Annotated in this window: 110 protein-coding genes, 1 riboswitch and 1 other annotated feature (2 of these 112 only partly in view); of the genes, 29 read left to right on the top strand and 81 right to left on the bottom strand. The window is 28.1% G+C overall.

The window, feature by feature from the left end; genetic code table 11:
- On the top strand, positions 1-5,078 hold the 3' portion of the coding sequence (locus INR60_RS03405; RefSeq protein WP_194190068.1) for a hypothetical protein. Its footprint begins 3,985 nt before the window's first position; 5,078 of the gene's 9,063 nt are visible here — the last part of the coding sequence; the start codon falls outside the window, past its left edge; it ends in the stop codon at positions 5,076-5,078.
- A 63-nt stretch (positions 5,079-5,141) separates the two neighbouring features.
- Here the strand turns inward: INR60_RS03405 and INR60_RS03400 are convergent, their stop codons facing one another.
- The 3 genes from INR60_RS03400 to INR60_RS03390 form a co-directional block, all read right to left on the bottom strand.
- On the bottom strand, positions 5,142-6,539 hold the full coding sequence (locus INR60_RS03400) for a PH domain-containing protein (protein ID WP_194190067.1): 1,398 nt from the start codon (positions 6,537-6,539) through the stop codon (positions 5,142-5,144).
- Complete coding sequence (locus tag INR60_RS03395; protein ID WP_194190066.1) at positions 6,540-7,013, bottom strand: PH domain-containing protein; 474 nt, start codon at positions 7,011-7,013, stop codon at positions 6,540-6,542.
- Between the two features lie 80 nt (positions 7,014-7,093).
- Positions 7,094-8,455, bottom strand: a complete 1,362-nt coding sequence (locus INR60_RS03390) for a peptide MFS transporter (RefSeq protein WP_194190065.1) — start codon at positions 8,453-8,455, stop codon at positions 7,094-7,096.
- Positions 8,456-8,756: 301 nt separating this feature from the next.
- On the opposite strand from INR60_RS03390, the gene INR60_RS03385 reads away from it, so the two are divergent.
- Both INR60_RS03385 and INR60_RS03380 read left to right on the top strand, forming a co-directional pair.
- The gene (locus INR60_RS03385) at positions 8,757-10,268 is read left to right on the top strand and encodes a bifunctional metallophosphatase/5'-nucleotidase (RefSeq protein WP_194190064.1); all 1,512 of its coding nucleotides are present in this window, start codon (positions 8,757-8,759) and stop codon (positions 10,266-10,268) included.
- 72 nt (positions 10,269-10,340) lie between these two features.
- On the top strand, positions 10,341-10,700 hold the full coding sequence (locus INR60_RS03380) for a single-stranded DNA-binding protein (RefSeq protein WP_194190063.1): 360 nt from the start codon (positions 10,341-10,343) through the stop codon (positions 10,698-10,700).
- 55 nt (positions 10,701-10,755) lie between these two features.
- Here the strand turns inward: INR60_RS03380 and INR60_RS03375 are convergent, their stop codons facing one another.
- The 7 genes from INR60_RS03375 to INR60_RS03345 all read right to left on the bottom strand — a co-directional run bounded on the left by INR60_RS03375 (position 10,756) and on the right by INR60_RS03345 (position 16,775).
- Positions 10,756-11,508 (bottom strand): nuclease-related domain-containing protein, encoded by a 753-nt coding sequence (locus tag INR60_RS03375; protein ID WP_194190062.1) that lies wholly within the window; start codon positions 11,506-11,508, stop codon positions 10,756-10,758.
- 75 nt (positions 11,509-11,583) lie between these two features.
- Positions 11,584-13,185 carry a H(+)/Cl(-) exchange transporter ClcA gene (locus INR60_RS03370; protein WP_194190061.1) on the bottom strand — a complete coding sequence of 534 codons (1,602 nt, stop codon included), beginning with the start codon at positions 13,183-13,185 and terminating at the stop codon, positions 11,584-11,586.
- A 290-nt stretch (positions 13,186-13,475) separates the two neighbouring features.
- Positions 13,476-14,093, bottom strand: coding sequence for a DUF3793 family protein (locus INR60_RS03365; RefSeq protein ID WP_194190060.1), 618 nt, complete (start codon positions 14,091-14,093; stop codon positions 13,476-13,478).
- A 20-nt stretch (positions 14,094-14,113) separates the two neighbouring features.
- On the bottom strand, positions 14,114-14,536 hold the full coding sequence (locus INR60_RS03360) for a flavodoxin (protein ID WP_194190059.1): 423 nt from the start codon (positions 14,534-14,536) through the stop codon (positions 14,114-14,116).
- Positions 14,537-14,640: 104 nt separating this feature from the next.
- Positions 14,641-15,309, bottom strand: coding sequence for an amino acid ABC transporter ATP-binding protein (locus tag INR60_RS03355; RefSeq protein WP_194190058.1), 669 nt, complete (start codon positions 15,307-15,309; stop codon positions 14,641-14,643).
- Positions 15,310-15,321: 12 nt separating this feature from the next.
- Entirely contained in the window at positions 15,322-15,963 is a 642-nt protein-coding gene (locus INR60_RS03350; RefSeq protein ID WP_194190057.1) for an ABC transporter permease subunit, read from the bottom strand.
- Between the two features lie 2 nt (positions 15,964-15,965).
- A complete protein-coding gene (locus INR60_RS03345) occupies positions 15,966-16,775 on the bottom strand; it encodes an amino acid ABC transporter substrate-binding protein (protein WP_194190056.1) in 810 nt (269 codons plus the stop codon).
- A 296-nt stretch (positions 16,776-17,071) separates the two neighbouring features.
- Between INR60_RS03345 and INR60_RS03340 the strand changes: the two genes are divergently transcribed.
- Entirely contained in the window at positions 17,072-17,887 is an 816-nt protein-coding gene (locus tag INR60_RS03340; protein WP_194190055.1) for an IS1/IS1595 family N-terminal zinc-binding domain-containing protein, read from the top strand.
- A 335-nt stretch (positions 17,888-18,222) separates the two neighbouring features.
- On the opposite strand, the gene INR60_RS03335 is transcribed toward INR60_RS03340, so the two are convergent.
- The 3 genes from INR60_RS03335 to INR60_RS03325 form a co-directional block, all read right to left on the bottom strand.
- Complete coding sequence (locus INR60_RS03335) at positions 18,223-19,164, bottom strand: SPFH domain-containing protein (protein ID WP_194190054.1); 942 nt, start codon at positions 19,162-19,164, stop codon at positions 18,223-18,225.
- The gene (locus tag INR60_RS03330; protein WP_194190053.1) at positions 19,158-19,607 is read right to left on the bottom strand and encodes an NfeD family protein; all 450 of its coding nucleotides are present in this window, start codon (positions 19,605-19,607) and stop codon (positions 19,158-19,160) included. Before INR60_RS03330 ends, INR60_RS03335 begins: the two co-directional genes overlap by 7 nt.
- Positions 19,608-19,987: 380 nt before the next feature.
- Complete coding sequence (locus INR60_RS03325) at positions 19,988-20,641, bottom strand: deoxynucleoside kinase (protein ID WP_194190052.1); 654 nt, start codon at positions 20,639-20,641, stop codon at positions 19,988-19,990.
- A 231-nt stretch (positions 20,642-20,872) separates the two neighbouring features.
- Between INR60_RS03325 and INR60_RS03320 the strand changes: the two genes are divergently transcribed.
- On the top strand, positions 20,873-22,444 hold the full coding sequence (locus tag INR60_RS03320) for a DEAD/DEAH box helicase (protein WP_194190051.1): 1,572 nt from the start codon (positions 20,873-20,875) through the stop codon (positions 22,442-22,444).
- A 46-nt stretch (positions 22,445-22,490) separates the two neighbouring features.
- Here INR60_RS03320 and hydA read toward each other — a convergent pair whose 3' ends face one another.
- From hydA to INR60_RS03265, 11 genes are all read right to left on the bottom strand, one after another.
- Entirely contained in the window at positions 22,491-23,873 is a 1,383-nt protein-coding gene (hydA, locus tag INR60_RS03315) for a dihydropyrimidinase (protein WP_194190050.1), read from the bottom strand.
- 80 nt (positions 23,874-23,953) lie between these two features.
- Entirely contained in the window at positions 23,954-24,997 is a 1,044-nt protein-coding gene (locus INR60_RS03310) for a hypothetical protein (RefSeq protein WP_194190049.1), read from the bottom strand.
- A 95-nt stretch (positions 24,998-25,092) separates the two neighbouring features.
- Entirely contained in the window at positions 25,093-26,004 is a 912-nt protein-coding gene (locus tag INR60_RS03305) for an alpha/beta hydrolase (RefSeq protein WP_194190048.1), read from the bottom strand.
- Between the two features lie 211 nt (positions 26,005-26,215).
- The gene (locus INR60_RS03300) at positions 26,216-26,365 is read right to left on the bottom strand and encodes a hypothetical protein (RefSeq protein WP_194190047.1); all 150 of its coding nucleotides are present in this window, start codon (positions 26,363-26,365) and stop codon (positions 26,216-26,218) included.
- 98 nt (positions 26,366-26,463) lie between these two features.
- A complete protein-coding gene (locus tag INR60_RS03295) occupies positions 26,464-27,318 on the bottom strand; it encodes an NAD(P)/FAD-dependent oxidoreductase (protein ID WP_194190046.1) in 855 nt (284 codons plus the stop codon).
- Between the two features lie 11 nt (positions 27,319-27,329).
- The gene (trxA, locus tag INR60_RS03290) at positions 27,330-27,644 is read right to left on the bottom strand and encodes a thioredoxin (RefSeq protein WP_194190961.1); all 315 of its coding nucleotides are present in this window, start codon (positions 27,642-27,644) and stop codon (positions 27,330-27,332) included.
- 129 nt (positions 27,645-27,773) lie between these two features.
- On the bottom strand, positions 27,774-29,486 hold the full coding sequence (locus INR60_RS03285) for an ABC transporter ATP-binding protein (protein WP_194190045.1): 1,713 nt from the start codon (positions 29,484-29,486) through the stop codon (positions 27,774-27,776).
- Between the two features lie 104 nt (positions 29,487-29,590).
- The gene (locus tag INR60_RS03280; RefSeq protein ID WP_194190044.1) at positions 29,591-30,262 is read right to left on the bottom strand and encodes an ABC transporter ATP-binding protein; all 672 of its coding nucleotides are present in this window, start codon (positions 30,260-30,262) and stop codon (positions 29,591-29,593) included.
- 1 nt (position 30,263) lies between these two features.
- Positions 30,264-31,016, bottom strand: coding sequence for an ABC transporter permease subunit (locus tag INR60_RS17280; protein WP_194190043.1), 753 nt, complete (start codon positions 31,014-31,016; stop codon positions 30,264-30,266).
- On the bottom strand, positions 30,991-31,980 hold the full coding sequence (locus tag INR60_RS03270) for an ABC transporter substrate-binding protein (protein WP_194190042.1): 990 nt from the start codon (positions 31,978-31,980) through the stop codon (positions 30,991-30,993). Before INR60_RS03270 ends, INR60_RS17280 begins: the two co-directional genes overlap by 26 nt.
- Positions 31,981-32,028: 48 nt before the next feature.
- Complete coding sequence (locus INR60_RS03265; RefSeq protein WP_194190041.1) at positions 32,029-32,448, bottom strand: YaaR family protein; 420 nt, start codon at positions 32,446-32,448, stop codon at positions 32,029-32,031.
- 138 nt (positions 32,449-32,586) lie between these two features.
- On the opposite strand from INR60_RS03265, the gene INR60_RS03260 reads away from it, so the two are divergent.
- Positions 32,587-35,208, top strand: coding sequence for a calcium-transporting P-type ATPase, PMR1-type (locus tag INR60_RS03260; protein WP_194190040.1), 2,622 nt, complete (start codon positions 32,587-32,589; stop codon positions 35,206-35,208).
- A 17-nt stretch (positions 35,209-35,225) separates the two neighbouring features.
- On the opposite strand, the gene INR60_RS03255 is transcribed toward INR60_RS03260, so the two are convergent.
- Positions 35,226-36,068, bottom strand: a complete 843-nt coding sequence (locus INR60_RS03255) for a CvfB family protein (RefSeq protein WP_194190039.1) — start codon at positions 36,066-36,068, stop codon at positions 35,226-35,228.
- Between the two features lie 20 nt (positions 36,069-36,088).
- Positions 36,089-36,589 (bottom strand): gamma carbonic anhydrase family protein, encoded by a 501-nt coding sequence (locus INR60_RS03250; RefSeq protein WP_194190038.1) that lies wholly within the window; start codon positions 36,587-36,589, stop codon positions 36,089-36,091.
- 112 nt (positions 36,590-36,701) lie between these two features.
- Between INR60_RS03250 and INR60_RS03245 the strand changes: the two genes are divergently transcribed.
- Positions 36,702-37,700, top strand: coding sequence for a histidinol phosphatase (locus tag INR60_RS03245; protein ID WP_194190037.1), 999 nt, complete (start codon positions 36,702-36,704; stop codon positions 37,698-37,700).
- A 30-nt stretch (positions 37,701-37,730) separates the two neighbouring features.
- Here the strand turns inward: INR60_RS03245 and INR60_RS03240 are convergent, their stop codons facing one another.
- Positions 37,731-38,063 (bottom strand): hypothetical protein, encoded by a 333-nt coding sequence (locus tag INR60_RS03240; protein WP_194190036.1) that lies wholly within the window; start codon positions 38,061-38,063, stop codon positions 37,731-37,733.
- 257 nt (positions 38,064-38,320) lie between these two features.
- On the opposite strand from INR60_RS03240, the gene INR60_RS03235 reads away from it, so the two are divergent.
- From INR60_RS03235 to INR60_RS03225, 3 genes are all read left to right on the top strand, one after another.
- On the top strand, positions 38,321-38,788 hold the full coding sequence (locus INR60_RS03235) for an Lrp/AsnC ligand binding domain-containing protein (RefSeq protein ID WP_194190035.1): 468 nt from the start codon (positions 38,321-38,323) through the stop codon (positions 38,786-38,788).
- Positions 38,789-38,855: 67 nt separating this feature from the next.
- A complete protein-coding gene (locus tag INR60_RS03230; RefSeq protein WP_194190034.1) occupies positions 38,856-39,050 on the top strand; it encodes a DUF378 domain-containing protein in 195 nt (64 codons plus the stop codon).
- A 102-nt stretch (positions 39,051-39,152) separates the two neighbouring features.
- Entirely contained in the window at positions 39,153-39,713 is a 561-nt protein-coding gene (locus tag INR60_RS03225) for a putative ABC transporter permease (RefSeq protein WP_194190033.1), read from the top strand.
- Positions 39,714-39,752: 39 nt separating this feature from the next.
- Here the strand turns inward: INR60_RS03225 and feoB (INR60_RS03220) are convergent, their stop codons facing one another.
- From feoB (INR60_RS03220) to INR60_RS03195, 6 genes are all read right to left on the bottom strand, one after another.
- Entirely contained in the window at positions 39,753-41,756 is a 2,004-nt protein-coding gene (gene feoB / locus INR60_RS03220; RefSeq protein WP_194190032.1) for a ferrous iron transport protein B, read from the bottom strand.
- Positions 41,757-41,766: 10 nt separating this feature from the next.
- Positions 41,767-41,988, bottom strand: coding sequence for a FeoA family protein (locus tag INR60_RS03215; RefSeq protein WP_194190031.1), 222 nt, complete (start codon positions 41,986-41,988; stop codon positions 41,767-41,769).
- Positions 41,989-42,000: 12 nt separating this feature from the next.
- Positions 42,001-42,219, bottom strand: a complete 219-nt coding sequence (locus INR60_RS03210; RefSeq protein WP_194190030.1) for a FeoA family protein — start codon at positions 42,217-42,219, stop codon at positions 42,001-42,003.
- 13 nt (positions 42,220-42,232) lie between these two features.
- Positions 42,233-42,487 (bottom strand): FeoC-like transcriptional regulator, encoded by a 255-nt coding sequence (locus INR60_RS03205; RefSeq protein WP_194190029.1) that lies wholly within the window; start codon positions 42,485-42,487, stop codon positions 42,233-42,235.
- A gap of 408 nt (positions 42,488-42,895) precedes the next feature.
- Positions 42,896-42,981, bottom strand: a riboswitch (cyclic di-GMP riboswitch).
- Between the two features lie 263 nt (positions 42,982-43,244).
- Positions 43,245-44,990: a phosphoenolpyruvate carboxykinase (ATP) gene (locus INR60_RS03200; RefSeq protein ID WP_194190028.1), complete on the bottom strand. Its 1,746-nt coding sequence runs from the start codon at positions 44,988-44,990 to the stop codon at positions 43,245-43,247.
- 277 nt (positions 44,991-45,267) lie between these two features.
- Positions 45,268-45,978: a lysophospholipid acyltransferase family protein gene (locus INR60_RS03195; protein ID WP_194190027.1), complete on the bottom strand. Its 711-nt coding sequence runs from the start codon at positions 45,976-45,978 to the stop codon at positions 45,268-45,270.
- Between the two features lie 114 nt (positions 45,979-46,092).
- Here INR60_RS03195 and INR60_RS03190 point away from each other — a divergent pair, with 114 nt between their 5' ends.
- Entirely contained in the window at positions 46,093-46,965 is an 873-nt protein-coding gene (locus INR60_RS03190; RefSeq protein ID WP_194190026.1) for a ComEC/Rec2 family competence protein, read from the top strand.
- 26 nt (positions 46,966-46,991) lie between these two features.
- On the opposite strand, the gene INR60_RS03185 is transcribed toward INR60_RS03190, so the two are convergent.
- The 6 genes from INR60_RS03185 to INR60_RS03160 form a co-directional block, all read right to left on the bottom strand.
- Positions 46,992-47,648 carry a response regulator transcription factor gene (locus INR60_RS03185; RefSeq protein WP_194190025.1) on the bottom strand — a complete coding sequence of 219 codons (657 nt, stop codon included), beginning with the start codon at positions 47,646-47,648 and terminating at the stop codon, positions 46,992-46,994.
- The gene (locus INR60_RS03180; RefSeq protein WP_194190024.1) at positions 47,639-48,679 is read right to left on the bottom strand and encodes a sensor histidine kinase; all 1,041 of its coding nucleotides are present in this window, start codon (positions 48,677-48,679) and stop codon (positions 47,639-47,641) included. Before INR60_RS03180 ends, INR60_RS03185 begins: the two co-directional genes overlap by 10 nt.
- Positions 48,680-48,730: 51 nt before the next feature.
- The gene (locus INR60_RS03175) at positions 48,731-49,513 is read right to left on the bottom strand and encodes an ABC transporter ATP-binding protein (protein ID WP_194190023.1); all 783 of its coding nucleotides are present in this window, start codon (positions 49,511-49,513) and stop codon (positions 48,731-48,733) included.
- The gene (locus INR60_RS03170; protein ID WP_194190022.1) at positions 49,497-50,894 is read right to left on the bottom strand and encodes a hypothetical protein; all 1,398 of its coding nucleotides are present in this window, start codon (positions 50,892-50,894) and stop codon (positions 49,497-49,499) included. The genes INR60_RS03175 and INR60_RS03170 overlap by 17 nt, the downstream gene beginning before the upstream one ends.
- A gap of 122 nt (positions 50,895-51,016) precedes the next feature.
- A complete protein-coding gene (locus INR60_RS03165; protein ID WP_338014999.1) occupies positions 51,017-51,745 on the bottom strand; it encodes a ribonuclease H-like domain-containing protein in 729 nt (242 codons plus the stop codon).
- Between the two features lie 14 nt (positions 51,746-51,759).
- Entirely contained in the window at positions 51,760-52,497 is a 738-nt protein-coding gene (locus INR60_RS03160) for an HAD-IB family hydrolase (RefSeq protein WP_194190021.1), read from the bottom strand.
- 184 nt (positions 52,498-52,681) lie between these two features.
- Between INR60_RS03160 and INR60_RS03155 the strand changes: the two genes are divergently transcribed.
- The 3 genes from INR60_RS03155 to INR60_RS03145 are packed head-to-tail and all read left to right on the top strand — an operon-like array spanning position 52,682 to position 54,832.
- Positions 52,682-52,903: a FeoA family protein gene (locus tag INR60_RS03155; RefSeq protein ID WP_194190020.1), complete on the top strand. Its 222-nt coding sequence runs from the start codon at positions 52,682-52,684 to the stop codon at positions 52,901-52,903.
- A gap of 15 nt (positions 52,904-52,918) precedes the next feature.
- On the top strand, positions 52,919-54,682 hold the full coding sequence (gene feoB / locus INR60_RS03150) for a ferrous iron transport protein B (RefSeq protein WP_194190019.1): 1,764 nt from the start codon (positions 52,919-52,921) through the stop codon (positions 54,680-54,682).
- 18 nt (positions 54,683-54,700) lie between these two features.
- Positions 54,701-54,832, top strand: a complete 132-nt coding sequence (locus INR60_RS03145; RefSeq protein ID WP_194190018.1) for a FeoB-associated Cys-rich membrane protein — start codon at positions 54,701-54,703, stop codon at positions 54,830-54,832.
- A gap of 28 nt (positions 54,833-54,860) precedes the next feature.
- On the opposite strand, the gene INR60_RS03140 is transcribed toward INR60_RS03145, so the two are convergent.
- Positions 54,861-56,048, bottom strand: a complete 1,188-nt coding sequence (locus tag INR60_RS03140; RefSeq protein ID WP_194190017.1) for an AI-2E family transporter — start codon at positions 56,046-56,048, stop codon at positions 54,861-54,863.
- Between the two features lie 201 nt (positions 56,049-56,249).
- Positions 56,250-57,944 (bottom strand): arginine--tRNA ligase, encoded by a 1,695-nt coding sequence (gene argS / locus INR60_RS03135; protein ID WP_194190016.1) that lies wholly within the window; start codon positions 57,942-57,944, stop codon positions 56,250-56,252.
- A gap of 53 nt (positions 57,945-57,997) precedes the next feature.
- Positions 57,998-58,224: a binding site (T-box leader), on the bottom strand.
- A 193-nt stretch (positions 58,225-58,417) separates the two neighbouring features.
- Between argS and INR60_RS03130 the strand changes: the two genes are divergently transcribed.
- Positions 58,418-59,929, top strand: coding sequence for a Ppx/GppA phosphatase family protein (locus INR60_RS03130; RefSeq protein ID WP_194190015.1), 1,512 nt, complete (start codon positions 58,418-58,420; stop codon positions 59,927-59,929).
- A gap of 36 nt (positions 59,930-59,965) precedes the next feature.
- Here INR60_RS03130 and INR60_RS03125 read toward each other — a convergent pair whose 3' ends face one another.
- Entirely contained in the window at positions 59,966-60,616 is a 651-nt protein-coding gene (locus INR60_RS03125; RefSeq protein WP_194190014.1) for a site-2 protease family protein, read from the bottom strand.
- A gap of 37 nt (positions 60,617-60,653) precedes the next feature.
- Positions 60,654-62,039: an LCP family protein gene (locus tag INR60_RS03120; RefSeq protein ID WP_194190013.1), complete on the bottom strand. Its 1,386-nt coding sequence runs from the start codon at positions 62,037-62,039 to the stop codon at positions 60,654-60,656.
- A 161-nt stretch (positions 62,040-62,200) separates the two neighbouring features.
- Between INR60_RS03120 and INR60_RS03115 the strand changes: the two genes are divergently transcribed.
- Complete coding sequence (locus INR60_RS03115; RefSeq protein ID WP_194190012.1) at positions 62,201-63,160, top strand: biotin--[acetyl-CoA-carboxylase] ligase; 960 nt, start codon at positions 62,201-62,203, stop codon at positions 63,158-63,160.
- 36 nt (positions 63,161-63,196) lie between these two features.
- On the opposite strand, the gene asnA is transcribed toward INR60_RS03115, so the two are convergent.
- Both asnA and INR60_RS03105 read right to left on the bottom strand, forming a co-directional pair.
- Positions 63,197-64,207, bottom strand: a complete 1,011-nt coding sequence (gene asnA, locus INR60_RS03110; protein WP_194190011.1) for an aspartate--ammonia ligase — start codon at positions 64,205-64,207, stop codon at positions 63,197-63,199.
- Positions 64,208-64,522: 315 nt separating this feature from the next.
- Entirely contained in the window at positions 64,523-65,473 is a 951-nt protein-coding gene (locus tag INR60_RS03105; RefSeq protein ID WP_194190010.1) for an L-lactate dehydrogenase, read from the bottom strand.
- 185 nt (positions 65,474-65,658) lie between these two features.
- Here INR60_RS03105 and INR60_RS03100 point away from each other — a divergent pair, with 185 nt between their 5' ends.
- Both INR60_RS03100 and INR60_RS03095 read left to right on the top strand, forming a co-directional pair.
- Positions 65,659-66,270, top strand: a complete 612-nt coding sequence (locus tag INR60_RS03100) for a 3'-5' exonuclease (RefSeq protein ID WP_194190009.1) — start codon at positions 65,659-65,661, stop codon at positions 66,268-66,270.
- An 83-nt stretch (positions 66,271-66,353) separates the two neighbouring features.
- Positions 66,354-66,581, top strand: a complete 228-nt coding sequence (locus INR60_RS03095; RefSeq protein WP_194190008.1) for a hypothetical protein — start codon at positions 66,354-66,356, stop codon at positions 66,579-66,581.
- A gap of 20 nt (positions 66,582-66,601) precedes the next feature.
- Here the strand turns inward: INR60_RS03095 and INR60_RS03090 are convergent, their stop codons facing one another.
- The 23 genes from INR60_RS03090 to INR60_RS02980 form a co-directional block, all read right to left on the bottom strand.
- A complete protein-coding gene (locus INR60_RS03090; RefSeq protein ID WP_238480388.1) occupies positions 66,602-67,456 on the bottom strand; it encodes a YitT family protein in 855 nt (284 codons plus the stop codon).
- A 128-nt stretch (positions 67,457-67,584) separates the two neighbouring features.
- Entirely contained in the window at positions 67,585-68,319 is a 735-nt protein-coding gene (locus INR60_RS03085) for a flagellar motor protein MotB (RefSeq protein ID WP_194190006.1), read from the bottom strand.
- Between the two features lies 1 nt (position 68,320).
- The gene (locus INR60_RS03080; RefSeq protein WP_194190005.1) at positions 68,321-69,103 is read right to left on the bottom strand and encodes a flagellar motor protein; all 783 of its coding nucleotides are present in this window, start codon (positions 69,101-69,103) and stop codon (positions 68,321-68,323) included.
- Positions 69,104-69,304: 201 nt separating this feature from the next.
- On the bottom strand, positions 69,305-70,012 hold the full coding sequence (gene pflA, locus INR60_RS03075) for a pyruvate formate-lyase-activating protein (protein ID WP_194190004.1): 708 nt from the start codon (positions 70,010-70,012) through the stop codon (positions 69,305-69,307).
- 106 nt (positions 70,013-70,118) lie between these two features.
- Entirely contained in the window at positions 70,119-70,793 is a 675-nt protein-coding gene (pyrE, locus tag INR60_RS03070) for an orotate phosphoribosyltransferase (RefSeq protein ID WP_194190003.1), read from the bottom strand.
- 22 nt (positions 70,794-70,815) lie between these two features.
- Positions 70,816-71,712, bottom strand: coding sequence for a dihydroorotate dehydrogenase (locus tag INR60_RS03065; RefSeq protein ID WP_194190002.1), 897 nt, complete (start codon positions 71,710-71,712; stop codon positions 70,816-70,818).
- Between the two features lie 16 nt (positions 71,713-71,728).
- Complete coding sequence (locus tag INR60_RS03060) at positions 71,729-72,469, bottom strand: dihydroorotate dehydrogenase electron transfer subunit (protein ID WP_194190001.1); 741 nt, start codon at positions 72,467-72,469, stop codon at positions 71,729-71,731.
- Positions 72,470-72,482: 13 nt separating this feature from the next.
- The gene (pyrF, locus tag INR60_RS03055; RefSeq protein ID WP_194190000.1) at positions 72,483-73,355 is read right to left on the bottom strand and encodes an orotidine-5'-phosphate decarboxylase; all 873 of its coding nucleotides are present in this window, start codon (positions 73,353-73,355) and stop codon (positions 72,483-72,485) included.
- 16 nt (positions 73,356-73,371) lie between these two features.
- Complete coding sequence (locus INR60_RS03050) at positions 73,372-74,571, bottom strand: dihydroorotase (RefSeq protein ID WP_194189999.1); 1,200 nt, start codon at positions 74,569-74,571, stop codon at positions 73,372-73,374.
- 18 nt (positions 74,572-74,589) lie between these two features.
- Positions 74,590-75,015: an aspartate carbamoyltransferase regulatory subunit gene (locus tag INR60_RS03045; protein WP_194189998.1), complete on the bottom strand. Its 426-nt coding sequence runs from the start codon at positions 75,013-75,015 to the stop codon at positions 74,590-74,592.
- Between the two features lies 1 nt (position 75,016).
- Positions 75,017-75,940: an aspartate carbamoyltransferase gene (pyrB, locus tag INR60_RS03040; RefSeq protein WP_194189997.1), complete on the bottom strand. Its 924-nt coding sequence runs from the start codon at positions 75,938-75,940 to the stop codon at positions 75,017-75,019.
- A 334-nt stretch (positions 75,941-76,274) separates the two neighbouring features.
- Positions 76,275-77,294 (bottom strand): spore photoproduct lyase, encoded by a 1,020-nt coding sequence (gene splB, locus INR60_RS03035; RefSeq protein ID WP_194189996.1) that lies wholly within the window; start codon positions 77,292-77,294, stop codon positions 76,275-76,277.
- Positions 77,295-77,447: 153 nt separating this feature from the next.
- Entirely contained in the window at positions 77,448-77,828 is a 381-nt protein-coding gene (locus INR60_RS03030; protein WP_194189995.1) for a DUF1801 domain-containing protein, read from the bottom strand.
- A gap of 149 nt (positions 77,829-77,977) precedes the next feature.
- The gene (locus INR60_RS03025) at positions 77,978-79,165 is read right to left on the bottom strand and encodes an acetate/propionate family kinase (RefSeq protein WP_194189994.1); all 1,188 of its coding nucleotides are present in this window, start codon (positions 79,163-79,165) and stop codon (positions 77,978-77,980) included.
- Between the two features lie 354 nt (positions 79,166-79,519).
- Positions 79,520-80,209 carry a putative ABC transporter permease gene (locus tag INR60_RS03020; RefSeq protein ID WP_194189993.1) on the bottom strand — a complete coding sequence of 230 codons (690 nt, stop codon included), beginning with the start codon at positions 80,207-80,209 and terminating at the stop codon, positions 79,520-79,522.
- A gap of 359 nt (positions 80,210-80,568) precedes the next feature.
- Entirely contained in the window at positions 80,569-80,766 is a 198-nt protein-coding gene (locus INR60_RS03015) for an alpha/beta-type small acid-soluble spore protein (RefSeq protein ID WP_194189992.1), read from the bottom strand.
- Positions 80,767-80,985: 219 nt separating this feature from the next.
- A complete protein-coding gene (locus tag INR60_RS03010) occupies positions 80,986-81,204 on the bottom strand; it encodes an alpha/beta-type small acid-soluble spore protein (protein WP_194189991.1) in 219 nt (72 codons plus the stop codon).
- Positions 81,205-81,515: 311 nt separating this feature from the next.
- Positions 81,516-82,295 (bottom strand): serine hydrolase, encoded by a 780-nt coding sequence (locus INR60_RS03005; protein ID WP_194189990.1) that lies wholly within the window; start codon positions 82,293-82,295, stop codon positions 81,516-81,518.
- A 172-nt stretch (positions 82,296-82,467) separates the two neighbouring features.
- Positions 82,468-83,568, bottom strand: coding sequence for a 6-phosphofructokinase (locus INR60_RS03000; protein WP_194189989.1), 1,101 nt, complete (start codon positions 83,566-83,568; stop codon positions 82,468-82,470).
- Between the two features lie 306 nt (positions 83,569-83,874).
- On the bottom strand, positions 83,875-84,738 hold the full coding sequence (locus tag INR60_RS02995; RefSeq protein ID WP_194189988.1) for an undecaprenyl-diphosphate phosphatase: 864 nt from the start codon (positions 84,736-84,738) through the stop codon (positions 83,875-83,877).
- A gap of 90 nt (positions 84,739-84,828) precedes the next feature.
- Positions 84,829-85,974 carry a hypothetical protein gene (locus tag INR60_RS02990; RefSeq protein ID WP_194189987.1) on the bottom strand — a complete coding sequence of 382 codons (1,146 nt, stop codon included), beginning with the start codon at positions 85,972-85,974 and terminating at the stop codon, positions 84,829-84,831.
- A gap of 103 nt (positions 85,975-86,077) precedes the next feature.
- Positions 86,078-87,055 carry a type I phosphomannose isomerase catalytic subunit gene (locus INR60_RS02985; RefSeq protein ID WP_194189986.1) on the bottom strand — a complete coding sequence of 326 codons (978 nt, stop codon included), beginning with the start codon at positions 87,053-87,055 and terminating at the stop codon, positions 86,078-86,080.
- Positions 87,056-87,083: 28 nt separating this feature from the next.
- Entirely contained in the window at positions 87,084-88,814 is a 1,731-nt protein-coding gene (locus INR60_RS02980) for a tetratricopeptide repeat protein (protein ID WP_194189985.1), read from the bottom strand.
- A 225-nt stretch (positions 88,815-89,039) separates the two neighbouring features.
- Between INR60_RS02980 and INR60_RS02975 the strand changes: the two genes are divergently transcribed.
- From INR60_RS02975 to INR60_RS02965, 3 genes are all read left to right on the top strand, one after another.
- Positions 89,040-90,398 (top strand): MurT ligase domain-containing protein, encoded by a 1,359-nt coding sequence (locus tag INR60_RS02975; protein ID WP_194189984.1) that lies wholly within the window; start codon positions 89,040-89,042, stop codon positions 90,396-90,398.
- A 14-nt stretch (positions 90,399-90,412) separates the two neighbouring features.
- Entirely contained in the window at positions 90,413-91,138 is a 726-nt protein-coding gene (locus INR60_RS02970; protein WP_194189983.1) for a type 1 glutamine amidotransferase, read from the top strand.
- 223 nt (positions 91,139-91,361) lie between these two features.
- On the top strand, positions 91,362-92,684 hold the full coding sequence (locus INR60_RS02965; protein ID WP_194189982.1) for a D-alanyl-D-alanine carboxypeptidase family protein: 1,323 nt from the start codon (positions 91,362-91,364) through the stop codon (positions 92,682-92,684).
- A 12-nt stretch (positions 92,685-92,696) separates the two neighbouring features.
- Here INR60_RS02965 and INR60_RS02960 read toward each other — a convergent pair whose 3' ends face one another.
- Genes INR60_RS02960 through ppaX form a run of 3 tightly spaced genes read right to left on the bottom strand, consistent with a single transcriptional unit; the run spans position 92,697 to position 94,392 of the window.
- Positions 92,697-93,395: a flavin reductase family protein gene (locus INR60_RS02960; RefSeq protein WP_194189981.1), complete on the bottom strand. Its 699-nt coding sequence runs from the start codon at positions 93,393-93,395 to the stop codon at positions 92,697-92,699.
- A 3-nt stretch (positions 93,396-93,398) separates the two neighbouring features.
- A complete protein-coding gene (locus INR60_RS02955) occupies positions 93,399-93,737 on the bottom strand; it encodes an arsenate reductase family protein (protein WP_194189980.1) in 339 nt (112 codons plus the stop codon).
- A gap of 4 nt (positions 93,738-93,741) precedes the next feature.
- Positions 93,742-94,392 (bottom strand): pyrophosphatase PpaX, encoded by a 651-nt coding sequence (gene ppaX, locus INR60_RS02950; protein ID WP_194189979.1) that lies wholly within the window; start codon positions 94,390-94,392, stop codon positions 93,742-93,744.
- Positions 94,393-94,563: 171 nt separating this feature from the next.
- Here ppaX and INR60_RS02945 point away from each other — a divergent pair, with 171 nt between their 5' ends.
- The 7 genes from INR60_RS02945 to INR60_RS02915 all read left to right on the top strand — a co-directional run bounded on the left by INR60_RS02945 (position 94,564) and on the right by INR60_RS02915 (position 101,058).
- Positions 94,564-95,550: an acyltransferase family protein gene (locus tag INR60_RS02945; protein WP_194189978.1), complete on the top strand. Its 987-nt coding sequence runs from the start codon at positions 94,564-94,566 to the stop codon at positions 95,548-95,550.
- Positions 95,551-95,628: 78 nt separating this feature from the next.
- A complete protein-coding gene (locus INR60_RS02940; RefSeq protein ID WP_194189977.1) occupies positions 95,629-96,642 on the top strand; it encodes an ABC transporter substrate-binding protein in 1,014 nt (337 codons plus the stop codon).
- 13 nt (positions 96,643-96,655) lie between these two features.
- Positions 96,656-97,414 carry an ABC transporter ATP-binding protein gene (locus INR60_RS02935; RefSeq protein WP_194189976.1) on the top strand — a complete coding sequence of 253 codons (759 nt, stop codon included), beginning with the start codon at positions 96,656-96,658 and terminating at the stop codon, positions 97,412-97,414.
- A complete protein-coding gene (locus tag INR60_RS02930) occupies positions 97,410-98,195 on the top strand; it encodes an ABC transporter permease subunit (RefSeq protein WP_194190959.1) in 786 nt (261 codons plus the stop codon). Before INR60_RS02935 ends, INR60_RS02930 begins: the two co-directional genes overlap by 5 nt.
- A gap of 212 nt (positions 98,196-98,407) precedes the next feature.
- Positions 98,408-98,797 (top strand): CidA/LrgA family protein, encoded by a 390-nt coding sequence (locus INR60_RS02925; protein WP_194189975.1) that lies wholly within the window; start codon positions 98,408-98,410, stop codon positions 98,795-98,797.
- Complete coding sequence (locus INR60_RS02920; protein ID WP_194189974.1) at positions 98,778-99,491, top strand: LrgB family protein; 714 nt, start codon at positions 98,778-98,780, stop codon at positions 99,489-99,491. Before INR60_RS02925 ends, INR60_RS02920 begins: the two co-directional genes overlap by 20 nt.
- 175 nt (positions 99,492-99,666) lie before the next feature.
- Positions 99,667-101,058 (top strand): methyl-accepting chemotaxis protein, encoded by a 1,392-nt coding sequence (locus INR60_RS02915; protein ID WP_194189973.1) that lies wholly within the window; start codon positions 99,667-99,669, stop codon positions 101,056-101,058.
- Between the two features lie 36 nt (positions 101,059-101,094).
- On the opposite strand, the gene INR60_RS02910 is transcribed toward INR60_RS02915, so the two are convergent.
- From INR60_RS02910 to glsA, 10 genes are all read right to left on the bottom strand, one after another.
- Positions 101,095-103,257, bottom strand: a complete 2,163-nt coding sequence (locus INR60_RS02910; RefSeq protein ID WP_194189972.1) for a type IA DNA topoisomerase — start codon at positions 103,255-103,257, stop codon at positions 101,095-101,097.
- A 116-nt stretch (positions 103,258-103,373) separates the two neighbouring features.
- Positions 103,374-103,871 (bottom strand): TspO/MBR family protein, encoded by a 498-nt coding sequence (locus tag INR60_RS02905; RefSeq protein ID WP_194189971.1) that lies wholly within the window; start codon positions 103,869-103,871, stop codon positions 103,374-103,376.
- 61 nt (positions 103,872-103,932) lie between these two features.
- Positions 103,933-105,777 (bottom strand): sensor histidine kinase, encoded by a 1,845-nt coding sequence (locus INR60_RS02900; protein WP_194189970.1) that lies wholly within the window; start codon positions 105,775-105,777, stop codon positions 103,933-103,935.
- A 100-nt stretch (positions 105,778-105,877) separates the two neighbouring features.
- Positions 105,878-107,809 carry a sensor histidine kinase gene (locus INR60_RS02895; protein WP_194189969.1) on the bottom strand — a complete coding sequence of 644 codons (1,932 nt, stop codon included), beginning with the start codon at positions 107,807-107,809 and terminating at the stop codon, positions 105,878-105,880.
- A 142-nt stretch (positions 107,810-107,951) separates the two neighbouring features.
- On the bottom strand, positions 107,952-108,872 hold the full coding sequence (locus INR60_RS02890) for an alpha/beta hydrolase (protein WP_194189968.1): 921 nt from the start codon (positions 108,870-108,872) through the stop codon (positions 107,952-107,954).
- A gap of 128 nt (positions 108,873-109,000) precedes the next feature.
- A complete protein-coding gene (locus tag INR60_RS02885; protein ID WP_194189967.1) occupies positions 109,001-110,119 on the bottom strand; it encodes a glycosyl hydrolase in 1,119 nt (372 codons plus the stop codon).
- A gap of 25 nt (positions 110,120-110,144) precedes the next feature.
- Positions 110,145-110,687 carry a lytic transglycosylase domain-containing protein gene (locus INR60_RS02880; protein ID WP_194189966.1) on the bottom strand — a complete coding sequence of 181 codons (543 nt, stop codon included), beginning with the start codon at positions 110,685-110,687 and terminating at the stop codon, positions 110,145-110,147.
- A 25-nt stretch (positions 110,688-110,712) separates the two neighbouring features.
- Positions 110,713-111,312 carry a dephospho-CoA kinase gene (gene coaE, locus INR60_RS02875; protein WP_194189965.1) on the bottom strand — a complete coding sequence of 200 codons (600 nt, stop codon included), beginning with the start codon at positions 111,310-111,312 and terminating at the stop codon, positions 110,713-110,715.
- 15 nt (positions 111,313-111,327) lie between these two features.
- Positions 111,328-113,919 carry a DNA polymerase I gene (gene polA, locus INR60_RS02870; protein WP_194189964.1) on the bottom strand — a complete coding sequence of 864 codons (2,592 nt, stop codon included), beginning with the start codon at positions 113,917-113,919 and terminating at the stop codon, positions 111,328-111,330.
- Positions 113,920-114,012: 93 nt separating this feature from the next.
- Positions 114,013-114,930: a glutaminase A gene (gene glsA, locus INR60_RS02865; protein ID WP_194189963.1), complete on the bottom strand. Its 918-nt coding sequence runs from the start codon at positions 114,928-114,930 to the stop codon at positions 114,013-114,015.
- 167 nt (positions 114,931-115,097) lie between these two features.
- Between glsA and INR60_RS02860 the strand changes: the two genes are divergently transcribed.
- Positions 115,098-115,343, top strand: partial view of an aminopeptidase gene (locus INR60_RS02860; protein WP_194189962.1) — the start only. The gene runs 996 nt beyond the window's last position; the window shows 246 of its 1,242 coding nt (coding positions 1-246); its start codon is at positions 115,098-115,100; its stop codon lies beyond the right edge, outside the window.

Here is a 115,343-nt window from a genome sequence, read left to right as displayed (position 1 = left end):
ATTATAAACTTTATAGAGAAAATGATATTCCACCTTCTAATTCAACAAACTACGTTAAGCTTAATTCTATAGCTTACGAAGGTAATTCAAATTTTGACCCTAAAAATTTTGAATTGATTAAAGGTGATGCTAATTCAGTAATTTTAAGAAACTCTAAGGAGTCTTCTCTAAATACAGGTAAACTAAATTTAGAAATAGGAAAATATACTTTGAACTTTACTGTTAAAGACTTTGTTGGTAATACTAAAACTCTATCTTATACTTTATTTATAGAAAACAAAAAAATTGATATATCTCTTAAGCCTTTAAGTGATAGTATATTCTCATATATAAATGATGATGTTTTCTATATTTCAGATAAAGAATTTAAGTTTAGTATAGAAACTGGTAATACCTTCTCTAAATTTACTAATTTATCATTAGATTTTGTAGATAGTAAGGATAACACAGTAATTTATACAAAAGTTGTTGATACAGATTTTAGTGGAGACAAGGTTCATGAAGTTTCAATTACTCCCTCTGATTTTAAAAAACCTGTATCAGAGCTTTCAGAAATAAAGCTTAAGATTAGTTTAGTTAACATTAATCCTAATGTTTCTGATAACGGTGTAAGTAAAAAGGAAGCTTTATTTAAATTTGATAGAACCCCTTCTAAATTAGACTTTAACGTTTTAAATACTAATAATGACTTAGAACTAATAAAACCTTACGAAAAAGAAACTGATATTAATTTTATAGATATAAATAAAAGTAAATCTTTTAAAATTAATATTAGTGATGAATTTGGTTTTTCAAACTTTGAAGCATTTAGTCCAGATGATAAATTAAGTTTAGAAGATATGAAAAACAGCTCTATCAACTTAAAATCTTTAAAATATAATAGTTCAGATTATAATGATCCTACTACTGAATTAGAGAATATTTCTTTAGCTGTAGTTAAAAATAAAAACACTAGTGAAAATCTAATTATTAAAGAGAAGGATTCTGAACTAGTATTAAAGCCTGGTAAATACGAATTTGAGTTTTTAGCTAAAGATATTGTAGGAAATATAACTGCTAAGTCTTATGTAGTAGTTGTTGATGATTTATCTCCTACAATAAATAGTTTTGAAGCTAATTCTATTACAAACAAGGAAGGTAACGATTATATTTTAGGAGATATTTTAAATTTAAAGGTTAAACTTAACAAAACTTATTTAAATTACAGTGATTTAAATGTAAATTTAAGTGCTACTATAGGGTCAGAAAATATTGATCTAATAACTTTATCAAAATGCACTTTAGAAGACTGCTCTTCTGTAAACTCTTCGCTTGAACATAACTTCGAAGTTAAAATAGAAGACATACTTAATAAAGTGCCTAATAATTTAAAAGAAGTTCAAATAGAAGCTACTGTAAATTTAAGTTCAGACTTTAATAGTGTAAACCCTAAAAAACTTACTAAAAACTTTATTTTAGATAGAAATAATCCGAGTTTAGAATTACTTCTTACAAATGATAATAACAAAAAACTTTCTAATACTTTAGATAATAAGTTAAGTGTAGAAAATAATAACCTGTTAAATGTATCGATTTCTGATAAATATTACTCTAGTAATCCTACTATAGTAAATCCTAATGAGCCTCTTCCTGAAAGAGACTATATTGCTTTAAAATCGATTAAATTTAATAATTCTAATTTAGGTGATGAACTAACAGAACTTGATTGTGTAAAACTAAAACTTAAGACATCTAATAACGGTAATTTCATCTACTCTTTAGTTAAGGATGAAAATAAAGAGTACAAGCTAGAGAAAGGTAAATATGAGTTGATTTTTGAGACTAGGGATATTTCAGAAAACTATACTAGTTTTAAATATTCAATTATTGTAGATAATTCAAAAGTTATTTATAATATGACTCCAAACTCTAATATTTCTGAATTTGATGATTTATATCATATTAATAATAATGACTTTAAAGTAAATTTAAGTATCCCGAAAATATATTCTGGGTATTCAGACCTTACTTTAAAAATTAAAGACAAAGGTAATATTATTTATACTATTTCTAAAGGTTCAGACTTCTTAAAATTTGATAAAGAAGTTGAAACTTTTGTTTTAGACCTTGAAGCTAGTAAATTTAATTTAAGTGATTCTAGAAATCTAACTTTAGAGATTTCACTTCAATCACCTAATGATAGTATAGAGATAAAACCACTTGTTTATAACCTAGTTTATGATGTGAAAAAACCCGAACTAAAAATATCAGCATCTCAAGATGACAAATTAAATACTCTCCCTTATTTTGGGAAGGACCCTGATTTTGTTATTTATGCATCTGATATTAATAATTTAGGTGTAAATACCCTTGATAAAGATAAGATTGTGCTTAATGATATGTCAAAACCTAACTCTTTAAGCATTGAAACTTTTAGTTATTTAAAAGAAGGCTCTAATAACCCTACTGAACTTAAAGGTAGCTTTAAAGTTATTAAAAGTGGAAATAACTTTAGTATAGTTAGAAGTAATGGAACTAGCCATAATTTAACTAATGGAGAATATAATTTAAAATTGAATTTACGTGATAAGAGTAATAACTCTGTAAGTGTTAATTATAACTTTAAAATTGATACTGAAAATCCTACAATAAACTCTATTACTTTATCTAGTAAAAATGGTACAAGTGTTACTAATTATAAGAACGTTTATTATGTAAATGGAGAATTTAGGGCTAATGTTGATGTAGCTAAAAATTACGCTCCTAATACAACTTTAGATGTTAAACTTAAAGTTTATGATGAAGATAAAAAAGATTATATTGATCTGTTCACTAAAAGTTATGTTAATGAGAGCATAGTTAGCGTTAAATCATTCGATTTTGGATTTGTGAATTCTAATGATATTAAGATTGTTGCAACAATCTACAACGCTAATGGTAAAAAGGCATCAAAAGAAATAAAAATAATTTCAGAGAAAGTTTCTCCATCTATTTTCCTTGATTACAATAAAGAAGATGTTAAAAATAATGATATTTTCTCAGTATCATCTAATTTAGATGTAAATGTAAAAGATGCTTCTTCTACAAGTTTTAGTAATATGGATTTAAATACGGTTTCACTTTATACAAATTCTTCTTTACTAAAACCTAACTCTGTTAACTTAAAAAATGTTACTTTCGAAGATTTATCTAGTGAGAGCAATGTAACTAATAACTTTACACTAAAAAAATTCAATAACACTATAAGTCTTGCCAAAAATGATTCAAGGTATTCACTACCTACTGGTAAATATACCGTTTCCCTTGAGGCAAAAGATTTATGCGGTAACCCTACATCTAAAACTTTCGTGTTCACTGTTGATACTAAAAGAACTTCTGGTAACTCTAAATTAGTATTTAATAAAATTAACTCTAATGTAGCAACTACATTAGATTCTAATAAAATTTCAAATACTATTTATGTTCCTTATAATGCAACACTTAACCTTAATTTAGATGGTAATATTTCAGGATTTAAAGGAAATAGCAATATAACTGTTAAAGATAATAACGGTAATAATCTAACATCATCAACTTTTGTTACAGGTAACGGAATCTCAAAAGATGGTTCTATTAACAGTAATAAAAGTGCTAAACAAGTCCAATTCAAATTTAAAGATGACGGAGTTTATAATATATCTTGGAATTTAGAAGCTAAAAACAATATAGATAGTTATAACAAATCAATTACCGTTGTAGTTGACACTAAAAATCCAATTATAAATCTTGATTTAGTAAACAAAACTGCAACTAAAGATAAAACTATTTATACTAATAGTACTAAACACTATGCTGATTATAGTGTACAAGATACAAACTTTAATACAATTAGTAATCTTTCATATAAGGTAAATCTAGATTCTAGTTCACCAAGCGGAATTATGAAAGATGAAATTTATAATGAAGGAACTTACAATATAAGCATAACTGCGACTGATAAGGCTGGACGTTCTTCAAGTAAATCTATGAAAGTTATAGTTGATAGAACTTCTCCAAAAGTTTCATTACCAAACGAGTCTATGTTTAATAGAGTTAATGGAACTTATTATACAAATAAAATAAGACCTTATCTTTATGATGTTTCTGACACGTATATAGACCAAGAAGCAGCTTTCTTAAATAGTAGAATCTATACAAAAGGAAGCACAATCTCTGGTGATGGAACTAAAAATATGAAAGTTGTTGCAAAAGATATCGCTGGAAATCTTACTGAAAAGACTTTTAGCTTTATACTAGATACGTCAGCACCTATATTAAATTACTCTGATGTTATAGATGAAAAGCATTATAATAAACCTGTAAAACCTTCATTTAAAGCAACTGATTTACACTTTAATAAAGACTCTCTAAGTGTTCTTTTAAATGGTAAATCATATAATAATAACCCTATATCAGCTGATGGAAAGTATAATTTCAAATTATCCGTTTCAGACTTTGCTGGAAATCATTCAACACTAAACTTTTCTTTTGTTGTTGATACAATTGCTCCGACAATAACTATAAACGGAATATTGTTTGATAAATTAAACTCAGGTACAATAATCCCAGAAATTGTTGTTAATGATAAGGATGCTATAGTAACTTCACTTTTAAATGGTGATTCCTATTACGGAGAACCAATTATGGCAAATGGTAAAGTTACATTGATAGTTTCTGCTGTTGATAAAGCAGGAAACTATGCTAGAAAGGTTGCAAACTTTATGCTTGATTCATATGCACCTGAAATCTTTTTAAACGGAGTCGAAAACGGTAAATCCTACAATTCATTTGTTCATCCTAAAATAACAAGTGAAAGAGGATCTAACCTAAAAATGCTCCTAAATGGCAAACCTTATAATAATCAAAAAATAACAGAACCTGGTGATTATGTATTAGAAATAATTACAACTGATAAGGTCAATAATACTAACAAACAAGTAATTAACTTTAAAATATTAGCATCACCTGAAGCTGAATCTCTTGATGATTCAAAATTGCCTATTGTATTTTTTGGAATACTTTTGCTACTTTTGATTTCCTCAATAGTCGGCTATAATATTTATAAAAAAAATAGAAACTAATCAAATTCTTTAGTTTCTAAAAATAAAACACCGTGTATACCCTTTTGGTATACACGGTATTTTTTACTTAATTAATCCTTTAATTCTTTCCATATCAGATTCATCTATTCTAGGTATATTTATCGATAAATCCTTAATATCAGAAACATTAGTAATTTCAGCTCTTCTTAAACCCTTGTGCATTTCATAAATATCAGATTTAATTTTTAGAGTTTGAATCTTTTTTATATAGATTCTTCTTTCTAATTTATCTACTTTTCCGACCTTTATAAGTAGCTTTTCATCATCTATTTTAACTTCATCTGTTTTATATTCTATAAAGATAAGTAAAATTATAACCCCTATAGCTACACTTATAATTAATGCTATAACTTTTGAAAAACTTATAGCTATAATGTTTAAAACTAAAAATATTATTAAAGATTTACCTACTGAATAAATAAAAGACTCTTTAGGAACCCTTATTGACTCTCCATCTACTTCAAAGTCATCTATAACTTCTTCTAAATACCCTTTAACTTCACTATCATCAATACATAATGAAATTGCAGCTCTTTCATTTTCGTCATTTGCCATTCCAACAACTATTACTTCAATAAATGACTTTTTTAAGATCCTTCCTAAAAAGGTTTTATATATCTTTATACCAGAAACTTTAGAAAGTGAAAATGAATATTCCTTCCTATTAAAAAAACCATATTTTAATAATACCTTATCATCTTTTCTATAAACTTTAAAATTCGAATAATTAAGTGAGTTTTTTATAAATTCATAAGCCATCTTAAGTGCAAGTAACGCTCCTCCGAAAATAATAGTACTTAATTTAAGATTACTATTGCCTCCAGTAAAAAAAGTCCCAGAAATTATTAAAATACCTATAATTAAATTAGTAACATTTAAATCCCTAATTAAGCTATAAATTATAGCATCAGGAGTTGTAAAACTCTTTAAAACTTTATACCCATCATCTTCTTTTACTTTTTCATCTTCATTCATTAGTAAAGCTTTTTTTACTTCTTCACAAAGTTCATCTTTAAATACAAATTTTATTTTTCCTTCAAAAGACTCTATAGAGTTATTTAAATCAAACTTTAAAGTTGATGTTTTAAAAATCCTTTGAAATATGTTTTTATTAATATTTATAGATGCTATATCAGAAGCTTTAAAATCTAATTTTTTCTTAAATAAACCTCTTTTTGAAACAGTTATTCTATTCCCATCTATCACTAAAAAAGTTACTCTCCACTTTATAAATCCAATAAGAAAAGTTATTAAAAATATAAGTATAACTACTAATAAAAAGTATCCTAGATAGTCCATTATATTTATAAAAAAATCCTTAACTTCTTTTATAGATCTAATCTCTTTTATTAAATCTAAAGTGAAAAAACCTAATAAAAAACTAAAAATAAAGTTATCTGTAAAGATAGAGCTAGGATGAGATCTTAATTCTCTATTCATCTAAACTTCACCTCGTTTTATACTATTAACTTTTTCTGTTAAAAAGTCAGCTATCTTTTCCCCTTCTTCTTTTTTTATAAAAGAAATCGTAGCATTCCCTCCAGCTGTTAAAATATCTAAATTCACTAAGCCGTATCTTTTATCTATAGGACCCTCTTTTAACCTAATTTGATGAATTCTTTCTATAGGAATTATAGTATCTTTAAGGAAGATAACTCCTTCTATTATTTCAATTCTTTCTAGTGTAACTTGATACTTGTACCTTTTAAACCTTAAATTAATTATTAAAAAGTACTCTATTAATTCTAATATAATTAAAAAACTTGCAATTATATAGAAATATTTATGATATTTTAAACTTAGAAATTTATCACATAAAAAATACCCTACTATAATTACGATCATTGTAATTAATAAACTTATTCCCCCTGAAAATTTCATACATTTCTTTGAATCTAAATGTAGTTTTTGCATTATACCCTCCTCTAGTTGATTTTTATTTAATTATAACAGAAAAAAAGGTAGCTATTACTAGCTACCTTTTAAATATATTCTTATTCCATCATTTTTGAAATTTTCTTACTAAATACAAGTAATATTAAACCTAATACAGTAACTACGCATGATATGCTTGCAAATATTTCAAGTGCCCCGAACTTTTCTACTTGTGATGCGATAGCACCTCCTAGTAAATTTGCAACTCCGTTTGCTGATAACCAAACTCCCATTAATAATGTAGCGTATTTTATTGGTGCTATATTTGATACCATTGATAACCCTATAGGTGATAAGCAAAGCTCCCCTAATGTATTACAAAGATATGTTATAACTAAAAACCACATGCTAGCTTTAGCAGCTGGATTTTCTGCACCTTGTATTGAAAGTACTGCGCCTACCATAACTAAGAATCCGACTCCAACTAAAAGTAATCCAAGACCCATTTTAACAGGAACCTTTAAATCACCTTTCTTTCTATTAGCAAGTTTTACCCAAACTTTTGCAAGGATTGGTGAAAGGATTAATACAAACATAGGATTTAAAGATTGGAATGCTGAAACTGGTATTTCAAATCCAAATAAATTTCTGTTTGTTAAGTCTTTTGTAAATAATGTTAATGAACTTCCAGCTTGCTCAAATGCAGCCCAGAAGAAAATAACGAATGTAGTTAAGATAAGTATAGCTGCTACTCTTCTCTTCTCAGTTTTTGTAAGAGGTTTGTTTTCATAGCTAACTTTTCCTTTTTCTACTTTTTCAGGTTTATTACCAACATTTTTTAAATATTTAGGTGCTAAAGCCATAAATATAACTTGTCCTAAAATCATTCCGATTGCAGCTGCTAAGAATCCGTATTTGAACCCGTATTGCATAACGCCATCAACACTTTTTGCAAAATAATCTTCTGCTAAGAATCCACAGATTATAGGTGCTATAAATGAACCTAAGTTAATTCCCATATAGAAAATAGTAAAAGCTGAATCTTTTCTACTATCACCATCTGGATAAAGTTGTCCAACTACAGTTGATATGTTTGGTTTAAAGAACCCGTTTCCAACGATAAGAATTGCTAAGCCTATAAATAAACCGACTCTTGTATTATCAAAAAATAATATCAAGTTACCAAATACCATTATAAATCCACCGATTACTATTGATAACTTTTGTCCTAAATATCTATCTGCTATAGCTCCTCCAATAATAGGAGTAAAATATGTAAATCCAGTATATACACCGTAAATCATAGCTGCTATTCCCAAATCAAAGCCTAAACCTCCGCCTATAAGGCTTGTAGTTAAGTAAAGCATAAGTAATGCTCTCATTCCGTAATAGCTGAATCTTTCCCACATCTCTGTTAGGAATAATAAATATAATCCTTTAGGATGCTTCTTTTTAATGTTACTATCTATTGTTGCTTCCATCTAAAAGTCTCCCCTTTTTATCTTTTGCTTTAACGAATTAAAGTATGTATATAATATAGCATACACTTGTGCATATTGCAAGGACATTTTTTCACTTTTGTTTAATCTGCTTGAATTATTATTAAAATTTATAACTTTATCTCACCTTTACTATCAATCTGTTAATAAGCTTTATTAAGAATATTAAAGGATTTACCTCTTCCCCCTGCTCTTTTACGACATTTTCCATTATCAATTAGATATTTGGAGATTTATTAACAATTCATTGCGAAATTTGGTATAATTTATTAGAGGTGTTTATATGAAAAATTTAAAAATTTATTTTACATCAGATATGCATGGGTTTGTTTATCCAACTGATTATACTGATAAAACATTTAAGAATATTGGTATGTTAAATGTTATTAATTCATTTGAAAAAGATCCTAATACTTTAATTATAGATTGTGGAGACACTATTCAAGGTTCTCCATTTACAACATATCTTTCTAAATCTAATTTTGAATCTCATCCTATAGGTGAAGTATTAAATAGTGGTTCTTACGATTATATAACTCTTGGAAACCACGACTTTAATTATGGATTTACTTATTTAAAAAAGTATCTTAATACTTTTAAAGGTTCTTGCCTTTTAGCAAATATAAAAGATAAAACAGGAACCCTTCCTATAAAGCCTTATGATATTAAGGTTTTACCTAACGGATTAAAAATAGGTTTAATAGGTTTAACTACTGAATATATAACTGTTTGGGAGAATCCTAAAAATATAGAAAACTTTGAAATATCAGACCCTTTTGAAGCTGCAAAAAAATATTCAAGTATTTTAAAAGATAAAGTTGATATTCTTATAGGTTTTTATCACGGTGGTTTTGAAAAAGATATCGAAACAAAGAATATCTTAAGTACTACTAAAGAAAATGTAGCATATAGAATTTCTGAAGAATTAGATTTTGATATATTACTTACAGGTCATCAGCACCTTCCTATTGAAGGAAGTCTTATAAATGACACTTACGTAGTTCAAACTCCACAACACGGTAAAAAATTTATAGAATTAAACTTAAAACTTGAAAATGGAGTTAAAGAAATCGAATCGTCTTTAAAAGAGCCTGTTTCATCACCTAAAAAAGATATTTTTGAAAAATTACTTCCTTTAGAAAACAAAATACAATCTTGGCTTGATAAACCTGTTGGATTTTTAGATATTCCACTAAATAAAGCATCACACTTAGATATGGCTTTAAAAGGTTCTTACCTTGCAAACTTTATAAATCAAGTTCAACTAGAAGTTTCAGATGCAGACGTATCTTGTACTTCTTTTGCAAACTCAATTAAAGGGTTTAATAAAGACGTAACTGTTCGTGATATAGTTTCAACTTACGTTTATCCAAATACGCTTGTTGTTTATGAAATCGATGGTTTAACTCTAAAGAAAGGTCTTCTTAGAAGTTCAAATTACTTAACAAAAGAAAATGATAAAATTATAATTTCAGATTCTTTCTTAAAACCAAAAACTGAACATTATAACTATGATTATTTTTCAAATATAGATTATGAATTTGATTTAAATAAGACTGGCTTAGATAGAATCTCTAAATTAGAGTTTAAAGGTGAGGCTTTAAAAGATACTGATAGAATAACCCTTGTTATGAATAATTATCGTGCAAGCGGTGCTGGAGGTTATGATTTTTATTCTGGTTCTAAAACTGTAAAAGAGATTTTAATTGAAATGCCAGAGATTATAATTGAGTATTTTTCAAAACATAAAAATGTAGAAGTTGATAAAAGAAAATACTATAATATTAAATTTTAGAACATTTGTTTGTATAAATAATCTAAATTTGGTTAGACTCCTTAAGGAAATAAAACTTAAGGAGTGTTTTTTATGAATAAAATAATATTATCAGGAAATTTAGCTAGAGATCCAGAATTACTATACTCTAAAGAAAATAATGTACCATACTCTAGAAATGTTATCGCAGTATACGATACAATAGGAAAAACAACTCACTTTATCCCTTTTGTTATTTTCAAAAAGGATGCTGAAACTTTTTGCAACTTCTGCAAAAAAGGTTCTTCAATTTGTATCACAGGTTATATAACTCGTGACAAATATCAAAACATTGATAACGAAACAGTTTATAAAACTAATATAGTTTGTGAAAAATTCGAATTTTTAGGTAAAAAGAAAAAGCCTCAAGATGAAGCCTCTGATTTAAAACTCGCTTCATCTGACGACTTATAATTTACCTTTTGAAATTTTAAAGGATATTGCTTTTTTGCAATATCCTTTTTATTTTCTATACTAACTCTTCTATTATCTGTATTACTTCATCAAATTTTATTTTACTTTTTTCTGATTTTTTTAAATTTGAAATCCAATCTATTAAATCTTTATAATTATTAAAAGCCTTATTTGTTTTGTTTTCTTCTATATCTATTTTTGTATCTTCATTAAATAAAAGGACGCTATAAATATTTATTTTGTGATTATTTTCTTTTAATATATAATTTAATTCTTCTATTTTTCTTTCTTTTAGTTTAAATAAATTATCTATATCTCTTTTTTTATTATTATTTATCTGCTCCCATTTTTCTTTCAAAATATCTCCTTTTATTTCTCCTTTAAACCTTTCTTCATTTATAAATACTATCCCCTCTTCAAAAAGTATTGCAAGACTAATATTTATTATTCTTTTCTTTCCTTTAAAGCTTACGTTTTTTAAAATATAAAAATTATCTTTTAAATCGCTTAAAGCATTGATTAAATTAGAATTTTCAATATTTTTTTGTATCTTTTTAATATCTCTTCTTTTTTTAACATCACGCAAAAAGGCGTATTTTATGTACAAGTAACTTCCAAAAAGTGCTAGAACTAAAATTATTATGTCAGAATGAGTTCCGAAATGATATTTAACCCCTGTAACTTCAATTATAAAGTATATAATTGCAAGCACTATCAAAAAAACTACTATATTTTTAAAGGATTTAAAGTCAAATTTATTAAAACCATAACCTTTTTTAATATTTTCCTTAGTTACTAGTAACGCCATACAAATGCTCCCTTCTCTTTAAAAGAAATAAAAAAAATAGAGGGTTAGAATATCTAATCCTCTATTATTATGTCACTATATATCATTTTGTATTACATTAACTTCTGTAGAAAGTTCTTGAAGTCTTACTAAAACATCAGCAGCCTTATTATCGTCTACTAAAACAACAATAAAGTCCCCTGCAATTATTTCAGTATTACCTTTTGGAATAATTTCTTTTCCGCCTCTTTTAATTGCGACTATTAAGCAATCTCTAGGCCATGTTATATCTTTAATTTTCTTTCCTTCTATATGACTTCCCATAAATACTGCAAGTTCAAGGAGAGTTTTCTTAACGTAAGCCTTGCAGCTTTCATCATCGCATTTGTCTCCACACTTTTTAAGTCTTCTCTCTAAAAGACTTTCGTATATAGGTTCATTTCTAAGTAAATCGCTTGTAACATATGCTGCAATTACAACTATTGTTAATGCTAATAGATGCTCAAAAGACCCTGTCATTTCTGTAATTAATACAATCCCTGTAATAGGTGCTTTAACTATGGCTGCAAAATGAGCTGCCATTGCAAAAATTATAAAGTTTAGTATATAAACATCTGGAATTTTTAAGCCTTTACAAACTAATATTCCAAAAATATCTCCAACTAAAGCCCCTAAAACTAAAAGTGGGAAGAATATTCCCCCAGGAGTTCCTGACCCAAAGGCTATTATAGTAAATAAAAATTTTACTATTAATAATATAATAAGCATTTTAATAGTATATCCGCCTTCTGATATACTCATTATAAGTCCGTGTCCTCCACCTAATAATATAGGTAAAGTCATTCCAATAATTCCAGTTAAAATAAATGGTATTATCACCTTAACTTCTGTCGGCATTTTTTTGAATTTATCGTAGATGTCTTGCGTATTTAAAATACCTTTGCAAAAGATCATCCCTGAAAAACCAACTATTATACCAAGTATAGGTAAAAGCCAATAATATCCTAAAGGCAGAGCTGATATCCCATTAAATCCAAAAGCAGGCCCAAGCCCTAAAAATTGCTTTACAGTAAAGTCAGCTACAATTGATGATGCCATAGCAGATAATAAAACAAGCGGTGAGAAGTTTTTATGAACTTCTTCGAGTGCAAAAATAACTCCTGAAAGTGGGGCATTAAAAGCACCAGCAATACCTGCTGCTGCACCACTTGTTATAAGAAATTTATCTTCTATATTACTTCTATTACATACCTTTGAGAAACCTTGCCCAATAGACGCCCCCATTTGAACTGAAGGGCCCTCTCTTCCTAGTGATAACCCAGCACCAAGTGCTATAGTTCCACCTAGAAATTTTAAGATAAGTACCCTTAACCAGTTAACTTCAAACCTTCTCATAAGTATGCCCTCAACTTGTGGGATACCACTCCCTGAAATCATACCGTCTTTTCTTACCATAACTCCTACGATATAGCCCATTATGATTAATACCGCAAAAACAAGTGCAATATTCCATATACTTCCCTTAGCGCCTTCATATATAGAGGTCATCTTTGGGAGCATTTTATCAATTAAAACTCTATTTAGTACCATAATAAGTCCTGCAAATAATCCAATGCAAATCGATTCAAAAATAAGTCTTAACTTAAGATTGTTTCGAACTTTCATTACTTCTATGGTGCTATCTTTTTTATCCTGCATGTTTTTCCCCTTCCTAAAATCGAAAATATCCACTTAATATTATATATCTTATCCTTTTCAATAAAAAATTGGTTACATTCTATAATAGACCTAAAATTTAAGTATTTGTTCTTAAATATAATTTAACCGAGATATCCTATTATTTATTCTCACTTACTCTATGATACTCTATATTTAGGTCCTTTCTATTTTTTATATTGTAAATTTTATATTAACTTAGAATATTTATGCATTATACTTTCCATTAAAAGTCTAATGCATAAAAAAAGCCTAGATAAATCTAAGCTTTTTTAGGCTACACCTTTTATTTCATTCACTATATTTGTAAAATCATTATCGTTATTCACTAATCTAACGACCCTATCTTTTACTAGGTTATAATCATTAAATGTTTTTATAGCTTCATCATAGTTATTATAAACCTTCCAATAACCACAAGCTAAACATTTCTTTTCAGTGCATTCCATAAAATCTTTAACATCCTCAACTGGAATACCTAGGAATATTCCAAGTTCGTGAGGACAATGATAAAGATTATATCTTTCTTTTAATTTTAAAAGTATTTCAAAAATATCTAAACTTAGATCATAATTTAAACCTTCTAAAAAGTTCTTATTCTCTTTGTTTTTTAATCTTTCTCTAAGTTTTGCTTCATTAAACACTAATATTATTTTAGCCTCGCTGCATTCCCTTAAAACTATATAATTAAGATTTAATTCTTCTAAAAGTTCTTCTTTAGATTTGTTCCACTCAAAATAATCACTACTCTTTTTTACTAAAGTTATTGTAGAAGATGGTTTATACCCTGCTACAACTGGTGCTAACATAAATAGCATAAATTTTTTAAAACGTGTACTCTCATCCATTTCACTAAGTATCTTATAAAAATTTTTATATTTATTTTCCATCTTCTACAACTCCTTAAATATTATCTTCCTATTTTTCTTCCAAGTTCTATTAATTTTTCAGCGTCATCGCCTTCAGGAAATTCATTTGCTATAACTTCTCTCTCTAAAAGATTTACTCCCTTATCTATCATATCGTCTTCCCAAGTCGTCATCCATTCCCCAGATCCCCAACCGTAAGAACCAAATAAGATTACATCTTTTCCTGATAATTTATCTGATACCTTATCTAAAAAAGGCTCCATTTCAGTTTCATCTATATTTTCAGCTCCCATAGCTGGTGAACCTAAGCATAAAATATCGCAATTTACTACATCCTCTTCTGTTGCTTTATCAACAGGTAATAAATTTACTGATGCTTTAACTTCCTCTGCACCAAGCTTTATAAGCCTTGCCATCTCTTCTGTATTTCCTGAGCCTGTCCAATATATTATATTAATTTTCATTTTTCTTCACTCCTTTATTGAAATTGATTATCATTTATATTTATAATAATACTAGTTGTTCTTTTTGTCAATATTTTATAAAAAAATAACCTAAGAATTTCTTCTTAGATTATTTTTAATTTCCCGTCTTCTAATTTATATATTTTATCAGATACTTCTTTTGCAAATTCCATATCATGAGTTATTATCATAATTGCAATACCTTCTTTTGCTAAATCTCTTATAATATCCTTAACCTCCATAGTTGTTTTAGGATCTAAGGCTGATGTTGGCTCATCAAAACATATTACCTTAGGCTTCATAGCCAAAGCTCTTCCTATTGCCACCCTTTGTTTTTGACCACCTGACAAATTACAAGGATACACATCTTTTAATTCTTCTAAAGAAAGACTCTTTAAGATATTTTCTCCATCTTTTATAGCTTTTTCTTTACTAATCTTTAAAACTCTACTTGGCGCTTCTATTATGTTTTCTAAAATGCTCATATGAGGAAATAGATTAAAGTTTTGAAACACTACTCCTAGTTCTTTTCTTACACTAATTAAATCTTTACCTTCTATATAATTTCCATTTGTGCAAAATGCTTTATAATTTATATAAATATCTCCACTATCACATTTTTCTAAACCATTTATGCACCTTAAAAGTGTAGTTTTTCCTTCTCCAGACCTTCCAACTATTACTGAAACTTCACCTTCATTAATAGTTAAATCTAAATCTTTTAATACTTCTTTATCCTTAAATCTTTTTGATAACTTTTCTACCCTTAACATAAAACTCTCCCCCTATTTATAATAACTATATCTCTTTTCTAATTTTTTAAATACTAAACTAATAATTAAAACTAATATTAAATATATAACTCCAACTAATAACAAAGGTACTAAAGATGCATCTGTGTTTGTTGCAATCTTTCCAACCCTAAGTATATCTTCAAGTCCAACTACATACACAAGTGCTGTATCTTTAACTAATGAAATAACTTCATTTCCTATTGAAGGTAATACTATTTTTATGCTCTGTGGAAGAATTATTCTTCTATACATTTGTGCATCACTTATTCCAAGAACTTTGCTAGCTTCCCTTTGTCCTTCATCAATAGATTCAATTCCACCTCTAAAAATCTCTGCAAAATACGCACCATAGTTTAAAACAAATGCTATAATAGCTGCAGTAAATCTACTAAACTTAACGCCTAATAAAGGTAGTCCAAAAAATATAAATATTATTTGTAAAAGTAAAGGTGTCCCTCTCATAACTAAAATATACAAATCTATTAATCTCTTAGTTATATTTGTTCCTTTTATTCTTCCTATTGCAACTATTATTCCTAAAGGTATTGATATTACTAAGGTTAATATAAAAACACTTAAGGTTACAGTTAGTCCACTTCCTATTTGAGGTAATAACTCTTTTATCATATTCACCTTTAACTCTCCCCCTTATAAATTAGGTCTTCTCCAAACCATTTTTCTGATATTTTTTTAGCCTCTCCTGATTTAATAACTTGATTTAAGCCGTAATTTATTTCATCTAATAATTCTTTATCTTCTTTTCTAATACCGACTCCATAAGTTTCTTCTTCTAAATCTTCTTTTAAAACTTTGTATTTGTCTTTTCCTCTTTTATTCATGTAGTACCTTGCTAACACTTCATCTGCAACTACAGCATCTATCCTTCCAGAATCTAAATCCATAAGTGCATCATTATTTGATTCATATAAAATCGGAGCCCCGCCCTTTATACTATTTAATAAATCTTTATCGCTACTTATAGCATCCATAGCACTTGAAGCAGCCTGTACCCCAACTGATTTATTTTTTAATTCTTTTAAAGAATTTATTTCTCTATTACTCTTAGTAATAACAACTTGTTTATCCTTTAAATACGGGTTAGAAAAAGCCACCGTTTTTTTTCTTTCATTATTTATAGAATATCCATTCCAAATTAAATCTATATTTCCGTTTCTAAGTTCTGTTTCTTTCATAGTCCAATCTATAGGTTGAAACTTTATTTGCTTATTTATTGCTTTTGATACCGCTTTAGCTAAATCTATATCAAAACCTACTGGATTCCCTTTTGAATCTCTAAACCCCATAGGAACAAAAGTATCATCATAACCTATTATTAATAAATTTTTATTTTTTTCTCTATTATCTAAATTTAAAAAATGAATTATTATTCCTAAAAGTATAAATGCAATTAACCATATAACTAGATCTCTTAATACTTTTTTCATTCACATCACCTCTTTATTACTTTAACTCGCTAAAGTAATAAAGTCAAGCTTTATTTATGTTAGAAATCAACTATATATTTATGTTCTTTCAAACTAAAAAAAGCTAAACAACCCAGTCTATTTATTTCCTTTTTATTCCACCCTACCTATTCATAACAATTTCAAAATTTCTAACTTTAACTACAACATTGTTTTGCTTCTTTGTTGGTATCTTAATAAATATCACTGAATAAATGCAGTTTTTTATGTCCATAATCATAATAATTCAAAAAACTTAAAATTTTCGAGGTGAACTTATGGTACATACATCTACTTGTCCCCATTGCGATTCAAAACACTTTATTAAATACGGTAAATACAGGAATGTCCAAAGATATCAATGTAAGGATTGTCTTAAAACCTTTAACGAAGGAACAGGGCTTGTTTGGCATAACAGTAGAAAGAGTGTAGATCTTTGGGATAGATATACTCGTCTTATGCTATCTGGATCTACTATAAGAGATTGTGCCTATAGATTAAACATTTGCATAGAAACTTCTTTTAGATGGAGGCATAAAATCTTAAAACATATTGGGACTTACACAGATTCAAGAAGAACTCATATAGTTACAGCTATGAAACATACTAAATTTTTAGAAAACTTTAAGGGGCAAAAGACTCCCCCTGTATGCACCATTTCTAGAAGAAAAAATATCTTTGTAGCTACAACAATTAATAAAAATAATTATTCCCTAGCTAAGATATCCTTTGATTCTATGAGTCCTACAAAGGAATCTATAGAGAGTTTATTAAATGAATTTAACCCTGTATTTAATACTTACTTTTTACCCGGAAAAGATAGGTTTTCTTATCTTGTATCAAAAAAATTAAACTACGCTCTTCATAAAAAGAAGGAATTAAAAATTTCTAAAGTCGAAGGCGAAATTTTACTTAATAATTGCTCTGATTTTATATTGAATTTAAGAAGATGGCTTAAAAAATTTAGAAGTGTTGCTACAAAGTATCTGCAAGTTTATTTAAATTGGTTTGTTTATATTTATGAAAAATCTTATACAAAGCATACTATTTTATCAAATTTAATAAGCTCTATTTTTTGCGTTAAAGTCCTTTAATTTTTACTTATAAACCAAGCCTAATATAAGTGTGTTTTTATAGCTTGTCCTTTAAACTTTTACTTGTCTACTTTTACTTATTTTTGATAGCTTGTCTTGATAATTTTCACTTGTCCAAAATATCATTTTTTTTGACCTATATAGCGAAAATCCCTTGTACCAATAATATCTCGTAACAATGGTGTAGTTTTTTTGTTTTTTTATTATTTGTTATTGATTAGATCCTTATTCTCATTTATTACCAATTTCAAAAAGTACTCGCCCTCTTTTAAAGAATAATCTACTACACGAAAAAGCACCAAGCTTATCAGCTTAGTGCTTAAATATATTATTTATTATTTTTCACCTTTTAACATTTCACCAATAGCTGCAATGCTACCTAGTGAAGAAAGTGTTTCGTTTGGTAAGATAAGTTTGTTAGCTGGGCTATTTGCCATTTCTTTTAATGCTTCAACTTGTTTTAGAGCAATAACTCTTTCATCTGTACCAGATTCAATAATAGCAGCTGTTACTTTTCTTACAGCCTCAGATTCAGCTTTTGCTATTTCTTCTATAGCACGGGCACGACCTTCAGCTTCAAGTAATTGTGATTCTCTTAAACCTTCAGCTCTTCTGATTTGAGCTTCTTTTTGAGCCTCTGCTTCTAAGATTTTTGCTTGTTTTTCACCTTCAGCTTTTGCTATTTGTGATTGTTTTGCACCTTCTGCTTGAAGAATCATAGCTCTCTTATCTCTCTCTGCTCTCATTTGCTTTTCCATAGCATTTTGAATTTCAGTTGGAGGTACTATATTTTTAATTTCAACTGATAAAATCTTTATGCCGTATGCATCTGTTATTTCATCAATTATTGTAAGTAGCTCTTGGTTAATTCTATCTCTTCCAGATAAAACTTCATCAAGTGTCATATTACCTATTAGATTTCTTATGTTTGTAGTTGCTGAATAAACAATACCTGCTTTATAATCTTCAATATTATAAACAGCTTCTTTTGAATTTATTACTTTATAGAATATAACGTTATCTACTGAAATATTAACGTTATCTTTTGTTATAACAGTTTGCGGTGGCACGTCTATTATTTGTTGCTTAGTTGATATTTTCTTTCTTGCAAAATCTGCAAAAGGAATTGTCATATGCCAACCTGGTTCTAAAGTTCTATGATATTGCCCAAACCTTTCAATTATATATACATATCCTGTGTTTACGATTTTTATTGATGATACTATTGCTATAAGAATTAATAACAACACTACAATCAATGCAATTGTTCCTACCATATTATTTCTTCCTCCTCTAATCCTCTAATTTCTAATTTACTTCCTTTTATTCCAATAATTCTAAATTTACTTCCTTTTTTAATTTCTCCCCCTAAATTAATGCCAGACCAGTATATTCCTGATACTTTTATTCTTGCATTAGTTTCTCCTTTTTCTATATCAGATGTAGCTTCTATAACTTCACCAATATAGGTTTCTTCCATGGTCTTTGTAGTATTCTTTCCTATTTTAAATTTCTTTTTACAAACAGGATAACCTATAGCAAAGGAAATAATTGTGATTACTATAAATACAATTATCTGTGTAGTAAATTCCAGTCCAACAAGATTTGCAATTATTGCACCTAATGCACCAACTGAAAACCATACAAACAAAAATGCACTTGTAATAATATCTAAAACTACTCCAATTGCAGCTATAACCATCCATACAGTAGCTGTCATTACCATCCCTCCTTATTTTTTTAGTAAATCTTACTATAATCATATTATAAGATAAACTTAATCATAAAACAAATTGTTTTTTAACTTTTTAAAGGTTATTTAATACCATTTAGTTATTATTTCTTTCTTTATCTCTATTTTACTTTATTTTTCTAATTATTTCATATATTTTCCTAATAAATTCTATTAAATACATTAACTTAACTCTTGCTTTAAAAATTATATGAATTAATAAATATATATAATCAAATAGTTCTCTATATTTATTAGTTATATTCATATAAAAATCATAAAGAATTAAAACCTAGATGTAATTTTCTTATATATAAAAAAATACCTCACTAAACTTTGTGAGGTATTTTTATTAAAAGGCTTGTCCCTTATCTTGATCTTACTTCATTAACTTTTTCTTTTACTAATCTAATTAATTCTTCTTTATCTTCATTATTATTAACTACATCCATTTTATCCATATCTATTATTAATACATCAGAAGCCTTATAATGGTTATTTACCCAATTATCATAGTCTTTCCAAAGGAATTCATAATAATCTTTTAAATCATCATCTATTTCAAATTCTCTTCCTCTTAATTTAATTCTATTTAAGACTGTTTCAAATGACCCTTTTAAATATACCATCACATCTGGCGATTTTTTAGGAAGTTCTTCAAGTTCTTCCATCATATTATTTAGAAGATTTTCGTAAATTGACATTTCAAGTTCTGAAATTCTTCCAAGTTCCATATTCTTTTTAGCAAAGTACCAGTCTTCATATATAGATCTATCTAAAACGTTATTATCGTGATATAACGCATCCTTTATACTTTTGAATCTAGTATTTAGAAAATATAGTTGTAATAAAAAAGGATATCTTTTTTTATTTATTTCTTCTTCACTCTCACTATAAAATAAAGGTAAAATCGGATTGTCATCTACACTTTCATAAAATACTTCTGAATTAAAATGTTCCCCTAAAATCTTAGCTACTGAACTTTTGCCAAGTCCGATCATCCCACCAACTACTATCACCATAACTCACCTATCCTTTACAATTTTGTATCTAACATTTTGTCTAGATATAAGAATACAAATTATATCCTTTTTCGTCAATAGTCTTTTGAGCAACTTCCAAAAATTCCAATTTATTCTTTTATAATACTTTCCTTTACAAGCACCATACCTTTACTGTATACTTAATAAGTTGATAAAAAATGATATTACAGATCTTAATATAAAAAATTTAGTAAACGAAGGGAATTTTTAATGAATAATATAAAATTTGAAAACTTAAACTTAAAACCGTCTATATTAAAGGCGATAAATGACTTAGGATACGAAGAACCGTCCGCAATCCAAGCTGAAAGTATTCCTGTAGCTGTAGAAGGATATGATCTTATAGGTCAAGCTCAAACAGGAACTGGTAAAACTGCTGCTTTTGGATGCGCACTTCTTAATAATATACAAAGAGGAAAAAAAGTTTCAGCTATATGTTTAGCTCCAACTAGAGAACTTGCAATCCAAGTTTACGAAGAATTAAAAAAATTAGCTAAATATGAAAAAACTAATATACTTCCTGTATATGGTGGAGATTCAATCCAAAGACAAATCAAAGCTTTAAAGAGCTATGTTGATGTTGTTGTTGGAACTCCAGGAAGAGTTTTAGACCTTATAAGAAGAGGAAAGCTTGATTTAAGTGAAGCGCAATTCTTAGTATTAGATGAAGCTGACGAAATGTTAAACATGGGATTCGTTGAGGATATCGAAAGCGTAATAAACGAATTACCTGAAAGCAGACAAACACTTTTATTCTCAGCTACAATGCCACCACAAATCAAAAAACTTGCTAATAACTACATGAAAAAAGATGCAAAACATATACAAATTAAAAAAGTAACTATGACTGCATCTAAAATAAAGCAAAACTATTTTGAAGTAAACCACAAAAATAAGTTCGAAGCTTTATGTAGAGTATTAGATTTTGATACACCTGAAATAGCTATAATCTTCTGTAAAACTAAAAAAGGTGTTGATGAGTTAGTTCAAGAAATGCAATCTAGAAACTACGTAGTTGAAGGTATGCACGGAGATATGTCACAAATGCACAGAATGAAAACTTTAAAGAGATTTAAAGAAGGTGCTTTAAATATATTAGTTGCAACAGACGTTGCTGCAAGAGGAATAGACGTAGAGGGTATAACTCACGTTATAAACTACGATTTAACTCAAGATGTTGAAAGTTATGTTCACAGAATCGGAAGAACAGGAAGAGCTAACAGAGAAGGTACTGCTATTTCATTCGTAACTCCTAGAGAAAGAGCTATGATTAAAGATATCAAAAGAGTAACTAAAGGTGATATAGTTAAATGTGAATTACCTACTGTTAACGAAATACTTGATAAAAAGTTAATGGATAAATATTCAAGCATCGAAGAAGTACTACAAGAAAAAGCATTTAAAAAATATTTACCACTAGCTCAAAACATAGCAGACAACTTTGATCCAGTTGATGCTATAGCAGCTTTATTAAAAATGCAATTTGATAACGAAATGTCTTTTGATTACAAAAGCGACTCTCTAAACTCACCAAAAGAAGAGGATTTAAGATTATTCCTTTCAATCGGTAAAAGAGACGGATTAACAGTTAAAAAATTATTAAGCTTCTTAACTGAAAAATCAAAAGTTAAAGGTTCTAAAATAAACAAAATCGATATACTTGAAAACTTCGCATTTGTATCTGTTGAAAATGATGTTCACAAGAAGATCATCGAAAAATGCTCAGGTTTAAAATTAAACGGAAGAAGAGTAAATATCGAAGTAGCTACAAAAAGAAAATAATTTTCTTAAGAAATTGCCTATATTTTAGGCAATTTCTTTTTTTTATTTAAATTTCATACTCACATCTTTTTCTTTTTATAAATTCTCCTCTACCTTTTTCACCTATAAATTTACCATTTTCAAAGATTATTTCTCCTCTTGAAATAGTATATACAGGGTATCCTTTTATTTTCTTACCTTCGTAAAGAGAATAATCACAGTTATAATGAAGATTATTAATATCTATAGTAACTTCTTTATTTGGATCTATTATAGTGATATCACCGTCACTTCCAACAGAAATACTTCCCTTTTTAGGATATAAACCAAATAGTTTTGCAGGTTTTGTAGAACATACATCTACAAATTTATTAATACTTATTTTCCCTTTTAATACCCCTTCTGAAAATAATATTGGAATTCTCTCCTCTACCCCAGGAGCTCCGTTTGGACATTTAGAAAAATCATCTTTTCCAAGCATTTTATCTCCATTGTAAGCAAAAGGACAGTGATCCGTTGCAACCACTTGTATTAATCCGTCTTTTATTCCACTCCAAAGGGCTTCTATATCATCTTTTTTTCTAAGAGGTGGACTCATAATAAACTTTAAAGCATCTTCCCTATTATATTCACTATCATCTAAAAGTAAATACTGAGGACAAGTTTCAGAAATAATCTTCTCTCCTCGATTTCTAGCTTCTTTAATATAATCTAGCCCTTCTTTTGTTGATAAGTGCACTATATAAAGAGGTCCTCCCCCTATGATGCTTGAAATATTTATCATCCTATTAACAGCTTCTCCCTCACAAAAGTTTGGTCTAGTTAAAGGGTGGTATTTAGGTGCTTTCAAATTATTATTTAAATAATATTCTTTTAAAAATTTAATAACGCCATCATTTTCAGCGTGTACTGCCATTACTCCGCCTAATTCTTTTAGCTTTTTTAATACATTTATTGCGTTATAATCATTTATTAAGTAATCATAAGTTAAATAGATTTTGAAGCTTGTCACACCTTCATTTTCTACTATATATTCCATTTCCTTTAATATATCTTTATTTACTTCTTGCACTACTCCGTGGAACCCATAGTCTATTACAGCTTTATCTTTTGATATCTTATGGTATTTATTTATTTGATGTGAAAGATTGCATCCCTTTGGACCAAAAGCTAAATGATCTACTATAGTTGTAGTTCCTCCGCAAGCTGCAGCTACTGTCCCTGTATAAAAGTCATCATTTGCTATAGCTATGCCTACATCTAAATCAAAGTGAGTGTGGACATCTACACCACCTGGCATAACTATTAACCCTCTTGCATCTATCACTTTGCTTCCTTCTTTTTCTAGGTTTAACCCAATTTCTTTAATAATGCCGTCTTGAATGAAAATATCAGCTACGTAACTATCAGATGCAGTTACAACGTTTCCATTTTTAATTAACACTCCCATTTAAATTCCCTCTTTCGTTATTAAAATAATTCTCCTCTTTATTTTATCATATAAAATAAAGAGGAGTCATAAGTTGTATTTTATTTCTTTAATATAATTTTTTTACCATACAAGTTCAGTTCTATAGAGTTATCATATACTAACATTTTAGTTTGTCTTTCTTCCTCTCCAGATCTTTGTATCTTGCCAAAAAACTCTTCTGTTGAATCTTTATTAGCTTTAAGAACTGCCGCTATTTCGTATTCCTTTATTACAGCCTTACCATTTTGAAGCATTTCATTTGTTAAATCTTCTAATTGAACAAATTCACCTTCTTCAGACTTAATTTCACTAACTAGCTTTTCAACACCTTTAATTGTAACAAGGCCATCTTTATTTGTTTTTACCTCTAGTTCTAAAGAATATTTGGCCGCTTTTTTATTACTTAATTCTTCATATTTATATTTACCATTAATACTAGATATCGCTATTAGACTATCCACTTTTTCTTTTATCTCGCTATAAATAACCTTATTTTCATTATTTAACTTTTCATAATCAATATTATTTAATTCTTTATTAGCATCATTAAATTTACCATTATTTAAATTCTTTTCAGCTAAATCTAAATACTTTCTAATTTCTTCATTATCTTTATTTTCTTTTGCATATTTTACTTCATTTTTGAATTTTTCTAAAAGATCTTTTGCTAAAATAAAATCACTTTCATTTATCGCTTTTTGAGCATTATCTAAAATTTTACTAACTTGCTCTTTGTTTTTATCACTTAAACCTTTTAAATTAATTTTTTTTACTTCTTCTAATTCTTTATTAAATTCTTTAGAATTATTTTCTTTAATTTCATCATAGAAATTATTCATTTCTTTTACTAAAATTTCTTCTTTTTCAAAAGTTTCATCTTTAATTATCCCTTTTGAGATATCAAGAAAGTTATTATATTTATCGTTTTCACTTTTTGTCATTATAAGTTTATTAAACCTATCTGTTATTTCATTTATTCTAGTTTGGAAAGCCTTACTATCTTCCTCTATAGAAGCCTTTTTTGAAGAAACAAAAAAGTATCCTGAACCTACAAAACCAAAAATAATAACAATTACAAAAATAATCAAGTAACTTTTTTTCATAAACCCCTCCATAACCCTTTTATTAAATTTTATTAAATTTTACATAATATGTCAATAAGAAACGAAAAATAAAAGGCCTTTAAAAGCCTCTATCTTTATACGCTGCTTAAAAACTCATCTAAAGTTTTTAAGTATCCTTTTTTATTTTTGGCATAACACATCATGTGCTCTGCATCTTCTACTAGGAGTAGCTTGTCCTTTTCATTCTTTCGAACCTTATACATATCTTCGCTCATCTTGCAAGGTACAGTTGTATCGGAAGTTCCGTGTACAAACATAATAGGTGTTATATTTTCTTTTATGTATTTAATAGGCGATACTTCATCGAAACTAAATTTACATTTTCTTATAACCTTATTATTTAATAGATTATAAAAAGGGAACATTGGTAACTTATTCTTCTCATTAAGTTGATATTTTATAATACCTTTTCCGTCTGAATACCCGCAATCTGAAATAACAAAGTTAACTTTCCCATATTTATTTGCATAAATAATAGCTGTGCTTGCCCCCATAGATTGTCCGTGTAGTCCAATCCATATATCTTCTCCAAACCTATTTAAAAGCATATTTATAAATAAATCTAAATCCTCACTTTCAAATTTACCGTAGCTTGCAAATTTTCCTCCACTTTTACCGTGCGATCTATTATCAATCATAAGTACATTATATCCTCTATCTTTAAACATTTTTACAAAAGGCATCTGAATGTAATGGTTTGCGCTATAGCCGTGAAGTAGCACTATAAACTTTTTAGACTCCTTATTAAAATTATAAAGATATCCTTTAATTACTATAGAATCATTTGAATCTATTTCTATTTCTTCTACTTCTCTATAATTTAAAATCTCTTGGAGTTCATTATCATATAACCCTCTTCTTTTTAATACTTCAATTGCTTTTTTCTCATCTTTTCTTTTAGCTAAAATAGACTGCTTAAAAGCGTAATTAACTATTAAAAGAATAAGAGATACTATAATAATTATTATTCCTAATATATAAATCAATTTTATCATCTCCACATTTTAAAATAACTAATATTAATTATACTATTTATTTTATTCGTTACGGAAGTTTAAAACTATTATTTATAATTTCTTAATAACAATTAAGTTTTATTTATTATATCTTTATTTTTAAAAGCAAAAAAAGATAGTTATTTTTTTAATATAACTACCTTTTTTACATCTCTTTATAGACTAACATAATTTTTCCTCTCTATTTGCTTTCTAAGCGAGTTGATAATTCTTTTAGTTCTAGAAGATTTAAATTGTATAAATTTGCTCTTGAATATTCAGCATTTGGAGCTCCTACATCTTTTGATAAAGAAGTGATTTTGTTTATAAATATTTCTCTGTAGTTTTTCATTTTTTCTCCCTCCTTTTTATTTAATAAAATCTATTATACTCTTTATTATATTAATGTCAAGAAAAAAAGTGCCAGATTTTCTGACACTTTTTTTAAGGTTATCCTAAATATGAAACTGCACTAAGGGATGCAATATTTCCTTCACCTGCTGACTTTATGTATTGGTATGGAGTACCAACACAATCACCGCAAGCAAAACATCCTTTAATATTTGTTCTCATTTTTCTATCAACTTTTATATGTCCATCTTCTATTTCTAGTCCTGGGACTAATTGAGTTGGAGGTACAGCATTTTTAAGCATAAACACTCCATCAGTTGATATTTCTTTTCCGTCTCTTAAGACTAATTTAGAAACCTTATCTTCACCTATAATTTTTGAAGGTTTTTCAGAAATGATATTTATCTTATCATTTAATTTGTAATCACCTTTATACATAGGAATATAATTTACTTCACCTGCAAGTTCTGAAACATAGTTTGCTTCTTCCTCGCCCTCTTCAGTATAACTAACTATTGTAACAACTTTGCCCCTATATAAAGGTGCATCACAAGTTGCACAGTAACCTACACCTTTCCCTAGAAATTTTTCTTCGCCTTCTAGAGGCCTAGTATATTCTATTCCTGTAGCTAAAATTATAGATTTAGCCTCATACATCTTTTGATTTACCATAAGGGTAAAGTAATCTCCCATAGAATAAACATTATTTATCCTCTCTTCAACTACTTGAATCCCCATTTTATCTATATGCTCTTTCATATTATTTAAAAGTTCTTCTCCTGTACCTAAAGGAAATCCTAAATAATTATTAACTTTAGGTGCTTTAAGTAGTTTTTCACTTAAATTTTTATTTCCAAATAATATGAACTTTTTATTTCTTATCTTTGCATTTAATGCGGCTGATAATCCAGCGGGCCCACTTCCGATTATCGCTATATCATATCTTTCATCCATAATTCTATTCCTTAGATATGTTTTGAAAGAAGAGCTTTTATTTGTTCTTTTGGTAAGAATCCTACAACTGTATCAACATCTTTACCATCTTTTATAACTTTTAAAGTTGGTATGCTTTGTATTCCAAATCTTGATGCTGTTTCTGGGCTTTGATCTACGTCGATTTTAACAAATTTTACATCTGACATTTCGTTATCTAATTCTTCTAAAACTGGAGCTATCATTTTGCAAGGTCCGCACCAAGTAGCAAAAAAGTCTACTAAAACTACTCCACTATTATTCATAACTTCACTGTTAAAATCTACATCTGATACTATTTTCATAATTTATTCCTCCTTATACCCCCATAGGGTATGTTTTGTTTTTTCTTTATTCTAAACCTTTTTTATATTTTAGTCAATAAACTTCTTTTTTATTTTAATTAATATTAATAATTTTATACATTTAAACATAATTTAAGAATTAGCTTTAGCTAATTTATATAGTTCTTTATATATACCGCCTTTTAAGATTAGTTCGTCGTGAGAACCACTTTCTTCTATTCCTTTATCAGTTAGAACTACTATTTTATCTGCATTTCTAATAGTTGATAGTCTGTGTGCTACTACTATTGTTGTTCTTCCTACTAAAAGTTTTTCTATAGATTTTTGAATAATACTTTCTGTCACATTATCTAAAGCTGATGTAGCTTCATCTAAGATTAATATTTTTGGATTCTTTAAAAATACTCTTGCAATAGATATCCTTTGCTTTTGACCTCCTGAAAGTTTTACACCTCTTTCTCCAATAAATGTATCAAAACCTTGGTCTAAATTCATTATAAAGTCATAGATATTTGCCATTTTGCATGCTTCTACTATTTCTTCTTCTGTAGCATCTGCCTTACCATATAGTATATTATCCCTAATTGTACCTGTGAATAAGAATACATCTTGTTGTACAATTCCTATATTTTTTCTAAGTGATTCTAATTTAAAATCATAAATACTTTTATCGTCTATTAATATATCCCCGCTATCAATATTATAAAATCTAGGGATTAAATTACAAAAAGTTGTCTTTCCTCCACCAGATGGTCCTACTAAAGCAAGCATCTTCCCTTCTTCTACTTTAAGAGATATACCTTCTAAAATATTTTTATCTTCGTATCCAAAATGAACATCTTTAAATTCAATTTTCCCTTTAATAGATTTCATATCTTTAGCATTTTCTTTATCTTTTTCAGGTTCTTCATTTAGCATATCAATATATCTAATAAATCCTGTCATTCCATTTTGGTATTGCTCCATAAAGTTTATAAGTTTTTTAATAGGGTCTGTAAACATCTTTATATATAAAACATAAGCCATAAAATCACCTATATTTATAATGTCATAAAAAGTGAATAATCCCCCTGCAATTAAAACTACATAATTTAAAATATCAACTGAAAAATTAGCAAAAGAAAAATACTCACCCATAACTTTATAAGCTTTTTCCCTAGCTAAAATAAATCTCTTATTACCTTTTTCAAATTTTTCTATTTCTTCTTTATGAGCTACAAATGCTTTACTTACCTTTATTCCTGAAATGCTGTTTTGTAAACTTGCATTAACTTCTCCTGTTTCAACACGTGTCTCTAAAAAGGCATTATGCATTCTCTTTCTTTGAATAAATGTAAATAAAACTATAAATGGGATAAAAGCAAATATTATTAAAGTAAGAGTTATATTAATATTTAATAATATTATAAAAGATCCAACTATCATAATTATTGAAATAAATAAATCTTCAGGCCCATGGTGTGCAAGTTCTGAAATATCATTTAAATCATTTACTATTCTAGACATTATCTCCCCAGTTTTTGTGTTATCAAAATATTTATCAGGTAACTTTTGCAAGTGAGTAAATAGCTTTCTTCTCATATCTCCTTGCATTCTTACCCCAACAACATGCCCATAATATTGCATTATGTATGCACATATTGCTTTAACTGCAAAAATTAATATAAGTGCTATAGCAAAAGTTACAAGCATTCTTAAATCTTTGTTTGGTATAGATATATTTAATAAATCTTTAGTCATCCAAGGATAAACTAAATCGCAAGATGCAGCAATTAAAGCTACAAACATATCTAAAAAGAATAATTTTTTATATGGTTTATAATATTTTATAAATTTTTTAATCATTTGTCCGCCCCTTCTTATAATTGTTATTTATTATTTATACTATAACATAAATATAATTAATAATCATTATTATTAGATAATTAATTTCTATGTGCAAAAAGAAACTATAACAAATCTATTATAGTTTCTTTTTCTTTTGCTAAATCTCCCTCAAATGTTCCTTTTATTTTAAGAGGATTTCCACCAAGGACAAATACCCTTCCCTCAAAAAAAATACATTCATCTAAATCGTGTGTTACAAAAATTATTATTCTATCTTCATTTTTTAATATTTTTTTTAAATCTTTCATTATAAGTAATTTAGTTTTATAATCTAAAGATTTAAAAGGCTCATCCATAAGTAACACTTTACTATCTTTTCCAAGCCCTCTTGCTATATTTACTCTTTGTTTCATTCCACCACTTAATTTTTCAGGATATTCTTTTTTCCAAGCAAGACCTGAAATTAAATTTAAAACGTAGTCTATTCTCTTATCTAATTCTTTTCCTTTATAATAAGCACTTAAAGCTAATTTCAAGTTACCTTCTACTGTAAGCCAAGGTATTAGTCTATCTTCTTGAAATATATAGCTAATATCTTTATTAAAATTACCTATAATTTCACCTTTATCTTTCTCTACAAGATTTGAAATTATATTTAAGAGAGTAGTTTTTCCGCCGCCTGATTCTCCTACTATACAATTTATTTTATCCTTAGAAAAAGTAATATTAAAGGAGTCTAATATGACTTTATCTTCATAACTTTTACTTATATCTTTTAAAATTATAGTATCCATATTACCTCCAAATATAAACTCTTTTTACTAAGAATTTATTTATAAGATCAAAAACTAAAGATAATATTGCAATTATTATTATCCAAGCAAAAATTGCACCTGTATCAAAATTAACCTTAGAAATTTGTACTGCTGCACCTATCCCATACTTAGGTTGTCCATGTACCTCTCCAGCTATAACTACTTTAAAAGCTAATGAAAAGGTTGGAACTAATATCTTTAAAAGATATAACGATATAGATGGTATATATACTTTTAAAATCTTATCTTTTAAACTTACATCATAGATTTTAAGCATTTCAACTGTTTTAAAATCAACATCTTTTAAAGTATTTAATACTCCGTCATAAATTATAGGAAAAACAATTAAAGTTCCAACTACAAAGGGTGCACTTTCTTTATTAAACCAAATTAGTGCTAGAACTACTAGCACTAAAGTTGGTATTGTTTTAGAAATCAAGTTTAAGGGTTTTAATAAATTATTTATAAGGTTTGAAGAACTTGAAATTATCCCTAAGATAACCCCAATAATTATAGAGACAATAAAACTTATAAATGTTCTAGTTAATGTACTTAAAATTATAAGTAGAAAATCTTTTGAAGAAATTATATCTTTTAGGCTAATATATACTTCCTTTAAATTAGGTAGGTATATGTCGTTATTTATTTTTATTGCTAAAAACTCCCAAACAATTAAAAATAAAATTACTCCTATAAATATTTGAAAATTATTTTTGAAGGTATATTTCTTCACTAGGTACCTTTCCTCCTATTGATTTAGGTGAAAATTCATTTAATATTCTAAAATAATCATTGTATTCTTTTATAGAATCTTTTATAGGTACATATTTTAAATTAGCTTTATCTATTGATTTTGCTATTATATCACCCTTAACTGACACTCCTATATCACTACAGATAGCACCTAAATCTTTTCCTTTTGAATTTGCAAAATCTACACTTTCTTTAAGATTTTTTAAAAAGTCTTCTAAAAACATTTGGTGGTTTGTAATTAAATCTTTTTTAACTATCACTGTAGCTTGTGGGAAACCGTAGTTTGATTTGAATAACTCTTTCCATTTTTCATTAAGATTTAAAATCACAGTAACCTTTTTCTTAGCTTCAATTTGAGAAAGTGCAGGCTCTGGAACTACTGCATATTTAACTTTTCCACTAAGAACTGCAGGTGCAAGTTCTGTTACACCATTAACATATGAAAAATTGAAATCTTTATCCGAATTATATCCCATTTTTTCTAAAAGAGTTTTTGTTACTATATCAGGAGTTAATCCTTTTCCTATGTTATAGATTTCTTTTCCTTTTAAATCTTTAATATCTTTTGTTCCATCTGTTGAAATAAGATAAAATGAACCAAAACCAGTAGTTGCTGCAATTTTATATTCTCCACTTTTATTAAATGAAGTAGCTGCAATATTTGATGGTACTATTGCTATATCTGGCTCATTTTTTAATACGCTTGTAACTAAATTTTCAGTAGTTTTTTCTATTGAAAAATTTAATTTATAATTATCGATTTCAGTATTATTTTTTATAAGTTCTGCTGCACCTATAGCTGGAAGACCATCTGGAATTACTATTTTCATTTCTCTAGTCTCAGATTTAGGCTCATTTGAGATGTTTTTGTTATCACTATTACATCCAATAAAAATTACACTTGATAATGCTAATATAAAAATCGAAGTTAATTTTTTTATCATATTGTCCTCCTAAATTTTTTATTTATTTAAAATTAGAATATTTAAATTCTAACGATAAATATCAACTACTAATCCTTGAATTTCATCTATAGTAGATGCAATATTTATATTTTCCTTTTCGTCCCCTAATAATACATTAGTTAGTTCTTCAAGCTTTCCGTCTATAGTTTCTACTGTTACAAAGTACTGAGTTTGCCAAAAACTTATATCTTTTTTAGTTTGATACATATACTCTAATACAGACTCTAAATATTCTCTTATCATTTTTTTATACATTCTAACATCTGCATAAGTTTTAGTTATAACTAATCTATTACCTTTCTTTTTTATGTTATCTATCATCTTTTTTAATTGTTCGTGTGATTTTCTATCTCTCTCTTTATTAAAACTTTGAGAAAAATCTTTTCTATTTGAAACAGTGCTACTTCCTTGAGGTGCTGCACCTCTTCCAACTCTTCTAATTTCCATTTTTATACTCTCCTCTCTGTTTGTCAAAACTAATTATATCAAAAAGGATAAAATTTCTCCATTTTTTATATGTATTATTTTCATTCATTTACGTAAAATAAATTATACTTTATTTTAACTTTTAGCGAGGTGACTTTAATGCATTATAAAAAGAGTATAGAGGAAGTTATAAACGAAACCTCTACAAACATAAGAGAAGGCCTAACTTCTAAGGAAGCTAATTCAAGGCTTTTAAAAAATGGAGAAAACAAACTAGAATCCAAAAAAAATAAAAGTATTTTCAAAATTTTCTTATCCCAAGTTAATGATTCTATGATTTATATTTTGCTATTTGCAGCAGCTTTATCTGCTTTTATGGGAGAATATAGCGATTCTATAATAATATTAATCGTTATTTTAATAAATGCACTTATAGGCGTAATTCAAGAATCAAAAGCTCAAAAAGCTCTAGAAGCACTTAAAAGCTTATCTACTCCTAAAGCGCTAGTAATAAGAGACTCGAAAACTATAGAGATACCCTCAGAAGAAGTAGTATTAGGTGATATTATAGTTTTAGATGCAGGAAGATACATCCCCTGCGATTTAAGACTTATAGAGTCATTTAATCTAAAGATTGAAGAATCAGCCTTTACAGGAGAGTCTCTACCTTCTGAAAAGGATGCAAAGATAGTTTTAGATACAGACGATATACTAATAGGTGATAGAGTAAATATGGCTTATATGTCAACTCTAGTAACTTACGGCCGCGGTCTTGGCGTTTGTGTAAATACAGGAATGGATACAGAAATCGGTAAAATTGCATCTATGTTAAACGAAGAAGAAAATTCTGAAACTCCCCTTCAAAAGAAATTATCTTCACTTGGTAAACTTCTAGGTTTCTTAGCCCTTGGAATTTGCGCTTTAATTTTTGTAGTTGGAATGATTCAAGGAAGAGATACCTTTGAGATGCTATTAACTGCAATTAGCCTTGCAGTCGCTGCAATCCCTGAAGGACTTCCTGCAATAGTTGCAATTGTTCTTGCTCTTGGAGTTCAAAGGATGATAAAACAAAATGCAATAGTAAAAAATCTTCCTTCTGTTGAAACTTTAGGTTCAGTAAATATAATCTGCTCTGACAAAACAGGAACCTTAACTTTAAATAAAATGACAGTTAGAAAATTATTTTCTAATCTTATTACTTCAAACTTAGAAAATATAACCGATTTAAAAGAAGAAGATAAGTCTCTCCTTGAAATAATGACACTTTGTAACGATGCTACATCTTCAGAAGAAAATGCAACAGGAGACCCAACAGAAGTTGCACTTTTAGATTTATCTTTAAAATACGGTATAACAAAAAAAGATTTAAACAAAGAACATAAAAGATTAAACGAAGTTCCTTTTGATTCTGATAGAAAACTAATGTCAACAATAAACGAATACGGAGAAAATTTCAAAGTTTCAACTAAAGGTGCAATAGATTCAATCTTAAAAATTTCAAGTAAAATACTTATAAACGGTAACTTAGAACCTTTAACTGAAGATTTAAAGAAAACTATATTAGATTCTTCAAACGAAATGTCTGATGATGCCTTAAGAGTTTTAGGCTTTTCTTATAAAGATTTAACTTCTCATCATATAGATATAGATGATATAGAAAAAGATCTTATCTTTGTAGGATTAGTTGGAATGATTGATCCCCCTCGTGAAGAGGTTAAAGATTCTATAGCTCTTTGTAAACTTGCAAGTATCAAAACCATAATGATTACTGGAGATCACAAAAACACTGCATTTGCAATAGGAAAAGAACTTGGAATCTCAGAAAACTTTACTGAGTGCATTGAAGGCTCTGAATTAGATATGCTTACTGACGAAGAACTTAAAGATAAAATTAATAATTTTAGGATTTTTGCAAGAGTTTCTCCAGAGCACAAAGTAAAAATAGTGAGAGCCTTTAAATCTCATGGAAATATAGTTTCTATGACTGGAGATGGAGTAAATGATGCCCCTTCTTTAAAGGCAGCTGATATAGGTGTTGCTATGGGGATAACAGGAACTGACGTATCAAAAGAAGCCAGTGATATGATCTTAACAGATGATAATTTTACAACAATAGTTAAAGCCGTAGAAGAAGGAAGAACAATTTACTCAAACATTAAAAAATCAATAACCTTCCTTTTATCTTGTAACTTTGGAGAAATCGTAGCTTTATTTATAGCAATAATTTTAAACTGGCAAGCGCCTCTTCAACCTATCCATATATTATGGGTTAATTTAATTACTGATAGTTTTCCAGCTCTCTCCCTTGGAGTTGACCCTACAAACGATGACGTTATGAGTCTCCCTCCAAGAGACCCTAAAGAAAGTATTTTCTCAGGAAACACTAAATATATTTTAATTCTTAATGGATTTACTATAGGCCTTGTTACACTTTTCGCCTTTAAGCTAGGTCAAACCCTTTATCAAAACTCACTATATCACGCTCAAACTATGGCATTTGTAGTTTTAAGTGTATCGCAGCTTTTCTTTTCACTTTCTATGAGAAGTGAAAGTAAATCTATATTTGAAGTTGGACTGTTTAAAAATAAATACCTTATTCTTTCAATAATAGTTGGTATTTTTATTCAATTCTCAATAATTGAAATACCTTTCTTTAGTGAAATATTTAAAGTTTATCCATTAAATAGATCTGATATATTTATCGTTATTTTAATTTCACTTATTCCATTTGCATTAAATGAAATATTAAAGTTATTTTTAAGGAAAAGAAAAAGGTTGTAGGGTAATCCTACAACCTTTTATTTTTCTATAAGCTTTGTTCCGAAAGCATTTTGCTCTATTAATCCTGCTTTCATTAATCCACCAAGTGCCATTTTAAAGTAGTTCTTACTTGTTTTAAACACTTCTCTTATCTCTTCTGGAGATGTTTTATCGTTATAAGGCATTTCTCCGCCATTACACTTTAAATAAGAAATTATATCTTCTTTAATTTCTTCCCTAGCATCAAGTCTTTTTTTTCTGTTACTTAATCCTATTACACCATCTTCATAGATTCTTTTAATTCTACCTTCTACTACTTCTCCTGGATAAATAACGTTGTCGTGCTCGTTTCCAAGCATTATCCCTCTGTATTTACCATCTATAGCAAGCTTTAAAGTTTCTCCTGCACTTCTTGCATAAGTTACTCCAGATACTATTTGGTCTACTTCGTAAGTTCCCTCTTCTGCCATATCTAAATAATCATCTACATTAGTAGTACCTGCAAGTCTTCCTGTCTTATCTATATATGCTAAAAATAAATACTTTTTACCTTTTAATAATTTAAATCTTTGCTCTCTCATAGGGATAAATAAATCTCTATCTAATCCCATATCGCAAAAGGCACCAAAGCTACTAATTCCAATTACTTCTAGATATGCAACTTTCCCAACTTCAATAAGTGGTCTTTTTTTAGTTGCAACAGTTCTTCCCTCTGAATCTAAGTAAACAAAAACCTCTGTTTCATCACCTATTTTTACGTCTTCTCCTTCTAAAAGTGACTTTGGAAGTAATACTGCATCTCCCTCAGAATCCTCTAAGAAAAATCCATACTCTTTTTCTCTTTCTACTTTTAGTGTGTTAAATTTTCCTAATTGTATCATTTTATCCTCCTAAACGTACATTAAATATATTCTTTACTAAGTTTTGCATAATTTTTTGCAGAAACTTCGATGCTCTTAATTTCTTCTTCACTTAATTTTCTTATAGCTTTAGCTGGATTTCCTAAAATAAGCATTCCCTCTTCGAATACTTTATTTTGGGTTACTAAGCTTCCAGCACCAACTATTGAATTTTTTGAAATTTTTGCACCATTTTGAATTATTGAACCCATACCTATAAGTACATTATCTTCAATTACGCACCCATGAATAATAGCTCCATGACCTATAGTTACATCGTCTCCTATTATAGTTTCAAAGTCAAAGTCAACATGAACTACAGAATTTTCTTGAATGTTTGTTCTTTTTCCTATATGAATCTTATTAATATCCGCTCTAATTCTCGTACCAAACCAAATGTTAGAATCCTCTTTAATTAATACCTCTCCTATAATATCAACATTTTCAGAGATATATACAGATTCTTTAATTTTAGGGCTTTTATCTTTAAAGTTTTTTATCATCTTTTCACTTCCCTTTAAAATACTATTCCTATTTTAACATCTAACTAATTAATTGTCATTATTTTAAAGAGTTATTGTATATATAACTATAAGTAATTTTAAAGGACTAGTTATGACAAGTAATAATGAATTTTCAAATTCAATATTTAATTTAGATAATTTAAACTTTTATTATGGTTTACCAAATATAAATACAGCTCTATCTATAGGAACAAATCCCCCTATAGAAACTTTAAATTTAGCTTACTATAGTGATTTAGATTTTATCTTTTTAACTGACCTAAATAATAATTTAATAGAAGAAATTAAATATAGTAAACATAAAAGAAGTAAATGGTATATTTTAAATGACACAACTAAAAGATACATTAAAAAGAAAGATAACTTTTTAGCCCTACCTGGCTTTTCATCACATTCTTTGCCTTATGGGGATTTTGCAGTTCTTAATTCTAATTCTTACTTTACAGGTATAATAAATAATTATAATCTCTTACTTTTATGGCTTGCTAACAATCCAGATACTCAACTAATAATAACAAACCCAACGAAAGATATTGAATTTGTACCTTATAATAGTGTATTTGATAACTTAATTTGTTCTTTTAATGTATGCTTTGGAAACAAGCCAAAATATTTCAGGCGGGAAAAACATTACTTCTCACTTTTAGATAAGGGATATAAGATAGGTGCTGTGAATAGTCAATTCTTTGTAAAAAAAGAATCCGAAAATATAACTGGTATAATTTCGTCTAAATTAAATAAAGAAAAAATACTTTTAGCCCTTAAAAATAGACGAACTTTTTCTTCCGAGTCTAAATCATTAAAGCTATTATTTACTATAAATGATAACTTTATGGGGGATATTATAGAATTAAAAGATGAAGATTTATCTTTTAGGATACTTTGTGAAGATAAATTTATAAAGATTATTAAAATACAAATAATCTCTACAGGAGGAGAAATAATAAGAACTATAGATAATTTAAACCTTCACAAAATCAAGTATTTATATTCTCACAAAATTAAAGAAAAGGAAAACTGGTTTTTAATAAAAGTATTTCAAGAAGATGATAAGATTTCTATAAGTTCACCGATTTTTATAAAAAAATAAAGCAAGATCTAATCTCTTGCTTTATTTTAATTACTTATCATTATCATGTATATGTTTTGCTCTGTTTGGTTTAGCCTTTGGCTTTATAACAATTTTCTTATCTTGCTTTTTAGGACCACCAGTTTGTTGGATATCCATAAACCATAAAAATGCTAAAACTATAATTGGTGTAGAAACAAGGTTCCACCAAGTAGCTTGTATAACTCCAAACATTTGAACTAATAATAGTACAACTGAAATTCCAAGAAGAATCCATTTGTTTATACTTACTTTAGGGAATACATATTTTTTACATAAAAAGAATATTCCTAAAATAACTGCAAACATTATTACAAAATATAATATTGAGAATAAAAATCCCATACGTCTTTCCCTCCTAAACGTTTATATACTTAATATTAATTTAATTTTGTAATCTTTTCAAGAGTCTAAGTAAAAAGATATTAATATACTGTAATTTTTCCCCATAATTATGAAAATGATAATATTCCTTTAATATTTTAAACATTCTTCTTATATACCTTTTAATAGAAGTTTTATTTTGTTAGAATAGTATATGTTAAATAACCGTACGATTAAAAAGATAAAAGTAATTTTCATAATAACAAAGAGGTGATTATATGGCTTTACATACAAATTTACAGTTAGATGATTTAGATCTTCAAATATTAGATATATTAATTAAAGATTGTAGAACTCCATATTTAGAGATTGCAAGAATATGCCATGTTAGTGGTGGTACTATTCACGTGAGAATGAAAAAGATGGAAGATATGGGAATAATTAAAGGAACAAGAATAATATTAAACTTACCTAAACTAGGTTATGATGTTTGTTGTTTCGTTGGTATCTATGTAGACAAGACTTCATCATTCAATTCTGTATTTGATGAAATGAAAGCAATTAAAGAAGTAGTTGAACTTCATATAACTACAGGCGATTATTCTATTTTCGCAAAAGTTGTATGTCAAAACATCGCAGACTTACAAGATATATTAATGAATAAAATAAATACTATAAATGGTATTCAAAGAACAGATACATTCATATCTCTTGCACAGCCTATAGATAGAAACGTATCTTTATAATTAATGAATAATACTCCTTATATTTGTTAATACTAACTTTAGTATTTTAATATAAGGAGTGTTTTTTATGAGAGTAATAGACAAAATAGCATTATTATTAGTAATCATTGGCGCAGTTAACTGGGGACTTATTGGTTTATTTAATTTAAATCTTGTATCATTACTTTTTGGAGTAGGAACTATTTTAAGTAACATAGTTTATATTTTAGTCGGAATTTCAGGACTTTACTCAATCTCTTTCTTTAACAGAATACATGTTTAGGTAAATTTAAGGTTTATTTATTATAATTTAAAGTTAATTTTAAGTTTTCCTTAAGGTTATGTAGATATAATTAGATTATAAAATGATAACTGGAGGAAATTCATGAACGTTAGTATATTAATTTTAGCTTTTACATTGTATTCATTTTTAGGTTGGATAGTTGAAGTCACTTATCAACGTTTTAAACTAAAGAAATTTATAAATAGAGGTTTTTTACATGGACCGTTTTGTCCTATTTATGGAGTTTGTGTTTTAACACTTGTACTTTCATTAAGAAACTTTACTGATAATTTAATAGTTCTTTTTATAGTTGCAACTATTCTAACATCACTTATAGAATATGTAACAAGCTATATATTAGAAAAGTTCTTTAATGATAAGTGGTGGGACTACACTGACGATCCTTTTAATTTAAACGGACGTATATGCTTCCATTTCTCACTAGGATGGGGTTTAGCGTCAGTATTTATAATAAAAATAGTTAATCCGATTATAATAGATTTTATTCATAATTTTGATGATACAACAATAACAATCCTAGCAATAATTGCTTGTGGATATTTCTTTATTGATTTTCTAATAACTTTATTAAATCAACTTAAAGAAAAAAAGAATTTCAAATTCTTTAATGTAGAAAAATTCAAAAGATTATATACAAAATAAAGGGCTTGCAAAAAATTTGCAAACCCTTTATTTTTTTATTTAATTAAATCCTAAAAGTAATCCTACTCTATAAACTATAGTAGATACTACTAATGCGATTAAAAATGTCATAACTGCAACAAAGATAGTCCACTTCGTTGAATTTGTTTCTCTTTTAACTGCTCCTAGTGCTGCAAGGCAAGGAGTATATAATAATGTCATTATCATAAACGACATAGCTGAAAGAGGTGTAAAATGCATTCCTATAGCACTTGTAAGACCAGCTCCTTCTTCTATTCCTGCATAAAGCATTCCTAAAGTACCGACCACAGCCTCTTTTGCTATAACTCCTGTAAATAAAGCAACAGCTGCTTGCCAAGTTCCAAACCCTGCTATAACAAATATAGGTGCAATAAATGATCCTATCTTACCTAAAATTGAATCTGCACTGTATTGCTCTACCCCATAAGGAAGAACTGATAAAACCCAAAGCACTATCATCGCAGGCAAAATTATTGTACCTGCTTTTTTTACAAATCCTGCACCTTTTTCCCAAGTAAGAATTAAAACATTTTTAAACGAAGGAATCTTATAACTTGGAAGTTCCATAACAAAATATGAAGTTTCCCCTTTAAATAAAGTTTTGCTTAATATTTTGCCAACTATAAGTGCTACTATAATTCCTAAAGTATAAAGAGTTAATAATATAAGTGCTGAATGTGTTTGGAAAAATGCATCTATAAATACCGCATAGATAGGAAGCCTTGCCCCACAAGATACGAATGGATTAATTAAAATTGCAATCATTCTATCTTTTTTACTTTCAAGAGTTCTAGTTGACATAATACCAGGAACGTTACATCCTCCACTTATTATCATAGATACGAAAGTTTTTCCGTGAAGCCCTAAAGCTCTCATAACCCTATCCATAACATAAGCACCTCTAGCCATATATCCTGAATCTTCTAAAACGCCTATTAAGAAGTACATAACCATAATTAAAGGAACAAAGCTAATAACAGCACCAACGCCTGCAAATATACCATCAGTTACAAGCCCTACTAAAAAGTCTGGTGTATTTATACTAGTTAAAAAGGCTCCCACAGTTTCTCCAAGTGAACCGATAGCTCCATCTGCCATATCTTGAAGTGATGCTCCTATCCAAAATGTTATGCTATATAAAAGATACATAACTCCTAAAAATATTGGAATTCCTAAAATCCTATTAGTTAAAACCTTATCTAACTTATCTGAAAAAGATTCTTTTTCTTCACTTGGTTTTTTAATAAGCCCATCTGTTATCTCGCTGATAAAGTTGTATCTACCATCTACAATAGCCATCTCAGGTTCAAAACCTAAAGTATTTGTGATTTTTTCTTCTACTTTATTTTTCATTTCTATAATATTTCTCATATTATGCTTTTCTAAATAATCAGATACAAATTTATCATTTTCAAGTAGCTTTATAGCAAGCCACTTGCTTGGATATTTAAGATTTTTATTTTGAAGATTTATAAATTCCTCTAATTCTTTTATTCCACTTTCAATTTCTTCATCATACTTTACTTTTTTTGCATTTCCTCTTATGTTTATAGATTCGTTTATTAAATTATCTATACCTTCTTTTCTTAAAGCTGAAATTTCAACTACAGGAACATTAAGTCTTTTACTAAGTTCTTTAGCATTAATTTTAATATTTTTATTTCTTGCAAGATCTATCATGTTTAATGCAAGTACAACCTCAGCTCCAGCTTCAATAAGTTGTGTAGTTAAATAAAGGTTTCTCTCTAAATTAGTTGAATCTAAAACGTTTATAACTACATCTGGTTTATCTTTTATAAGATAATCTCTTGCAACTATCTCATCTTCTGAATATGCTCCTAAACTATAAGTTCCAGGTAAGTCAATTACTCTATACTCTTTATCCTTATGTTTAAGTATACCTTCCTTTTTTTCTACAGTTACACCAGGCCAGTTCCCTATATGCTGCCTTGCCTTTGTTAATATATTAAATAAACTACTTTTACCGCAGTTTGGATTACCTGCCAATGCTATTTTAATCATTTTTTACCCCCTAAATTTCGTCGACTATAATTTTTCTAGCCATATTTTTATCTAAAGCAAGTCTACTACCATTTATTCCAACAATTATAGACATACCATCATTTTTTATCATTTGAATAAGATTGTCTTCAACAAATCCCATTTCCCTGATCTTTTTCCCCATGTCTCCAACTATCATTATTCTTTTTACATTCATATTCTTTCCTGAATTTACAAACGCCATAGGTACCATTATTTCATCTCCTTAAATAAGAATTGCCTCTGCTTCTTTTTTTCTCAAAGTAAGTTTATACCCTCTAACGCTAAGTTCAATTGGATCGCCAAGAGGTGCTTTACCTGTAACTTTTATCTCTGCACCTAAAGTTATTCCCATATCCATAAGCTTTCTTTTTACTGCGCTATTATTATCTAAACCTTTAACCCTAACTGATTTACCTATTTCTAATTCACTGATATTTTTCATTTATTTAACCTCCTTATTTTATAAGAGATAATCCCTTATTTGTAATTTTCCAAGTCGTAAAGTTTTTGATAGAACCACTACATCCTTTTGAGCATCCAGCACAAGAACATTTACATTTCTCTTCTATATCCTTTTCTAAATATCCCATTCTAATTAATTGCGCCTTTAGCTCTTTTACAAGATCTAAGCTTAAATTTAAACCTTCTGAAATTCCTTTATCTGAAAAAATTCCATTTTCTTTAATAAACAGTAATACTTTTTTTAACATAGAGACCCCCCCTCTTCTTAAATTATATTATCATAAATGATTACTATTATCAACTGCAATTTAATTTTAAATGATTTTTTATAGCATTTGTAAAAAACATAAAAAAAAGAACCTGTGTGGGGCACAGGTTCTTTCGCTATTTTCGTAAAATAGCCTATTATATTTTGTAAAGGGGTATATTACTTGAATTGGACGGTCCAAGTAACATTTGCTGATTAGAATTATAAATAAATTAAGGCTTCTTCAATTTAAAATATAATCTAATCTTTGGGGGTTAATTTTTTTTAGTATTCAACTCGGACATATCGAACACTAAAAAACTACTCTAAAGAGTAGTCATAATAACGTAAGTATAAAAAGGTAACATAATCGTTTCCTATTATCTTATAACAAAAAGTAACTATACTCTTTGGCAACTGGCTAGCATAGCCTAAAAGGCCTTAGCTCCTATAGCTTTGCGTCATCAGATTTCTCTGATTTTGCCCTATTGAATTTTACAACTAAATTATACCACCTATTTTCAGAATTGGCAACAGGTTTACATTTTTTTAACAAGCAATTTGAATTTCTTTTTTAATTGCACTCAAATTTAAATTATACTTTACTTTTGATAAATAATTTTGATAAATTCTAAATTCTAAACTTTAAATTTGTTTATTATTTATAAATTTTATGAACTAATTTAATAAAATTTTATTAAAGGATAAAAAAAGATAGGTGATAACTTATCTCTAGTTATACCCTACCTTTTAAAATTCTATAATTTTTTAATTTCTGTAAATAAATCTAAAGCAGCATGTTTTGGCCCATCTTTTTCTTCTCCATCTACCCCAAGACAAGTTTTGATTTCTCCAACTTTTACTTTTCCATTAAACATCGTATTGAAGAATTCATCTAATAACACATCGCATTCTTCTTGTTTTTGAGCAGGTCCAAATGGGTTTGCAAAATAAGATTCAACTAATCCTTTTTCCGATGTAGTTCCTTTTGCCATTCTAGCTCCAGATCTAAATACATCTATTGCTTCTTTAGGATTTTTAAAGTAATTTATAGCTGATTCTCCCTCTTTTACAGAAGTGTAGTTATTTGCATAATAGAAAAGATCTACTTTATACCCTTTTACCACTTCTTTATATGGAGTTATAGGGACTACAAGTCTTGCATTTATTTTATCTGGATTCATAAAGATACTTCTATCCATCTCTTTAAATGCATACCCTTGATCTAAATCATCTAGCCTTACAAATGCACCAATTTCGGTTCCGTATCCTATAATATCACCATTTTCAATTTTAAATGTTCCCATATCATCAAATAGTATAGTCATATCTGAAATATGCTCTTCGCTTAAAGTTCTAAAAGCTTCTAAACTCTCTGACTTTCCAGCACCACTATCACCCATTATTACAACATTTGCAGTTTTACCATCTTTTAAAGTTATATTAACCATAGCACCGTGTATTGGAAGGCATTTTTTCTTCATCATTTTAAGGTTGTGAAGAGTTAACGTCATTTTCTTTAAGTATCCGAAATAATCTACATCTTCTGAATGACTAACATAGCCTACCATTATATCATTATCTAAATCATCATAAAATACTGTATGAAGTTCTTCCCCATCCTCTTTTGCACCATATACATAAACTATATCAGGTTTTGTTCCTCTGCACTCTTCTTTTCTCGCCATTTCAAAAAGGTTACAAAGAGTAATTCCATGTTCCATAAAGTCTCTGTGGAAATAAATATAAGCTAATGATTCTCCAACTTTAGCTGGATAACAGAACCAATGGTCTTTATTTATATTTGCATATTTTAAAGGATTTTCCTTAGTTTCACTAAACATACCTTTTCTAGTATTCCTCTTAGGATAAGTTATAAAAGGAGTTTCAAGTAAAATGCTATCTATAAATGGAATCTCTTCTAAAACTTCATACCCTCTTGGAATAGGCCATAAAAGTTTATTTATCATAATACAAGAGTTTCCTCCTACTGGTATTTGTCTAAATACCTTTGGCTGAACCCCTAAAACATTCTTTTCTACTTTTCTATATAATCTTAATATTAATTTTGATAACCCATCATTTGCCTCTGTAAAATTAACTTGCGCTAACCCATTATCAACTTTTCCCCCATGAATAACAGCATATCTTTCAAGTCTTCTCCAAAGTAAATAAAGTTCTTCTATCATTCCTATAAACTCATCTTTATTAGATAATAATTCTTCAAAATCATCTCTATCTTCTATAATTTCTTGTACGTCCATAACTGTTAAGTATTTTATTACCTTATTAAGTTTCTTTCTAAGTGAAATTACATCATCTGTTTTTAATGACTTATTTAAATATCTAAAGCTTAAAGTTTTCCTTTCTTTAATCTTTTTTAAATAAAGTTCAAGCACACGTCTAAAACCTTCACTTTCTATTAGTCCCTCGAAAGTAACACAGTATTTTGAAGTAAAATTGATTAATACTTTATCATTGCTTATTGAAAATTCTTTTCTCATTTAACTAACCCCTTTTTGAAATTTTTTATATTTAAAAATTGCATTTATTTGCTTTTTTTCATCTTTTACGGTTATTATAGCATAGGAAATGCAATTTAGGAAATATATTTTTTTCATTTTTACTAAACAGTCTATATACAAAATACATATGTCTACATTTTTCCGCGTGAGTTTCGTTTACAGTTTAAACTTTTTATGTAAATTACTGTATTCATTTATCAAAAAATGTTTTATATTAAAAAGAAAAAAACTTAGCAATTTTTGCTAAGTTTTAATTTTAAACTTTTATTCTATTTTCTTTTACTATCTTTTCTAATTCTTCTGTTAGATTTTTTTCCTCTTCTTTTGTTAAAGATGCTGTATCTATAGCCTTGCCAAATACTATAGTTACTTTTCCAGGTATAAATGATCTATTATCTTCAAAACATTTTGAAGTACCATCAATTGAAACTGGCACTATTTTAACCTTTGCCTTTGTAGCAAGTTTCATGCTTCCTTTTTTAAACTCATGGATTTCTCCATCTTTTGATCTTGTACCTTCTGGGAATATAGCCATATTATATCCTCTTTTTAAATATTCAACCCCTTTAGTGATTACTTTTACAGCATCACGAGGGTTAGTTCTATCAAGGGGAACACAATTCATACTCTTTACCCAAAAACCTAGGATAGGTACCTTTAACACTTCTTTTTTTGCAATAAACCCTAAGTCTTTTTTGCAAGCATATCTTAAAACCGGTATATCTAAAATACTTTGATGATTACCTATAAATACACAAGTCTCTTTAGGTATATTCTCTTCACCTTTAATTTGTATATCCATCCCAACAGTATTTATAGTAAAATTACACCATTTAATAAATACATCATCTCCATACTTAAAAGCTTCGTCTTCACCATACTTTTTAAGTATATGATTAAATTTTATTCCTTTAATTCTTAACCCTATCATATAAAGTCCATACTTTATATATTTAAAAATCTTCATTAATTTATCACCTCTAAAATTACATACCATTTATAAAAATATTTTTTATCTAACTACACTATTATATAATGGTATAATAAAACAGTCTAGACTTATACTTAAAGGGAGGAATATATGAATAAAAAATTCAAATTATTAATTTCTATATTTGTAGTTTTTTCATTAACGTTTTTAGTATCTTGTAATACTTCTAAAGAAGCAAACACTAACACTTCTAGTAATATAAAAACCGAAATGAAAGTACATTATATAGATGTTTCACAAGGGGATAGTGAATTAATCCAAGTAAATGGTAAAAACATGCTAATAGATTCTGGATCTAGAACAAACGAAAAAGATTTAATAAACTATTTAAATAGTTTAAAAATCAAAAAATTAGATTATGTTATAGCAACCCATCCTCACGAAGATCATATAGGAAATATGGATGAAGTTATTAAAAACTTCGAAATTGGTGAGTTTTATGCTCCAAAAGTTACAGCAACTACTAAAACTTTTGAAGATATGATTAAAGCTCTAAAATCTAAAAACCTAAAAATAAATGTTTTAAATGAAAATACAAACAACATAGACCTTGGTAAAAACACAAAGGTAGAAGTTTTTTCTCCTAAAGAGGATTTCAAAGATAAAGATTTAAATAACTACTCACCTATTATGAAAATTACATATGGTAAGAACTCATTTTTATTTACAGGAGATGCTGAAACCCCTGTTGAAGACTATGTTTTAAGTAAAGGCTATAATATAAGTTCTGATGTATTAAAGTCTGGCCACCACGGCTCAAAAACATCTTCTTCAGAGAAGTTTTTACAAAAGGTTGACCCGTCAGTTACTATAATATCTTGTGGTACAAACAATAAATACGGACATCCAAATAAAGAAACTTTAGATAAACTTTCAAAAGTTAAAAGTAAAGTTTATAGAACTGATAAAGATGGAAATATTGTATTAATTAGTAATGGAACTGATATAGTTAAAGAAAAATAATAAAAGTACAAGCCTAGCTTGTACTTTTATTCTATTAAATAACCTCTTCCTTTAATCGTCTTAACTACATCACTTTTTAGTTTTTTTCTCAAGTTTTTAATTTGTGCATCTACTATCCTATCTGTTCCAAAATAATCATAGCCCCAAACTTTATCTAAAATTTTTTCACGGCTCAATATATTTCCTTTATTTAATATTAAAATCTTAAATATTTCAAATTCCTTTTTAAGTAGATTTAAGTTTTCTTCATTAAATTTCACTATGCATTTTTCTAAATCTAAACTATACTCTTTATAATTTATAATTTCTTTATTTAATTTGTTTGCCCTTCTTAAAATTGCTTCTATCCTAATTAAAAGCTTGTTTGGTGAAAATGGCTTAGTTATATAATCATCAGTTCCATTTTTAAAAGCTTTTATCTCAATTTCCTCACTATCTAATGCTGTAATTATAAGTGCTGGATTACTAGAAATTACTCTAATTTCTTTTAAAATATCTAACCCGTTGCCCTTTGGAATCATTATATCTATAATATAAAGATCATATTCTTTTTCATAAATTTTATTTATTGCATCTTCTCCATCAAAGCAAGTAGTTACACTAAATCCATTATAAATCAAATAACTCTCTATTATTTTATTTAAATTTTTATCATCTTCTAAAACAAATATATTTAATCCCAAGTATATTCCCCCTTTAAGTTTAATTTAAATATAACCCCATCTTTATAGTTATTAAAATAATATTTAAATCCTATAGCTTCTAAACATTCTTGTACTACATAAAGGCCTATTCCTCGTCCTGTAGCATCCTTTTTATTAGACCCCCTGTATAAAGGCTTAAATAAAAAATTTAAATCCTCTTTTGTTAATACGTCACACTCGTTATAAAAGTGTAACGTAAATCCCTTTGAATATATTTTCACCTTCGAATTGCAACTAGCATACTTAAATGAGTTTTCAATTATATTAACTAAAGCCCTCTTAAATAATCTCCTATCAGTAAAAATAGTTAATCTTTCGTCTATATCTAAGTTTAATATCAAGTTCTTATTATAAATAAATTCTTCAAACCCATAAGATATTTCCTCTATAAGCAACTTAATATTAATCTCTTCTCTGCCTTTAATTTTACAATCCATCTTAGTTACATCTAGCATTTCATTTGAAATTTGACTTAACCTTTCTGATAGTTTCCTACACTCTCTTATGTATTTATCTCTATCAGTATAGGGGTAAACTAAATCAAGCATCCCTTCTAAAATTCCATTAAGCCCTCCAATAGGTGTTTTAATTTCATGAGATAAACTAAGCATTAGCTGCCTTTTATATGTTTTCTCTTTTTCTAAAGTTCTTAAGTTACAATCGTAATCTTCGTGAAGTTTATCTATCTTTTCAGTAAGTATGGTAAATTCATCCCTAACTACACTTTCACTGTATTTATAATCTTCTCCCTTAAAAATTGAATCTATGTATTTATTTACTCCTGATATCTTTTTATATAATACACTTGATAAAAATAAAGATATGCTTATATTTGATATTATAATAAAAATAGAATAAATCACTAAAATCATAACTATTTTTTTATAAGCATCTATCTCTTTATCTAATTTAGTTAATAAATTAAATATTAAAATATTCCCTAAAAATAATGATATTAGAGTACATATAACAGAATATAATATTATTTTACTTTTAACACTTAGCTTCATTTCTTCCCCCAAATTTAATTAGGCCATGCTAAAAATAGCATGACCAAAATTTTACCCTATAACTTCTTTAAATAAATCTTCTGCCTCTTTAGAAGTTTCACTCATAACTTTTTTATAAAATTCTAATTGAGTTTCACCTTCTTTATATTCTCTAACTAAAATATTATCAATTTCACCATCTCTAATTAAAACAACCTTATCACAGTAACTTCCCATAAGTTGGTCATGCGTTACCATAACTACCGTTATCCCCTCTTCTAAATTTAACTTTTTTAAAATATCTAATATCTCAATAGACTTTTTAGAATCTAATGCCCCTGTAGGTTCGTCAGCAAAAATTATCTCTGGTTCATTACTTAGGGCTCTAGCTATAGCTACCCTCTGTCTTTGGCCTCCGGAACATTCAGAAGGATATTTTTTTAATATATCTTCTATTCCAAGTTTCTTACTTAAACTATTTACTTTGTTTATAGATTCATCCTTATCTTTTCCATTTATTATTAAAGGAGCCATTATATTTTCTTCATTAGTTAAAGTCTCTAAAAGATTGCAATCTTGAAAAATAAACCCTATATTATCTTTTCTAAATTCACTTATTTCGTAATTTGCCATATTTTTCACATTTTTATTTTTCAAATAAAGTTTTCCTTTAGTAGCCTTATCGATTGTAGATATTATATTTAAAAACGTTGATTTTCCAGACCCTGAAGGACCCATAACTCCTACAAATTCTCCGTAATTTATATCTAAGTTAATATCAGAAAGTGCCTCGTATTTATTTTTATATTCTCCATAAACCTTATATACATTCTCTAATCTAATTATTCTCTCCATAATTTACTTCCCCCCTTAAGTCTAACTCTTCCTTTTTTAAATCTTCTTTATTACTTTTATATAAATCTTTCTCTATTTTTATTTTTGTATAATTCATAACTATAATAAAGGATATTGTTATAGGAATTAATAATACCCCTAAAAGTAATATCCCGTAAGAAACTTCTGATATCTTACAAAGACTATAAACTATTATATTACCTAAAATTATTATCATAGGAATACCAAATAAAAATCCAAATACTATTAACATTTCTTTTTTAACTATCTCTAAAACTTCATCTTTTGTAAACCCTAAAAGATCTAGTTTTTTTGCACGACTATAAACATTTGAAAAGTTTAGTATACATCTATATACAATACCTGTGCATATAATAAAGCTCATTAAAGTAATTACTATAATTATATTTTCTTTCATACCAGTAAAGTTATAGATTTCCATACCTGCTTTAAGAAGTATTACTATTGATGTAACAAAAAGTATTATAAATAAATTAACCTCTTTTACATTAGATAAACCGTTAGACCAATAAATCATTCTTTTTCTCTTATATAAATAACCTGTCTTTTTTAATAAGTTTAAAAGATCTTCTTTTATATAATTAAGCCCCAAAATTGATATTATACTTATTATGGTTAGAAGATATAATAACCCGTCAGCACCTTTAAATGTAGGATTTGTAAAAGCAAATATCAAGGGTAAACTAATTAAAATTAATACTAAAAAAACTGGAACTTTTATAATTCTTTTATCATCTAATCTTCTTTCCTCTTCTCCTTTTAAAAGCCCCATAATATCATTTCTATAAACATAACCAATATCTAAAAAACTAACTATTATAAGTTGCAATGCACAATACACTATGCTTACTGTTATAACTTCTAAATCGAAGAAAAATATAGATGAATTTACTCCCATTATCATATATATAACTTTATTAAATATTGGAGAAATTAAAAATCCTATGAAGCACCCAACTAAAGCACCTCCAAAACAACTTCTTAGATTTGTGTAAAGCAAAAATCTAAGTGCATCAACAAAACTTCCTCCACTATAAATTAAAAAAGCTAATGATTTAGATTTCTTTTTAATAAAGATATAATTACATAATACGATTACAACTGTTGCAAAAATTAAAAGAATTAAAACATTTTCACGCATTACATATTCTAATGATAATTTTGCAATTGTTTCAGGATAATAATAACTTGCAGGAACATACCTCTCTACATATCCTGATTTTGGATAGATATTATAATTATATATCATATTTATAATATTAAATAAGCAGATACTAATTATAATAATTACTCCTGTAAACAAATTATTTTCTTTTTTTTCGGAATTAAAAATATTTCGAGTAAATGAATAAATCCCCATTCCCTTTCCCCTTTCCTCTTATTACCATTATAATAAATCTTCAATATGAAATTAAAATGAAATAACTAAAAAAAAACAAATTCTAAATCTAGAATTTGCTTTTTTAAGTATTTATTATTAAATTAAACTTCTTCTATTTCTTCATCTAAGACTTCTATTTCTTCTGCTTCTTCTATTTCCTCTGTTTCTTCATCTAAAACTTCTGTTTCTTCTTTTATATATTCATTCCAAGTAGTAAATATATAGTATAGATTCACTACATCTTGTTCGTTATATAAAAGAATTTTTTGAATTTTACCTTCTGGCATTCTTTTTATATAATCGCTATCTTTTAAAACCTTATGGAAAGTCTTAGCTAAATTTGAACCACTAATAACTTCCCCTTCTCTTTCGATACCAAAAATCTTTTCTAATTTTTTTAGCCCTATAGAAGTCTTCATATATTTTTCGTAATATTTTTGTAAATCAACTGATTCAAAATTTTCATTGAAATCATATTCAATTGAGTACTTTTTAAATAAGTAGTTAATAACTGTGAAATCATTATTACCTGAAAAACTAGATATTCCCTTTTTCCCTTTTTCTTTCATATCTTCAAAATATCTTAATGCTAAAATTAATATATCTTTTATTTCTTTTTTATTTTCGATCATATATTGAGTAGATGTTAAGGTATTATCTTCTTCATTAAATACACATGCCCCAAATACACCAATGCATTTTGGCTTTTTGTAAACATAATGTTCTAAATCAAAAAATATTATATCTTCAGGCATTAAATTACTATTCGTTTCTAAAAACTTTTCTTTAATTCCTCTTTCTACATTAATAATGTCCTCTTTTATAATCACAGCACCACTCTTTTCTACTCAACTATTTGAATTTCATCTACATTTAATTTATATGTCACGTCTTTTCTTTCAACTATAACATTTATTCTTGATTTTAATTTTTCATCATTCATAACATTTTTTAATAGTTCTCTAGTTGGATTCATACAATAAGGATTTTGTACGTTACAAAGCATTGTATAATCACCCGCTGTATCACCATACGCGTAGCTATTTTTTAAATCTATGTTATATTTTTTTGTAAGTTCGTTTATAGCTTTTTGCTTACTTTCACTATCCCACATAGGAATAACGTCTCCTGTGTAGTTTCCTTCTTCATCTAAAGTGTAAACTGCACCTTTATAATCATCAAAGTCGTATTTGTTTGCCATTTCGCTAACGAGTTCTAAAGGAGAACCTGAAACTGCAATAACTATATGCCCTTGTGATTTGTGCCATCTTATTCTATCTCTAGTAAAGGTATATACTCTGTCACCTTTTTGCTCTATAACTTTTTTTGCTATAAACTCCATTTGATCTTTTTTAAAGCCTTTAATAGCATCTACATATATATCTACCATTTTTAAAAGGTAATCATCGTAATCCCCTTGCCTTTTATCCCACTTTAAAAAATCTGGTCTTACTTCATTATACCATTTTTCTGGTTCTATTAATTCATATTTAATCATCTTTTTAAATACTTCTGTAATTAATCCTTCTCTATAGATAGTTCCATCTATATCGAAAAATGCAGCTATGTTCTTTTTCATCATTATTTCCTCCTTAGCTATATCCTTTCTTAATATTATACTTAATTTCTTCCAATTTGCAAAAGTAATATGAATAATTATTAATAATATTTCATTTGCAAAAATAGGAATTACCCATTGACCTTTTACCTTCACTAGAGTATTATAATAATGTTATGATATTGATTTTCATTGTGAGGTGTATGTGATGAACTTAAACGGATTAAGACCTGGCGAGTCAGGTATAATAGAGAAAATAGAAGGTAATAATAAATTAACTAAGAGACTTTTTGCTCTTGGTTGCATAGAAGGAACTGAAGTTGAAATGAAAACTATAGCTCCTCTTGGAGACCCTATAATAATCAACTTTAGAGGCTTTGATTTAGCTATAAGAAAAAAAGATGCAGAAAATATTATCTTAAGTGCATAAGGAGGAATTAAACGAATGATTAAAATTGCACTTTTAGGTAACCCAAACGTTGGTAAAACTACTTTATTTAACGAACTTACAGGTTCTAAGCAATACGTAGGTAACTGGCCTGGTGTTACTGTTGAAAAAAAAGAAGGTTACTTTGACGGTAACTCTATTGTAGATCTTCCTGGTATTTACGCTATGGACACCTTTTCTAATGAAGAGAAAGTAGCTAAAAACTTTTTAGAAAATGACGAAGTAGATCTTATCTTAAATATAGTAGATGGATCAAATTTAGATAGAAACCTTTATTTAACTACTCAACTAAAAAAATATAACAAGCCAATAATTCTTGCTATTAATATGATTGATGTAGTTGAATCTAGAGGTCACAAAATAGATTACGATAAACTTTCAAAAGAATTAGATGTAACTGTTATTCCTATTTCTGCTTCTAAGAAAAAGGGATTAGGTGCTTTAAAAGAAATTATCAAAAATAATTCTTTTAATAAACCTACTAATTCTTTAGATTTTGATTTTAAAACTGAAAAAGAAGCTTATACATACATTGAAAAAGTGGTAAACAAATGTGTACTTAAAAATGATTCAGATTCAAAAACATTAACTCAAAAATTAGATAAAATTTTGTTAAATCCAATTTTAGCTTATCCACTTTTTATTTTAATTATGGTGCTTATGTTCCAGTTTACTTTTTCTTGGGTTGGACAGCCTATTTCAGATAAACTAGACCTTTTGCTTAACGAATCATTTATGCCGTGGCTTACAAGTGCTTTAGCTAGTACTTCACCTTGGTTCCAATCATTAATAGTTGATGGTATCGTAGGTGGTGTTGGTGGAATAATTGTATTACTTCCTATTATTCTTGCATTATTTATATGTATAACTTTCTTAGAAGATAGTGGTTATATGGCAAGAGTTGCTTTCTTAATGGATAAACTAATGAGAAAGATGGGACTTTCAGGTAAAGCATTTATTCCTATGATTGTAGGTTTTGGTTGTACTGTTCCAGCTATTATGTCAGCTAGAACTTTAGAAAGTGAAAAAGATAGAAAACTTACAGCACTTTTAGTTCCTTTAATGTCATGTAACGCAAGACTTCCAGTCTACGCTTTATTTGCATCAATATTCTTTCAAAAGAATCAAGGACTAATTGTTGCTTCACTTTACCTTTTAGGAATTGTAGTTGCTTTTTTACTTGGAATACTATTTAAAAGTACTATCTTTAAAAAAGATGAAGAACCTTTTATAATAGAATTACCAAACTACAAGCTTCCTCAATTAAAATCTATAGCTAAACAAACATTTGATAAAGCTAAAGGATTTTTAAAGAAAGCTGGAACTATAATATTTGCAATGAGTGTAGTTATTTGGTTTTTATCAAACTTTAACTTAAACGGAATGGTTGAAAATATAAATGATAGTATACTTGCACAAATCGGATCTTTAATTGCACCAATTTTCTCACCACTAGGGTTTGGAAACTGGCAATCTGCTGTATCATTACTATCAGGTTTACTTGCAAAAGAAACAGTTATTTCTACAATGGAAATAATATTTAGAGGTGATTTAAACGTACTTTTACCTCAATTCTTTACAGCAATTTCAGCATACTCATTCTTAATATTTATATTACTATATATTCCTTGTATCTCAGCTGTAGGTACAATGAAAAAAGAATATGGAACAAAGATGACTCTTTTCTCTTGCACTTACCTATTTGTAGTAGCTTGGATTGTTTCATTTATTTTCTATCACGTTGCAAACTTAATTGTATAGTGTAAAGGAGATGACTTTATGGAAATCTTAATAACAGCCGTAATTGTAGTTATAGCTGCATATATAATATATAAAAATATTAAAAAATCATCTAAAGGGGAATGTAACTGTGGCACTTGCCATAAGAATTGTCCTTCAAGAAAAAAATAAGATGTGGCTTAAAGCCACATCTTATTTTTTATTCTTTAGAATCTTCTTCTGTTTTATCTTTTTTTACGTATTCATTTAACTCTTTAATATTTTCATCACCTAGATATTCGTCTATATCGTTATATCTGCTTTTAAAGAAAAGTATTAACTTATCATAGTAAACTTTAATAGTTGCAACTGTAGGCGATGCTAGAAGCATTCCGATAGCTCCAAAGAATCCTCCTCCAATTGTTACACCAAGAATAATTAAAAATGGTGAAATACCAACTCTGCTTCCTACTATCTTTGGCTCTAAAAACCATGCGTCGAATTGTTGAACTGCAAGTAAAAATACAAATACTATTATTGCAAGCATCGGAGATACAAATACTGAAACAGTAGCACAAACTACCATCCCAACAAAAGGTCCAAAGTATGGAATCATATTTGTAAATCCTACTATTATTGCAAGTAAAATAGCATATGGAACTTTAAATATTATAAGCCCAACTAAAGATATTATTCCTATTATTAGTGAATCTAAAGCCTTACTACCTATATATAAACCTATCATCTGGTTGTAAGTTCTTAAAACTCCAAGTATGTTTCTAGTCTTTTCTTTTTTAAATACCATTGTCATCATTATTTTAACTTGTTTAATTAAGTTATCTTTATCAGCTAAAACGTATATTGAACAAAGGAATCCAAAACCTATCATAACTATATCAGCAGTAATGCTAAGAAGTGATCCTGCTAGACCTTCTAATAGAGATATAAAAATTGTTCCAGCTTTTGTAGAAATGTTTGTAATTATATTTAAAACTCCAGCATCTTTTAAAATAGTATACATTTTATCATCTTGAAGAGCTGAATTTATCCACCCTTGAACAGTAGTTATATATTTTGGAACTTCTGTAGTTATTGAAATTATACTATCTATAACAACTGGAACTACATAAACTCCTACAAGTACAATAATTCCTGTAACTAAAACATAAGTTAATAATACTGCTAACCCTCTTTTTAGTCTTAATCTCTTTTGGAATAATTTCATTATTGGATTTAAGACATATGCAAATACAAATGCATATATAAAAGGCATAATCACACTAAAAAACTTACCAATAAAATCTAATATCTTTGAGTGGTTTACAAATACTTCATACCCAATAAATACTACAAGCACTAGTAAGATTATGTCTTTTATCTTAATGTTTCTATCTAGTCCTAAACGCACTTTAACCTCCCCCTTATCTTATTTAGTTTTATTATCTAATTGATTATACCATATTAAATTGTTAAGGACTTTAATAAATGCTTAAGTTTTTATATTTAACATATTTTTAGCAATTGTCCTTATTTCTTAAATAATTGACTAATTTTTTAATTTTTATACTTTCCTTCAGATAAAAAAAGAAGCCAATTAAGGCTTCTTAAATTACATTTTTTCAACTACTTCTATACCTAGTAGTCCTAAACCATTTTTGATAACTTGTAAACTTGCTTTAACAAGACTTAATCTAGCTTTTTTAAGGTTTTCGTCTTCTAGATTTAATACAGAATGAGCATTGTAGAACTTATTGAATGCTTTAGCTACTTCTATAACATATCTTGAAATAACTGAAGGTTCTAATTTTTCTACAGCTTGGTGTATATTCTTTTTGAAACTTTCAAGAGATTTTATTAATTCAAATTCTTCTTTTGAGTTTAATAGTGAATAATCAGGGTTTTCTAAGTTAATACCTTTAGCTTTTTCTAATATACTATTACCTCTAGCGTATGAATATTGAACGTATGGTCCAGTTTCCCCTTCAAATGAAAGTATTTCTTTCCAATCAAATATTATATCTTTTTCTCTTGAATTTTTAAGGTATGTGAATAAAACTGCACCGTATCCTATTTTTTTAGCAACTTCTTCTTTGTTTTCAAGTTCTGGATTCTTTTCATTTATAACTTCAAGCGTTTTTGAAACTGCTTCACTTAAAAGTTCATCTAAAAGAATAACTTTTCCTTTTCTAGTTGACATTCCACCATCTGGGAACTTAACTAACCCAAATCCTACGTGAACACAATCTTTTGCCCAATCCTTACCTGCAAGTTCTAATACTTTAAAGAATTGTTTAAAGTGAAGTGCTTGAGGTGAACCTACTACGTATACACACTTATCGAAGTCGTAAGTGTTTTTTCTGTAGTTAGCTGCAGCTAAATCCCTAGTAGCATAAATAGTTGCCCCGTCTCCTTTAAGAACTATACAAGGTGGCATGTTGTATTCATCTAGCATAACAACTTGCGCTCCGTTACTTTCAACTAAAAGATTCTTTTCTTTTAGTTCATCTATTATAACTTGCATTTTGTCATTATAGAAAGCTTCTCCAGCTAATGAATCAAATTTAACATTAAGTGCATCATATACTCTATCGAATTCTTTTAAGCTAAGTGCTCTAAATCTTTCCCAAAGTGCAGTTGCATCTTTATCTCCATCTTCTAATTTTTTAAAATACATTCTTCCTTCATCTACTAATGAAGGATCTTTTTCAGCTTCATCGTGGAATTTAACATATATTCTTAAAAGTTCTGTTATAGGATCCTTTTCTAGAGCTTCTTCGTCAACCCATCTGTTATAAGCTGAAATTAGTTTACCAAATTGAGTTCCCCAGTCACCTAAGTGATTTAACCCAACTACTTTATATCCTTCTTCTTCGAATAGTTTATAAAGAGAGTTACCTATTGAAGTAGAGAATAAATGCCCTACGTGGAATGGTTTTGCTATATTTGGTGAAGAATATTCAACACAAACAGTTTTACCTTCTCCTATTTTTGATTTACCGTAATCATTACCCTCTTTTAGAATAGTTTCGATTGTTTCTTTTGAAAAATGTGCTTTATCTACAAAAAAGTTAACGTAAGGTCCAAATGCTTTTACGTCTTCAAACCCCTCTCTATTTATCTTTCCTGCAATCTCTTCTGATATCATATTTGGAGCTTTTCTCATAACCTTTGCTAATTGGAAGCAAGGAAAAGCGTAATCCCCCATCTCTGATTTTGGTGGTATTTCAATAAGCTTTTTAATATCTTCAACGTTTAGGTCAACATTTTCTTTAATTCTTTCTGCTATTAGTCCTTTATAGTCCATTTTGTATCCTCCTTTAGTCTATCTTAAAATATAAAAAACCGCCTCTTAAAAAATTAAGAGACGGAAATATTTCTAAATTATCCGCGGTACCACTCTACTTGCATAAAGTACATGCCACTTTTTTTGGTAACGCAAGAAAATATATCTTGCGGCAATCCCTACTCTTTTCGGGCGCTTCTCAGAAGGCTCTGTTTCAAATAACTTATCTTATAAGGCTTACACCATTTCCCTACTCGCTTTAAGAATCTATTATTTTACTTTTCCTCGTCATAGAATTTTATAATTAATCTATCTTTAAGTTATTATACAAAATAAACTTAAGTTATGTCAATAATAATAACAAATTTTAGTACATTTATTTCCCCTTTAAAAATTCATTTTTATTTAACCTTCATTTTCATCTTTCAAATATATTTTATTATAGTTTTGGTGTATAATACACGTAAATGTATTTTTTTATTAAGGAGATAAATATGAATAGAATAGGTATTATTGAGATAGGGGCAAATTCTGTTACCCTAATGCTTAGTGAAGTAGATGATGATGGTTATTTTAGAATTATAGATGAACTTATTACATCTATAAGATTATATTCTGATTTAATGGATGGAGATGAGCTTTCAAGTGAAAAAATGAATTCTGCTTTATCTACATTAAGATCTTTTAAATCAATGTGCGAAATTACAGGAGTTAAAAAAATTATTGCTGTTATGTCAGATTCTATTAGAAGAGTTTCTAATAGTTCTGTTTTAGTAGATTTAATTAAAAATGAACTTATAATTGATATACAGCCTTTAAAAAGTGATAAGGAAATATATTTTTCTTACCTTGGTGTAACTAACAGTTTATATATAAAAAATTCTCTGATTATAGATATAGAAGGAGCCTCAACTCATCTTTTATGGGTTAAAGATGATGAAATAAAAGAAAAGGCTACTTTACCTATAGGTTCTTTAAGCTTAACTAACGAATTTAATTTAAGAGATAGAATAAAAGTATCTGATATAGATTCTTGTAAAGAATATATAAAAGAGTTTTTAGAATCCTCTCCTTGGCTTAAAGAAAACAAATTTGATTCAGTAGTTGGAATCGGTGGAACTTTCCAAGTTATAAGTAGGATGGATAGAAAAAGAAAGAGATATCCTTTAGATATAGCACATAACTACGTTTTTAGCGATTTAGATGTTCACGAACTTTATAACATTTTAAAAGTTAAAGATTTAAAACAACGTAAAGCTATAAATGGGTTACCTATAGATAGAGCAGATATTATTGTAGGTGGTGCAATAATCATAGATAGTATTTTAAAACTAACTAAAACTCAAAGAATAGTAACATCTTTAAACGGTGTTCGAGAAGGTATTATGTATGATTACTTAGCTAAAAATTATAACTACGAAAAAGATATTTTAAATTACTCTATTCTTGGAATATCTAAAACATTAAATATCAATAAAACCCATGCAGGTAATGTTTACTGGCTTTCAAAAACTCTTTATGAAGCTCTTTTACCGCTTCATAAATTAACAGATGAAACTTACAGTAAAATATTAAAAACAGCATCATTATTACACGATTGTGGAATTAGCGTAAATTACTATAACCACCACAAACATAGTTTCTATGTTATTTTAAATTCACCTATAAATGGTTTAGACCACAAAGAGCTACTTATGAGTGCAGCTGTTGCAGCTTCTCATAGAAATAACGACTATGCTCTACCGCTTCCACCATTTACATCAATTATAAATAAAATAGATTTAACTTCGATAGAATCTTTAGGTGTAATTTTAAAGATTGCTGAAAGTTTAGATAGAAGCTTAGAAGGTGCTGTAAGGAACTTAGAAGTAATAATAACTGAAGATTCTGTAAAACTTTTACTTACTTCTAATCTTGATTTAGAATTAGAAATTCGACAAGCATCAAGAGCTAAGAGAGCTTTTAAAGAAATATTTAGAAAAGATTTAATAATAGAAAAAGTATAAAAATTAGAGCTTCTCTAAAATAGGGAAGCTCTAATTTTATATCATAAGTAATAATTTTAATATGGTAGATGAAATATTTAAAATTATATTAAAGATAAAGTTTGTTGGTATACTTATTATCGGTCCTGCAAAAACAATAACAGCAATTAAAATAACAAATTGATATCTATATAACTTTTCTTGTATTTCATAAAATCCTTTAATTTTTAAATCTCTTAAAATACTAAACCCATCAAGTCCAGGTAATGGTAGTAGATTAAATATTCCAAGAATTATATTAAGGCTTATTGCAGACATAAACATCTTGTTTAAAACTACAAATAATCCACCCGTAAGTAGTCCCTTAAGTCCTAAGATAAGTAGTATAGGATATATTATCCCAAGTATTAATGCTACTAAAAAATTTGATAAAGGACCTGCAAGACTAACCTTTAAGTCATCTTTATAATAATCTTTAAATGCATTTGGATTAACTTGAACTGGCTTTGCCCAACCTATTCCAAGTACTAAAAAGCAGATTAATCCAAATGGGTCTATGTGAGCTCCCGGATTTAAAGTTAATCTTCCTTGAAACCTTGGAGTTTTATCTCCTAATTTATCTGCAACTAAAGCGTGTGCATATTCGTGTACAGTTAGTGCAATTATAATCCCAGGTATTGAGATTAATATTTTTTGTATAAAATCCATTTAAACTCTCCTATTCGTTTTAAGTAATGCCTAAATTTTAAGCTGCGCCTTTTTCTACTTCTCCTGTAATTCCAGAGCTTTCTTTATCCCCATCAGATGAAGTCGGAGGATCTGGTTTTACTACTGGCTCCTCTGGTTTTGGTGGTTCTGGTTTTGGTGGTTCTGGCTTTGGATCAGGCTTAACTTCCGGTTTAACTTCTGGTTTAACTTCAGGTTTCACAGGTTTTACTGGTTTAACCTCAGGTTTTGGAGTTACCGGCTTATTTGGTCTTGGCGTTACTTGTGTATTATTGTTTGTATTATTATATGATTCGTTATCACTATTATTTGTAGTATTTTCATTTGGATTTATATTTGCACCGTATAAATACTCATTTAACTTTGAATTCCAAGATTCTAAATCGTAATCTTCGTTTTTTGGAGTTTTATCATTAAATATAAAGTCTTTCATTATCTTTCCGCATTGCTCTCTATCTACTAATAGAACCCAGCCTAAGTTTTTATAACTTCCTACATCTTTTGATATAAGTTCACTTGGTGGTATTCTAAGTTGTTCAAAATGTAAATTTTCGAATTTTGAAACAGTATATGCGTAATTTAATATCATTAAAGGTTCAATATTTGTTTTTATGTAAGGTAATAAATCATTCATTATAGAAGGATATTTTAAAACACTTACGTCTTTTAACTTTTGAGTTACAATATCAATAACCCTTCTTTGTCTTTCTGTTCTTTCAAAATCACCATTACCAACTTTTCTTATTCTAGAATAAGATAAAGCTTGTTGACCATCTAATTTTTGCATTCCTGGTTTTTCTATAGGTTTAGACTTCTCATCTTTTTTAAGGCCTTCACCTATGAATTTATTTATTTCTTTAATTTCGTAGTCTTTTACATCTACATCTATTCCACCTAATGAATCTATTATGGATTCAAATCCTCTAAAGTTAACCATAACATACTTATTTAAGCTAAGCCCAAAGTTTTCTTCTATAGTCTTCATTAATAATTCTGGTCCACCTATAGCTAAACTTGCATTTATCTTTTCTTCTCCGTGACCTGGAACATTAACTACAGTATCTCTCATTATAGATGTTAATTTTAATTTTTTGTTGTTGTTATCTATTGTTCCTATAATTATAGAATCTGCTCTCGCTCTTTCGTCTAACTTTCTTGCATCTGTTCCTATAAGTAAAATATTAGTGATTCCAGGTTGTTCTTCGTAAGTAACCTCTGGTGCATTTTCTGATGATCCGCTAAAAATAGTATTTCTAACATACATATAAAACCCAAATACCCCAATTAAAATAACTAGGATAACACTAATAATTGTAATCAAAACTTTCTTTTTAGTTGACATTTTCTTTTTATTTTTACGTTTATTTAATTTCTTATCTTTTAATTGTTCATCTTTTCCTTCCATGTTAACCCCCTATTAAAAGAATATTAATTCAAATTTAACTAATTTTATAAATCCATTATAATCTAATAATTACCTTTAGACTAGCATATTTTTTAATCAACCTTTAAAATTTTATAAAATTACTATATAATATATCTAAGAATTCTAGGAGGAATGCCATTATGAAAGAAAAAATACTAGAAATCCTTATAAACTCTAAAGGATTTATTTCAGGGCAAGAAATAAGTGAAAATTTATCGATTTCTAGAAATAGTGTTTGGAAATATATAAATAAATTAAAAGAAGATGGTTTTATAATAGAAGGAGTTTCAAGAAAAGGATATAGATTAATAAAAGAATCTGATACTCCTAATGAAAGCTCCATTAAAAAGCTTTTAGAAACAAAATTTATAGGTTCAAAAATCTATGACTTTTATAGTTTAGATTCTACAAATCTAAAAGCTAAATCCATTGCAAGTAAAGGATTTTTAGACGGTTCTATAGTTATCAGTAGGATTCAAACAAAAGGCAGCGGTAGATTTAATAGAACATGGGGTTCTCCTTTAGGCGGCCTTTGGAGTTCAATTATGTTAAAACCTAATATAGATCCTCAGATAGCTCACAAGCTTACTATAGTTTGCGCTTGCGCCTTATTTAAAACTATAAAATCACTCGGTTTAAATCCTAAAATTAAATGGCCAAACGATATCTACATAAAAGATAAAAAATGTGCAGGTATATTAACTACTATGAACGCTGATATGGATAAGATAAATCATTTAATAATTGGAGTAGGCTTAAACGTAAATATCCCTAAAGAATACTTTAAAGATGAATTTAGAAATGGTACTTCTTTAAGCATTGAACTACAAAAAGATTTAAATCTTCCTAAAGTATACTCTTTATTTTTAAATAATTTTGAAAACCTTTATTTAAAATTTGTAGAAAACTCTGATTTAGAAGAAGTTTTTGAAATACTAAAAAATAATTCTAAAGGTCTAAACGAAAAGGCAAAGCTCGTAACTATTAAAGGAACAGAAGATATAGTTTTAGTAGATATAGATAAATCTTTAGAACTTATAGTAAAAACAGAAGATGGAAGTTTAAAAAAGGTTTTAAGCGGAGAAATCACTTTCTCATAAAAAAAGTAGCAGAAAATTTAATCTGCTACTTATTTTTTATAGTAAAATTATATCGTGTTCTTCACATATTCTTTTATTTTTTTCATCCCAAACAGAAGCTTGAACTTCCCCTATATGTGCTTTCTTTAAAAAGAACATACAAATTCTAGATTGTCCTATTCCTCCACCTACAGTATACGGAAGTTCTCCATTAAGTAAGCTTTTATGAAATGGAAGACTACTTCTTTCTTCGCAGTTTGCTTCTTTAAGTTGTCTTTTTAAAGCATCCTCATCTACTCTAATTCCCATAGATGATAATTCCATGGCTCTATCTAAAACATCACTCCAAAATAGTATATCACCATTTAAACTCCAATCATCGTAGTCAGGTGCTCTTCCATCGTGCTTTTTACCTGATTTAAGATCTCCACCTATACCCATAATAAATACAGCTCCATATTTTTTACAGATAGCATCTTCTCTTTCTTTTTCAGTAAACTCTGGATACATATCTTCAAGTTCTTGAGCCGTTACAAAATAAATTGATTCTGGTAATACTTTTTCTATGTTTATTTTTGAATTAACAAACTCTTCTGTTTTCTTAAATACATCATATATTTTGTTTACTATCTCTCTTAGTTTATCAATATTTCTATCTTCTCTATTAATAATTAATTCCCAATCCCATTGGTCTACATAAATTGAATGTAAATTATCTAATTCTTCGTCTCTTCTTATAGCATTCATATCAGCGTATAATCCCTTGTTAACTTCGAAATTATATCTGTGAAGGCTCATTCTTTTCCACTTAGCAAGAGAATGTACTATCTCAACGTCTTCACCTGATGCTAATACATCAAAATTTACCGGTCTTTCCACACCATTTAAATTATCATTTAAACCCGATGCAGAGTCAACAAATAAAGGGGCTGAAACTCTAACTAAATTCAAATTCTTTGCTAGCTCTCTTTCAAAAAAATCTTTTATCTCTTTAATATAAACTTCTGTTTGTATTAGAGATGTTTTGCTTTTATATCCTTCTGGTATAATTAATCCTTCTAATTTCATAATTACCCTCCTTTATTTTTTTATTTATTATTATATATAAACATTGATAAAAACGCAAAGAATAAAGAACATTGTTAACTCATTGTTAATATTTAAATACATGTGTTTCTCGCTCGAATACATTCAGTTTATTTAATATTTTTTATAAAAAGTAGCTTTAGCCACGCTATCTAATACTCTCTCTTTACTTAAGGTATTTAAAACCCTTATTGAAGTATTTAAATTCAAAGCTATTCTAACTATAATTTTTATAATTAGTATATATAGAAAAAAAGATGTAGGATTCTTCCTACATCTTTTAAAACTAAATTAATTTTATAAATTACATTCGTTTAGGTGACCTTTTAATATTGTAGCTGATTCTTTTAATCTTTCTTCTTCATCTTTAGATAACGGAATCTCTATAATATTTTTAGCACCTTCTCTATTAACAACAGTTGGTATAGCAAGATATAAATCTTCTAAGCCATATTGTCCTTCAAATAAAGAAGATACAGTTAAAATAGTATTTTCATTTCTAAATATAGCTTCAACTATTCTATTTACTGCAAGTGCAACTGCAAAATATGTTGCATGTTTTCTGCTTATAATTTCATATGCAGCATTTTTAACGTCATCTTCTATTACTTTTTTAACTTCTTCGTCCCACTCAAGGTCCATTTGTTTTGCATAAAGGTCAAATCCTTCTCCACCGATTCTACCGTTACTCCAAGTTACAACTTCACTATCACCGTGTTCTCCAATTACATAAGAGTGGATGTTGTTATTATTTACGTTAAAGTATTTACCTAGTACATATTTAAGTCTTGATGTATCTAAAACTGTACCTGAACCTATTACTCTTTCTTTTGGGAATCCTGATAATTTATATGCAATATGAGTTAAAACATCCACAGGATTTGAAACTACTAAAAGAATTGAATTAGGGCTTAATCTTGCAATATCTGGAATGAATCCTTTAAATATATTGTAGTTTTTCCCTATAAGGTCTAATCTAGTTTCTCCTGGCTTTTGCCCAGCTCCTGCTGTTATTATAACTATGTCAGAATCTTTTGTTTCTTCTAAACTTCCTGCATAAATATTTACTGGTTTAACAAAAGAAGTACCATGAACTAAATCCATAACTTCTCCCATTGCCTTATCCATATTTATATCATAAATACAAATTTCAGTAGCTATACCACTATTCATTAATGCAAATGCTGTTGTAGCACCTACGAAACCTGCGCCTATTATTGATACTTTTCTTTTTACTTCACCTATCATTTGATTACCTCCTAAAAGTTTAAAAACTTTTTGCACTTTAATTATACCATAATTGATAATGATTTTCCATTAAATCATATTAAAATACTATGAATTATTTTCTAAATTTTTTTCAATTTATTTTATTTTAACCAATTTGTATTATATAATATTTACATAATTAAAATTTTGGAGGCATTAATTAAATGAAATTATTATTTTTTGATACAGAGACAACTAGTATAAGACCTGGTTCTATATGTCAGCTAAGTTACATAACAGTAGATACGTCTACCAAACCCCAAAAAACTCTAGGTAAAAACTACTTTTTTACTGTAGATGAGATGGACCCTAATGCTGAGGCAGTTCATGGTTTTTCCCTTGAAAAATTATATGAATTATCAGCTGGAAAAGATTTTTCTGATTTAGTAGAGGAATTTGTAGATGATTTTTTAGAAGCAGATTTTGTTATAGGGCATAACGTTAATTTTGATATAAAATTTATGAAAAGTGAATTAGATCCTTTAGGTCTTGATTACGAAGCTAGAAGAACTTTTTGCACAATGAACTATTACAAAGACGTTTTAAAAATACTTAAACCAAACGGAGGCTACAAAAACCCAAAACTTGAAGAAGTTATAGATTATCTTGGAATTACTAAAGAACAGATTAAAAATAAGGCAGACGAGCTATTTGAGGGAAGCGGAAATTATCATGATGCTCGTTTTGATACAGCTGCAACTTATCTAACTGTTATAGAAGGCTTAAAAAGAAAATTAATTCCTCACGGATATTTCTCAAATATAGCAAATTCATAATTTTATAAATACACCTTATTATTTATTGTAAGAAAATATCAATTGGTATATAATGTATTTATATACTGTGGGGGTGTAAAATTATGAATAATCAAGTTAAAACTGTTTTTAAACTGATAGGTTCAATCATAGTAATAGCATTACTTTTAGATGTTATGCTTAGAAATATCATTTTCTCTTCTTTTATATCTTTTATTATTTGTGTAGTCTTTTTCTACGATCCTAAAAAGGTAGAAGAACGTTACAATAAAGAAAAAAATTCAAAAGAAGCTAAATTAAAAACTGAATTAAATCAAAATAAAAACAGGTAGATTTTTATCTACCTGTTTTCTTAAATTAAAGACCTATCTAAAAAGTTTCCTACAACTTCTACTGTAGGTTGGACATTTATAAATGCTTCTTCATCTACTTCACTTACAATCTTTTTAACATAAAGTAATTCTGCTTTTGAAATTACAGTTACGATAGATTCTACCTCTTCGTTAGTGTATCCACCTCTAAGTCCTGTATAAACAGTAAGTCCTCTTAAATTATTTTTAAGAAGTGCATTTACTACTTCATCTTTTTTCTTAGTTATAATATTAACTGTAAGTTTGTATTGTTGAATGTAAAATACGTCCATAATCTTAGTTGTAGCATATATAGATATTAAACTATAAAGTGCCATCTCCCAGCCGTACATAAGACCAGCTAGTGCAATTATAAATCCATTTAATAAAAATCCAAGTTGTCCAACTGATTTTCCAGTCATCTTTTGGACTACCATAATAATTATATCCGTTCCGCCTGTTGAAAAACCAGTCCTAAAACAGATTCCAACCCCAGCGCCAGTTAAAATCCCACCAAAAATCGCCGCAAGCATAACGTTCTCTGTAACAGCCCTTACTGGTATTACAGAAATAAAAAATGAAGATGAAATTACTGCAAGTAAACTATAAAAAGTGAACTTACTTCCAAGCTTTTTCCAAGATAAATAAATTAAAGGCAGATTAATAAGAAGCACCCAAGTTGAAATTCCAATATTTATCCCTATAAAGTCTTTACCTATAGAAGAAAATAATTGAGATAAACCAGTTACTCCTCCAGAATATACTTTTGCAGGTGTTAAAAAGAAATTTACACCAATCCCTGCTAATATTCCGTAAACTAATGTTGCTATAATTCTACTAAACATATTCTTCTTCATCGCATCGCCTCCCATATATATATTCTTATTATTTTACACTTATTATACTATAAAAAAATAAAAAATGAGGAATTATTTCAAAATAATTCCTCATTTCATTTAAACTAATATGTTTTTAAATTCTTTTATTATTTTTGCTTTTTTAAATCCTCTGAATCATTAAATTTACTACTTAAAATTACAATATCTACTCTTCTATTTTTAAGTCTTCCATCTTCTGATTTATTATCAGCTATAGGTCTATTTTCTCCATATCCAATCGCTGATAACTTAGACGGATTTATCCCTGAATTGTCTGATATAAATTGAGCTACGTTAGCTGCTCTTACACTTGATAATTGCCAGTTTGAACTATACATACTGTTTGATATAGGAACATTATCTGTATGTCCCTCTACCCTTATATAGTTTGGTATTTTACTTAATCCTTCTGCTATCTTTTTAAGATCATTTACTGAACTTTTTCTAATACTCGCGTCACCGCTTTTAAATAGCATTTCATCTTTAAATGATATAACTAGTCCTCTTTCTTCTATCTTAGTTGAAACTTCGCCAGTTAAGTTATTTTCTTTTATATCTTTATCTATCTTTTCTTTTACATCATTAAGCTTTTGCTCTTCTGATACTAGTGGCGCTGGTACTGAGTCTTTATCTATAACTTTTGAACCATCCTCACCTACTGGATTTTTACCACCTCCAGTAAATGCATTTTGAAAAGAAGATGCTATTTGTTTATATTTAGTTTTATCTATATTACTTGAAGCATACATAATTACAAAAAATATCATAAGTAATGTTATAAGGTCAGAGTAAGTTAAAAGCCATCTTTCACCATTCTCTTTTTTTGGTTTTTTCTTAAGCATATTAGTTACCCTCTACCGCTTCGAGTTTTTCTGCTTGTTTCTCTTCTAAGAATCCTTCAAGTCTTCCAACAAGTAGGTTTGTATTTGTTCCTTCTTGAAGTAAAAGTAATCCTTCAATTATAAGTTGACCTTCTATAATTTCCTCTTCATTTACAACTTTTAATTTACTTGCAATAGGTAGCCATAAAAGGTTAGCTGATGCTACCCCATAAAGCGTTGCTATAAAGGCAACTGCTATCTTAGGACCTAATGTATCTGGATCACTTAAATCACTTAATACGTGAACTAGTCCCATTACAGTACCTATAATACCCATTGTAGGACCAAATCCTCCAGCTGCTTCAAAAACAGATGCTCCAACTTCATGTCTTGCATTAAGGTTTTCAAGTCTTGTTTCAAGAGACGCTTTTATACTTTCTCCATCAACACCATCTATTAACATTTGAAGTCCTTTCCTCATAAAACTATTAAGTTCAGGGTCTTGAAGATGTGACTCTAAGCTTAGTAGCCCTTCCTTTCTACTAACAGATGATATTTTTTTAAAATATTCAATTTGATCTTGTATATTTCCCTTCCTACTAGAAAATGCAACCTTAAAATAACTTGGAATTTTCTTAATTTGAGCTAATGGGAATGATACCATAACAGCACCTATTGTTCCTCCAAAAACTATTAAAGCTGCAGTCGGTTGTAATAGCGCACTTAATACTCCACCTTCTGCAATAAAGGCAACTATCATAGATGCAAATCCTACTACAATACCTATTAAAATTCCTATGTCCATACTTTTCCTCCTAATTTTAATCCTTACTTTAATTGTATTAAAGAATATTTCTTCATCTGTGAACTATATTATAACTTTTTGTTAATTTTCTTTAAACTTTCCCATTTTGTGTTATTTTTGTGTTAAAAGTAAATATTTGAGAACACAAGAATAGGATAGGAGTACTTAATACTGCCTATCCTATTCTTTAATTATATATTTTTATTCACTTATTATTTTTCTATACTTTTCTATTTCTTCTTCGCTCATCTCAGGAGTATCTAAAAGAGGATAATTCATCTTTAAACTATCGTATTTATTAACACCTAAAAGGTGATAAGGTAAAAGTTCTACCTTTTCTACATTTTCTATATTACTTATATATTTTTTAAACTCTCTTATATGCTCCTCACCATCAGTCAAACCTGGAACTACAACGTGTCTAATCCACATTTTAGTGTGGTTTCTTTTCATAGCTTCTAAGAAATTAAGAGATTCATCTATTTCCATTAAAGTTACATTTTTATATCCTTCTTTTGTAATATCTTTTACATCAAATAAAACTAAATCAGTGTATTTTAATATTTCATCATAATGCCCTACACCAAATCCTGCTGTATCAATACAAGTATGTATTCCTTCCTTTTTACAAAGCTTTAATGTTTCTATAAGAAATTCAGGTTGTCTTATAGGGTCTCCTCCTGAAAAAGTTACTCCCCCTCCTGATCTTTCAAAATAAGGTCTATATCTTTTTAATTTATTTACTAATTCTTCTGGTGTTACTTCTTCACCATCATTATAGTTCCAAGTATCAGGATTGTGGCAATATTTACATCTTAATGAACACCCTTGCATAAATACTACAACTCTAATTCCCGGACCATCTACCATACCCATACTCTCTATAGAATGAATTCTTCCTATTGTCATAATTAACCGCCTCCTAGCTAATCAATTCTTTTTATGAATTGATACCCATTTTTATTGTAAAATATATCCCCCGCTTAGTAAAGCGAGGGATTAAAACTTTTTTATATTATTTTACACCGTATTCTTTGTAGTAATCATCTATTCTAGCTTTTATTTCATCATCTATAATTACTTTTCCATTTACTTCTTTGTTATAAAGATACTCTATAACTTCTTTCATAGTAACTATAGCAGAAGTCTTAAAGCCGTACTTTTCTTTAATTTCTGTAAGTGCAGTCTTTTCTCCTGTTCCTCTTTCCATTCTATCTACTGAGATTATAAGACCTACTGCATCTACATCTCCTGAAGCTTTTAAGATAGGCATAGTTTCATTTATTGAAGTTCCAGCTGTTGTTACGTCTTCAATTATTAAAACCTTATCTCCATCTTTTAAATTACTACCTAAAAGTATCCCTTTATCTCCGTGGTCTTTTATTTCTTTTCTATTAGAGCAATACTCTACATCTATATCATATAATTCTGATAAAGCTATTGTTGTAGTTACAGTTAGTGGAATACCTTTATAAGCAGGTCCAAATAAAACGTTATATTCCTCTTCGAAATTTTCTTTTATAGCTTTTGCATAAAATTCCCCAAGTCTTTTAAGTTCGCTTCCTTTTTTATAGTTCCCTGTATTAACAAAGAAAGGTGTCTTTCTTCCACTTTTAGTTACAAAATCTCCAAAAGTTAATACTCCGCACTCTATCATAAAATCTATAAACTCTTTTTTATATTCTTTCATTTCAATACACTCCTTTAATACCTTATATTATTCCTATAATATCTTTAATATCTTCTATTCCTTCTTTTTTAAGAAACTCTTCTATTCCTTCAATTATCTCTTTGCAAGCTAGAGGGTTATTAAAGTTTGCTGTTCCAACTTGAATAGCCGATGCACCCGCCATTAAAAACTCTATAGCGTCATTAGCATTTGAAATTCCACCTAGACCTATAACTGGAATACTTACAGCTTTTGATACTTCATGAACCATTCTAAGTGCTACTGGTTTTATTGCAGGACCTGAAAACCCTGCATATACGTTATCAAAAACAGGCTTTCTTTTATGTATATCTATAGCCATCCCCTTTAAGGTATTAATTAGAGATAAAGAATCAGCCCCAGCCTCTTCACACCTTTTAGCCATTTCTACTATATTTTCAGCGTTTGGAGATAATTTAACCATTAAAGGTTTTTTAGTTAATGTTCTTATTTTTTTCACAAACTCATAAGCTACATCTGCTTTTATTCCGTAAGCCATCCCTCCTGATTTCACATTCGGACAAGATATATTAAGTTCAATTATATCTACATCTGTTTTATCAAGTTTAAGTATAGCTTCTTCATAGTCTTCGTAGCACCCGCCACCAACGTTTGCAATAATATTTGTTTTGTAACTTCTCATCTTTGGAAGTTCTCTTTCTATAAAAGTATCTACCCCGGGGTTTTGAAGTCCTACTGAATTCATCATACCAGCTTCTGTTTCAACTACCCTTATTCCAGAATTTCCATCTTTTTTATTTATAGTTAGTCCTTTAGATGAAATACCACCCAAAATCGAAACATCATAAAAATCGTTATACTCTTCACCAAAACCAAATGTTCCAGACGCTGCAATAACTGGATTTTTAAACTCTACACCATTTATATTAACCTTTAACATATTATCTCTCCTTAACCTATAGCTCTACGTAATTTCCATCAAAAACTGGACCATCTTTACAAGCTCTCTTGTGACCATCTTTTGTCTTACAAGTACATACAAGGCATGCACCAACTCCGCAGGCCATATGTTTTTCCATAGAAACAAAAACTTTAGTATTAGTGTCTTTGCACATCTCTATAACTTTTTTCATCATTATTTCAGGTCCGCAACATAAAACTACATCATAATTTTCAGGGTTTAATAAATCAGTTACAAATCCCTTATGTCCAAAACTTCCTGTGTTTGTTGAAATATTTAAATTATCACTATATTTTTCTAGTTCTTCTTTTAGATATATTTCATCTCTAAACCCTGCATATACATCAATTTCACTTGCATTATTTCTAGATTTTAATTCTTTAGCTACTTGAACCATAGGTGCAGTTCCGATCCCACCACAAACTAAAGCAACTTTCCCTAAGTTTTCATATACGTTAAATCCATTTCCAAGAGGCCCTGTTATAAAGATCTCATCTTCTTTTTTAAAATTACTTATCTCTTTAGTTCCTTTTCCTACTACTGCATATAAAAAAGTTAATTTATCATCTTCTTTTTCGCAAATACTTATAGGCCTTCCTAGTAGTGAGTTATTCACTTTTAGCATATAAAACTGACCTGCTTTTATTTCTTTTTTATCTTCTACTACTAATTTATATATATTAGATACTATATTTTCATTTTCTAAAACTTTAACTTTATCGTATGAAACCTTCATTTAAATAACACTCCTATCTATTACAAGCTTCTCTAATTTCATCTCTCATTCTTATAGCTTCTTCTCTTGCACATATTGCAAAATCTTTTTCAGGTCTATTTGCTTTTTTGTATGCAAGTAATATTCCTCTTGATGAATTTACTACTCCACCATTTCCATTATTTAAATAAAGTGCTACATCTTCTGCTTTTCCACCTTGTACCCCATAGCCCGGTATTAAGAAAAACATCTCTTTTAATCTATTTCTAATTAATGCCCCCTCTTCAATATGCGTACATCCGATAACCCCACCTAAAGGTGTGTAACCAGAATCCCCTTTAAATTCTAGCCCCATTTTAAGTACTTTTTCCCCAACTATATCATAAACGTTATTTCCGTCTTTATCTTTTATGTATTCAATATCTAAAGCTCCGCTATTTGAAGTTCTAACTAAGCTAAAGATTCCCTTATTTCCCTCTTTAATGTAATCTAGGTAAGGCTCTATACTATCCATTCCCATATAAGGATTTAAAGTTATAAAATCAGCTTCAAAATCCCCTTCAAAATGTGCTTTTGCATACATTTTAGCAGTAGCTGCTATATCGCCTCTTTTTATATCTGCAATTATTATTAAATCTTTTTCTCTTAAATACTCTAAAGTTTCTTTATAAGCTATTAATCCTTCGATTCCTAACGCTTCATAATAAGCAATTTGAACTTTAAAGCAAGATGCAACATCTTCTGTTTTATCTATAATAGCTTTATTAAACTCTACTATAGCATCTTTTGCGCTCTTGCCACTTTTTATGAATTCTGGGATATAGTCTAAAGATGTATCTAGCCCTACGCAAACTACTCCTCTTTCTGAAACTCTCTTATATAATTTATCAATTATTGAACTTTTCATATATTCTATACCCCCACTATTTTTTATATAATATTTTTCCGCCTTTTATAGTTAAAAGGACTTCTCCAAAGAATTTCATTCCTTCAAAAGGTGTATTTTTCCCCTTTGATAAAAATTCTTCACTATTTATAACTACTTCTCTCTCTAAATCTACCAATACTAAATCGCCGTCATACCCTAATTGAATTTTACCCTTATTCATATTTAGAAGACTCCCAGGATTTTTTGATAAAAGTTTACTTAAATCCTCTAAGTTTATATGCCCACTCTTTACAAGTTTTGTATAACAAATTGAAAAGGCAGTTTCAAGTCCTACAAGTCCTGGAGAACCTTTTTCTTTGTCTTCCTTTGTATGTGGTGCATGATCCGTTCCTATACAAAGTACATTTTCATCTTTTATAGCTTTAATTATAGCTAAAACATCATCCTTTTCTCTAATTGGAGGATTTACTCTATAATTACTTACATCAGACGTAAGTGCTATATGATGTGGCGTAACTTCGCAAGTTATATTTTTAAATCCCTTTTCTCTTGCCTCTTCTATATAAGCTATAGCTTCCTTTGTGCTAACATGAGACAAATGCAAGTTTGCCTTTGTTATCTTTGCAAGTTCTATATCTCTTATAGTCATTAAATTTTCTGCAATTCTCATAGAAATTTTAGAAAACTCTTTATTTTCAGCATGAGACATAACTACCCAGTTATTTTCTTTTGCTATTTTCATAGCTTCATACATTGTCTCTGAGTTATTAACTCCAACCCCATCATCAGTTATAACTTTAACTCTTTTATCTTCTTTAAAAAGATCTAAGTGACTTAAAGTTTTACCATCGAAGTTTTTAGTTATAGTAACTCCTTGAACTACATCTATTAGATTTAATTCTTTCTCTTTTTCTTTTATATAATTAAATACTTCAGGGCTAGAACATGTTGGGTTCGTGTTCCCCATCAAGCAAACTCCTGTAAACCCACCCTTATAAGCAGATCTCATTCCAGTTTCTAAATCTTCTTTATAAGTTAACCCTGGGTCCCTAAAGTGTGCGTGAGTATCTACAAAAGCTGGCATAATAGTTTGCCCTTTCGCATCTATAACTTCTGTATTTTCTTTATTTATATCTACTCCGATTTCTTTAATTAAACCATTTTCAATATATATATCACCAAGAAAACTTCCGCTAAAATCTACTATATTACCATTTTTTATTAATAAATTCATGTTCTCGCCCCTTTTAATTTATATTAACTTTGAAGTGTGGTCACAATACTCACATCTATAAGTTCCTAAATTTCTATCAACTAGTTTAAATGTGTGAGGTACGTATGTTTCATCTTTAGTTATACATCTTTCGTTTTCACAAGTTAATATTCCTTCAACTACTTCTGGTAGTTCTGGCTTGAATTTATTTACTATCTTTTCATTTCTTACTTCGTTTACTGATACTCTAGGTGCTAACATAGCTAGTGCTGTGTAGTCTAAATTATCTATTCCTTCAATTTTTATAATATCTTTTTTTCCTAATCTATCGCTTTGTGCATTCATTATTAATGCTACACTTAAATCTGTTTCGTTTAATTTTAAATGGTTGAAAATTTTAATTCCCTTACCTGCCTCTATATGGTCTATAACAAATCCGTTTTTAATACTTGTAATCTCTAACATATTAAGCCACCCCCAATAATTTGCATATTAATGCCATTCTTACATACATTCCATACTCCGCTTGAGCGAAATATTTTGCACGACTATCTTTATCTACTTCTACTGAGATTTCATTAACTCTTGGAAGCGGGTGCATAACTATCATGTCATTTTTAGCTTTATCCATCTTTTCCATATCTAAAACATAGCTATCTTTAAGTCTTATATATTCTTCTTCGTTGAAAAATCTTTCTTTTTGGATTCTTGTCATATATAGAATGTCTACTTCATCAATTACATCTTCAAGCTTTTCTACTTCTTTAAATTTGATATTATTTTTAACTAATATCTCTTCTCTTATATATTCTGGAATTCTAAGTTCTTTTGGTGATATTAAAACAAATTCATTTCCTTCGTATCTTGACATTGCCTTTATTAGCGAATGAACTGTTCTTCCGTATTTTAAGTCTCCGCAAATTCCTATGACTTTATTTTTTAAGTCACCTTTTAATTCTTTTATTGTAAGTAGATCTGTTAAAGTTTGAGTTGGATGTTGATGCCCTCCATCACCTGCGTTTATTACTGGTGAATTTGAGTATAGACTTGCGACTCTAGCTGATCCTTCTTTTGGATGTCTCATTGCAATAATATCTGAATAGATAGATACCATTGTAATTGTATCTGCTAAAGTTTCTCCTTTTGAGGCTGATGTTGAATTAGGTTCTGAGAACCCTAAGACGCTACCACCTAGTTTCATCATAGCTGATTCAAAGCTGAATCTAGTTCTTGTACTAGGCTCGTAAAATAGAGTTGCTAGGATTTTGTTATCACAAATGTGACTAAACTCCTTTGGATTTTTAATGATTTTTTCTGCTAAAGTGAATACTTCGTTTAGCTCCTCTAAACTAAAGTCACTTGGGTCGATTAAATGTCTGTCTTTTAACATAATAATATCACTCCTTCTTAACCTCTCTGTGTTAAAATTAAAGGGAAGTCTTATTTTAGTATAAAAAAAATACCATTCCTGTATTTTTGCTAAAGGAAGGTATAGTTTATCCACTATATAATATATCTTCCTTATTGATCTCTCTGGATCAAATTAAAGGTTATCTTTGCATAAGAATACCACGGTATTTACTTCTATGTCAATACAATTAATCTAAGTTGTTTGTAATTTTTAGCAAATAATATTTTAGCATATTGTTTTTTACTTTTTTTGTATTTATATCCATATATTTTTGCAAAAATAATAGAAGCCTAGAAAAAGACTCCTATTATATTTAAATAATATAAAGAATTTCGTAGTTATTAAATATTTTTGATATCTCCTCATTAAAAAATTCTTTTATTTCTTTTAAATCTTCTTTTTTGTATAAATATTTTCCATAGCCAAATTGACCAAATTTAAAACTTCTTGATTCTTCCTCCATAGGAAGGGTATTGTTTTCGTATACTTCGTTTATTATTTCTTTTGCACGAAGAGTATACCTATGAGAAATTACTTCAAAGGTTATTTTACCATCGTAATCTTTAATTTCTTCTTTTATTTTAAGTAAAAGATTTTTATAATCCTCTTTAAAGTTTTCATAAATAAATACTGGGGCTATAACGTAGCCAACCTTATACCCTGCATCTAATACCTTTTTGCTAGCTTTTATTCGCTTTTCTAAACTAGCAGTCTTATTTTCATACTGCCCTATTATTTTTTCAGTATTTAAAGTAAACCTTATTTCTGTGTGTCCATTATGATTTAAAGATAATAAAGAATCCACAAAATTATATTTAGTTACAAATCTAAATCTACCAAACTCCTCCTTAGAAAAAAACTCTATAGTTTTAGATAAAATTTTTGTATAGGGTTCTACTGGAAGAGGGTCAGAAGTTGCAGCCCCTTCGAAAATCGTAATCTCAGGCTTTCTCTCGTTTATATATTCTTTAGCCTTATCTAAAATCTCTGAAATATTAACATTAACTTTAATATAAGGTTTATCACTTAAATTAGTATTTAAATAACAATACTCACACTCACCCATACATCCACTTAAAAGAGGCAACTGATAGTTAGCTGATGGCTTGCAACTTTGAAACTTTCCTTTGCCTTTAACTCCTAAAACCAATGTCTTTTTTCCATTGAAAAAATATTCTTTTGTGTTTTCTCCTTTGATATATTCTTTTATACGATTATTGCTAGAATTTATTATTTCAATATTTTTATTTTCTTTGAATTTTTCAAAAACCGCTTTTCCTATATCATAATCTAGTGCACCCTTATTAAAAATAATTCTATTTGGTATAAACATCAAATCACCTCAAAATTATTTTTTCTCTAACATTTCTTTTTATTCATAAGGGTTAATATAATTTTAAATTTAGCCTTTTATTTAAATACTCTTTGTTTTAAACCAAGATCCAAAATAGTCATATAAGAAGAAAGTAGTAAAGAAAATCTTAATTTACTTACCATATATTTTATTTATTTTCCTCTCTACAATAGAATTAATTGCTTCAAATAAAATAATTCTTTCTTCTGGTTTATCAAAAGGAACATTCACACATCCCTTACCTTTTCCAGGCTTTGATAACCTTTTTTTCATTTCCGCTATATATTCAAAATCCATTGAATGTAATGAAAAATGTGCTTTACCATATCCAAATGCTATATAATTTCTTTCTTTACCACTTCCAATTTTGTAAGTAGGCATTTTAAAAGATATAACTTCTTCTAATTCATTATAATTCTCACGCATGTAGTCAACAAAAATCTTAGTCCATTCTTTTGGTTCGTCTATCAGTTGACTTAAATATAGGTCAACATCTAAGTATTTCTCGTTCATAACTTACTCCTCTTTTAAAATTATAGATAATAATTCCTCTTTCCCTTCCTTTGCAGATGAATCACTAATTGACACTTAATTAAAATAAAGCTTTTCATAAAAAAAAAGACATAGGAAAAAATAAAACTCCCTATGCCTTTATTTTTAAATTAGATTAATTTTTTAGTATCTTTTGCAATCATAAGTTCTTCGTTAGTTGGAATTACAAATGCTTTAACTTTAGATTCCTCTGTAGTTATTTCAGCAATTTTTCCCCTAACTTTATTTTTTTCTTTATCTAATTCTAAACCTAAGAATTCAAAACCTTTTAAACACTCTTCTCTAGTTTCTGGTGAGTTTTCTCCAACTCCTGCTGTAAATATAATTGCATCAACTCCACCCATATTAGCTATAAGTGCGCCTATCTCTGCTCTTATTCTATAATGGAAGATATCTAAAGCAAGCTTTGCTCTTTCATTTCCATTTTCAGCAGCCGCTTCTATATCTCTAAAATCAGAACTTACTCCAGAGATTCCTAATACTCCTGACTTTTTATTTAATATATCACTAACTTCTTCCATTTTATAACCACAATCAGTTATTAAAAATGGAATGATCGATGGGTCGATATTTCCACATCTAGTTCCCATAGGGACTCCAGCTAAAGGAGTAAATCCCATAGTAGTATCCATACTCTTTCCATCTTTTATAGCTGCAAGGCTTGCACCGTTTCCTAGATGACAACTAACAATTTTTAGATCTTTTAAATTTTTACCTAAAACTTCAGCTAATTTGTTTGAAACATATTTATGAGATGTTCCATGGAAACCATATTTTCTTATTTTATTATTTTTATATAAATTATAGTCTATTGCATAAATAAAACTTTCTGGTTTTAAAGTTTGATGAAATGCTGTATCAAATACTGCAACCATTGGAACATTCGGCATATGTTTTTGACAAGATTTGATTCCTATTATGTTAGCAGGGTTATGAAGTGGTGCTAAATTACTAATTTCAGTTAAGTAATCTATTACACTTTCGTCAATTAAAACAGACTCATTATACTTTTCTCCTCCGTGTACTACCCTATGACCTACAGCTGTAATTTCAGTCATATCTTTTATAACTCCGTGAGTCTTTTCTGTAAGTGCTTTAATAACTTCATTTATTGCATCATTATGGTCTTTTATTTCTGCTTCTACAATATATTTTTCTCCGTTAACTTTTTGAACTAGTCTAGATTCATCAAGCCCTATTCTTTCTACTAATCCATCAGCTATAGCTTCTTCTGTTTCTATATTCATTAATCTATATTTTAATGATGAACTTCCACAATTAATTATAAGTATTTTCATTTTTGTAACCTCCCAAACAAAACATGCTTAAAAACATTGTATAAATTAAATGTAAACAAGCAGACCTTTTTAAAATAATATTTCTTTATAGTATCAATATTGTAAACGTTCACTTTTATAATGTCAACAATTTTCTGACAATTTATATATTAAAAAGATTTATTTTGTAAATTTTATTATAATAATTTATTAACTTCTGAATTATTTACAAAAAGAGGCTCTTTTATACATATTTTATGCAATTAAACAATTAATCCAAATTTATTTTTTCTTATTTAAAACTTAAATTCTATTCTTCTTATAAAAAAATAATCCTAATCTTTTTAGATAATAAAAAGATTAGGATTATTTAAATTAATTATCATTTTGATTTTTAGTTTGATCTGAACTCTTATCTTTATTTAAGAAAATCATATTTGGATAAACTTTTTCCATATAGGAGTTTGGATAATGTTTATCTAAAAATCTATCTATAGAAGTAGTTGCCTTTACTCCATCTATTCTCTCTACTTCTCTTCTAATTGCAAGCATTGATAATGTTACATTTGGTATCATAAAAACCACAAATATTACAGCCCAGACCTTTACAGTTCTTTCTTTAAAGTGGTTTATAATTTTTTGAAATAGTGGGAAAATTTCTTTTACAAAAAATAGCCCAAGAATTCCCCAGAAAAAACAATACTCAATACTTGTCCTTCCTCCTCCTATACTTATGCTTTTACTGCTATAAACCCAAGATACAGTACCTGTAGTTAATTGCTGAAACCAAGAGCAACTCCACTCAAAAACGCCGCCAATAACAGCACTTAATAAGAAAATAATAAATCCGTCTTTGTGCATTACTTTATATAAAAGTAATGTTAAAACTACACATCCTACTCCGTAAACTGGACTTATAGGACCATATAAAACACCTTGTCTACTCTCAAAAAATCCATTTTTTATATAGCACCAAAGCATTTCTACGCAATAGCCTCCAACTGAACCTATCATAAATATCCAAATCAATCTGTAGATATTTATTTCACTTTTAAAGCTCTTCATCTAATCACCTACCTTCTAACATTCAAAATATACCATTTCTTTAAGTCTTATTTCAAAACTACAATTTAATATTTTGTAAATGTATGCTAAAAGGTTATTTTTTATGATATCTATTATGATTTTTAAAATTAGTATAGATAAAAAAAGGTTTAAACTTAAATATATTGCATCTTCATTTATTTACTTAATAAATAACTTATTTTTATTATCATAGTCTAACTTAATTTTTATTAAGGCTCTTTAGTTTTGAAATTATTTTCTCTAATTCTTCTTTTGCTTTATCATTATCTATTTCTTCACCTAAAATTAGTAAAAGACGCCTTATTTTAAGGCGTCTTTTAAATATATAAATATGGTTATTACTTAAGATCTTGTTCGTAGCTTTCAACCATTCTTTTGACCATTTCTCCACCAACGCTACCGTTTTGTTTAGAACTTAAATCACCTTTATATTCTTTTTCATAATTTGGCATTCCCATCTCATTTGCTACTTCATTTTTAAGGTTATTTAACCCTGATTTTGCTTCTGGTACAACTGGTTTATTGCTTGTAGTCATATTTGTATCCTCCTTAAATAACTTATTTTGTTCGAACATTAATAGCTTTTCCTTTTTTAAAATATATACTCATGTTAATGTTTGCTACTTCAAGTATTTAAAATAATATTTTGACAAATTGTATTAAAATTAATAGAAGGTAGAAAATAATCCAATTATTCTCTACCTTCTATTAATTTTCTTTTAAATCACTTTAAAAGAATGAAGTAAATATATTTTTTATTTCATACTATTTTCGTAATTTTCAACCATTCTTTTAACCATTTCTCCACCAACGCTACCGTTTTGTTTTGAACTTAAATCACCTTTGTTTAAGTGTTCGTAATCTTGTAATCCCATTTCAGATGCTACTTCGTTTCTGAATTGGTTTAACCCTGCTTTTGCTTCTGGTACTAATGCTTTGTTGCTTCTGTTTGAATTGCTTTTTTCTTGATTCATTTCAAATTCCTCCTAAAGGTTAATTATTTATTTGTTCGAACAATAATATCTTAACCACATTTATGCATAATACACGTGTAAATACTGGCTAATTTAGATAATACTACTTTCCTATCTAAATATATATTTTTTATTTAATAAATAGTAATTCATAATATTAAAAAGCTACCCTTTATAGTTCTTAGATAATTTAAACTAAGCTCTATAAATAAGGTAGCTTGATTTCATTTATTTTTGACGAATTTTTGAAAAAGCGCATATATTTCTATTTTTAAATTCTTAAACCCTTGATATATCAAGGCTTATAAAGGCTAATGCCAGTTATTCATTACATTATCCCACATCATTTTGCCGCATTTAGCCAGAGTTACAGTACCATAAACACTGTTTGGAATAGACATAGATAAAACTGTAAAAACAAAATTTCCTTTTGAAAGTTGTATTAACTCTGTGTCGTTTTCCACTCCAGTTTTGTCTCCAGTTTTACTTGAAATTTCGTATTTTAAATCATCTGGAATATAAAGTGCTAATTTATTTTTAATCTGTTGCCTTCTTAAGATGTCTACAAGCATAGTGCTGTTTTTAGCACTAAGATATGTAGCATTATAAAGATGATTCCATATTCTAGATAAATCCCTAGCTGATGTTATGTTTTCAACATCTATTTTCCCATTTCTCTCATCTGTAGTTTTTCTATTTAAGACTGTGTTTTTAAGTCCCATTTCTTTTATAACTTCATTAACTCTATCTTTTCCAACTATATCTATTATTTTATTTGCTGCTGTATTATCACTTTGAATAAGCATTGCAACTAAAAGTTCAAATATCGTGTATTCTCTTTCGTTAAATTCGTGAATAATTCCAGTTCCATAAACCTTATCATTTGCATCTATTTTTATTTTATCAATGAAAGAAACCTTACCTTCTTCGACTTCTTTTATAATTGATATAGCTATCGGTAATTTCATACAACCAGCTGCTACCATTTCAACGTTTTCATTGTACCCATACACGAAACCGCTTGATAAATCTTCAAAAAAGAATCCGTAAGTCCCAATCCTTGATTCTAAGTATTTTTTAATCTCTTTCATAATACCCCTCCAGCTTTCAAATTAAACTTTACCGTAAGAAAATTATACCATATTTTGAGAATATTTAGAAGTGTCTGACAACTTTACTTTGCCATTTTTACTTATTATATGATATTTAGGATTTATATATACAAAAAGCTATAAAAGGCTTTGAGCCCTTTATAGCTTTATATTAATCTCCGAATGAAATTCCTATACTTTTTGCTACCTTTACAAGCTCACAATTCGGGTCAACATTCTTAGTTTTTTGACCTATAACGTTCTCTAAACTATCAAAAGAAATAGTATCTCCTTTTAAACAAACCATATTCCCAAAGGCTTTTGCTTCAATAAGGTCTACTGCTGCAACTCCGTATCTTGTAGAAAGTATCCTATCAAAAGTTGAAGTAATCCCACCTCTTTGAATATGTCCTAAAACTGTGCACCTAACTTCATGATTCTTTATTCTTCTTTCTAAATCATCAGCTAATTTATTTCCGATTCCACCTAGCCTTATAGGGTCTGGACTGTCATGAACTATTTTAGAAACCACAACTTCTCCGTCTTTTTCTTTTGCACCTTCTGCAACAACTATTATTGTAAATAATTTACCTTCCGCTTTTCTCTCTTCCACTTTATCTACTATACTTTCTATGTTATATGGAATTTCAGGAAGTAATATAACATCTGCTGACCCTGCAATTCCAGACTCTAAAGCTATCCAACCTGCACCTCTTCCCATAACTTCACAAACCATTATTCTATGGTGTGATTCAGCAGTAGTATGAAGTCTATCTAAAGCTTCTGTTGCTACTCCAATAGCTGTATTAAATCCAAATGTTACATCAGTTGAAGCTAAATCGTTATCTATTGTTTTTGGAACTCCGATAACATTTACTCCCTTTCTTGTAAAGTCTCTAGCTGATGTAAGAGTTCCATCTCCTCCAATTACAACTAAAACATCAACGCCTTCTTTTTTTAAGTTTTCAACAGCAACGTCTGAAACATCTTTTTTAATAAACTTACCGTCCTCTTCAACTGTATAATCAAAAAGATTATCTTTATTTGAACTATAAAGAATAGTTCCTCCTCTGTGAAGAATTCCTGAAACTGTTTCAAGTGTTAAAGGGACAAAATCGTTATTGTATAGCCCGCGATATCCAAATTTATATCCAATAACTTCATATCCATAATTTAATATTGCAGTTCTAGTCACTGCTCTTATTACTGCATTAAGGCCAGGGCAATCCCCACCACCTGTAAGTAATGCAATCTTTTTTATTTTTTTTGTCATCTTAAAATCCCCCTCTACTGATCTTTGAACTTTCTAATTAAAACTTCTTTTAATAATTAACAATCAAATTTTCTGTAGTATTTTAAGGCTTTTTTTAAATTCTAACACCATTTCTTCACAAAACGTTTAAATTAATTTAAGTTTATCATATTAAAGTAAATTTTGGAATATTTTTCTTAATTTATTTTTCCTTTTATTTATTATATTTACATAACCCTACATTATAGAATTATTATTTAATATTTGTGATTTTTTATATAAAAAAAGCTCAGCTATTAACTAAGCTGAGCTTTAAATTCCTAAATTTTAAACTATTGCTGGTAAATGTATAATTCCTGCAAATACTAAGATTGCCAAAAGTATACCCATTATAATTCTGTAAACTGCAAATACTCTCATAGGTCTCTTCTTTAAGAAAGCTACGAATTTTTCCATTACTATTAATGAAACTATAAATGCAACTATAAATCCTACGATTAATGCTATCCATCTTGATGTATTCATAATTGAAAAATCAAAATTTAATAAGTCCATTCCAGTTGAACCTACCATAGCTGGTATCGCTAAGAAAAATGAAAATTCAGCTGCAGCTGATGTTGAAAGTCCTGAAATCCAACCACCCATTATAGTTGAAGCACTTCTTGACATTCCAGGCCACATAGAAAAACATTGTGCAATACCTATTATTAATGATTCCTTATAAGTAATTTGGTCAACATTTGTAGCTTTTGGTCTTCTTTTTCTAAAAATATTTTCAATAACTACAAGTAAAATACCACCTACTATAAATCCATATATAACAGCAACAGGTGTAAATAATTTTTTTATGCTAGAATAAAACGTTAATCCACATATTAATGCTGGTATTGAACCTATAATTACATTAATCCCAAATCTAAAACCTGTTTTACCTTCTTTACCCCAAGTAAAGATGTATTTAAAAAATTCTACTACGCTTGTACTGATTTTTTTCCAATAAAGAACTACTACTGCAAGTATAGCTCCTAATTGAATTACTACAGTAAACATATCCGCAAATTCACCAGTAAAATCAATTAGACTTCCAACTAAGATCATATGACCTGTAGAAGAAACTGGTACGAACTCTGTAAGACCTTCTACTATAGCTATAATAATAGCTTTAAGTATTAAAATTAAGTCTATTCCCAAAATATTCTCACTCACTTTCAATTTTTTTCTAACTATTTAATTATAAATGTACAATAAAGACTTGTCTACTATAATAACTACACATAATCTTTACTGTTTATCACGAATAATCTCTACTGAACTTTCTACATCTTTTCCATTTAAAGAAAGTTCTATAGTATTTACTCCCTCTAAAAATGTATATGTTTTATAATCTTCTATCTTTTCAAAGCCTTTTCCATTTATATTTAGATAATAATCTTTAATTACGCTTCCATTTTTAAAGGCATCTATTATAAACTCATACTTTTCTTTATTTTTTTCATCTTCTGATTTCTTTTCTTCTTGTTTGTTTTCAAAAGATTTTTTCATAAAGATTAAATAAGCTTTAGAATCATCTTTTTCCTTTTCACCAAAAGGCGATTTATCTAATAGCTCTTTATTTTTTGTAAATACAGTTGGCGGAATATACGAACCGCTAGCTATAAAATCTACATCTTTATCTGACGTTACATAAGAGATATAACTGTTACTGTATTTTCTATTTAAAGTATTATCAATAGGTATACTATAAGATGAAAGATATTTTTTAAAGGTTCTAATTTTCATATCTCCCTCTTCACCTTTAATATCAATAAAATCGACTTTACTTAAACCCTTAGACGAAAGTAAATCAGTTGCGCCTTGAGGCTCTTTATCGTTAAATGGAATCGTCCCGCTCATATAGTCTACCATAACCCATTTATTAAACTCTGGACTCCAGTATTCAACTACATAATATTCAGAACTAGTTTCAAATTGCGGATTTTCTTTTCTAAATACCCCAATTCTACTCTCATATCCTAAATTTAAGATTAAATCTCTTAAAATTATTGCACTATCCCTTTTTGATACTTTTTTTGATTCTCCTTTTGACCTTAAAATATCATAACCATTTACATATTTAGTATTTACTACGTCATCAGGTGAAATAATAGTTTTTAATATTTCCGTTGTTTTTAAAACCTTATTTATTTCACTATCTTCTTTACTAGCTATCTCAGATACTTTATAAAGATTTCCAAGCCTTTGTAGTTTTTCATTTAAACTTAATGATTTTCTAAGTGGTTCATAAAATAACTCTATACTTTTTCCTTCATAAAAGTTATTCCATTTTACAATTCTAAGTCCTCTATCTTTTCCATAGCTTAAAAAATAAAACAAAACAAGTCCAATTATAATTAAAAGCAGTATTACTTTTTTAAATATCCCCTTCATACTATTACCTCAATTTCTAATTTTATATATTTAATTATCGCAAAATATTAAGAAAGCTAAATAGATTTAACCTATTTAGCTTTTTATTTAAGTTTATTTATAATTAAAATAATATTGGACTTACTATTTCTTCTTTTTCTTTTAAAAGGTCTGGCACGTAACTTTTTAATAAAGTAAATTCACCCTTTAAAGTATATTCTCCAAGGTATGCTGGTATTAATATGCTATCTCCAAATTTAATATCTAAAGTAGTTCCGTTAGCTTCTATTTTCCCTTCTCCATCTACGCAAGTGAAAAGATAAAATCTGTCTTTATCACTACATTCAGTTACAGAGTTTCTTACTTCGTATTTTTGGATTGTGAAAAATTCACTTAAGCAAAGAATAGTTTTATCAAAACCTTCTTCGTGTATAGTTACCCCCTTTATGTTTTCTCCCTTTAAAGAAAAATCAATTACATCTAAAGCTTTATCTACATGTATTTCTCTTCCTCTATTATAATCATAAACTCTATAAGTAGTATCACTACTTTGTTGAATTTCTGCTATAGTAACTCCTTCACAAATTGCATGAACTAATCCACTTTTAACGTAGAACATATCACCTTTTTTTACAGGTATCTTATTTAAATATGGATCTAAATCTGAAAGTTCTATTGCTTTTTTAAATGTTTCTTTATCGCAGTTTTTAGTTCCAACGATTAATGAAGCGTTAGGTTCTGCGTCAACTACATACCAGGCTTCTGTTTTTCCTAAGTCATTTTCTACTCTTCTTGCATAATCATCATCCGGATGAACTTGTACTGATAATTTATCATCTGCTGTTATAAGTTTTATTAAAAGTGGGAATGTTTCTTCATTCATCTTATCCCCAACAACTTCATTACCATATTTTTTTATAAGCTCACTAAAGCTCATTCCTTTTAATTCACCGTTTTCTATTATACCTGTACCATTTCTATGACAAGCAATATCCCAAGATTCACCAATAACTCCGCTTGGCATGTTGTCTCTAAATTTTTCTAGGCCTCTTCCTCCCCATATTCTCTCGTAGTATAAATTTTCAAATTTAATTGGATACATCTTAAAATCTCCTTTTCTAGTCAATTCTTTATCTTATTAATTTTAAATTAGTTATCTCTATCAAATCAGGATTCTCATCATTATATAAATCATATTCACTTTTAATTTCGCTATAATTACTATCTACTATAGCTTTTAAAATTAAATCGTTAGAATCCTTTGATAGCTCGTATGCTTTTTTAATGTTTTCCATAGCTCTAGTTATATTTTTTTCATATTTCCCATAATAATAAGCTGCATTATTTAAAGTAGTTATATTATTATTATCAAAAGCATAAGCTTTTCTTATATATTCTATACCTTTATCACCTTTTTCAAAAGTAAAATATATACATCCTAAAGCATTTAAATAGTCAGTATTACCTTTATCAAGTTCTATTGCTTTTTCCATATTTTCAATTGCTAAATCCTTTTCCTCACGCTTTTCATTTAAAATTGCTAAATTATAAAACGTTTTACTATCTTTACTTGCAATTTTACTTAATAAATCGAAATATTTATAAGAAACTTCACTTTCTTGCATTTCATTTATATAGTAGTTTGCTGTATTTTCTATTAATATACAGTTAAAAGGTTCATAATAAAGTCCGCGCCTAAAATACGGTGCTAATAATTTATAATTTTTAGTATCTTTAAAAGTAATTATTTTAGGGAAAAGATTTGCATAAATATTTCCATACTCTTCATTAAGTTCTAATGCTTTTTTTCCGTATTCTAAAGATTTCTTTAAATTTTTAGCTTTTAAATAATATTCACTTAAAACATAACATCCACCATAATTATCTCCGTGATCGTTTAAAACATCTGTAATAATTTTATCAACAGTTTCATCCTCTTTATAGTAATCTAAAGCTTCTAAAATCATTTTTTCTTCGATAAGACTTTTGTTTTCTCTTTTAGATAAATTATCTAGATTCTTTTTTAAGTTTATATTATTTAAAAGTTCATATCTCTCTACTAAAAGGCTTGATACTTTATCATTTCTCTTTTTTGAGATATTTACTAAATCTAATCCTGAAATTCTAATTCCATTATCAATAGCATCTAATATCCTTATATTATTATTATCTAACTCATAAGCTTTATTTAGTGCTGCAAGCGCACTTTCGTAGTCTTTAACTAAAAAATATAACTCTGATTTTTTAGAAAGCTTATAAGAATCTTCACCTTCTTTTCCATAATCTCTTAATATTTCTTTTGCTGAAGTAATATCATTTTTGTATACATACGAAACAATAAGAGTTTCCCTTAACCTATCATTTATAGGATCATTCTTTAAAAAATCTTCTCCATACTCTATGGATTTATCTACTTCACCATTTAAAAGATATGTGAAGCTAATGTAATTTCCTAAAACCTTATCTTCTTCTTTATATTTTGCCCTACCTTCCTTTGTAATTACATCATTTCTCTTTCTATATGCGCTAGAAAGTTTTACATTAGAATTTAACATCTCTCCCTTTAAAGATGCTATTTCTGCTTCTTTTACAGTCCAGATAGGCCAGTTTTCCTTTTCCCCTTTTTCAGCATACTCTTTTAATGCTAAATCATAGTTTGCACTATAATATGCAGATTCGTTTGGATTTAGCTTAATATCTAAATCAACAGGCTTTTTAACTAGCGTTTTAACTGTGATACTTACAGCTAAGGCAAATAAACATGTTCCTCCGATAATTAATACGTCTTCAATGAAAGGTCTTTTACTTACAAACTTTTTGTAGGACTCCTTTAGAGCTTCTCCCCCCTTAAGCTTACCCATACTATTCTCCCCTTTACATTTTGTTATTTAATTGTTTACACTTTTTAATTTTATCAAATAAATTTCTAAAAATCCACTTTATTACAAAAGTAAAATTTAATACTTAATTTATTTTTAATTGAAAGCCTTTATGATATGATGTAATATAATATTTGTGTATTTAGGAAACTAATATTTTGTTTAAAAAATTTATATATGTCTATAATTTAGAATAAACTTAAGGCGGTGAGTACTATTAATATAAAATCAATTATAAGTATTTTATCTAGTAAATTCGTACTATTCCTTTCAAAGCATATTCTTAAAGGTGGAAGTACTTTCCCAGGAAGAGTTGCTTTAAAGCTAGATAATAAAATACTTCAAACAGTTTCAAAAGGATATAAAGTAATATTAGTAACAGGTACTAACGGAAAAACTACTACAACTAGTATGATTACTAACATTTTAAAAGAAGCAGGTTGTAATGTTATTACAAACAGTACAGGTGCTAACCTTTTTCCAGGTATAGTGGCTTGTTTTGTAGACAACTTCAAATTCAACAACAAACCTAGAAATAGATATGCTGTTATAGAAGTTGATGAAGCTAACGTAAAATTTATAACTGAATACATAGAACCTGAACTATTAACTGTAACTAATCTTTTTAGAGATCAGTTAGATAGATATGGTGAAGTTTATACAACTTTAACTAAAATATTAGAAGGAGTTAAAAAATCTCCTAAAACTACCTTAGTATTAAATGGAGATGAATCTTTACTAGGTAAATTAGATTTGCCAAACCCTTCTGTATTTTATGGATTTAACGTACCAGTTCAAAAAGATTCAAAAATCGACGTGAACTCTGATTCAAAGTTTTGCAAGTTTTGTAAATCTCCATATAGCTACAACTACATAACATTTAATCACTTAGGTGATTTTTATTGCCCAAGCTGTGGTTATAAAAGAGAAGAACTTAAATACGCAGTAAACAAAATAGTAAATCAAACTCCGGAAGAATCAGAAGTTATAATAAATAATACACCTATAACAATAAGTCAATCTGGTGTTTACAATATCTATAACGGTCTTTGTGCATATTCAATAGCTAAAGAACTTGGCGTTTCAGATTCAGTTATAAATGAATCTTTAGGTAAACAAGATTCAAGCTTTGGAAGACAAGAGCAAATAAAAATAGATGGCAAAAAAGCTAAAATCATTTTAGTTAAAAACCCAGCTGGATACAACCAAGCACTTGATACATTATGCTTAAATGATGATGAATTTTCTGCATTATTTATGTTAAATGATAACTATGCTGACGGAAGAGACGTATCTTGGATTTGGGATGTTGACTTTGAAAAATTAAAGAATTTAAAAATAAATGATGTATTTATTTCAGGAATGAGAATGTATGATATGGCAGTAAGATTAAAAACTGCAGGACTAGATTCTGATAAATTCATAATAGAAGAAGATTATGAAAAATTAACTGAAAAGATTAAAAACTCTAAAGATGATAATATCTATATACTAGCTACTTATACAGCAATGATTAATTATAGAAAATATCTTCATTCTAAAGGTTACATCAAAAAACTATGGTAAAGGAGAAACTATCTATGGAATTAAATATTTGTCACCTTTATCCAGATCTTTTAAATGTTTATGGTGATGTTGGAAATATTCTAATATTAAAAAGAAGAGCTGAAAATAGAGGAATAAAAGTTAATATATTAAATGTATCTCTAAATGATGATTTTAAAGCGGAAGATTATGATTTTGTTTTCTTTGGTGGTGGCCAAGATTTCGAACAATCAATAGTATCAGAAGATTTAAAAATAAATAAAAAGGCTGAACTTAGTAAATACATAGAAGAAGGGAAAGTATTACTTGCAATTTGCGGAGGTTATCAACTTCTTGGTAAATACTACTCTGCCCCAAACGGAGAAAAAATCGAAGGGCTTGGTATTTTAGATATTTACACTGAAGGCGGTCAAAAAAGACTTATAGGTGATACTATAATAAAAAATGAAGAGTTTAATCAAACTTACGTAGGTTTTGAAAACCACTCTGGTAGAACATTTACAAATGGTTTAAAACCTTTAGGTAAATGTATAAAAGGATATGGAAATAACGGTGAAGATGGAAATGAAGGCTGTGTATATAAAAATACTTTTTGCACCTACTTTCACGGATCTCTTCTATCTAAGAACCCAGAACTTGCAGATAAGTTTTTATTCTTAGCACTTAAAAATAAATATGGAGAAGTTAATTTAGAGCCTCTTGATGATACTTTCGAACTAAAAGCAAAAGAAGCTATAATTAACAGATTAACTTCAAATTAAAATCTTAAAGAAGACGGGTATCAAATGCTCTTCTTCTTTTTTTGTGTAAAAAAATTAAGGGAATAATAAATATAATAGGAACATAAAATTAAAGTTTATAATTATATACATTCTTAATATAATTTTAGTATTCTCCATTGTTTCTAACTTTGTTAAATGATATACTCATTTGTGGGACAATATGAGTATTATGTCATAAAACAAAAAGAGATGGGGAGATATTTTGAAAAGAAAAGGATTTTTATTAAAAACACTTTCGCTTGTCTTTTCACTTTCATTATTATCACCTTTTGCAGGTAACACTATTAAAGCTTTTGCAGAACCAGTACAAAAGACTGCTGCTGCAGTAGCTCAAACAGAGCCAAATATAACTGCAAAAAGTGCTATAACTATGGATTTAAAGACTGGAGAGGTTATTTACTCAAAAAATGCAAGTGCTAAAGCATACCCAGCTAGTACAACTAAGCTGATGACTGCATTATTATTTGCTGAAAAGGCACAAAAAAGTGACCAAATACCTTTCACAAAGACTGCTAAGGAACAACCACCTTATGCACTTCATTCTAACTGGCCTGGTGTTACATTAAACGTTGGCGATACAATGACAGCTGATGATGTAATGAAGGGACTATTAATTTTCTCTGGTAATGATGCGGCTTATATGATAGCTGATTACGTTGCTGGTAGCAAAGAAGCTTTTTCTGATCTTATGAACAAAAAAGCTAAAGAACTTGGAATGAATAATACACACTTCATTACTCCAAATGGATTACATGATGATAACCACTACACTACAGCTTATGATTTAGCACTTTTAACAAAAGCAGCTCTTTCTAATCCTTGGATTCGTGAAACTGTTGGTTTAAAAGAAACTACAATCACTATAGGTAATAAGCCAGTTAAACTTGAAAATAGAAATACTGGACTTGGTGAAAATGGTAATCTTGGCGGAAAAACTGGAACTACTACACCTGCAGGTGACTGTTTAGCAGCCCTATACGAAAGAGATGGTAGACAAGTAATCGGTGTTGTATTACATTCAGAAAACAAAGGTAATACAGACCATTCTTTCAGAGAAAAAGAAATGAATGCACTTATGGATTATAGCTATGCACAAAGTCCAACTGCATTTAAAACAAACGGAACTAAATTAGATGATGTAACTCTAAAGTACAAATTATTTAGATTCTTTGGTCCAGAAAAAAGCATAACTGTTCCTGTAACTTTATCAGAAGACGCTATGCTATATAAAAACACATTTAATGATACTCATGCAAAACTTCAATATGTCCCTGGAGATCAAACTGCTTGGCAAGTAGCATCAAATAATGATGTTAATGTTAAACTTACATCTGGTATTTACAGCAAAGATTTAAAAGGTCAAGTTGATATTTCAACTATGCAAATACTTAAAGCAAACGCTTTAGCTTACCTTGGAATTTTAGTTGCTGTTATAGTAATATTAGTATTAATAATCTTCATTATAAGATTTGTAAATATGAGACGTCGCAAAAAAAGACGTTATTCTTCATACAGAAGATATTAAAAAGAAGGTGGATTAATCCACCTTCTTTTTAACTTTTCTAAAAGCTTTTTTAGAAGCCTTATTTTTATTTTTTTTCTTAGATGTTCCTTCTTTTTTCTTAGTAAAAACTTCTTTGTTATCTTTTTTCTTTTTTATAGTAGTCTTCTTTTTCATTACAGAATGGCCAAAGGTTCCTATAGAATTTCTTGGCATTTTATAATATTCTCCGTGACAGTATGTAAGTAAATCTCCTCTTTCAAAATGAAGCTTTCCTTTTTCATCCATAAGTTCATAGCTTATATGAGAACCTAAAACTTCTGCTATAAACATATCATGAGTTCCACCTAATTTAACTATCTCTTTAACTCTACATTCTACAGAAATAGGACATTCATCTATATAAGATGCATTTATGTGAGTACACTCTTTCATTGTAAATCCCATTTCTTTTATTTTATCGTTAGTTCTTCCGCTTCTAACTCCGCAATAATCAACAGCTTTTACCATATCACTACTTGCAATGTTTAAAACGAATTCCATACTTTCTTTTATATATTCATAAGAAAGCCTACCAGGCCTTACTGAAATTGAAAGCATGGGAGGCTTTGTGCTTATAGTTCCAGTCCAAGCGACAGTAAACACATTTTCTTTTCCTTCTTTATTTCTTGATGAAATCATTACAACAGGCACTGGGTTTAAAACTACACTACCTTTAAATTCTATTTTTTTCATATTTTATTCCCACTCTTTCCAAACTTCTGGCTCGTATCCTACTGTTGCAAGCTTTCCATTTCTTACTATTGGAGTCTTTATTAAGGTGCAATCTTTAAGCATAACTTCCATTTTTGTTTCTTCAGATCTTATCTTATCTAAATTTGAATTTTTATAACTTTTTGCTTTTTCGTTTATAAGATTATTTAATTTAACCGAGTTTTTTACGCTAGTTAATTCTCCCTTACTAATCCCTTTTTCTTTCATATCTATAAAAGCATACTTAATTCTTCTCTCTTTAAAATATCTTTCCGCTTTTTTTGTATCGTTGCATTTTTTAGTACCAAATATTTGTATATTCATCTTATCACCTATTTATATCTTCTATAATATTTATTAATTCTAAAAGTGAGTCTACAGTAAAACTTGGATTTACTTTTTTTAACCTATCTAACTCTAACATAGTATAACTTACTGCACAAGTTAAACTTCCAGCACTCTTCCCTGCCATTAAATCAAAGTGGCTATCTCCTACCATTATAGCTTCAGATGGCTCTACAGAGAGCTTTTTACATGCATAAAGTACAGGTTCTGGCTCTGGTTTATGCTTGTCTGTTTTTTCTGGAGTCACAATACAATCCATATATTTTAATATTCCTGAAATTTTCATTCCACGCTTTGCAAGGTCTTCTCTCTTTGATGTAACTACCCCAATCTTTATTTTTTTATCCTTTAAAGTTTTTAAAACTTCCTCTACCCCATCAAAAATATTACACATATCATCGTGAATACTGAAATTATATTCTCTATAATCTTTAATAAGTTTTTCAACGATAAGTTCATCCTCTGTGTACTTACTAAATGTGTAATGAAGAGGTTGTCCGTAGTTACTTGTAATTTCATCTTTTGATAAGTTTAAATTAAGATTATTTTTAAATACATAATCAAAAGATTTATATATTAGTTCATTTGTATCTAATAAAGTTCCATCTAAATCGAATAAAACTGCTTTTATCATAAATTTACTCCTTGAATTCTTTTTTATTTTGACATCATTATATCAAATATTTTTTTCTTAGTCTAAATCTAGTTCTAAATAAACATGTTTTTTCTTATATAAAATATTACTTTTTAGTATATTGTCATTAATTACAAATTGTATTATACTTCTATATTAGGTGGTGGTTTTATGGAATCGACTAGGAAGATAGTTAAGAGAGATTATTATTTTGACACATTAAAAGGTGTTTTGATTTTGCTAGTTGTTATAGGTAATTCTTTAGAACTTTCTAAGACAGATTTACCTTTTATGCATTATTTTATTTTGTTTTTATATATGTTTCATATGCCCTTATTTGCTTTTATTTCGGGTTACTTTTGCAAGAAAAGTAAACGTTCTACTATGCAAAGGGTAAGTGAAATATTTATTTTGTATGTTTCAGTTCAAACCATTTATTATATTTTTTATAAATTTATAATGGGTGAACCTGACTTTAGGTTGAAATTTATGGAGCCTTATTGGACTCTTTGGTATTTAGTATCTCTTATATTTTGGTATATCATATATGATTATATAAAGGATTCTAAAAAATGGCTGGTTGGTAGTTTACTAGTTGCAATCCTTATAGGATATGACCCTAGTGTCTTTAATTATTTAAGCATTTCTAGGACTATTTTCTTTTTACCATTTTTCATTTTAGGTGTTACGTTTAAAAAAGAATATATAAGTAAGATTAAAGAAAAAAAGAAACTCTTAGGAATACTTTCTTTAATAGTTTTAATAATTTTATTTTTTCTTTCTTTTGGACTTATAATCGATTTACTATTTGAATTTGTGGGTTACGAGAGTTATTACCCTGATGCAACTTGGTACCCTCTTCTAATTAGGATTTTTCACTATATAGGTGCTGTTATCTTAGGTGCTTTTATAATGAGTTTAATCCCTAAAAGAAAGACTATATTTTCAAGTGTCGGAAAGTACTCTTTATATATTTATATAGTACACTCCGGGGTATCTGAATTTTTTATAACAAATGAAATACTAAAATATTATAACTACGGATTTTTAATATTATCTGAAGCTATTATAGTATTAATCTCTTTACTTTTAGTTTACTTATATGTAAAGTTTAAAGATAAGATATTAAAACCTAAAGCTACAGCACTTTTAAATTAGTGCTGTAGCTTTTTTCTTCTTAACATCTTTATCATCCTTCTCATATTATAGAATATAGTATTTATAAAGGAGTACAGTATGAAATTTAAGTCAAAAATATCTCTATTTCTAGCTTTAGTATTTAGCTTATCTTGTGTTTTAATTTCATGTAATAAAGAAGATGATAAAACTTTAAAAAAAGTTAGATTATCAGAAGTTGTTCGTTCAATCTTTTATGCACCTATGTATGTTGCTATAAATGAAGGATATTTTAAAGAGGAAGGACTAGATATAGACCTATCTACTGCACAAGGGGCAGATAAAGTTATGCAAAACGTGTTATCAAAAAATGCTGATATAGGTTTTTGTGGTCCAGAACAAGTTATCTATATATATAATCAAGGAAGAGAAGACTACCCTGTTTTATTTTCAAAACTTACAAATAGGGATGGCTCATTTTTAGTTTCAAGAAACGAGTCTAAAAACTTTTCTTGGAGTGATATTAAAGGTAAAGAAATTATAGGTGGAAGACCAGGTGGTGTACCTGAAATGGCTTTAGAATATGTTTTAAATAAAAATAATATAGTACCAAATAAGGATGTAACTATGGTAACTAATATAGACTTTACTGCAACTTCTGGTGCTTTTAAGTCTGGAAAAGCAGACTATGTTTCTTTATTTGAGCCTACAGCTTCAATGCTTCAAAAAGAAGGTAGCGGAAAAATCGTAGCCTCAATTGGAGAATCTGCAGGTGAAATGCCGTACACTTCTTTCTTTGCTACAAAATCCTTTATGGATGAAAATAAAGATATAATAGAAAGTTTTACAAAAGCTATCTATAAAGGGCAACAATATGTGAATTCTCATTCTTCAAAAGAGATAGCTGAAAAAATAAAATCATTTTTCCCAGGAACTGAAGAAGACATAATTATAAGTGTTATTGATAATTACAAAAACATTGGAGCTATAGCAAAAGATCCAGTAATTACAGAAGAAGGTTTAAATCACTTAATGGATATAATATCTAAATATGATTCATCTCTTATAAAATCTAGACCACCTTTTAAAGATATAGTTACTAATGAATTTACAGATAAACTTAATATAGATTAAAAGGTAAATTACTTTGAGTTTATTAAAGGTTTCTAATATAAATATGTCTTATCACAGTGAAAAATCTGAAACTAAGGCACTTAGTAATATATCTTTTAACGTAGAAAATGGAGATTATTTAAGTATACTTGGACCTTCTGGATGTGGTAAATCCACACTTTTAAATATACTAAGCGGTTTATTAGTTCCATCTACTGGGGAAATTATTTTTAATGGAAAAGATATCTTAAAGCGAGAAGAGCAAATTGGATATATGTTTCAAAAAGACGGACTTTTTGATTGGACCTCTGTATGGAATAACGTGACTTTAGGTCTTAAGATTAAAGGAGAGCTTACAGAAAGAAATAAAGCTAGAGTTTTAAAACTTTTAGAAAACTACGACCTTTTAAAATTTAAAGACCATAAGCCTTCAGAATTATCTGGTGGTATGAGGCAAAGAGTAGCTTTAATAAGAACTTTAGCCCTAAATCCTAAAGTATTATTTTTAGATGAACCTTTTTCCTCTTTAGATTATCAGACGAGGCTAAATGTATGTGATGAAATACACCAAATTATTAAGCTTGAAAAAAAGACTGCAATAATGGTAACTCACGATATAGGTGAAGCTATCTCAACTTCAAATAGAATTATTATATTAAAAAAGAGACCAGGTGAAATAAAAAGAGAAATAACTTTAGATTTTAAGGAATCACTAACTCCTTTCTATAGACGAAAAGAAAAATCTTATAATGATTACTTCAATATTATTTGGAAGGAGCTTCAAGATGATTAGTTTAGAGCATAAAGAATACCTAAAAAAAGTTAGAAAGAAAAAACTTTTAATTACTTTTTTTAGAGTTTTTATATTAATTTTATTTTTAGCACTTTGGGAAGTTTTTGCCGATTTAAAGATAATAGATCCATTTTTAACTTCTTCTCCAAGTAGAATTATAACTACTCTTACTACTTTTATAAAAGACGGTTCTATTTTAAATCATATATCTATTACTTTATATGAAACTATATTAGGTTTTACTTTAGGAACAGTATTTGGAACTACTATTTCTATATTTTTATGGTGGTTTCCTACTATTTCTAAAATCCTAGACCCATATATAGTAGTATTAAACGCATTACCTAAAGTAGCACTTGCCCCTATAATTATATTTTGGGTAGGTAACGGTATTACAGCAATAATTGTAATTGCCCTTTTAATTTCTGTAGTTACTACTACTTTAAGCGTTTATTCTGGTTTTCTTGAAGTAGATAAAGATAAACTACTTTTGATGAAAACCTTTGAAAGTTCAAAAATTCAAACCCTAAGATATTTAATAATTCCATCATCCCTTCCAAATATAATATCAGCACTTAAGATTAACGTAGGTTTATCTTGGGTTGGCGTAATTATGGGAGAATTTTTAGTTGCAAGAAGCGGTATAGGATTTTTACTAGTTTATGGTGGACAAATTTCACAATTAGATATGGTAATGATGGGAATTGTAATTTTATCAATAATTGCCTTTATTATGTATAAAATCGTTAGTATAATAGAATCTAAATTTGTGAATAAATAGTTAATATAAACTTAAAACAAATATTTCTAATTATCTTTATAAAACACTATATAAGTAGCTTAACATTGAATGTTATTAGTTCAAACTTTTCTAATAACATTCTTTTTTCTACAGTTTTCGCATTTACTTAATCTTTATTAAGTGGTACATTATTAAAGTATGAAAAATTATTATCTATTTATAGATTTATATACAAGTTAGGAGGAATACTCTTGAAATTATTAAGAGAGGCTTTAATAATTTTTGGTATCTACCTTATCGGAGAGTTCTTAGTTCAAATAACTAACATACCTGTACCTGGAAACATAGTTGGACTTCTACTTCTTTTGATTTGTCTATGCACAAAAATAATAAAGCCAAGCCAAATAGAAACAATATCAAATTTCTTTTTAGATCACTTAGCCTTTTTCTTTTTACCAGCTGGAGTTGGTTTAATGAACTCATTTGGAGTAATAAAAGCTAATATCGTTCAAATTCTAATAGTATGTATAGCAACAACTGCTATAACAATCGCCGCAACAGGTCGTATAGTTCAATTTGTTGCAAATAAAATACAAGCTAAAAAGGAAGGAAGTGCACCAAATGGAACTACTAACGAATAATGTGTTCTTTGGGATAGTTTTATCTTTAATAGCTTTTGAAATAGGTATCTTTGCTTACAAGAAAACAAAACTACCAATTTTTAATCCTCTATTAATCGCAATTATAGTTGTTATTGCATTTTTAACAGCATTTAATATAGACTTTAAAGATTATAATCAAGGAGCTACTTTTATAAACATGTTCCTTGGACCTTCAACAGTTGTGTTAGCACTGCCTCTATACAATCAAATAGAGCTACTAAAACAAAATGCTATCGCTATATTTATTGGAATTTTCTGCGGTACAGTTGTTGCAATCTTCTCAATAATGATACTTTCTCATTATCTAGGATTAAATTTATCGATGATTGCTTCACTTGTTCCAAAATCAGTAACTACTCCAATTGGAATAGCTATAAGTTCTCAGTTAAATGGTCTAGTTCCCGTTACTGTTTTAGCAATTATACTATCTGGTATAATTGGCGCTGTAATTGGACCTACTATCTGCAAAATTTGTAAAGTTACAAATAAAATAGCAGTTGGTATTTCACTTGGAACAGCTTCACATGCTGTTGGAACTTCAAAAGCACTAGAACTTGGTGAAACTGAAGGTGCTATGAGTTCGCTTGCAATCGGAATCGCAGGTATAATGACTGTTTTCGTTGCACCTATTGCATTGCACGTTGCAATGTTTTTCTACAAATTATTAGTTTAAAAGACAAGCTAGATAATAAAACAATGTCGTTTTATTATCTAGCTTTTTTAATTTACTAATAAAATTTAACAAATAAGTAAGTTATATTATATTTTCCACTTAAAGTATCATTTTTTCTATTGTAAATTCCACTCCTTCTAAGTAAAATTATGGTATAAAAGGGGAGGGGTTTATAATGGCAGTCAATTTTGACTTTAATCGAAAGGACAGTATAAAAACAAATCTGTCTAAAAAAATAGGTTTAACAATCTTTATAATTACTACTATTAACATTTTTTTATATACTGTTTTTATAAAATTTGTTATCACAAATTCATTAAAGGAGCATTCAATAGATCCAAGTTTAATCTTAGATCACACAAATATTGCTTTTTTAATAGCTGGAATATTTACTATACTTTTATCTGTAATAGTTTCAAGTTTTATTACTTACAAACATTTATCACCACTTGCTAGGCTTTTAAATAACTTTAGAATACACTTTGAGTTCTTAGCAGAAGGTGATTATTTCTACAGAATAAAAGAAAAACACTTTAAAAGGAAAGATGAGTTAGGCCCTATAGCTAAAGCTGTAGATAATATGCAATTGTCTGTTTTAGATATAGTAACAGAGATGTCTAATAACTCATATGAACTATCAGATCAATCTAAAAGCTTATCTGATTTATCTATAGATTTAAATGGTCTTACAAACGAGATATCAAATTCTATTTCAGATATTGCAAATAGTACAAGTGATGAGTCACTTGATATTTCATCTGTATTAAATGAATTAGATGCATTTAAATCTATGCTTGAAGAAAATATAAAATATATAAATGAAATTTCAAGTATGACAACAAACATCGATACTCTTTCATCTACAAGTTCAAAAGAAGTTCAAAACCTAAACAAGTCATTTAGTGATTTTAATGATATGTTTAGCGCATTCTTAAAAGTTATAACTGAGATGAAAAATGATATCAAAAAGGTTAACGAAATCACAGAAATGATAAATACTATAGCAGAACAAACTGACCTACTTGCATTAAACGCAGCAATAGAAGCTGCAAGAGCTGGTGAAGCTGGAGCTGGTTTCTCTGTAGTTTCAAATGAAATAAGAAATTTATCAATTCAAACTAAACAATCATCTGTTAGTATAAACAACTTAATATCATCTGTTTTAACAAGTTCTAATGAATTATTTAATAGAACATCACTTTTATCAGACCAACTTACAAAACAAAGAGATACTATAGAAAATACATTAAATTCATTTAATAATATATCTTCTTCTGTAAGTACAGTTTCATCAAAGGTTTGTATTTTAAATTCTTCATCAAATGATATTGCAAATAGCAATTCTAATATAGTTTCAAAGATTGCAAATATAAATGCATCTTCTCAAAACATATCAGAACTTGCTCAAAGAATAGATGGTTCAACTTATACTTTAACCTCTTCAGCAGAAGTACTTTTAAATTGTTCTAAAGATTTAAACTCTTTAGCTAAAAGATCAGTAGAAACTGCATCTAAATTTAAATTAGAAGACGAAGATGGTATAACAAACAGAAATGAAGGAAAATAAACAAAAGGGTATTTCAAAGCGAAATACCCTTTTAATTTATATAAATTCTAATTTCCAATTCCAATAATTAGTTTTTGCATCTTTTTCTAGTTTAAAATAAGCACTAAACGTTGTTCCCTTTTTGCTTTTTAAGTTTCTAAAGCCTACTTTTCCGTTTTTAAGTAAAAGAACAACCATCTCTTTACTTACCTTTTTACCAAAAGACGCTATATATCTATCATCTTTCCAAATAGTAAATTTGCAACCATTCTTCCAGTTAGAACAACCAAAGCCTTTATCCCCTTCTATTATAGGGTTCCCACACTCGGGGCAGTTTCCAAGAGATTCTTCGCCCTCTTTTAAGTCAACTTTAAAGTATTTTAAAGCACTAGTGTCATTTTTAATTTCATTAACACCATTTATAGTAAATTCTTTTATCATCTTTAGGAAATCCTCTTTTTTAACTTTTCCTTTTTCTATATCAGATAAAGTCTTTTCAAGTCTTCCTGTATATTCTAAATCAAGTAATTCTTTTACAGGGAATATTTCAACTACCTTTTTCCCAAGGTCAGTACACGTTAAACTTTTCCCTTTTGACATTATGTATCCTACATCTTTAAGCTTTTTAATAGTTTCTGCTCTAGTAGCTGGAGTTCCTATACTAAACCCACTTAAAATAGATGCCATCATCTCTTCGCTATCTTCTGTATTATCTTCTTTAAAACTCTTACCACACGTTTCCATAAGTCTTAAAAGAGTTTTTTCAGTATGTTTTTTAGGTGGTTTTTTAGTTACTTTAGCGCTCTTGCTATCTATTACTAAAACCTTATCTTTTTCATTTACCATAGGAAGTATTGTATCTTTAGTTTCAATCTTTTCAACTACTCTAAATCCTTCTACTAATTGAACCTTACCCTTAGATATAAATTCTCCAATAACCCCTTCTTTAAATACCTTTGCTACTATTTTAGTTTCTTCAAACTGTGCTATAGGCATAAACTGCATTATAAATCTATTTTTAACTGCATTATAAACTATTTCTTCATCTTTGCTTAAACCTGATGGCTTAAGGTAAGTTGGAGTTATTGCACTATGGCTCTCTACTTTAGAATTATCAAAGACTCTTTTAGTCTTTTTAAACTTAACTTGATTTTCGTAAGGAAGTCCCTTTTTCAAAGTTTCTAGTACTTTCCTAGCTCTTCCCTCTAAGCTCTCTTCTAAGGCTATAGAACCTGTTCTAGGATAAGTTATAAACTTCTTTTCATAAAGGCTTTGTGCGACCTTTAAAACTTTATCTGAAGTCCATCCTTTATATTTACTAGTAACATATCCTTGTAAGTTAGAAAGGTTAAATAAAAATGGTGGATATTCATTTTTCTTTTCTGTCTCTTTACTTACTATTTCTGCATACTCTTCTTTTATTATATTTGATATATTATCTAGATATTTTTTATCTTCAAACTTTTCTGAGTTATTTTCATAATATAATCCTTCATACTCTTCTTGATTTTGAGTTTTAAAAGAAGCATTTAATTTATAATAACTTGTAGCTTTAAAGTTTTCTATTTCTTTATCTCTGTCGTAAATAATCTTAAGTGTTGGAAGTAATACTCTTCCTATATTTAAAATCTTATCGTCGTTAAATTTATATTTTATTGTTGTTACTGAAGTAAGGTTTATCCCTATGATCCAATCTGCAAGTTGTCTTCCTATCCCTGCATCTTGAAGGTTTTGCATTTCAGTGTTTGGTTTAATCTTTTCTATCCCTTTTTTAACCTCTTCAGGAGTCCATTCATTTAAAAGAAGTCTATAAATTGGTTTCTTTTCGTTAAAATGGATAAAAAGTTCATCTGATATTACCTGTCCTTCACGGTCAAAGTCAGTTGCAGAGATTATTCCATCTACATCATCTCTATCTATTAAACCTTTTATAATATTTATCTGTTTTAATGCACCCTTATCAGTTACATTTCTGTTATGACTATCTGTTTTTACTTTATATTTAAAATCCTCTGGAATAAACGGAAACTTTTCCATCCTCCAGCTTCTCATACTTTCGTCATAATCTTTTGCATCATATAGTTGAAGCAAGTGACCAAATGCCCAAGTAACTAGGTATTCTTCACCTTCAAAATATCCGTCTCTTCTAGTCTTTATCTTAAAAGCATCTGCTATATTTTTAGCTACTGATGGCTTTTCAGCAATTATAACCTTTTTCAACTTACCAGCTCCTAATAATTCTTTAAAATTATTAAGAGGAAGCTAAAACTCCCTCTTAAAATCATTAATTTCTCATTAAATTATACTATGAATTTGACTATTTTCCAAATTAACTTTTATGCTTCATTAAAGATCCAGATAAAATAATTTAAAACACTTGCAAATATGCTCCATAATAAATATGGAATCATACATAACCCTGAGACTTTATCTATCTTAAAGAAGCTTATAGTTGTTAAAACTATAAATATAATTAATATAACAAGTTCTACAAAGGCTAAGCCAAATAAATTAAACTTAAAATATAATATAGGCCAAAGAAAATTAAGTGCTAGTTGTATATAATAAAATATCATAGCTAAATTAATCTTTCTTTTTGACTTTAAGTAAACTCTATAAGAAGCATATCCCATCAAGATATATAATATAGGCCAAACTATTCCAAATATAAAATCAGGTGGTGAAAACTCAGGTTTTATTATGGTTTTATAACTTTCTTTTATATTTCCCATAGTAAAATAAGAAATTAAAAAAGACCCACCTAATGGTAATAATAAATTAAAAAGTAAAGCTTTAATTGATTTTTCTCCATCTACGTATAATATCCTTTTCATAAAACACCTCAAAATAATTATTCATACTATAAATAATATACTTAATTTTAGATAATTATTCTTATATGTAGATATCTGAAAACTCTAAATCCACCTTTTCTTCAAGTAAATTTAGTTCTAAATCTTTTTGAAGTTCATAGCTCTCTATTTCCTTTATAGGAATGTTAAACATAAATGTATTATTATTTTTATTTGATATAAAGTTCATATAGCCACCATGTGCTTCTATTATAGCTTTGCATAAATAAAGACCTAGCCCACTACCTTCTTTTTCACGACTTAACTCCTTATTAGCTTTTGTAAACTCATCAAAAATATAAGGAACTATATCTTTTGAGATAATTTCACTATTATTTTGTACTGTAATAACTACCCTATTTTTCTCTTCATTTAATGAAACATTAATATATATTTCTTTATTCTTTTCACCATACTTTACACTATTTGATAAGAGATTCAAGATTACTCTCTCTATCATATCTTTATCTATAGGTACAAGTATTTCTTCGTGGGTAGTGTCAAAGATCAAATTATTACTTATTTTTTGAATGTATTTATTGCAAACTTGCGATACGTTTTCTATTACTTCAACTATATTGCAATTTTTTTTATTTGGAATAAGATATCCTTCTGCAATCTTATTTGAATCTATAAAATTATTTATAGTTCTAATAAGTCTTAAACAGTTTTGTCTTATTTTAAATGTATTCTTTTCAATCTTATTTACCATATCATTATCTAAATAATACTTGTTTAACTGAAGTGCTGAATGAATAACATTTATAGGTGTTCTTAGTTCATGTGAGACATTTGAATAAAATTCATTTTTTATTTTTTCTTTTTTTATACATTCGTCATATTGCTTTTTAGCTTCATAATATTTATTTAAATCTGTTATATCCTTTAAATACACAATCCAATCATTTGCACCAGACTTTATTTGATAAATTTCAAATTCTCTGTTATTGTCAGATGATTTTAAAATATTCTTTTCTTTATCTCTATTTTTTATAAGATAATTTATAAATAATTTTGTTTCACTATTTTTTAATTTATCTTCTAATATTCTACTTGCAGAATTATTTATAAATAATATACTATCTAAATGAATTAACATTATTCCATCATTTAGAGAGTTTAAAATATCAAAATATCTTTGTTCTGACCTTTTATTTAATGTTTGTAATTCTTTTAAAATTGTGTTTCTCTTATCTAATTGCATATTCATTTTTTCATACATTTTAGTTAGTCTTTTAAGTTCCTCTTCTTCTGTCATATAATTTTCTTCTAAAAGCCTTCTTGAAATAGCCTCATAGAGTACAAAATACGCAAAATCTCTTAGCAAACTTAGGATAAAATTCATATTTATATTATCAATAAGTGTAACCCCATTTAATGCCGTATAAATATTAATTAATGTTAAATAAATAAGTGCACTTGGAATAATATTTACTCTTCTTTTATAAGTTTTAGCTGCATTTAATAAAATTAAAACAGAGAATATACTAATTAAATGAATTTTTAACATCCACAAGCTATTTAAGCTTAAAAAACTCGTATCTATAAGCGCTTTAGGATTATTAATTAAAAATAATAATAATATACCTAATTCAATTAATATATATATTGTAAATACCTTTACTCTAGATAACTTAAACTTATAAAATATACAAGCTAAAGGAATTATTGAAACTTCTAATATAGAATTACAACCTACTAACGCTCTATAAAAATCATTATTATATGCTAATGGGTCTATAGATAACATGATCCCTCTTATATAACCTAGCATACTTAAAATAAAAAATCCTATTGCAGTATTTGTACTTATACCTATCTCTTTTCTACTAAAGGCTATTATTCCTATAGCTGTACCGCAAGCTGATATCATAATTTCAGGTATCATTAGGTAGTGAATACCTTGCCTGCAAGCACCATAGAGCGCAAAAATAATTATTCCTGTAAAAATAGGAATATTAACAATCGATGTTTTATTTTTAAGATTATTAATTATTCTTTAGCCCCCCTCTCTTAAAAAACAAACCGACTTTAGTCCCACATAATTTTTTACTTTCTATAGTTACTTCTCCCCCTTGGGCCTCAACTAATCTTTTAACTACGTATAGCCCTATACCACTTCCTTTTTCCATAAGGCTTTTCCCCTTGCCTTTTGTGCTATACATATCAAAAATGTTTTTTATAAGATCTTCATCAATTCCAATTCCGTTATCAACTATTTCTATATTTACTCCAAATATTTCATTTGTTATTCTAACTAACACTTCACCTCCTGCCTTTGTGAATTTTATAGAATTAGAGATTATATTAACTATTATCCTATTCATCGCTTTTTTATCTAAATATAAATATATTATTTCTTCGTTTGTATCAAATATTAAGTCTATATTTTTACTTTTAGCGTAAAAAACTAGACTCTGCACTATCTCTTCAATAAAGTCAACAACTTCTACCTTTTCTAAATTCACATCTATATCATCTGAATTAATTTTGCCAACATCAATTATATTATCTGCTAAACTTATAAGTGATGAACAATTACTTTTAGAGATATCAATATATTTTATAAGTGAATTTATATCATTGTTTTGCACAAAAAATGATTCTAATTGAGTAGCTGAATAAATAACGTTTATTGGAGTTTTAAGGTCATGACTTATGTTTGATAAAAAGTTTTTTCTGATTTTTTGTCTAAATTCATTTTCTTTTATTTCATCTTTTATTTTATTTAATTTTTCTTTAGACGTTATATCTGTAAAAGATAAAATAATTTCCCCATTTTCTGAGTTTGTATTTACTAATTGCATAGTTAAAAAAGATTCACTATTTCTTATTTTACATCTTGATATTTTTAAATCAGAATCTTCATCAAAAACTTCTTTATTTTCAATATCAATTATATAATTTATATTAAAATTAACTATAGCTCTTAGACTCTCCTCTTTTATTAGGTTTAGAAATAGTTTATTTGAATAAATAATTCTCTTAGTTACGTTATTTATGATCACTAAAGGGACTGGCATACTTCTAAGTAAATCTTTAACAAGCTTTTCACTATTTTTAAGCCTTAACCTTGAGAATTCATTTTCTCTAATTTTTTCCATGTAGTCTTTATTAATATTTTTTAATTCTTCACTTTTACTATAAACTTTAGCAAATATGATCTTATATGGATTATTTAATAAATTATCTAAAGTAAAGGTTGCTAAAATATTTAAGCCAATAAATATAGTTAAATTTATTAATTTAGTTAAGTAGGCTACATTTTGAAAAATTGATACATATACTACAAGTATGCTTACTAATATATTAGATAAAGCAAATAAATATATATAATTTATTTCATTTCCTTTAATCAATCTGTATTCTCTTATATCTTTAACATTATTTATTGAGGCTAATATATAATATCCTATTGCTATTAATGAAGAAATTTTAGTCAAATTCATATTATCAAATAAAAGTATTACACCAAATAAGAGTAATATCTTCATTAAATGCTCCTCAATCTTTTTTTCGTTTGTTCTTATATAGGTATATACAGACCTAATTACTTCAGTATATAGTACGAGCAAATAAATACCATTTTTTATAAATAAAAATGCAGTATCTTTATATCTCATAACTTCGTTAGTATCTAACATATATACCATCAAATTACTAAATATAACAATAACAAAAACATAAGATATTAAATCAAATAAATTGCTTCTGTCTAGCCTTCTAGTCGACCAAGTTACAAGGAGCACACATAAATTAGTTACAAACATAATGATTTGAATTAAATAAATACCAACCAAACGCCTATTATAGAAAAAAATTAATATAAATAAAAAAATAAAGAAACTAAATAATGCTAAAATCAGAACTTTAATTTTAGGTACATACATTATATTTTCTATTTTACTATTTTCTGACATATTTACCCCCTTTATACTAATTTTACTTTATTTGCGTCCATCTGTGAAGGATATCGACTAAAATAGTATTAAAATGACAAATTAAATTTAAAATAAAAAAACAACCCTAATTTAGAGTTGTTTTTTATGTGAAATTTTAATATTAATTATTTTTATCTAACCAATTTAATATATCCGATATAACTTCATCTTTATTTTTCTCATTTAGCATTTCATGTCTTCCATCTTTGTAAAGTTTATATTTTACATCCTTTACTCCAAGCTTAATAAAACAATTATAAAGATTTAAAATACCTTGCCCAGCCTTACCTACAGGGTCTTTATCTCCTGCGAAAATCAAAATAGGCATATCCTTATTTATATTTTTTAGATTTTCCTCGTTGTGAATACTCCATATACCATCTATTAAATCGTGGTAAAAAGACGATGAGCAAACAAATCCACAGTACTCATCTTTAATATATTTATCAACTTCATTTTCATCACTGCATAACCAATCAAAATTAGTTCTAACTGGCTTGAATTTATTATTAAAAGATCCAAAAGACAGCTTGTCCATCAGTTTACTAACATGGTCTCTACCTTTTAGATTCATTTCTACTTTTGCTATTATTCTTCCTAGTTTTGTTATCTTATCTGGTTTTCCATTAGTTCCAGATAAAATAAGCTTATCTATAGTATCACCATAGATTTCTGAATATCTTTGACTTAAAAAAGAACCCATACTATGCCCAAACAAAATAATCTCTTTTGATGGGTGGTTTTTTCTAATTATAGAATTTAATTTATTCATACCATCAACCATACTATTAAAGCCATGAATATCACATGCATATCCTAATTTTTCTGCACTTTTACCATGTCCCCTATGGTCATTTGCATAAACAACATACCCTTCTTTAACTAGTTTTCTAGCAAAGTAATCATATCTTCCTGCCCACTCTGTCATACCGTGTGCAATTTGGATAACCCCTTTTATATCAGAATCATCTATTTTTTCATCTTTCCAAACATATCCTTGAATTTCTTTATTATATCTATCTTTAAAAATAAAGTTTTTCATTATATCCTCCACTCTAATCTTAAAATAACCTTACAATTATATTATATAGTTCTATCTTAAACTATACAAATAAAAAAGTATTAAGGATTCTTAAAAAAAATAAATGTTATAGTTTAAAACTATAACATTTATTTAACATCTCTGTATGCAAGCAGCGCATTTAAATTATCAAAAGAATATACTGTAAGAGTATTTGGATCTCCGTACCCTCCATATATTTCACTGTCTTTATTTAAAACTTGAAAATCTTCTAGCTTATTTAATGCTAAATTATATAATTCAGTATCATTTACCTTACTAGCTATTCTTAAAAGTAATGAATAAATAGAAGTAGATTCAACTTTTGATGCTTTTTCCCCAGTATTTCTGTCATAAACTGCATAAATTGCACCGTCTTTTTTAAACTTCTCTTTAATAAAGTTTACGCTCTTTGATACGTCATCACCTATCTCTGCTTTATTCAATATTATTATAGATGAAAGAAGCGTATCTGGGTTTTCAGTATCATATTTCTTTGTATCATTTTCATAATATTTACTATATAGCGGAACTTTATCACTTATAAACCCGTTATTTATAACTGTCTTAGCGTTTTTAAATACAAACTTCCACTTAGAATCTATATTATTTAGATATTTTAAAGTAGGTAAGTCTAAATAACAAAGAGTTGTTTTTTTGCTTTTTCCTGAAGGATCCTCAAAATCAATTAAACTATCATCAACTACTAGATTTTTATAAATAGAATTTGATATGCTTATAGCTTCCATTCTATATTTAATTCCTTTAAATCTTTCATCTGCTAAAAGTAATGCCTTAACTATTCTTAAATCATCAATAGTTGCAGAGCTTTCTGCTTTTTTATCTCCTTCAAGTCTCCAACTTACTAGGCCATTTTTTAACTTTAAATCATCCTTTATAAATTCTAAAGTTTTATTAAAATTTAAGGTGTCTCCCCTATCTAAATAATATTGAAGCATCATACCCTCTGATTCAGATAATACTGCATCACCTTTAGTTATATCCCCTTCGCTTAGTTCTTTTTTAAAGTTAGTTTTTATACCGCCGTTTTGGTTTGTCATATCTTTTTTTATAAAGTCAAATAGAATTGTTTCCCTATCACTTACAGGGTTGTTATTAAAAACAACCTTTGACTCTATCGGAATAATATATGGCATTATTGCCCTAACTCCTATTAGGAGTATTAAAAATGCAAATAAAACTATTCCTGTAATCTTAAATTTACTCAATCCTAATCACCAATGTTTCTATATTTTATTTATACAGCTTACTGTATATTTTATAATAAAAATTTACTTTTTCAACGTAAGAATCAGTTTCTTTAAAAGGTATATTAGTTACATTTACCCCGTCTTTTGAATACCTTTCATCTTCTAACCATTTGTTAACGTTGCCTCTTCCTGCGTTATAAGCTGAAATAACCAAATCCCAATCTTTAAATTCTTTATATAAATCTTTTAAATACCAAGTTCCCATTTTGATATTTATTTCTGGGTTATATAAGTCTTTTGTATTAAAATTATTTATCCCCATCTTTTTTGCTATATCTTTTCCTGTTTCTTGTGTTATTTGCATAAGACCACAGGCTTTTTTGTTTGAAGTTGCGTTAGGATTAAAATCACTCTCTGCCTTTATAACTGATAAAACAAATAATGGGTCTAAATTATTTTCTTTACTATATTTATCTACATAATCTTTGTAATTGTATGGGAAAATATATTGCTTTGCAACATATTTAGCCCCTAAAATTACACCTACTAAAACTATTAATACTACTAATATTCTTCTTAACTTCATTTTAGATACTCCTAATCAATATCACTTATATAAATGATTTGAAAAACTCAATAACTTCATCTACTTGATTTTTAGTACTTTCTAAATCTTTATTATTATCAATAATAATATTTGCAAATTCTTTCTTCTTTTCAAGAGGCATTTGAGAGTTTATTCTATTTAATGCATCAGTGTTACTTAATTTATCTCTAAGTTTAATTCTAGAAATTTGAGTTGCATTGTCTGCAAAAACTAAAATAACATAATCCATCTCTTCATGAAGATTCGTCTCAATAAGAGTTGGTGCATCAATAAATACTAACTTTTCACCTTTGTTTTTGTAGTTTTCAATTTGTAAATCGATTTCCTTTTTAATAAATGGAAGAATTAAATTTTCGAATTTTTTTCTTTGAATCGGAAACCTAAAAATATGGTTTCCAAATTCTTTTCTTCTAAATTCACCTCTCCAATCAAAAAATCCTTCACCAAAATCTACCCTTACTCTTTCTAGAATTTCAGGGTACTTTAAAAGAACTTCTTTAGATATAATATCTGCATCTATTAATTTAAATCCGTTTTCTATTATAATTGATGAAATAGTACTCTTACCAGTCCCAATACCACCTGTAAGACCTATCTTTAACATTTTTAATATCCTCCTCTACTTAGTGTCATACCAAGTCTTTCCGTAGTTACCATCAACATCTAGTGGAACTTTAAGTTTGATTGCGTTTTCCATCTCTTCTTTTACTAATATATTTACTTTTTCTAATTCATCTTTTTTAACATTTAAGATAAGTTCATCGTGTACTTGAAGTATTAATTCACTTTTTAATCCTTCTTTTTTTAATCTTTTATAAACGTTATTCATAGCTATTTTTATTATATCTGCAGCACTACCTTGAATAGGTGCATTCATAGCTAATCTCTCTCCTAGTGCTTTAACTATCCTATTTGAAGATTTTATCTCTGGAATTATTCTTTTTCTATTTAAGATAGTTTTTATATATCCATTTTCTTTAGCACTATCTATTAAAGAATCTAAATATGTTTTAATTTTAGGATATCTATCAAAATAAACCTTCATATATTCAGAAGCTTCTTTTTTAGTAACTCCTATATCTTGTGCTAGGGAGAAATCACTTATTCCATAAACTATCCCAAAGTTAACAGCCTTTGCACTTGAACGCATAGTAGATGTAACTTCTTCTATAGGGACGTTGAATACTTCTGAAGCTGTTTTAGTGTGGATATCACTGTGATGCTTAAAAGCATCTATCATGTTTACATCACCGCTCATATCTGCAAGTACCCTAAGTTCTATTTGAGAGTAATCGCTAGATAATAATAGATCATCTTCACTTGTTGGAATAAAGATCTTTCTTATTTCTCTGCCCATCTCATATCTTATAGGTATGTTTTGAAGGTTTGGCTCTGTACTTGATAATCTACCTGTCGTAGTAACAGTTTGATTAAAGCTTGAATGTATTCTTCCATCTTCATCTATTAAGGCCATTAAGCCTTCTACGTAAGTTGAGTTTATCTTTGTGATTTGTCTATAATAAGTTATTTTATCTATTATAGGGTGCTTATCTCTTAACTTTTCTAATACGTCTGCATTAGTTGAGTATCCTGTTTTTGTTTTTTTAATTACAGGAAGGTCTAATTTTTCAAATAATATTTTTCCAAGTTGCTTTGGAGAACCTATATTAAACTCTTCTTCAGCTAAGTCATATATCTCTTTTGCTGTTACTTCTATTTCACTTTTGAATTTATCTTTTAATTCTTTTAGAGTTTTTTCATCTATGTTAAACCCTATGTTTTCCATAGAAGCTAAAGTATAAATTAAAGGATGTTCCACATTATAATATAATTCGTCCATTCCTTCTGATTTTATCTTTTTAGTTAATCTTTCTTCTAATTCTTTTAAATAAACTACACCTTTTTTTAGGCACTCGTCCTTATCGCCTTTTATTTCATCTCCTATAAATAGCATAACAATTCTATCTATGTTGTAATCACTTTGAGCTGAATCTATTAAGTAAGATGCAATAGCCGTGTCAAACTCAAACCCGTTAACCTCAATACCCTTTTTATTAAGTATTTTAATTAATGCTTTAGAGTCATGAATCACTTTTATTTTGTTTTCGTCTTCGAAGAATTCTTTTAAAACTTCAAACCCTGAGTTATCTATATTAGTCATATCTATAAAGTTTGAATCTTCTCCTTTAGATACTACAAATGTTTTTATGCTTCTTTTTGAATTTAAAGGAGATTCGTTTATATCGTAAGCTATATAATATTTATTATCTTCACTTAATAATATTCTTTTAAGGTCTTCACTATTACTTAATTCATTTATCTCTATTACTCTATCTTCTTCATCTTCTGAAGAAATATATTTATTTAAAACTGACTTCATATTAAGTTTAATAAGTAATTCTTTAAGCTTATCTTTATCAGTTTCTCTCTTATCTTTTATTTCTTCTATTATTCCTTCAAAAGGAACATCTACCATAATAGTTGCAAGCTTTTTACTAAATATCGCTTGCTCTTTATTATTTTCTAAATTTTCTTTAAGCTTTTTCCCACTTATATTATCTATGTTCATTAATACATTTTCAACTGAACCGTATTCTTTTATAAGCTTAAACGCTGTTTTTTCACCAACTCCTGGAACTCCTGGAATATTATCCGATTTATCTCCCATAAGTCCTTTAACGTCTATAAACTGTGTTGGTGTGACTTCAAACTCTTTTACAAATGTGTCGTAATCGTAAGCCGCTACTTCTGAAACACCTTTTTTAGTTATAAGAACATTAATATTCTTATCTGCTAGTTGAAGGGCATCTTTATCTCCTGTTACTACGTATACTTCCATACCTTCTTTAGCTGCAGTCTTTGCAATTGTTCCTATTATATCGTCAGCTTCAAATCCTTCTATTTCGTAGATGTTTACACCTAATAATTTTAAGAATTCTTTTACAACTGGAAATTGCTCGCTAAGTTCTGGAGGCATTTTTTTTCTTCCTGCTTTATAATCACCATATTCTTTATGTCTAAATGTTGGTGCTTTTTTATCAAATGCAGCCACTATATAATCTGGATTTATATCGTCTTGCATCTTTAATAGCATATTTGAAAATCCATAAATAGCGTTTGTATTAAGTCCTTCATTGTTTGTTAATGGTGGAAGTGCATAAAATGCTCTATTTAACAATGAGTTTGAATCTAAAATAAGTAATTTTTCCATTACTAACCTCCATATTTTTTTAATTTTAAGTGTTTCTTTTTCTAATTATAACATTTAGTATCTTTTAAAAATTTAAAATTAGCTTACAAAAATTTAAAAAATACTTAAATCTAATTCTTTTGATAAATCTTGTAATAATTTAATTCCCGCTATACTGTTTCCCTGTTCATCTAAAGCAGGTCCGTATACTCCAATTCCCATTCTCTTTGGTACAGAACTAAGTATTCCTCCACCTACTCCACTTTTAGAAGGAACTCCAATTCTTACTGCGAATTTACCTGACGCATCATACATACCACAAGTTGTCATAATAGTTTTTACTATTCTACAAGTATCTTTTTCTATAAGTTTTTCACCGCTCCAAGGTATTATTCCATCGTTTGCTAAAACTGCGCCTAGTCTTGCTAAGTCTTTTGCATTTGCTTCTATTGAACATTGCCTAAAGTATAAATCTAATATCTCTTCAATATTCCCGTTAAGTATACCGTTACTTTTCATAAAATAAGCTAAGGCTCTATTTCTATCCCCTGTTAATTTTTCTGAAACGTATACTTCTTCATTAATACTTATATTAGGGTTATTAGTAGCCTTTTTCATAAACGTAATAAGTTTCCCTACTTTTTCTTCTTCTGTTTCACCTTTTATAAGCGATGTAGTAAGTATCGCCCCAGCATTTATCATTGGGTTATATGGCCTTTTAGTATCCTTAACTTCTAAGTTAACTATAGAGTTAAACCCCGCGTCAGTTGGCTCTACGTTAACTTTATCAAATACAACTTCTTTTCCGTTATCATCAATTGCAAGGATTAACCCTACTACTTTTGATATACTCTGTATAGTAAATGTTTTATCACATTCTCCTGCAAAATACTCTGTACCATCTAATTTCACAATTGCAACTCCTAAATCATTAGGATCTGCTTTTAATAAGGCTGGAATATACGATGCTAGCTTACCTTCTTTTCCGTAATCTTTATTTTTATAAACTAAATTTTCTAGTAAGTTAAACATATTTTAAGTCTCCATTCCTATTCTATTTTAATAATATTCCAAATATTTATATTATATCCTTTATCCTTTGTCCTTACAAGATTTACTTAAGTTAACTAGCTATTAACTATATTATTATTACTTATTATGGTAAAATTATATTTAAATTAATCAATGGAGGTAGAAAAATGAACGAAAATTTTGATTTACTTTTAAAAAAATATGCAAACCTTATAGTAAAAAAAGGGTTAAATATTCAAAAAGATGGATTACTTATAATTAATTCACCTATAAAATGTGATTACTTTGCAAGAAAGGTAGCCGAAGCTGCATTTAAAATCGGTGCAAAAGATGTATTTATAAATTACTCAGATGAAGATTTTACAAAAATAAGACTTCAAAACGCATCTATAGAAACAGTATCAGAAATACCA

The sequence above is a fragment of the Clostridium chrysemydis genome, assembly GCF_015234215.1.
Taxonomy (GTDB): domain Bacteria; phylum Bacillota; class Clostridia; order Clostridiales; family Clostridiaceae; genus Clostridium; species Clostridium chrysemydis.
This window is presented reverse-complemented; position numbering and strand designations above follow the sequence as displayed.

Bases quoted from the DNA above. Each gene is read 5' to 3' on its own strand.
- INR60_RS03400 (WP_194190067.1), bottom strand. From the start codon at position 6,539: ATGAATAGAGAATTAAGATCTCATCCTAGCTCTATCTTTACAGATAAC.
- INR60_RS03395 (WP_194190066.1), bottom strand. From the start codon at position 7,013: ATGCAAAAACTACATTTAGATTCAAAGAAATGTATGAAATTTTCAGGG.
- INR60_RS03390 (WP_194190065.1), bottom strand. From the start codon at position 8,455: ATGGAAGCAACAATAGATAGTAACATTAAAAAGAAGCATCCTAAAGGA.
- INR60_RS03385 (WP_194190064.1), top strand. From the start codon at position 8,757: ATGAAAAATTTAAAAATTTATTTTACATCAGATATGCATGGGTTTGTT.
- INR60_RS03380 (WP_194190063.1), top strand. From the start codon at position 10,341: ATGAATAAAATAATATTATCAGGAAATTTAGCTAGAGATCCAGAATTA.
- INR60_RS03375 (WP_194190062.1), bottom strand. From the start codon at position 11,508: ATGGCGTTACTAGTAACTAAGGAAAATATTAAAAAAGGTTATGGTTTT.
- INR60_RS03370 (WP_194190061.1), bottom strand. From the start codon at position 13,185: ATGCAGGATAAAAAAGATAGCACCATAGAAGTAATGAAAGTTCGAAAC.
- INR60_RS03365 (WP_194190060.1), bottom strand. From the start codon at position 14,093: ATGGAAAATAAATATAAAAATTTTTATAAGATACTTAGTGAAATGGAT.
- INR60_RS03360 (WP_194190059.1), bottom strand. From the start codon at position 14,536: ATGAAAATTAATATAATATATTGGACAGGCTCAGGAAATACAGAAGAG.
- INR60_RS03355 (WP_194190058.1), bottom strand. From the start codon at position 15,309: ATGTTAAGGGTAGAAAAGTTATCAAAAAGATTTAAGGATAAAGAAGTA.
- INR60_RS03345 (WP_194190056.1), bottom strand. From the start codon at position 16,775: ATGAAAAAAGTATTAAGAGATCTAGTTATATGGTTAATTGCATTTATA.
- INR60_RS03340 (WP_194190055.1), top strand. From the start codon at position 17,072: ATGGTACATACATCTACTTGTCCCCATTGCGATTCAAAACACTTTATT.
- INR60_RS03335 (WP_194190054.1), bottom strand. From the start codon at position 19,164: ATGGTAGGAACAATTGCATTGATTGTAGTGTTGTTATTAATTCTTATA.
- INR60_RS03330 (WP_194190053.1), bottom strand. From the start codon at position 19,607: ATGACAGCTACTGTATGGATGGTTATAGCTGCAATTGGAGTAGTTTTA.
- INR60_RS03325 (WP_194190052.1), bottom strand. From the start codon at position 20,641: ATGGTGATAGTAGTTGGTGGGATGATCGGACTTGGCAAAAGTTCAGTA.
- INR60_RS03320 (WP_194190051.1), top strand. From the start codon at position 20,873: ATGAATAATATAAAATTTGAAAACTTAAACTTAAAACCGTCTATATTA.
- hydA (WP_194190050.1), bottom strand. From the start codon at position 23,873: ATGGGAGTGTTAATTAAAAATGGAAACGTTGTAACTGCATCTGATAGT.
- INR60_RS03310 (WP_194190049.1), bottom strand. From the start codon at position 24,997: ATGAAAAAAAGTTACTTGATTATTTTTGTAATTGTTATTATTTTTGGT.
- INR60_RS03300 (WP_194190047.1), bottom strand. From the start codon at position 26,365: ATGAAAAACTACAGAGAAATATTTATAAACAAAATCACTTCTTTATCA.
- INR60_RS03295 (WP_194190046.1), bottom strand. From the start codon at position 27,318: ATGGATGAAAGATATGATATAGCGATAATCGGAAGTGGGCCCGCTGGA.
- INR60_RS03285 (WP_194190045.1), bottom strand. From the start codon at position 29,486: ATGATTAAAAAATTTATAAAATATTATAAACCATATAAAAAATTATTC.
- INR60_RS03280 (WP_194190044.1), bottom strand. From the start codon at position 30,262: ATGGATACTATAATTTTAAAAGATATAAGTAAAAGTTATGAAGATAAA.
- INR60_RS03270 (WP_194190042.1), bottom strand. From the start codon at position 31,980: ATGATAAAAAAATTAACTTCGATTTTTATATTAGCATTATCAAGTGTA.
- INR60_RS03265 (WP_194190041.1), bottom strand. From the start codon at position 32,448: ATGGAAATTAGAAGAGTTGGAAGAGGTGCAGCACCTCAAGGAAGTAGC.
- INR60_RS03260 (WP_194190040.1), top strand. From the start codon at position 32,587: ATGCATTATAAAAAGAGTATAGAGGAAGTTATAAACGAAACCTCTACA.
- INR60_RS03255 (WP_194190039.1), bottom strand. From the start codon at position 36,068: ATGATACAATTAGGAAAATTTAACACACTAAAAGTAGAAAGAGAAAAA.
- INR60_RS03250 (WP_194190038.1), bottom strand. From the start codon at position 36,589: ATGATAAAAAACTTTAAAGATAAAAGCCCTAAAATTAAAGAATCTGTA.
- INR60_RS03245 (WP_194190037.1), top strand. From the start codon at position 36,702: ATGACAAGTAATAATGAATTTTCAAATTCAATATTTAATTTAGATAAT.
- INR60_RS03240 (WP_194190036.1), bottom strand. From the start codon at position 38,063: ATGGGATTTTTATTCTCAATATTATATTTTGTAATAATGTTTGCAGTT.
- INR60_RS03235 (WP_194190035.1), top strand. From the start codon at position 38,321: ATGGCTTTACATACAAATTTACAGTTAGATGATTTAGATCTTCAAATA.
- INR60_RS03230 (WP_194190034.1), top strand. From the start codon at position 38,856: ATGAGAGTAATAGACAAAATAGCATTATTATTAGTAATCATTGGCGCA.
- INR60_RS03225 (WP_194190033.1), top strand. From the start codon at position 39,153: ATGAACGTTAGTATATTAATTTTAGCTTTTACATTGTATTCATTTTTA.
- feoB (WP_194190032.1), bottom strand. From the start codon at position 41,756: ATGATTAAAATAGCATTGGCAGGTAATCCAAACTGCGGTAAAAGTAGT.
- INR60_RS03215 (WP_194190031.1), bottom strand. From the start codon at position 41,988: ATGGTACCTATGGCGTTTGTAAATTCAGGAAAGAATATGAATGTAAAA.
- INR60_RS03210 (WP_194190030.1), bottom strand. From the start codon at position 42,219: ATGAAAAATATCAGTGAATTAGAAATAGGTAAATCAGTTAGGGTTAAA.
- INR60_RS03205 (WP_194190029.1), bottom strand. From the start codon at position 42,487: ATGTTAAAAAAAGTATTACTGTTTATTAAAGAAAATGGAATTTTTTCA.
- INR60_RS03200 (WP_194190028.1), bottom strand. From the start codon at position 44,990: ATGAGAAAAGAATTTTCAATAAGCAATGATAAAGTATTAATCAATTTT.
- INR60_RS03195 (WP_194190027.1), bottom strand. From the start codon at position 45,978: ATGAAGATTTTTAAATATATAAAGTATGGACTTTATATGATAGGGTTA.
- INR60_RS03190 (WP_194190026.1), top strand. From the start codon at position 46,093: ATGAATAAAAAATTCAAATTATTAATTTCTATATTTGTAGTTTTTTCA.
- INR60_RS03180 (WP_194190024.1), bottom strand. From the start codon at position 48,679: ATGAAGCTAAGTGTTAAAAGTAAAATAATATTATATTCTGTTATATGT.
- INR60_RS03175 (WP_194190023.1), bottom strand. From the start codon at position 49,513: ATGGAGAGAATAATTAGATTAGAGAATGTATATAAGGTTTATGGAGAA.
- INR60_RS03170 (WP_194190022.1), bottom strand. From the start codon at position 50,894: ATGGGGATTTATTCATTTACTCGAAATATTTTTAATTCCGAAAAAAAA.
- INR60_RS03160 (WP_194190021.1), bottom strand. From the start codon at position 52,497: ATGATGAAAAAGAACATAGCTGCATTTTTCGATATAGATGGAACTATC.
- INR60_RS03155 (WP_194190020.1), top strand. From the start codon at position 52,682: ATGAACTTAAACGGATTAAGACCTGGCGAGTCAGGTATAATAGAGAAA.
- feoB (WP_194190019.1), top strand. From the start codon at position 52,919: ATGATTAAAATTGCACTTTTAGGTAACCCAAACGTTGGTAAAACTACT.
- INR60_RS03145 (WP_194190018.1), top strand. From the start codon at position 54,701: ATGGAAATCTTAATAACAGCCGTAATTGTAGTTATAGCTGCATATATA.
- argS (WP_194190016.1), bottom strand. From the start codon at position 57,944: ATGGACTATAAAGGACTAATAGCAGAAAGAATTAAAGAAAATGTTGAC.
- INR60_RS03130 (WP_194190015.1), top strand. From the start codon at position 58,418: ATGAATAGAATAGGTATTATTGAGATAGGGGCAAATTCTGTTACCCTA.
- INR60_RS03125 (WP_194190014.1), bottom strand. From the start codon at position 60,616: ATGGATTTTATACAAAAAATATTAATCTCAATACCTGGGATTATAATT.
- INR60_RS03120 (WP_194190013.1), bottom strand. From the start codon at position 62,039: ATGGAAGGAAAAGATGAACAATTAAAAGATAAGAAATTAAATAAACGT.
- INR60_RS03115 (WP_194190012.1), top strand. From the start codon at position 62,201: ATGAAAGAAAAAATACTAGAAATCCTTATAAACTCTAAAGGATTTATT.
- asnA (WP_194190011.1), bottom strand. From the start codon at position 64,207: ATGAAATTAGAAGGATTAATTATACCAGAAGGATATAAAAGCAAAACA.
- INR60_RS03105 (WP_194190010.1), bottom strand. From the start codon at position 65,473: ATGATAGGTGAAGTAAAAAGAAAAGTATCAATAATAGGCGCAGGTTTC.
- INR60_RS03100 (WP_194190009.1), top strand. From the start codon at position 65,659: ATGAAATTATTATTTTTTGATACAGAGACAACTAGTATAAGACCTGGT.
- INR60_RS03095 (WP_194190008.1), top strand. From the start codon at position 66,354: ATGAATAATCAAGTTAAAACTGTTTTTAAACTGATAGGTTCAATCATA.
- INR60_RS03090 (WP_238480388.1), bottom strand. From the start codon at position 67,456: ATGAAGAAGAATATGTTTAGTAGAATTATAGCAACATTAGTTTACGGA.
- INR60_RS03085 (WP_194190006.1), bottom strand. From the start codon at position 68,319: ATGCTTAAGAAAAAACCAAAAAAAGAGAATGGTGAAAGATGGCTTTTA.
- INR60_RS03080 (WP_194190005.1), bottom strand. From the start codon at position 69,103: ATGGACATAGGAATTTTAATAGGTATTGTAGTAGGATTTGCATCTATG.
- pflA (WP_194190004.1), bottom strand. From the start codon at position 70,012: ATGACAATAGGAAGAATTCATTCTATAGAGAGTATGGGTATGGTAGAT.
- pyrE (WP_194190003.1), bottom strand. From the start codon at position 70,793: ATGAAAGAATATAAAAAAGAGTTTATAGATTTTATGATAGAGTGCGGA.
- INR60_RS03065 (WP_194190002.1), bottom strand. From the start codon at position 71,712: ATGTTAAAGGTTAATATAAATGGTGTAGAGTTTAAAAATCCAGTTATT.
- INR60_RS03060 (WP_194190001.1), bottom strand. From the start codon at position 72,469: ATGAAGGTTTCATACGATAAAGTTAAAGTTTTAGAAAATGAAAATATA.
- pyrF (WP_194190000.1), bottom strand. From the start codon at position 73,355: ATGAAAAGTTCAATAATTGATAAATTATATAAGAGAGTTTCAGAAAGA.
- INR60_RS03050 (WP_194189999.1), bottom strand. From the start codon at position 74,571: ATGAATTTATTAATAAAAAATGGTAATATAGTAGATTTTAGCGGAAGT.
- INR60_RS03045 (WP_194189998.1), bottom strand. From the start codon at position 75,015: ATGTTAGAGATTACAAGTATTAAAAACGGATTTGTTATAGACCATATA.
- pyrB (WP_194189997.1), bottom strand. From the start codon at position 75,940: ATGTTAAAAGACAGACATTTAATCGACCCAAGTGACTTTAGTTTAGAG.
- splB (WP_194189996.1), bottom strand. From the start codon at position 77,294: ATGTTTATACCAAATAGAATTATTTTTAATAAGGGTGCACTAGATTAT.
- INR60_RS03030 (WP_194189995.1), bottom strand. From the start codon at position 77,828: ATGAACGAGAAATACTTAGATGTTGACCTATATTTAAGTCAACTGATA.
- INR60_RS03025 (WP_194189994.1), bottom strand. From the start codon at position 79,165: ATGAAAATACTTATAATTAATTGTGGAAGTTCATCATTAAAATATAGA.
- INR60_RS03020 (WP_194189993.1), bottom strand. From the start codon at position 80,209: ATGAAGAGCTTTAAAAGTGAAATAAATATCTACAGATTGATTTGGATA.
- INR60_RS03015 (WP_194189992.1), bottom strand. From the start codon at position 80,766: ATGACTACAAGCAATAAACCAGTTGTACCAGAAGCAAAATCAGGGTTA.
- INR60_RS03010 (WP_194189991.1), bottom strand. From the start codon at position 81,204: ATGAATCAAGAAAAAAGCAATTCAAACAGAAGCAACAAAGCATTAGTA.
- INR60_RS03005 (WP_194189990.1), bottom strand. From the start codon at position 82,295: ATGAAAGAGATTAAAAAATACTTAGAATCAAGGATTGGGACTTACGGA.
- INR60_RS03000 (WP_194189989.1), bottom strand. From the start codon at position 83,568: ATGACAAAAAAAATAAAAAAGATTGCATTACTTACAGGTGGTGGGGAT.
- INR60_RS02990 (WP_194189987.1), bottom strand. From the start codon at position 85,974: ATGAAGGGGATATTTAAAAAAGTAATACTGCTTTTAATTATAATTGGA.
- INR60_RS02985 (WP_194189986.1), bottom strand. From the start codon at position 87,055: ATGTATCCAATTAAATTTGAAAATTTATACTACGAGAGAATATGGGGA.
- INR60_RS02980 (WP_194189985.1), bottom strand. From the start codon at position 88,814: ATGGGTAAGCTTAAGGGGGGAGAAGCTCTAAAGGAGTCCTACAAAAAG.
- INR60_RS02970 (WP_194189983.1), top strand. From the start codon at position 90,413: ATGGAATTAAATATTTGTCACCTTTATCCAGATCTTTTAAATGTTTAT.
- INR60_RS02960 (WP_194189981.1), bottom strand. From the start codon at position 93,395: ATGAAAAAAATAGAATTTAAAGGTAGTGTAGTTTTAAACCCAGTGCCT.
- INR60_RS02955 (WP_194189980.1), bottom strand. From the start codon at position 93,737: ATGAATATACAAATATTTGGTACTAAAAAATGCAACGATACAAAAAAA.
- ppaX (WP_194189979.1), bottom strand. From the start codon at position 94,392: ATGATAAAAGCAGTTTTATTCGATTTAGATGGAACTTTATTAGATACA.
- INR60_RS02945 (WP_194189978.1), top strand. From the start codon at position 94,564: ATGGAATCGACTAGGAAGATAGTTAAGAGAGATTATTATTTTGACACA.
- INR60_RS02940 (WP_194189977.1), top strand. From the start codon at position 95,629: ATGAAATTTAAGTCAAAAATATCTCTATTTCTAGCTTTAGTATTTAGC.
- INR60_RS02920 (WP_194189974.1), top strand. From the start codon at position 98,778: ATGGAACTACTAACGAATAATGTGTTCTTTGGGATAGTTTTATCTTTA.
- INR60_RS02915 (WP_194189973.1), top strand. From the start codon at position 99,667: ATGGCAGTCAATTTTGACTTTAATCGAAAGGACAGTATAAAAACAAAT.
- INR60_RS02905 (WP_194189971.1), bottom strand. From the start codon at position 103,871: ATGAAAAGGATATTATACGTAGATGGAGAAAAATCAATTAAAGCTTTA.
- INR60_RS02900 (WP_194189970.1), bottom strand. From the start codon at position 105,777: ATGATACCTGAAATTATGATATCAGCTTGCGGTACAGCTATAGGAATA.
- INR60_RS02895 (WP_194189969.1), bottom strand. From the start codon at position 107,809: ATGTCAGAAAATAGTAAAATAGAAAATATAATGTATGTACCTAAAATT.
- INR60_RS02890 (WP_194189968.1), bottom strand. From the start codon at position 108,872: ATGAAAAACTTTATTTTTAAAGATAGATATAATAAAGAAATTCAAGGA.
- INR60_RS02880 (WP_194189966.1), bottom strand. From the start codon at position 110,687: ATGAAGTTAAGAAGAATATTAGTAGTATTAATAGTTTTAGTAGGTGTA.
- coaE (WP_194189965.1), bottom strand. From the start codon at position 111,312: ATGTTAAAGATAGGTCTTACAGGTGGTATTGGGACTGGTAAGAGTACT.
- polA (WP_194189964.1), bottom strand. From the start codon at position 113,919: ATGGAAAAATTACTTATTTTAGATTCAAACTCATTGTTAAATAGAGCA.
- glsA (WP_194189963.1), bottom strand. From the start codon at position 114,930: ATGTTTAACTTACTAGAAAATTTAGTTTATAAAAATAAAGATTACGGA.